The 115,343-nt window shown below is 57.5% G+C and carries 103 protein-coding genes and 2 tRNA genes (1 of these 105 running past the window's edge); 70 read left to right on the top strand and 35 right to left on the bottom strand.

The window, feature by feature from the left end; translation table 11 throughout:
- From ABIE13_RS17640 to ABIE13_RS17600, 9 genes are all read left to right on the top strand, one after another.
- Positions 1 to 354: the end of a mannose-1-phosphate guanylyltransferase/mannose-6-phosphate isomerase gene (locus ABIE13_RS17640; RefSeq protein WP_354445818.1), read on the top strand. Its footprint begins 1,140 nt before the window's first position; the window shows 354 of its 1,494 coding nt (coding positions 1,141-1,494); the start codon falls outside the window, past its left edge; its stop codon occupies positions 352 to 354.
- A gap of 19 nt (positions 355 to 373) precedes the next feature.
- Entirely contained in the window at positions 374 to 1,162 is a 789-nt protein-coding gene (locus ABIE13_RS17635) for an ABC transporter permease (RefSeq protein ID WP_354445816.1), read from the top strand.
- Complete coding sequence (locus ABIE13_RS17630) at positions 1,162 to 2,376, top strand: ABC transporter ATP-binding protein (protein ID WP_354445814.1); 1,215 nt, start codon at positions 1,162 to 1,164, stop codon at positions 2,374 to 2,376. The genes ABIE13_RS17635 and ABIE13_RS17630 overlap by 1 nt, the downstream gene beginning before the upstream one ends.
- Positions 2,373 to 3,671, top strand: a complete 1,299-nt coding sequence (locus ABIE13_RS17625; protein WP_354445812.1) for a class I SAM-dependent methyltransferase — start codon at positions 2,373 to 2,375, stop codon at positions 3,669 to 3,671. Before ABIE13_RS17630 ends, ABIE13_RS17625 begins: the two co-directional genes overlap by 4 nt.
- Complete coding sequence (locus ABIE13_RS17620; RefSeq protein WP_354445810.1) at positions 3,671 to 6,643, top strand: glycosyltransferase; 2,973 nt, start codon at positions 3,671 to 3,673, stop codon at positions 6,641 to 6,643. Before ABIE13_RS17625 ends, ABIE13_RS17620 begins: the two co-directional genes overlap by 1 nt.
- Before the next feature lie 111 nt (positions 6,644 to 6,754).
- Positions 6,755 to 8,875, top strand: coding sequence for a hypothetical protein (locus ABIE13_RS17615; protein ID WP_354445808.1), 2,121 nt, complete (start codon positions 6,755 to 6,757; stop codon positions 8,873 to 8,875).
- Between the two features lie 8 nt (positions 8,876 to 8,883).
- Positions 8,884 to 9,867, top strand: a complete 984-nt coding sequence (locus tag ABIE13_RS17610; protein WP_354445806.1) for a glycosyltransferase family 2 protein — start codon at positions 8,884 to 8,886, stop codon at positions 9,865 to 9,867.
- A 92-nt stretch (positions 9,868 to 9,959) separates the two neighbouring features.
- Positions 9,960 to 10,595 carry a class I SAM-dependent methyltransferase gene (locus ABIE13_RS17605; RefSeq protein WP_354445804.1) on the top strand — a complete coding sequence of 212 codons (636 nt, stop codon included), beginning with the start codon at positions 9,960 to 9,962 and terminating at the stop codon, positions 10,593 to 10,595.
- A gap of 1 nt (position 10,596) precedes the next feature.
- Complete coding sequence (locus ABIE13_RS17600; protein ID WP_354445803.1) at positions 10,597 to 11,463, top strand: hypothetical protein; 867 nt, start codon at positions 10,597 to 10,599, stop codon at positions 11,461 to 11,463.
- Here the strand turns inward: ABIE13_RS17600 and ABIE13_RS17595 are convergent.
- The 3 genes from ABIE13_RS17595 to earP all read right to left on the bottom strand — a co-directional run bounded on the left by ABIE13_RS17595 (position 11,418) and on the right by earP (position 14,383).
- Positions 11,418 to 12,323: a TIGR00730 family Rossman fold protein gene (locus tag ABIE13_RS17595; RefSeq protein ID WP_354445801.1), complete on the bottom strand. Its 906-nt coding sequence runs from the start codon at positions 12,321 to 12,323 to the stop codon at positions 11,418 to 11,420. The two genes, ABIE13_RS17600 and ABIE13_RS17595, sit on opposite strands and share 46 nt — an antisense overlap.
- Before the next feature lie 131 nt (positions 12,324 to 12,454).
- On the bottom strand, positions 12,455 to 13,009 hold the full coding sequence (gene efp, locus ABIE13_RS17590; RefSeq protein ID WP_354445799.1) for an elongation factor P: 555 nt from the start codon (positions 13,007 to 13,009) through the stop codon (positions 12,455 to 12,457).
- A gap of 219 nt (positions 13,010 to 13,228) precedes the next feature.
- Positions 13,229 to 14,383: an elongation factor P maturation arginine rhamnosyltransferase EarP gene (earP, locus tag ABIE13_RS17585; RefSeq protein ID WP_354445798.1), complete on the bottom strand. Its 1,155-nt coding sequence runs from the start codon at positions 14,381 to 14,383 to the stop codon at positions 13,229 to 13,231.
- Between the two features lie 22 nt (positions 14,384 to 14,405).
- On the opposite strand from earP, the gene uvrC reads away from it, so the two are divergent.
- The 6 genes from uvrC to ABIE13_RS17555 all read left to right on the top strand — a co-directional run bounded on the left by uvrC (position 14,406) and on the right by ABIE13_RS17555 (position 20,748).
- Positions 14,406 to 16,388, top strand: coding sequence for an excinuclease ABC subunit UvrC (uvrC, locus tag ABIE13_RS17580; RefSeq protein ID WP_354445797.1), 1,983 nt, complete (start codon positions 14,406 to 14,408; stop codon positions 16,386 to 16,388).
- A 169-nt stretch (positions 16,389 to 16,557) separates the two neighbouring features.
- On the top strand, positions 16,558 to 17,124 hold the full coding sequence (gene pgsA, locus ABIE13_RS17575) for a CDP-diacylglycerol--glycerol-3-phosphate 3-phosphatidyltransferase (RefSeq protein WP_354445796.1): 567 nt from the start codon (positions 16,558 to 16,560) through the stop codon (positions 17,122 to 17,124).
- The gene (locus ABIE13_RS17570) at positions 17,121 to 18,023 is read left to right on the top strand and encodes a DMT family transporter (RefSeq protein ID WP_354445794.1); all 903 of its coding nucleotides are present in this window, start codon (positions 17,121 to 17,123) and stop codon (positions 18,021 to 18,023) included. Before pgsA ends, ABIE13_RS17570 begins: the two co-directional genes overlap by 4 nt.
- Before the next feature lie 258 nt (positions 18,024 to 18,281).
- Entirely contained in the window at positions 18,282 to 18,554 is a 273-nt protein-coding gene (locus ABIE13_RS17565; protein ID WP_354445792.1) for an HU family DNA-binding protein, read from the top strand.
- A gap of 18 nt (positions 18,555 to 18,572) precedes the next feature.
- Positions 18,573 to 18,648: transfer RNA gene (locus tag ABIE13_RS17560), tRNA-Val, on the top strand.
- Positions 18,649 to 18,798: 150 nt separating this feature from the next.
- Entirely contained in the window at positions 18,799 to 20,748 is a 1,950-nt protein-coding gene (locus ABIE13_RS17555) for a SurA N-terminal domain-containing protein (protein WP_354445790.1), read from the top strand.
- Between the two features lie 231 nt (positions 20,749 to 20,979).
- On the opposite strand, the gene ABIE13_RS17550 is transcribed toward ABIE13_RS17555, so the two are convergent.
- Complete coding sequence (locus tag ABIE13_RS17550) at positions 20,980 to 21,246, bottom strand: PsiF family protein (RefSeq protein WP_354445788.1); 267 nt, start codon at positions 21,244 to 21,246, stop codon at positions 20,980 to 20,982.
- 121 nt (positions 21,247 to 21,367) lie between these two features.
- On the opposite strand from ABIE13_RS17550, the gene ABIE13_RS17545 reads away from it, so the two are divergent.
- Complete coding sequence (locus ABIE13_RS17545) at positions 21,368 to 21,760, top strand: hypothetical protein (protein WP_354445786.1); 393 nt, start codon at positions 21,368 to 21,370, stop codon at positions 21,758 to 21,760.
- 106 nt (positions 21,761 to 21,866) lie between these two features.
- The gene (locus ABIE13_RS17540) at positions 21,867 to 22,835 is read left to right on the top strand and encodes an arsenic resistance protein (RefSeq protein ID WP_354445784.1); all 969 of its coding nucleotides are present in this window, start codon (positions 21,867 to 21,869) and stop codon (positions 22,833 to 22,835) included.
- 63 nt (positions 22,836 to 22,898) lie between these two features.
- Here ABIE13_RS17540 and arfB read toward each other — a convergent pair whose 3' ends face one another.
- Together arfB and dbpA are read right to left on the bottom strand one after the other, a co-directional pair.
- Complete coding sequence (gene arfB / locus ABIE13_RS17535) at positions 22,899 to 23,297, bottom strand: alternative ribosome rescue aminoacyl-tRNA hydrolase ArfB (RefSeq protein ID WP_354445782.1); 399 nt, start codon at positions 23,295 to 23,297, stop codon at positions 22,899 to 22,901.
- Positions 23,298 to 23,299: 2 nt separating this feature from the next.
- A complete protein-coding gene (dbpA, locus tag ABIE13_RS17530; protein ID WP_354445780.1) occupies positions 23,300 to 24,700 on the bottom strand; it encodes an ATP-dependent RNA helicase DbpA in 1,401 nt (466 codons plus the stop codon).
- Between the two features lie 101 nt (positions 24,701 to 24,801).
- Between dbpA and ABIE13_RS17525 the strand changes: the two genes are divergently transcribed.
- Both ABIE13_RS17525 and ABIE13_RS17520 read left to right on the top strand, forming a co-directional pair.
- A complete protein-coding gene (locus ABIE13_RS17525; RefSeq protein WP_354445778.1) occupies positions 24,802 to 26,721 on the top strand; it encodes a serine hydrolase domain-containing protein in 1,920 nt (639 codons plus the stop codon).
- Between the two features lie 607 nt (positions 26,722 to 27,328).
- On the top strand, positions 27,329 to 28,069 hold the full coding sequence (locus tag ABIE13_RS17520; RefSeq protein WP_354445776.1) for an IclR family transcriptional regulator: 741 nt from the start codon (positions 27,329 to 27,331) through the stop codon (positions 28,067 to 28,069).
- On the opposite strand, the gene ABIE13_RS17515 is transcribed toward ABIE13_RS17520, so the two are convergent.
- A complete protein-coding gene (locus ABIE13_RS17515) occupies positions 28,054 to 28,188 on the bottom strand; it encodes a hypothetical protein (protein ID WP_354445774.1) in 135 nt (44 codons plus the stop codon). The two genes, ABIE13_RS17520 and ABIE13_RS17515, sit on opposite strands and share 16 nt — an antisense overlap.
- Between ABIE13_RS17515 and ABIE13_RS17510 the strand changes: the two genes are divergently transcribed.
- The 3 genes from ABIE13_RS17510 (at position 28,187) to rimO (ending at position 31,238) form a co-directional block, all read left to right on the top strand.
- Positions 28,187 to 28,987: an enoyl-CoA hydratase-related protein gene (locus ABIE13_RS17510; RefSeq protein WP_354445772.1), complete on the top strand. Its 801-nt coding sequence runs from the start codon at positions 28,187 to 28,189 to the stop codon at positions 28,985 to 28,987. The genes ABIE13_RS17515 and ABIE13_RS17510 overlap by 2 nt on opposite strands.
- A 182-nt stretch (positions 28,988 to 29,169) precedes the next feature.
- The gene (phaR, locus tag ABIE13_RS17505; RefSeq protein WP_354445770.1) at positions 29,170 to 29,685 is read left to right on the top strand and encodes a polyhydroxyalkanoate synthesis repressor PhaR; all 516 of its coding nucleotides are present in this window, start codon (positions 29,170 to 29,172) and stop codon (positions 29,683 to 29,685) included.
- A 143-nt stretch (positions 29,686 to 29,828) separates the two neighbouring features.
- Complete coding sequence (rimO, locus tag ABIE13_RS17500; protein WP_354445768.1) at positions 29,829 to 31,238, top strand: 30S ribosomal protein S12 methylthiotransferase RimO; 1,410 nt, start codon at positions 29,829 to 29,831, stop codon at positions 31,236 to 31,238.
- A gap of 293 nt (positions 31,239 to 31,531) precedes the next feature.
- Here the strand turns inward: rimO and ABIE13_RS17495 are convergent.
- Positions 31,532 to 31,616 (bottom strand) — tRNA-Leu (locus ABIE13_RS17495).
- An 18-nt stretch (positions 31,617 to 31,634) separates the two neighbouring features.
- On the opposite strand from ABIE13_RS17495, the gene rnr reads away from it, so the two are divergent.
- Positions 31,635 to 33,947, top strand: coding sequence for a ribonuclease R (gene rnr / locus ABIE13_RS17490; protein WP_354445766.1), 2,313 nt, complete (start codon positions 31,635 to 31,637; stop codon positions 33,945 to 33,947).
- Between the two features lie 217 nt (positions 33,948 to 34,164).
- The gene (locus ABIE13_RS17485; protein WP_354445765.1) at positions 34,165 to 34,926 is read left to right on the top strand and encodes an SDR family oxidoreductase; all 762 of its coding nucleotides are present in this window, start codon (positions 34,165 to 34,167) and stop codon (positions 34,924 to 34,926) included.
- Between the two features lie 111 nt (positions 34,927 to 35,037).
- Here the strand turns inward: ABIE13_RS17485 and ABIE13_RS17480 are convergent, their stop codons facing one another.
- Positions 35,038 to 36,513, bottom strand: a complete 1,476-nt coding sequence (locus ABIE13_RS17480; RefSeq protein WP_354445763.1) for an NAD(P)H-hydrate dehydratase — start codon at positions 36,511 to 36,513, stop codon at positions 35,038 to 35,040.
- Positions 36,514 to 36,636: 123 nt separating this feature from the next.
- Positions 36,637 to 37,902, bottom strand: coding sequence for an FAD-dependent oxidoreductase (locus tag ABIE13_RS17475; RefSeq protein ID WP_354445761.1), 1,266 nt, complete (start codon positions 37,900 to 37,902; stop codon positions 36,637 to 36,639).
- Positions 37,903 to 38,192: 290 nt separating this feature from the next.
- On the opposite strand from ABIE13_RS17475, the gene rpsB reads away from it, so the two are divergent.
- The 22 genes from rpsB (at position 38,193) to ABIE13_RS17365 (ending at position 61,916) form a co-directional block, all read left to right on the top strand.
- Positions 38,193 to 38,954: a 30S ribosomal protein S2 gene (gene rpsB, locus ABIE13_RS17470; RefSeq protein ID WP_354445759.1), complete on the top strand. Its 762-nt coding sequence runs from the start codon at positions 38,193 to 38,195 to the stop codon at positions 38,952 to 38,954.
- 112 nt (positions 38,955 to 39,066) lie between these two features.
- Positions 39,067 to 39,957, top strand: a complete 891-nt coding sequence (gene tsf / locus ABIE13_RS17465) for a translation elongation factor Ts (protein WP_354445758.1) — start codon at positions 39,067 to 39,069, stop codon at positions 39,955 to 39,957.
- A gap of 338 nt (positions 39,958 to 40,295) precedes the next feature.
- Positions 40,296 to 41,018 carry a UMP kinase gene (gene pyrH, locus ABIE13_RS17460; RefSeq protein WP_354445756.1) on the top strand — a complete coding sequence of 241 codons (723 nt, stop codon included), beginning with the start codon at positions 40,296 to 40,298 and terminating at the stop codon, positions 41,016 to 41,018.
- Between the two features lie 106 nt (positions 41,019 to 41,124).
- Positions 41,125 to 41,685 carry a ribosome recycling factor gene (frr, locus tag ABIE13_RS17455; protein ID WP_354445754.1) on the top strand — a complete coding sequence of 187 codons (561 nt, stop codon included), beginning with the start codon at positions 41,125 to 41,127 and terminating at the stop codon, positions 41,683 to 41,685.
- Between the two features lie 35 nt (positions 41,686 to 41,720).
- Positions 41,721 to 42,461 (top strand): polyprenyl diphosphate synthase, encoded by a 741-nt coding sequence (gene uppS / locus ABIE13_RS17450; protein WP_354445753.1) that lies wholly within the window; start codon positions 41,721 to 41,723, stop codon positions 42,459 to 42,461.
- Between the two features lie 9 nt (positions 42,462 to 42,470).
- Complete coding sequence (locus tag ABIE13_RS17445) at positions 42,471 to 43,331, top strand: phosphatidate cytidylyltransferase (RefSeq protein WP_354445751.1); 861 nt, start codon at positions 42,471 to 42,473, stop codon at positions 43,329 to 43,331.
- Positions 43,328 to 44,518, top strand: coding sequence for a 1-deoxy-D-xylulose-5-phosphate reductoisomerase (gene ispC / locus ABIE13_RS17440; RefSeq protein ID WP_354445750.1), 1,191 nt, complete (start codon positions 43,328 to 43,330; stop codon positions 44,516 to 44,518). Before ABIE13_RS17445 ends, ispC begins: the two co-directional genes overlap by 4 nt.
- A gap of 21 nt (positions 44,519 to 44,539) precedes the next feature.
- Positions 44,540 to 45,916 (top strand): RIP metalloprotease RseP, encoded by a 1,377-nt coding sequence (rseP, locus tag ABIE13_RS17435; protein WP_354445748.1) that lies wholly within the window; start codon positions 44,540 to 44,542, stop codon positions 45,914 to 45,916.
- A 45-nt stretch (positions 45,917 to 45,961) separates the two neighbouring features.
- On the top strand, positions 45,962 to 48,259 hold the full coding sequence (gene bamA, locus ABIE13_RS17430) for an outer membrane protein assembly factor BamA (RefSeq protein WP_354445746.1): 2,298 nt from the start codon (positions 45,962 to 45,964) through the stop codon (positions 48,257 to 48,259).
- Positions 48,259 to 48,774 carry an OmpH family outer membrane protein gene (locus tag ABIE13_RS17425; protein WP_354445745.1) on the top strand — a complete coding sequence of 172 codons (516 nt, stop codon included), beginning with the start codon at positions 48,259 to 48,261 and terminating at the stop codon, positions 48,772 to 48,774. Before bamA ends, ABIE13_RS17425 begins: the two co-directional genes overlap by 1 nt.
- A 5-nt stretch (positions 48,775 to 48,779) precedes the next feature.
- Complete coding sequence (gene lpxD, locus ABIE13_RS17420) at positions 48,780 to 49,760, top strand: UDP-3-O-(3-hydroxymyristoyl)glucosamine N-acyltransferase (protein ID WP_354445743.1); 981 nt, start codon at positions 48,780 to 48,782, stop codon at positions 49,758 to 49,760.
- Positions 49,761 to 49,877: 117 nt separating this feature from the next.
- Entirely contained in the window at positions 49,878 to 50,321 is a 444-nt protein-coding gene (fabZ, locus tag ABIE13_RS17415; RefSeq protein WP_354446411.1) for a 3-hydroxyacyl-ACP dehydratase FabZ, read from the top strand.
- Positions 50,318 to 50,443: a hypothetical protein gene (locus tag ABIE13_RS17410; RefSeq protein ID WP_354445742.1), complete on the top strand. Its 126-nt coding sequence runs from the start codon at positions 50,318 to 50,320 to the stop codon at positions 50,441 to 50,443. The genes fabZ and ABIE13_RS17410 overlap by 4 nt, the downstream gene beginning before the upstream one ends.
- Complete coding sequence (gene lpxA, locus ABIE13_RS17405; protein ID WP_354445740.1) at positions 50,440 to 51,228, top strand: acyl-ACP--UDP-N-acetylglucosamine O-acyltransferase; 789 nt, start codon at positions 50,440 to 50,442, stop codon at positions 51,226 to 51,228. The genes ABIE13_RS17410 and lpxA overlap by 4 nt, the downstream gene beginning before the upstream one ends.
- A 36-nt stretch (positions 51,229 to 51,264) precedes the next feature.
- On the top strand, positions 51,265 to 52,473 hold the full coding sequence (gene lpxB / locus ABIE13_RS17400) for a lipid-A-disaccharide synthase (protein WP_354445739.1): 1,209 nt from the start codon (positions 51,265 to 51,267) through the stop codon (positions 52,471 to 52,473).
- Positions 52,445 to 53,086, top strand: coding sequence for a ribonuclease HII (rnhB, locus tag ABIE13_RS17395; RefSeq protein WP_354445737.1), 642 nt, complete (start codon positions 52,445 to 52,447; stop codon positions 53,084 to 53,086). The genes lpxB and rnhB overlap by 29 nt, the downstream gene beginning before the upstream one ends.
- The gene (locus tag ABIE13_RS17390; protein WP_354445735.1) at positions 53,086 to 53,871 is read left to right on the top strand and encodes a TrmH family RNA methyltransferase; all 786 of its coding nucleotides are present in this window, start codon (positions 53,086 to 53,088) and stop codon (positions 53,869 to 53,871) included. The genes rnhB and ABIE13_RS17390 overlap by 1 nt, the downstream gene beginning before the upstream one ends.
- Positions 53,872 to 53,984: 113 nt before the next feature.
- Positions 53,985 to 54,980, top strand: a complete 996-nt coding sequence (locus ABIE13_RS17385; protein WP_354445733.1) for a Bug family tripartite tricarboxylate transporter substrate binding protein — start codon at positions 53,985 to 53,987, stop codon at positions 54,978 to 54,980.
- Positions 54,981 to 55,134: 154 nt separating this feature from the next.
- Positions 55,135 to 56,304 carry a glutamine-hydrolyzing carbamoyl-phosphate synthase small subunit gene (carA, locus tag ABIE13_RS17380; protein WP_354445731.1) on the top strand — a complete coding sequence of 390 codons (1,170 nt, stop codon included), beginning with the start codon at positions 55,135 to 55,137 and terminating at the stop codon, positions 56,302 to 56,304.
- Between the two features lie 27 nt (positions 56,305 to 56,331).
- The gene (gene carB, locus ABIE13_RS17375; RefSeq protein WP_354445729.1) at positions 56,332 to 59,628 is read left to right on the top strand and encodes a carbamoyl-phosphate synthase large subunit; all 3,297 of its coding nucleotides are present in this window, start codon (positions 56,332 to 56,334) and stop codon (positions 59,626 to 59,628) included.
- A 420-nt stretch (positions 59,629 to 60,048) separates the two neighbouring features.
- Entirely contained in the window at positions 60,049 to 60,744 is a 696-nt protein-coding gene (locus ABIE13_RS17370; protein ID WP_354445727.1) for a DUF1566 domain-containing protein, read from the top strand.
- Positions 60,745 to 60,794: 50 nt separating this feature from the next.
- Positions 60,795 to 61,916 carry an IPTL-CTERM sorting domain-containing protein gene (locus ABIE13_RS17365; RefSeq protein WP_354445725.1) on the top strand — a complete coding sequence of 374 codons (1,122 nt, stop codon included), beginning with the start codon at positions 60,795 to 60,797 and terminating at the stop codon, positions 61,914 to 61,916.
- A gap of 43 nt (positions 61,917 to 61,959) precedes the next feature.
- Here ABIE13_RS17365 and ABIE13_RS17360 read toward each other — a convergent pair whose 3' ends face one another.
- A complete protein-coding gene (locus ABIE13_RS17360) occupies positions 61,960 to 62,667 on the bottom strand; it encodes a carbonic anhydrase (protein WP_354445723.1) in 708 nt (235 codons plus the stop codon).
- A 273-nt stretch (positions 62,668 to 62,940) separates the two neighbouring features.
- Between ABIE13_RS17360 and greA the strand changes: the two genes are divergently transcribed.
- The 3 genes from greA to ABIE13_RS17345 are packed head-to-tail and all read left to right on the top strand — an operon-like array spanning position 62,941 to position 64,773.
- The gene (gene greA, locus ABIE13_RS17355; protein WP_354445721.1) at positions 62,941 to 63,417 is read left to right on the top strand and encodes a transcription elongation factor GreA; all 477 of its coding nucleotides are present in this window, start codon (positions 62,941 to 62,943) and stop codon (positions 63,415 to 63,417) included.
- A gap of 10 nt (positions 63,418 to 63,427) precedes the next feature.
- Positions 63,428 to 63,883 (top strand): DUF4149 domain-containing protein, encoded by a 456-nt coding sequence (locus ABIE13_RS17350; protein ID WP_354445720.1) that lies wholly within the window; start codon positions 63,428 to 63,430, stop codon positions 63,881 to 63,883.
- Positions 63,880 to 64,773, top strand: coding sequence for a Kdo hydroxylase family protein (locus tag ABIE13_RS17345; protein WP_354445718.1), 894 nt, complete (start codon positions 63,880 to 63,882; stop codon positions 64,771 to 64,773). Before ABIE13_RS17350 ends, ABIE13_RS17345 begins: the two co-directional genes overlap by 4 nt.
- 54 nt (positions 64,774 to 64,827) lie before the next feature.
- Here the strand turns inward: ABIE13_RS17345 and ABIE13_RS17340 are convergent, their stop codons facing one another.
- The 3 genes from ABIE13_RS17340 to ABIE13_RS17330 all read right to left on the bottom strand — a co-directional run bounded on the left by ABIE13_RS17340 (position 64,828) and on the right by ABIE13_RS17330 (position 68,706).
- Positions 64,828 to 67,191: a penicillin acylase family protein gene (locus ABIE13_RS17340; RefSeq protein ID WP_354445717.1), complete on the bottom strand. Its 2,364-nt coding sequence runs from the start codon at positions 67,189 to 67,191 to the stop codon at positions 64,828 to 64,830.
- Between the two features lie 208 nt (positions 67,192 to 67,399).
- Positions 67,400 to 68,122, bottom strand: a complete 723-nt coding sequence (locus ABIE13_RS17335; RefSeq protein ID WP_354446409.1) for a glycosyltransferase — start codon at positions 68,120 to 68,122, stop codon at positions 67,400 to 67,402.
- 110 nt (positions 68,123 to 68,232) lie between these two features.
- Positions 68,233 to 68,706, bottom strand: coding sequence for a YhbY family RNA-binding protein (locus ABIE13_RS17330; RefSeq protein ID WP_354445715.1), 474 nt, complete (start codon positions 68,704 to 68,706; stop codon positions 68,233 to 68,235).
- 20 nt (positions 68,707 to 68,726) lie between these two features.
- On the opposite strand from ABIE13_RS17330, the gene ABIE13_RS17325 reads away from it, so the two are divergent.
- From ABIE13_RS17325 to ABIE13_RS17305, 5 genes are all read left to right on the top strand, one after another.
- Entirely contained in the window at positions 68,727 to 69,398 is a 672-nt protein-coding gene (locus ABIE13_RS17325; protein WP_354445713.1) for an RlmE family RNA methyltransferase, read from the top strand.
- A gap of 293 nt (positions 69,399 to 69,691) precedes the next feature.
- Positions 69,692 to 71,608: an ATP-dependent zinc metalloprotease FtsH gene (ftsH, locus tag ABIE13_RS17320; RefSeq protein ID WP_354445711.1), complete on the top strand. Its 1,917-nt coding sequence runs from the start codon at positions 69,692 to 69,694 to the stop codon at positions 71,606 to 71,608.
- A gap of 65 nt (positions 71,609 to 71,673) precedes the next feature.
- Positions 71,674 to 72,531, top strand: coding sequence for a dihydropteroate synthase (gene folP, locus ABIE13_RS17315; RefSeq protein WP_354445709.1), 858 nt, complete (start codon positions 71,674 to 71,676; stop codon positions 72,529 to 72,531).
- Positions 72,532 to 72,623: 92 nt separating this feature from the next.
- Entirely contained in the window at positions 72,624 to 74,009 is a 1,386-nt protein-coding gene (gene glmM / locus ABIE13_RS17310) for a phosphoglucosamine mutase (RefSeq protein WP_354445707.1), read from the top strand.
- 134 nt (positions 74,010 to 74,143) lie between these two features.
- Positions 74,144 to 74,617: a GNAT family N-acetyltransferase gene (locus ABIE13_RS17305; RefSeq protein ID WP_354445705.1), complete on the top strand. Its 474-nt coding sequence runs from the start codon at positions 74,144 to 74,146 to the stop codon at positions 74,615 to 74,617.
- A gap of 60 nt (positions 74,618 to 74,677) precedes the next feature.
- Here the strand turns inward: ABIE13_RS17305 and ABIE13_RS17300 are convergent, their stop codons facing one another.
- Genes ABIE13_RS17300 through ABIE13_RS17290 form a run of 3 tightly spaced genes read right to left on the bottom strand, consistent with a single transcriptional unit; the run spans position 74,678 to position 77,507 of the window.
- Positions 74,678 to 75,646, bottom strand: a complete 969-nt coding sequence (locus tag ABIE13_RS17300; protein WP_354445704.1) for a tripartite tricarboxylate transporter substrate-binding protein — start codon at positions 75,644 to 75,646, stop codon at positions 74,678 to 74,680.
- A gap of 41 nt (positions 75,647 to 75,687) precedes the next feature.
- Complete coding sequence (locus ABIE13_RS17295; RefSeq protein ID WP_354445702.1) at positions 75,688 to 77,115, bottom strand: amidase; 1,428 nt, start codon at positions 77,113 to 77,115, stop codon at positions 75,688 to 75,690.
- Positions 77,112 to 77,507, bottom strand: a complete 396-nt coding sequence (locus tag ABIE13_RS17290) for a RidA family protein (protein WP_354445700.1) — start codon at positions 77,505 to 77,507, stop codon at positions 77,112 to 77,114. The genes ABIE13_RS17295 and ABIE13_RS17290 overlap by 4 nt, the downstream gene beginning before the upstream one ends.
- Positions 77,508 to 77,593: 86 nt before the next feature.
- On the opposite strand from ABIE13_RS17290, the gene ABIE13_RS17285 reads away from it, so the two are divergent.
- From ABIE13_RS17285 to ABIE13_RS17255, 7 genes are all read left to right on the top strand, one after another.
- Positions 77,594 to 78,499, top strand: coding sequence for a LysR family transcriptional regulator (locus ABIE13_RS17285; protein ID WP_354445698.1), 906 nt, complete (start codon positions 77,594 to 77,596; stop codon positions 78,497 to 78,499).
- A gap of 51 nt (positions 78,500 to 78,550) precedes the next feature.
- The gene (locus ABIE13_RS17280) at positions 78,551 to 79,309 is read left to right on the top strand and encodes a spermidine synthase (protein WP_354445696.1); all 759 of its coding nucleotides are present in this window, start codon (positions 78,551 to 78,553) and stop codon (positions 79,307 to 79,309) included.
- 39 nt (positions 79,310 to 79,348) lie between these two features.
- Positions 79,349 to 81,115, top strand: coding sequence for a GspE/PulE family protein (locus ABIE13_RS17275; protein ID WP_354445694.1), 1,767 nt, complete (start codon positions 79,349 to 79,351; stop codon positions 81,113 to 81,115).
- A gap of 193 nt (positions 81,116 to 81,308) precedes the next feature.
- Positions 81,309 to 81,797, top strand: coding sequence for a tripartite tricarboxylate transporter TctB family protein (locus ABIE13_RS17270; protein ID WP_354445692.1), 489 nt, complete (start codon positions 81,309 to 81,311; stop codon positions 81,795 to 81,797).
- A gap of 14 nt (positions 81,798 to 81,811) precedes the next feature.
- Entirely contained in the window at positions 81,812 to 83,323 is a 1,512-nt protein-coding gene (locus ABIE13_RS17265) for a tripartite tricarboxylate transporter permease (protein ID WP_354445690.1), read from the top strand.
- Positions 83,324 to 83,564: 241 nt separating this feature from the next.
- Positions 83,565 to 84,479, top strand: coding sequence for a DMT family transporter (locus ABIE13_RS17260; RefSeq protein ID WP_354445688.1), 915 nt, complete (start codon positions 83,565 to 83,567; stop codon positions 84,477 to 84,479).
- Positions 84,480 to 84,515: 36 nt separating this feature from the next.
- Positions 84,516 to 85,313 (top strand): SDR family oxidoreductase, encoded by a 798-nt coding sequence (locus ABIE13_RS17255; RefSeq protein WP_354445686.1) that lies wholly within the window; start codon positions 84,516 to 84,518, stop codon positions 85,311 to 85,313.
- Between the two features lie 96 nt (positions 85,314 to 85,409).
- Here ABIE13_RS17255 and ABIE13_RS17250 read toward each other — a convergent pair whose 3' ends face one another.
- The 8 genes from ABIE13_RS17250 to ABIE13_RS17215 all read right to left on the bottom strand — a co-directional run bounded on the left by ABIE13_RS17250 (position 85,410) and on the right by ABIE13_RS17215 (position 93,072).
- Entirely contained in the window at positions 85,410 to 86,489 is a 1,080-nt protein-coding gene (locus tag ABIE13_RS17250) for a hypothetical protein (protein WP_354445684.1), read from the bottom strand.
- 108 nt (positions 86,490 to 86,597) lie between these two features.
- A complete protein-coding gene (locus ABIE13_RS17245) occupies positions 86,598 to 87,686 on the bottom strand; it encodes a Bug family tripartite tricarboxylate transporter substrate binding protein (protein WP_354445682.1) in 1,089 nt (362 codons plus the stop codon).
- A gap of 24 nt (positions 87,687 to 87,710) precedes the next feature.
- Positions 87,711 to 88,586 carry an IclR family transcriptional regulator gene (locus ABIE13_RS17240; protein WP_354445680.1) on the bottom strand — a complete coding sequence of 292 codons (876 nt, stop codon included), beginning with the start codon at positions 88,584 to 88,586 and terminating at the stop codon, positions 87,711 to 87,713.
- 14 nt (positions 88,587 to 88,600) lie between these two features.
- On the bottom strand, positions 88,601 to 89,554 hold the full coding sequence (locus ABIE13_RS17235) for a DUF6282 family protein (protein ID WP_354445678.1): 954 nt from the start codon (positions 89,552 to 89,554) through the stop codon (positions 88,601 to 88,603).
- Positions 89,555 to 89,571: 17 nt separating this feature from the next.
- Entirely contained in the window at positions 89,572 to 89,937 is a 366-nt protein-coding gene (locus ABIE13_RS17230; protein ID WP_354445676.1) for a cupin domain-containing protein, read from the bottom strand.
- A 20-nt stretch (positions 89,938 to 89,957) separates the two neighbouring features.
- Entirely contained in the window at positions 89,958 to 90,719 is a 762-nt protein-coding gene (locus ABIE13_RS17225) for an HpcH/HpaI aldolase family protein (protein WP_354445674.1), read from the bottom strand.
- Entirely contained in the window at positions 90,712 to 91,698 is a 987-nt protein-coding gene (locus ABIE13_RS17220; RefSeq protein ID WP_354445672.1) for a Bug family tripartite tricarboxylate transporter substrate binding protein, read from the bottom strand. Before ABIE13_RS17220 ends, ABIE13_RS17225 begins: the two co-directional genes overlap by 8 nt.
- Before the next feature lie 468 nt (positions 91,699 to 92,166).
- Positions 92,167 to 93,072: a DMT family transporter gene (locus tag ABIE13_RS17215; RefSeq protein WP_354445670.1), complete on the bottom strand. Its 906-nt coding sequence runs from the start codon at positions 93,070 to 93,072 to the stop codon at positions 92,167 to 92,169.
- A gap of 120 nt (positions 93,073 to 93,192) precedes the next feature.
- On the opposite strand from ABIE13_RS17215, the gene ABIE13_RS17210 reads away from it, so the two are divergent.
- Together ABIE13_RS17210 and ABIE13_RS17205 are read left to right on the top strand one after the other, a co-directional pair.
- On the top strand, positions 93,193 to 94,173 hold the full coding sequence (locus ABIE13_RS17210; RefSeq protein ID WP_354445668.1) for a quinone oxidoreductase family protein: 981 nt from the start codon (positions 93,193 to 93,195) through the stop codon (positions 94,171 to 94,173).
- 25 nt (positions 94,174 to 94,198) lie between these two features.
- A complete protein-coding gene (locus ABIE13_RS17205) occupies positions 94,199 to 95,191 on the top strand; it encodes a D-2-hydroxyacid dehydrogenase (RefSeq protein WP_354445666.1) in 993 nt (330 codons plus the stop codon).
- 80 nt (positions 95,192 to 95,271) lie between these two features.
- Here the strand turns inward: ABIE13_RS17205 and lspA are convergent, their stop codons facing one another.
- From lspA to ABIE13_RS17190, 3 genes are all read right to left on the bottom strand, one after another.
- Positions 95,272 to 95,787 (bottom strand): signal peptidase II, encoded by a 516-nt coding sequence (lspA, locus tag ABIE13_RS17200; protein ID WP_354445664.1) that lies wholly within the window; start codon positions 95,785 to 95,787, stop codon positions 95,272 to 95,274.
- 75 nt (positions 95,788 to 95,862) lie between these two features.
- A complete protein-coding gene (ileS, locus tag ABIE13_RS17195) occupies positions 95,863 to 98,697 on the bottom strand; it encodes an isoleucine--tRNA ligase (protein ID WP_354445663.1) in 2,835 nt (944 codons plus the stop codon).
- Positions 98,698 to 98,868: 171 nt separating this feature from the next.
- A complete protein-coding gene (locus ABIE13_RS17190; RefSeq protein WP_354445661.1) occupies positions 98,869 to 99,891 on the bottom strand; it encodes a bifunctional riboflavin kinase/FAD synthetase in 1,023 nt (340 codons plus the stop codon).
- Between the two features lie 195 nt (positions 99,892 to 100,086).
- On the opposite strand from ABIE13_RS17190, the gene ABIE13_RS17185 reads away from it, so the two are divergent.
- Entirely contained in the window at positions 100,087 to 100,644 is a 558-nt protein-coding gene (locus tag ABIE13_RS17185; RefSeq protein ID WP_354445659.1) for an HNH endonuclease, read from the top strand.
- Positions 100,645 to 100,703: 59 nt separating this feature from the next.
- Here the strand turns inward: ABIE13_RS17185 and ABIE13_RS17180 are convergent, their stop codons facing one another.
- From ABIE13_RS17180 to ABIE13_RS17170, 3 genes are all read right to left on the bottom strand, one after another.
- Entirely contained in the window at positions 100,704 to 101,678 is a 975-nt protein-coding gene (locus ABIE13_RS17180; protein WP_354445657.1) for a Bug family tripartite tricarboxylate transporter substrate binding protein, read from the bottom strand.
- Positions 101,679 to 101,732: 54 nt separating this feature from the next.
- Positions 101,733 to 102,890, bottom strand: coding sequence for an acetylornithine deacetylase (argE, locus tag ABIE13_RS17175; protein ID WP_354445655.1), 1,158 nt, complete (start codon positions 102,888 to 102,890; stop codon positions 101,733 to 101,735).
- A 348-nt stretch (positions 102,891 to 103,238) separates the two neighbouring features.
- Positions 103,239 to 104,105, bottom strand: coding sequence for a LysR substrate-binding domain-containing protein (locus ABIE13_RS17170; protein ID WP_354445653.1), 867 nt, complete (start codon positions 104,103 to 104,105; stop codon positions 103,239 to 103,241).
- A gap of 101 nt (positions 104,106 to 104,206) precedes the next feature.
- On the opposite strand from ABIE13_RS17170, the gene ABIE13_RS17165 reads away from it, so the two are divergent.
- The 3 genes from ABIE13_RS17165 to metC all read left to right on the top strand — a co-directional run bounded on the left by ABIE13_RS17165 (position 104,207) and on the right by metC (position 107,745).
- Entirely contained in the window at positions 104,207 to 104,797 is a 591-nt protein-coding gene (locus ABIE13_RS17165; protein WP_354445651.1) for a cysteine dioxygenase family protein, read from the top strand.
- An 87-nt stretch (positions 104,798 to 104,884) separates the two neighbouring features.
- Complete coding sequence (locus tag ABIE13_RS17160) at positions 104,885 to 106,513, top strand: rhodanese-like domain-containing protein (RefSeq protein ID WP_354445649.1); 1,629 nt, start codon at positions 104,885 to 104,887, stop codon at positions 106,511 to 106,513.
- Positions 106,514 to 106,563: 50 nt separating this feature from the next.
- Positions 106,564 to 107,745: a cystathionine beta-lyase gene (gene metC / locus ABIE13_RS17155; protein WP_354445647.1), complete on the top strand. Its 1,182-nt coding sequence runs from the start codon at positions 106,564 to 106,566 to the stop codon at positions 107,743 to 107,745.
- 45 nt (positions 107,746 to 107,790) lie between these two features.
- Here the strand turns inward: metC and mdtD are convergent, their stop codons facing one another.
- Positions 107,791 to 109,215 carry a multidrug transporter subunit MdtD gene (gene mdtD, locus ABIE13_RS17150; protein ID WP_354445645.1) on the bottom strand — a complete coding sequence of 475 codons (1,425 nt, stop codon included), beginning with the start codon at positions 109,213 to 109,215 and terminating at the stop codon, positions 107,791 to 107,793.
- A gap of 352 nt (positions 109,216 to 109,567) precedes the next feature.
- Between mdtD and ABIE13_RS17145 the strand changes: the two genes are divergently transcribed.
- On the top strand, positions 109,568 to 109,873 hold the full coding sequence (locus ABIE13_RS17145; RefSeq protein WP_354445644.1) for a hypothetical protein: 306 nt from the start codon (positions 109,568 to 109,570) through the stop codon (positions 109,871 to 109,873).
- 144 nt (positions 109,874 to 110,017) lie between these two features.
- Here the strand turns inward: ABIE13_RS17145 and ABIE13_RS17140 are convergent, their stop codons facing one another.
- From ABIE13_RS17140 to ABIE13_RS17130, 3 genes are all read right to left on the bottom strand, one after another.
- Positions 110,018 to 111,133, bottom strand: a complete 1,116-nt coding sequence (locus tag ABIE13_RS17140) for an acyl-CoA dehydrogenase family protein (protein WP_354445642.1) — start codon at positions 111,131 to 111,133, stop codon at positions 110,018 to 110,020.
- A gap of 117 nt (positions 111,134 to 111,250) precedes the next feature.
- Entirely contained in the window at positions 111,251 to 112,459 is a 1,209-nt protein-coding gene (locus tag ABIE13_RS17135) for an acyl-CoA dehydrogenase family protein (protein WP_354445640.1), read from the bottom strand.
- Positions 112,459 to 113,163: a YceH family protein gene (locus ABIE13_RS17130; protein ID WP_354445638.1), complete on the bottom strand. Its 705-nt coding sequence runs from the start codon at positions 113,161 to 113,163 to the stop codon at positions 112,459 to 112,461. The genes ABIE13_RS17135 and ABIE13_RS17130 overlap by 1 nt, the downstream gene beginning before the upstream one ends.
- A 30-nt stretch (positions 113,164 to 113,193) precedes the next feature.
- Here ABIE13_RS17130 and purN point away from each other — a divergent pair, with 30 nt between their 5' ends.
- Positions 113,194 to 113,775 (top strand): phosphoribosylglycinamide formyltransferase, encoded by a 582-nt coding sequence (purN, locus tag ABIE13_RS17125; protein WP_354445636.1) that lies wholly within the window; start codon positions 113,194 to 113,196, stop codon positions 113,773 to 113,775.
- 59 nt (positions 113,776 to 113,834) lie between these two features.
- On the top strand, positions 113,835 to 115,115 hold the full coding sequence (locus ABIE13_RS17120; protein ID WP_354445634.1) for an RsmB/NOP family class I SAM-dependent RNA methyltransferase: 1,281 nt from the start codon (positions 113,835 to 113,837) through the stop codon (positions 115,113 to 115,115).
- The last annotated feature ends 228 nt before the right edge of the window (positions 115,116 to 115,343 follow it).

The following is a 115,343-nucleotide window of genomic DNA, read 5'->3' as shown; positions in this document are numbered from 1 at the left end:
CACAGGCCTTGGGGGTGGTATGACTCCATCGACAGCGGTGAGCGGTTCCAAGTCAAGCGCATTGTGGTCAATCCTGGGGCGAGCTTGAGCCTTCAAATGCACCACCACCGCGCGGAGCACTGGATTGTCGTCAAGGGAACCGCTGAAGTGACCAACGGTGATGACGTGAAACTGCTCTCTGAAAACGAATCTACTTTTATCCCTATCGGCCACGTTCACCGCCTGGCCAATCCAGGGAAGGTGCCGCTCGAGATCATTGAAGTTCAGTCGGGATCGTACTTAGGTGAAGACGACATCGTACGGTTTGAAGACACCTATGGCCGAAGCTCAATAGCTGACGCTGCGAAGGGCTGATACTTTGCCTGGACTTCAAATGCTTAAAGCCCTGTGGGCTTATAGACGCTTTGTGTGGAGCAGCGTCCTGCGCGACTTCAATGCTCGCTATCGTGAGTCATTGCTCGGTGCTTTCTGGGCTGTGGCCAATCCGTTGGCCATGATCATCATTTACACCGTGGTGTTCGGCCAGTTGATGCGACCTACGTTGGCTAGTCATCAGAACGTGCCATTTGCCTTCAGCATATTCCTATGCGCGGGCGTTCTTACATGGGGTTTGTTTGCTGAAATGCTGAGCGGGTTGAACGGAGTGTTCCTGGCGCATGGCAACTTGATCAAGAAGGCCAATTTCCCCCGCATTTGCCTCCCAGCCATCGTCGTGGTGACGGCACTAATCAATTTCTCCATCGTCATGATTCTGTACTTGGCGTTTCTGGCGCTGATCGGGCACTGGCCCGGGTGGCCATTGTTGGCCGCGCTTCCATTGATAGCTTTGCAGCTCCTCTTTGCCCTAGGACTGGGGGTTTTCCTGGGTACCTTGAATGTGTTCTTCAGGGACGTGGGGCAACTGACGGGCATCGTGTTGCAGTTCTGGTTCTGGCTTACGCCCATCATTTATACGTCAGCCTCCCTCCCACCCATGGCACGGCGAATGCTTGAAGCCAACCCTTTGACATCATTGATGGGCGGCTATCAAACCATTTTCCTGGAGCGCGAATGGCCGGCATGGTCACCGCTGCTTCCGCTTGTGATACTGACCTTGGTCTTTTTGACTCTTGGTGCCAAATTCTTCCTGCAGCGCGTAGGCGAACTGGTGGATGAACTCTGATGAGCGCTCTCGTCGTTTCCAATATCAGCAAGGCGTACAGGCGCTATCCCAGCAAATGGGCGCGCGCACGCGAATGGCTCACCGGCAAAGTGCATCATGAGAAAACCTTTGTACTGCGCAGGGTAGATTTCACGGTATTGCCCGGGCAAGCTGTTGGCATCATAGGAGTGAACGGCGCTGGCAAGAGCACTCTATTGAAGATCATTACGGGTACGACCCAACCCACGGAGGGAAGTGTGTCTATCAAAGGCAGGGTCGCTGCATTGCTTGAGCTGGGGATGGGCTTCCATCCGGACTTCACTGGCAGGCAGAACGCGTTCATGGCTGGCCAACTGCTGGGCTTGCGTATAGAAGAGATTGAACAATGCATGCCGGCGATTGAGTCTTTTGCGGAAATCGGAGACTATATTGATCGCCCTGTTCGTACGTACTCCAGTGGCATGCAAATGCGTCTGGCATTCAGCGTGGCCACTGCGGTCCGCCCGGACGTGCTAATCGTTGACGAAGCGCTCTCAGTAGGCGACGCTTACTTTCAGCATAAGAGTTTCAACAAGATTCGCGACTTTCGCGAACAAGGCACATCCCTTCTCATCGTCTCTCACGACCGCAACGCCATTCAAACCTTATGTGACCGCGCTATCTTGCTGGACAGTGGTCTCGTCAGAAAAGACGGGAGCCCAGAAGAGGTGATGGACTTCTACAACGCCTTGATTGCTGAGAAGGAAAATGCAACTGTCGAGGTCAGGCGTTTGGAAAATGGCCGAACTCAAACTATCTCCGGTACGGGCGACGCGAGGGTTGAATCCATCGAACTACTCAATGAAAAACACGAATTGACTGAGTATGTGAACGTGGGGGAACCGGTACAACTGAAGGTAAGGCTGCGTCTGTACGCTGATCTGCCGGAACTCGTATTTGGCTACATGATCAGGGATCGCCTGGGTCAATCTGTGTTCGGCACAAACACCCACCACTTGGGGGTAGCGCTTAAAGGATTAGTGAAAGGCGAGCAGATCACGCTTTCATTCTCGTTTCCTGCGAGCATCGGTCCAGGCTCATATTCGGTTTCCACGGCGCTGCACGTTTCCGACACTCATCTCGCAGAGAACTATGAGTGGCGAGATTTGGCACTTATGTTCAACGTGACCAACATCGACAGGAAGCCCTTCGTGGGGAGCAGTTGGATTCCACCGAATGTGGACTGCCTAAGATGAGTATTCCCGGTTTCTATCGTGCGTTTGAGGAGCGTTTCTACGCCCCGCGTGATGTTATCAAGCGGTTGCGTCGACAGTACCTTCCATTTGTTGAGCCACTAGTAGCGCTGTACCCGCAAAGCGAGACATTTGATATCGGCTGCGGCCGGGGCGAATGGCTGGAGCTCATGGGCGAACTCGGATTCAATTCTTTCGGAGTGGATCTGGACGAAGGAATGCTGCAAGACTGCCGAGATTTCAACCTGCGTGCGCTGCAGGGTGATGCGGTGGCCTATCTCAAGACTCTTGCCGACGAAAGCCAGGCTGTCATTACCGCATTTCATGTTGTTGAGCACATTTCGTTTGAGCAGCTGCAAGCGGTCGTCATTGAATCGCATAGGGCGCTCAAACCTGGCGGCTTATTGATCATGGAGACGCCGAATCCCGAAAACATCGCCGTTGCGACACGTAACTTTTACCTCGATCCCACACATCAACGGGTCATCCCGCCATTGCTCCTGGGTTTTTTACCCGAGTTTCACGGTTTTGCGCGGGTTGGCACGCTTCGTTTGCAAGAGAGCCATGAACTCCGTGACAGTACAGATGTCGGTCTCATGGATGTCATTGCTGGCGTCAGTCCCGATTACGCCGTAGTGGCGCAGAAGGCCGCAGCCCCGGATGTGCTGGCTGCGTTTGACCCTCCTTTCAATGCGCGCTATGGCTTGGAGTTACCACAACTCGCCGGGCGCTACGACAGAAAAGTGGAAGGGGGCTTGGCAGTATTGAGTCAAAGACTTACCGAGGCCGAAGCGGCAGTTGGAAGAACTATTGAGGTGCTCAATCAACTCGCATCACAGCATGCGCAGTTAGAGCAACTGCGGGCTCAAGCGGAATCTGCGCAGGCCCAACGGGATGCCCTATTGCAGAGCAGGTCTTGGCGCATCACCTCCCCACTAAGGTGGGGCGCTTCAATGCTGTATTCCTTCAGCCTTCCGGTACGAAAGACAGCCAACTTCGTTCTTCGACATGCCCTCAATCGCAGTCAGGGGCCGCTCTCAAAGCTGATGGGAGTTGTTCTACGTAGTCCATTCAGCCACCGAATTAACGCTTGGTTGTTGCGATTCCCACATTTGCACAAGCACTTATCCGGTATCGCACAACGCAATGGTATCGCGCCGCATCCAAGCTATTTAAGGACCGCCAGCCGATTGCTATCAAAGCCGATCGATCCTTCTTTGGCCGCGCTCACCCCTCGAGCTCGTCGCATTCACGCAATGCTCAACAACGCTACTAAAAATACCGAAAGACGCCAGTAATGCGCATTGTTATTGATATGCAGGGTGCGCAATCCGCAGGGTCCCGCAACCGAGGGATAGGCCGCTATTCGTTGTCCCTGGCGAAGGCGATGGCGCGCTATAGAGGCGAGCATGAAATCATCTTGGCATTGAATGGCGCGTTTGGCGACAGCATCGCAGCAATTCGCAGCGAATTTCAAAGCCTGCTACCTTCCGATTGCTTCACAGTTTGGCATCCCGCGGGCCCATCTGGTCACGCCGATTCGGCGAACGACTGGAGCCGTATTACCTCGGAAATCCTTCGCGAAACTTTTATTGCCCGCCTGAAGCCAGACATGGTGCTTATAACCAGTCTTTTTGAAGGGTACGGAGATGATACGGTCACGAGCGTCCGAACCGCACAGGAGGTACCTACTGCCGTTATCTTGTATGACCTGATTCCATTCATTCACCATGAGCGCTATCTTGAAAATCCGCTTGCCAAGCGCTGGTATGAAAATAAATTGGAGCATTTACGGCGGGCCGACCTGCAATTGGCTATATCAGAATCATCACGGAAAGAAAGCATTGAATACTTGGGCACGCAAGCAGCTGTGGTGATCAATGTCTCCACAGCCGCTGATTCCCATTTCTATCCAATGGTAATTCAGCCGGAATTGGAAATGAACCTGCGGGCACGATATGGTTTAAATCAGCCATTTGTGTTGTATACCGGAGGAATAGATTATCGAAAGAATACTGAAGGTTTGATCCGGGCTTATGCCGCTCTGCCAGCTTCGTTAAGGCGGAACCACCAACTGGTCATCGCATGCTCGATTCAGTTAGCTGACCAGGAGCGCTTGCAAGCATTGGCGAAAGCGCACGGACTGATGCCGGCAGAACTCATCTTGACGGACTTTGTGCCCGAAGAGGATCTCGTATCCCTTTACAACCTATGCAAGGCATTTGTCTTCCCTTCATGGCATGAGGGCTTCGGCTTGCCCGCTCTCGAAGCCATGGCGTGTGGCCGAGCAGTAATTGGCTCCAACTGCACCAGCATTCCGGAGGTCATTGGATGCTCTGATGCGCTCTTTGATCCTCATGATGACCAATCGATCACGACCAAACTCGAGAGAGTATTGCTTGATGAGCCATTTCGGATTAAGTTGCAAGCGCATAGCTTGCGGCAAGCTGCCGAATTTAGTTGGGAAAAAAGCGCTAAGTTAACTCTCTCAGCTATAGAAACCTATCACTTAGAGAAAAATTACTCGGAAAAAGCTCGCGAAGTACCGGGCACTCGTCCGCTTTTGGCATATGTGTCACCTTTGCCACCAGAGCGTAGCGGAATTGCGGAATATAGCGCGGAATTGTTACCGGAGCTAGCTAAATATTACGAGATAGAAATTATTCTTTCTCAAAAAGAACTGGGGCCTTCTTGGATAAGAGAAAAATTCCAGCGACGCACTGTAAAGTGGTTTCGTGAAAATTATTCCTGCTATGACCGGGTGATATATCATTTCGGAAATTCCAGCTTTCACACGCACATGTTTGAACTGCTACAGCAGGTGCCTGGAACTGTGGTGTTGCATGATTTCTTTCTGTCAGGCGTTCTGGCACACGAAGAATGGACTGGAGTTAAACCAGGTTCTTGGATTGAAGCACTGTACGCAAGCCATGGGTATGCAGCCGTGCAGGAACGTTTATCTGCATCAACACCTGAAGAGGTTATTTGGAAATATCCCTGTAATCACGCTGTTTTACAGGATGCGCAAGGAATAATCATTCATTCTGAAACATCCCGTGCGCTGGCGCGATCTTGGTACGGCGCTGAGGCTGGCAGCGATTGGGAATGCATTCCCCTTCTGCGTCAACCAGTGTCGAGTGATAAGGCTAGATCTGATCGCGCGCGGGCAGACCTAGGTTTACGCCAGGATCAGTTTGTCGTCTGCAGCTTCGGTTTACTTAACGCAGCCAAACTTAATCACAGGCTTCTTACAGCGTGGCTTAATTCAGAATTGGCCGCTGATAAAAACTGTATATTGGTATTCGTAGGAGAGAACGCGAAAGGAAAGTATGCTGATAGTATTGTCCGGGCTATCGAAGATAGTCAATGCGCAGGGAGGATAAGAATAACTGGATGGACGGACATAGAATGCTTTAAGAGTTACTTGCTTGCCGCTGATGTTGGTGTGCAATTGCGCACCCTTTCTCGTGGGGAAACGTCCGCAGCAGTACTTGATTGCATGAATTATGGGGTCGCTACTATTGTCAATGCTCACGGGAGTATGGCGGACCTTCCACCCGATGGCGTATGGATGATGCCTGACGAATTTTCAGATCAACAGCTTACGGAAGCACTCACGACTCTTTATCAAGATAAAAATCGCCGCTTAAATCTGGGAGTCCGAGCGCATAATATTATCCGGACAAAGCATGACCCCGAAGCATGTGCAGCCCGTTATGCAGAGGCGATTGAGAAATTTCAAGATACCTCGCGGACTTCTGTGCCCGCATTGGTCTCCTATATTGCCCAGATGCAGATGTCAGCTCCTGGAGAAGAGCGGTTGTACCAGGCGGCGCAAGCTATTGATCGAACCCTCTCCCCACCCCTAAAAAGGCCACAAATTCTGTTGGATATTTCCGCACTGGCTGGCTTTGAGCGGGAAGGTGATTTAAATAATTTTACTATTGAAGCGGTTATAAATTGCTTATCGATGCAGTCGATGAATTACAGAATTGAGCCAATTTATTTTTGCAGAAATGCTGACTTTAACTATCGTTATGCAAGAAAATTTATAATGAAGAAAATTGCGTTTACGGAGAATATTCTTCAAGACGACTCGATAAGTTTTGGATGCAACGATATATATATTGGCTTTGAAGAGTTGAAGACAATAAACAAAGTAGACGGCAGTTTAGAAGAGATGAGAGCCTCTGGAGTCAAGATTATTTGTTTGAATGAAGAGCTAAATTTAAGAGTGATTGAAAATATTATTGAATCTGAAAAGAATTAAAATGTTTGTATTGGCACGCGTAGAAGATTAAAGCTGTAATGACTTTTTTCTATCTTATCTGGATATGTACGGGGTGCCTTGCTAGTATTTATGAAGATATTTCTTGATCGTATGACCGAAGGAGAGTCGGGGGGCAAAAGGCTCCATGTGTACTTGGGGGTATTCTTATTTGCGCTTTATGTTTTGTGCGCCGTGCCATTTTCTGGACCCGCATATCTAAGTGACGAGATAGGATATCTCACAAAAGCTGCGGCATTGGGTGGGAGTGATGTTGATTATGCAACGAGTTGGTTTGGAGGTTATTCCATATTGATTGCTCCGTTGTTCTTGATTTTTGATAATTATGAGATGGTTTGGAGGGGTGTTCAGTTTTTCAATGCATTGATGTTTTTTGGGTCATTCTTACTTACGAGAAAAATATTGAAAAGTTTTTTCCCTGGTGAGCATGAAGGGGAAATTTTGCTTGCATTGTCTGTTGCAGCGTTGTATCCGTCCTGGTTGGTGTTGACAGCCTACTCTTTTACCACGCCTGCAATTGTTTTCTGTTTCTGCCTTTCGCTGTACATGTTTACGCGTATCGAGAAAGGTTTGCTTTTTGTTTGCGTAAGCTCCTTGGTAGTTGGTTTTATATATTGGATACATCCGACAGGGTTAGCCGCAATATTTGGTGCTTGGGCTTCTTATTTTCTCTACGCAAGAAGAAATGGACAGTGGGGCTACTTTTTAGTTTGCACTGTCATAACTATCCTGATGGTTCTTGCTTATCAATTTGTGTTTCATCCTGGTTTGAATTTGGCGATGACACCTGTCGGCTACGCGCAGGATTCTCATTACACCGAGGGAAAAAGTCTTTCGGAGAGACTGATCGAGTTGGATTTTTATAAGAATTTCGGTTTCAAGTTGATTTCTCAGACCTTGGCATTACTGATCTCGAGCTTTGGGCTGGTAGGTGCTGCTTTTTTCTACTTGTTTCTCAAGTTTAGGAAGTCAGTTAGGTTGTCGGAAGGTGATGAGGGCGTATTAGATATCCTAGGTGTCTGGTTGATGGTCACGTGCTTGGCAGCCCTGGGGATGGGGGCCGCGTCTCTGTCGCTTCAACCTGACGTCGAACGGACGGATATATGGATTTACGGACGATATAGTGAGCCATTTATATATCCGATGCTGGCAATCGGTTTGGTTTCTGCGTACAGAGGCTTTAATAAAAAATTGCTCTGCGTTTTGGCAGTAATAATGGCTGTATTTTTTATTTATGGGTCTAATGTTGAGATTAAAGGGTTTAATAATTTAGTCAATATATCGTCTTTTTGGCCGTATGCGCTGTTTCCAGAAAAGGACGTGAATTTTTGGCTTGGTGTTGGAGTTGGCGGCGTATGTTGTATATTATATTTGCCTAGAAATTTTGCGGTGGTTTTGGCGCTGTTTCTTTCTATTGCTTGCTTCCAGTTTGGGATAAGTTGGCATTTCAATATCCTATCTAAGCATAGCAAGCCAGACGCTTTGGTAAATTTTATTTATGAGAATTTTGAAGAAAATACCTGTGTTGCTTTTGATGATCGCAAGTCAAGTCAAGGGCAGAGTGAAAGACGAAATCTGCTGGCTTTTTATCTCTTTAATTACAATTTTCGGCGTTACAGCTTCAATGATTGGTTTTTAAATTGCAATGGGATTTTCTTAAGTCAAGAAGAGTTATTTGCATTGCCGTCTGACGTAAAAAAAATTGCCGGTAGCAATAGAAGTGGGATCTCTGTATATGCAAAAAATGAAGATATTAAGAAATTGGATTTCGCAGCATTTTTTGATTCTGATTATTTTTATGATTCCAAAGGCGAGCTAAGCTGCTTACACGTTAGTTGCCTGTATTTGCCTGCAAATAGGCTGGCTGATTTCTCAGGAGTTGGTGAGCTATCCGGGGGGAGGTTGTTGTCTGTTGGAACGGCCGGAGTTCTATTCCATGGGCCATATGTTTCTTGGGATAAAGGTAGTTATCGAATAGAGATTAGTTTGAATGGTTCGGACGCCACGGGAGCTCGCCTGGATGCAACGAGTGAAGCAGGAAAAAACCTGCATTTTGTAAAAAAAATTACAAATGAAGAGTTGAACCAAGGCCACGCGTATGTCTCATTTACCTTAGATGAAGATGTAAATGCATTCGAAGTTCGGCTGTTCGTTGACGAGCATTCGAAGATTGCCGTGCAGAGTGTGCGTCTTGTCCCTGAGGCCTTACCGTAAAGTGCTCGATGAAACTAGTTATTCAGATTCCGTGCTACAACGAAGCGGAAACGTTAGCGATCACTTTGGCTGCGCTTCCTCGCCAAGCTCAGGGCTTCGATGTGGTGGAGTGGCTGATAATCGACGACGGGAGCGACGATGATACAGTTACCGTTGCGAAGGCGTGCGGCGTTGATCATGTTGTTCGTCACACACGTAACCAGGGACTTGCGCGGGCGTTCATGACTGGGCTGGATGCTTGTTTGCATCTGGGCGCGGACGTGATAGTCAATACTGATGCAGACAACCAATACTGCGCTGACGATGTCCCAGCCTTGGTTCAGCCGATTCTTGAGCGGCGCGCAGAAATCGTTGTTGGTGCCAGGCCGATTGAAACGATCGCTCACTTTTCCCCGCTCAAGAAGGCTTTACAGAAACTGGGTAGTTGGGTTGTTCGAGTCGCCAGCAAGACGGACATACCGGATGCGCCCAGTGGCTTTCGCGCTATGAGTCGCAGCGCTGCTCAGCGCTTAATGGTGTTCAACGACTACACCTACACTTTAGAGACTATTATCCAAGCGGGACAAAAAAACATGGCCATTGTGTCGGTGCCTGTCCGCGTGAATGGTGATTTGCGCCCCTCTCGTTTGGTAAAGAGCATTCCTTCATACATCAAGCGAAGTGTTGTCACTATTGTCCGGATTTTCATAATATACCGCCCATTCCGATTTTTTGGAACGATTGGTGTTGCATTGTTTGGTGTCGGGTTTTTGTTGGGGTTGCGCTTTCTATGGTTTTACCTAGAGGGACACGGAGGCGGTCATGTGCAATCTCTGATTTTGGCCGCATTGTTGATGGGCATGGGATTTCAAACAATATTAATTGCATTTGTTGCAGATCTACTTGCTGCAAATAGAAAGCTGACCGAAGACATTAGGTATCGTCAGATGGAGAACGGAAATCGGTCCGATGCTCAGAGTTTTCATGTGAAGAGCGTGCGAGAATTCGAGTGAGTTTTTTGTGAAATTGAAGCGGCGTAAGAAGGAATAAGATTCGTGCTGAGTTGTTTTTAGGATTATTCGACAGTCTGTCGCAGATAATTAATATGAAAATTTCCCAAGGTCAATTCGAAAAAGGAATTGTTGTCGGTAACAATTTCGATAAGTATGGTTCTTCGAATCCAATTGTTCGAGTGATTATGCGAGGCTTCTACGGTGCGTTGGATGGGCTTGTTCATAAGATAAAGCCATCATCAATCCACGAGGTTGGCTGTGGGGAGGGGTATTGGACCGTGCGTTGGGCCGGTGAAGGCATTGACGTTAGAGGCAGTGACTTTTCAAGTAAAGTTATTGACATCGCTAAGCAGAATGCTAATGCGAGGGGGGTTGATCCTCATATTTTTTCATCTAGAAGCATTTATGATCTTCGTCCGGAGAGAGATGCTGCTGATCTGGTGGTGTGCTGTGAAGTTCTTGAGCATTTGGAAGACCCTAGAGCTGCGCTAAATGTCCTGCGCAACATTTCAGAGTCGTATGTCATCCTCAGCGTGCCAAGAGAGCCAATATGGTGTGCGCTTAATATGGCGAGAGGGAAGTATGTCCGAAGCCTGGGTAATACTCCCGGCCACATCCAACACTGGACGAGCCGCGCATTCGTTGGCCTTGTGTCTGAGTACTTTGAAGTCCTGGAGGTAAGAAGACCATTGCCTTGGACGATGCTACTCGCGCGGGCGCGAAAATAATATGTCAGGGAGGTTAAAGACGGCACTTCATCTGCTCGGGGCTGTGCTGGGTCTTGCGGGAGTAGTTTTTGTGGCGTTTCGACTTCACACCTATGCTCAGTCCGTCGAACTAGATCGGTTTAGCAAGCTCCAATGGTTTTTCTGGTTCTCCTTGGCAATTATTTACGGGGCAGCTAATTGGTTCCTAGCCCGTGCGTGGTGGCTTCAACTGAAATATGTGGGGGTGGCTTCAGAATGGTGTTGGGCAAGGCGCACATACGGCATTTCCCAATTGGGTAAGTACCTTCCAGGCAATGTGTTTCACCTCGCTGGTCGACAAGCCCTTGGATTGGCGGCAGGGATACCTGCTAGGCCCCTTGCGCAGTCCATGGCATGGGAGCTTGGCTTGATTGCTATTGCGGGAGCTTCCTTCGCAATTTTGGCTGCTCCGCTACTGTTTCCTGCCCTCGACGTGCATACTGGTGCTCTTGTCTTCCTGGTGGGGGTTGGAGTACTTTGGTGGTTGGCGCGCTATGCTCTGACACCCTCTATCGCTACTGCTTTGCTTTGGCAGTTTGCGTTCCTTGTTGTCTCAGGTATGACTTTCGCCGGCACGCTTTCTCTGCTTATCAGCATTGAAAGCCTTGTGCCCATTCTTCCTGCAATAGTAGGGGCGTTTGTGGTAGCCTGGCTCGCGGGCTTGCTCACGCCGGGAGCTCCGGCAGGTATTGGTGTAAGAGAAGCGGTGCTGCTTTACCTGCTTTCGCATGCGGTAGCGCCCTCAGATGTTGTGGTTGCGGTTGTACTGGGGAGAGGCGCTACTGTTTTAGGTGATTTAGGGTTTTATTTGGTGTGCGCGGCACCCAGACCCGCAACAGGCAAATCATAGAAGTCCCTCACAACAGCCCATGCTTCGGTCGCTGTATCAACCTGTGTGAAGAGGTTAAGATCCTCTGGCGAGATCGCGCCTTCATCGACCAGCGTTTCAAGGTGAAGCAACTTATTCCAGTATGCGCTTCCGCACAAAACGATAGGGACTGGCTGGGCTTTCTTGGTTTGAACCAGTGTAAGCACTTCAAATAGCTCATCAAGCGTGCCAAATCCCCCTGGGAACACAACCAATGCCTTGGCACGCATCACGAAGTGCATTTTGCGCAAAGCGAAGTAGTGGAACTTGAAGCTCAGGTGCGGTGTGACGTAAGGGTTGGCAGACTGCTCATGGGGCAGCGCTATGTTCAGTCCGACTGACGGGACGCCCACGTCGTGAGATCCCCTATTGGCGGCCTCCATAACCCCTGGACCTCCGCCGGTGCAGATGAACAACTTGTCTTCCTGCGGCAGAGACAGGCTATGGGTTGCTACCAGGCGTCCAAACTCTCGGGCTTGCTCGTAATAGGCCGATGTGCGCACGGCTCGCTCGGCCAGCGCTATGGCTTGAGGTTCGTTCGACGCTCGTGCCGCCTGCAGCTGGGCCTGCGCGACGTCCGGGGCTACGAATCTTGCGCCGCCATACACCACTACCGTGTTGTGAATGCCCGCAGCCTGTAGACCCAGGTCCGTTTTGAGCAACTCCAACTGAAAACGAATGCCTCTGGTCTCCCTGCGCAGCAGGAACTCTGGGTCTGCAAAGGCCAGGCGGTAGGCATCTGGTTCCAGGGGCTCTCCATGATCGGCATGGGCCTGCAGCTCTGCCCATGCGTTCGCGAGGGGTGAACTTGACTCGTCCTTGATGTCTTCTGTGGTGTCCATGTTAGCTATGATAAAAGAAGCGGATGGCCTATGCTGAATGGCCTTGGGATGGCGTTTCAGCGGGTGCTGAAAAAATAAAAAAGGCCCCTTGCGGAGCCTGTTTTTTTGAGTGCCGCGCCAGGCGGCTGAACTCAGACGCGCTTGCGGTATTCGCCAGTGCGTGTATCAATTTCGATCTTGTCGCCTTGTGCCACGAAGAGGGGCACTGGAACTTCAAAGCCGGTGGCAATCTTGGCTGGCTTCATGACCTTGCCAGACGTGTCGCCCTTAACTGCAGGCTCCGTCCAGGTGATCTCGCGCTCGACGGAGGTAGGCAGCTCAACGGAGATGGCTTTGCCGTCGTAGAACACCACTTCAACGGACATGCCGTCTTCGAGGTAGTTCAATGCGTCTGTCATGTTTTCGGCTTCGACTTCGTACTGGTTGTAGTCAGCGTCCATGAAAACGTACATGGGATCTGCGAAGTAGGAGTAGGTGCACTCCTTGTGCTCCAGGATGACCTGGTCCATCTTGTCGTCTGCTTTGAAGACGACTTCCGTGCCCATGTTGCTCAACAGGGCTTTGAGCTTCATGCGGACTGTGGAAGAGCCGCGGCCCCCGCGAGCATATTCGGTACGGAGGACGATCATCGGATCTTTGCCATGCATGATGACGTTGCCGGCGCGGATTTCCTGAGCGATTTTCATAACGGTATTCCAGTGAGTAAATGGTGAGCGGCGCTGCTCGTGCACTGGAGGCTGTATATTGGGCCGGGCGCGCTGGCAGCGGGGCAAAAGAGCGTGAGCATGGCCGCTATGGTCACCCTCAAGACTTCATCAAAACCTTAAAAGACTTGAATTACGCCCAAAAAAGGCGTGTCCAAAGCGTGTCCCCAAGGCATTGCGTTTTCCGCAAAGCCTTTAATTCTATCGCTTTTCTGCCACAAAGTTAAGCAATTGGGCTGTCAAATCGTCTTCGCTTAGCAGCCGTTGGCGGCTTTCGTGCACGCAATTTTGCCACTCATCCAGGGGTAATTGGGGAAGGGTGGCATGTTCTACAGCATTCCAGATGTTGTGAAATCTACGCAATGAGTCAGGTGCGCGCAACCAGTCCAAAAAGGCCTCTAACTTGGCGTGGTGGGCGTTATCGTCCTGGGGGTAGATTTGCCATACAAAGGGTTTTGCAGCCCATATCGCTCTCACAAGCGAGTCTTCTCCCCGAACGAAATTCACATCGCATGCCCATAGCAGCTCGTCATACTCACTTTGCGGCAGATGGGTAAGGCAGGTAATGGACAGCGATCCCCATCGGCCAGACTGCGCGATCGAACTTGTCTGACGCGCAAGCACGGATGCCACGGCGGCGGTGGCACGCCCCGGCGTGACGAGTAGCCGGGTTGCGTCAGAGCGTTGTGCCAGTTGGTTCAAAAACTGCTCTAGCGCGACCGGTTCGTAGCAAAAAAGTGACACCAAGCGCTCGCCTTGCCACTCAATAGCCTTGTCGGCCAGCCAGGCAGCCCGGTCGAATGCGCTCTGGCGTTGAAGCAAGTCTGGTTCACGCAGCAATCCGCCCGTAGCACCTGTAAAGCCGGGATAGAAGAACCACTTGGTCAGCCCTGCCGCAGGTCCGTGCAGAACGGGCGAAGGCATGCGGTGCATTCGTTCTACATAGCTTTCCGCACTGAGGTATTCCAGATTGATCCAGGTGGGGGCAGGACCTCCGGCAGTGGAATGCGTGACGGACGCGGTAACGGATGTTCCAAAGGAGTCGGCAAAGTGAGCAACAAACTCCGCGGGAATCTCACAGCCAAAAGCTTCTACCCATACATCTGCCAGGGGCAAGTCGGCCATATCGCGGTGGCTCCACTTATGCACTTGCACGCCCGGCCAGAGACCCTCCAGTGCGCCGGGCGCCATCCAGGGCAGAGCATGGGCATCGTCAACCCACAATCTCACTCGGTGCCCCAGTGCTGCCAACTGGGCAGAAAGGCGCCAGCAGACTCCCAGGTCGCCGTGGTTATCAATGACGCGGCAGAAAATATCCCATGTAAGGGGAAATATGGTGATTGGCACGCGGAGCATTGTGCCGCCATAAACTCGACCCATGAGCGTTCTTCCGCCACCCACTGATTTGCCGGCCCCCGCCGATGACTTGCCTACCCACAGCCAGGAGCTATTGGCTCAGGTGGCGGCGTTGCCGGGTCTGCCGGGCGTCTACCGTTATTACGACACGGCCGATCAAGTCTTGTACGTTGGTAAGGCTCGCAATCTGAAGAAGCGCGTCACCAGCTATTTTCAGAAGAATCACGGCGGCACGCGCATTGGTCACATGGTGGGCCGGATTGTCCGGCTGGAGACCACGGTGGTGCGCTCGGAAGCAGAGGCCTTGATTCTTGAGAACAATCTCATCAAGACCCTGGCGCCGCGTTACAACATCATTTTTCGCGACGACAAAAGCTACCCGTACCTCAAGATCACCGGTACCGGTTTGAAAATGCTCGAGGATGACGGGTCAGGCTCACCATCTCCCGAAACCTATGCGCGCGTGGCTTATTACCGGGGAGCAACCGACAAACGGCACAGGTATTTCGGTCCCTATCCGGGCGCGTGGGCCGTCAAAGAAACCATTTTGCTGTTGCAGAAAGTTTTTCGCCTGCGCACCTGTGAAGACACGGTGTTTGCCAACCGCACGCGCCCATGTCTGCTCTATCAGATCAAACGCTGTACGGGGCCTTGCGTGCGCTACATCGGTGTTCAGGAATACGCGGACAACGTCCGGCACGCCGAGCAGTTCCTGCGCGGTGAGACCCAGACCGTGCTGAAAACGCTGGAAGAACGCATGATGACGCATTCGGTTGCGCTTGAATTCGAGCAGGCGGCGGAGATACGCAATCAGATGCAAGCCTTGTCTCGCGTGCTGCATCAGCAGGCGGTTGAAGTGGGCTCGGATGCGGACGCGGATATCCTGGCGGTGAAGGTCCAGGGCGGGCGAGCGTGCGTGAACCTGGCCATGGTTCGTGGGGGGCGGCACCTGGGTGACAGGGCCTACTTTCCCGCGCACGTGGAAGATGCTCAAGCGCTGGTGACTGAGCGTGGCGGTGAGGAAGCTCCCACCGTGGAAGCGCATGTGCTGGAGGCTTTCATTGCGCAGCACTATCTCGGCGTGCCCGTGCCGGAGTCACTGATCACCAGTGAACCGGTCAGCGCTTCGCTGATCAAGGCGCTGGGCGAGCAATCCGCCATGAAGATCAGCGCTCAGCACGCGCCCCGCGGTCAGCGCAGGGTATGGCTGGAGATGGCTCAGCAGAACGCTGCACTGCAACTGGCAAGGCTGTTGGCCGAAGAGGGCTCGCAGCAGGCGCGTACCCGTGCCTTGGTGGAGGCGCTCGATCTTGCGCCTGACAACATGGAGCAATTGCGCATTGAGTGTTTCGACATCAGTCACACGGCGGGCGAGGCTACCCAGGCCAGCTGCGTGGCGTTTCAGGGCCACCGCATGCAGTCCGGTGAATACCGGCGTTACAAGATTGAAGGCATCACCCCTGGCGACGACTACGCCGCCATGCGACAGGTGCTGCAGCGCCGTTATGGCAAGCTGGCCGAGGCCATGCAAGCCGAGGACGCGGCAACGAATGTGCGCATGCCTGATCTCGTGCTGGTGGATGGGGGCAAGGGGCAGGTGTCCATGGCACGTGAGGTGTTCGCAGCGCTGGGCCTGGATTTGTCACTCATCGTCGGAGTGAAGAAAGGCGAGGGCCGCAAGGTCGGACTGGAAGAGCTGGTGTTTGCCGATGGACGGGAGACGGTCTACCTGGGGCATGATTCGGCCGCACTGATGCTGGTGGCGCAGATTCGTGACGAGGCGCACCGGTTTGCCATCACAGGCATGCGTGCACAGCGCGCCCGTGTGCGGGTGGGTGGCAGCCGTATTGAGGAGATTGCCGGTATTGGCCCCAAACGCCGTGCGAGGCTGTTGCAACGCTTTGGCGGTGTGCGGGGTGTAGAGGCCGCAAGCATTGAAGACCTGGCTACGGTAGAAGGTATCTCCTATCAATTGGCTGAGGAGATCTACCGCGCGCTGCATTGACGTTGATGCGCGAAGGGGGTGGAGGTATCAAGACAACGTTGCGGCAAGGTGTTTGCAAGTTGTTTGCAGGGCGTTGGGCAACGTCTTTTGATGCTGTTTTCAACAGTAAGAGCGAACGCTTGCACACATAGCTGCACATAGCTTCGGCAGCCATGCCACAATCGTCGCCATGTTTTTCACTATTCCGACGATCATGACCTGGACGCGCATTGTCGCGATCCCACTCATCGTTGGGGTGTTCTACCTGCCATTGGCGGCTGAGACCCGCAATGTCGTGGCCACCGTGATGTTCATAGTCTTCGCATGGACGGATTGGCTCGACGGTTATCTGGCCCGCAAACTCAATCAGACTTCATCGTTCGGGGCCTTTCTTGACCCCGTGGCAGATAAATTCCTGGTGTGCGCCTCGCTTCTTGTACTGGTTCACTTGCAACGAGCCGACGTGTTTGTGGCGCTCATCATCATTGGCCGCGAAATCGCCATTTCAGCGCTGCGCGAATGGATGGCCAAGATCGGAGCCAGCAAAAGCGTGGCTGTGCACATGCTGGGCAAGGCCAAGACCACCGTGCAGATGGTGGCCATCCCGTTCCTGCTCTACGACGGTGTCTTGTTTGAGATGATAGACACGCGGATCTGGGGAACGGTATTGATCTGGGTGGCTGCGGTCCTTACGGTGTGGTCAATGGTCTACTACCTGCAGAAGGCATTGCCTGAAATTCGTGCGCGTGTGAAATGAAGCCCGCTGATGGCCAGACGCTGATCCGCAGCATGCCCGCGGTCTTCGTGCTGATATGGGCGACTGGCTTCATTGTGGCCCGCTACGCCATGCCGTACGCGCCACCTTTTACCTTCCTGTTGCTGCGTTATCTCCTTTCCATTGCTTGCTTCGTGGTCTGGATTGCCATCGCTGGCGTGCGCTGGCCGCAAAGCGGGCTCCAATGGATTCACCTGGGAGTGGTCGGCGTGCTCATGCATGCGCTCTACCTGGGCGGCGTGTGGGCGGCGGTCAAGGGAGGGATGGGTTCAGGCTTGTCATCCCTGATAGTCGGCATACAGCCCGTGTTGACGGCCATCTGGCTGTCTGTTTCTGTCGGGAGCGGCCATCGTGTCAGCCGCAGGCAATGGGCTGGCCTGATACTGGGGTTTGCAGGCTTGGTGCTGGTGGTGTGGCGCAAGCTGACACACGGAAGCCCCAATGACCACGTCACCGTCATCAACATGGCCTGGGCATGTTTGGCGCTGGTGGCCATTACCGCGGGCACGCTCTACCAAAAACGTTTTGTTGCGCCCTGCGACGTACGCAGCGCCAACGCTGTGCAATTGATCGCAGCGGCAGTGATAACAGCCCCTTTGGCCTGGCTTGAGCCTGATTCTGTGCAATGGAACGCCCAGGTGGTGGGCGCCATGGCTTGGTCTGTGCTTGGGCTTACCTTGGGTGGCAGCTCGCTCCTCTATCTCTTGATCCAGCGTGGTGCCGCAGCTTCTGTGGCCAGCCTGATGTACCTGGTGCCTCCCACCACAGCCATCATTGCCTGGACCCTGTTCGACGAGCCGATTACGCTGGCAACCATATTGGGCACGGCGTTGACGGCCATAGGTGTCAGTCTGGTGGTAAGACCAGCCAAACCCCGCTGAACTTGTGCGTTATCTTGCAAGATATGGTGTTGCTAAGTCGCCTAAGCTGTTCGTTGGGCTCTTCGGCGTCGATATTTCAGTCTAGAATGCAACGCTCGCTGGCGTTTCAGCGTTCGCTGGCAAACTTTTGCTGACGGGCGTGAGCGTATCGCAGTCAGCGGTTAAATGGCAGGCCAAGCGACCAGGGCCAAGACATGATTGTCTTGAACGTACCGTCGCATGACCAGATTCACAATTCTTGAGTAGAGGGGCACCTTTGTGAACAAAACCGAGCTGATCGAACACATCGCCAACAACGCAGATATTTCAAAGGCTGCTGCTACACGCGCGCTAGAGGCTACAATCGGCGCTGTCAAAACTACCCTGCGTAAAGGCGGTACCGTTTCGTTGGTTGGTTTCGGCACTTTTGCAGTCGGCAAGCGCGCTGCGCGCGCAGGCCGTAACCCACGTACTGGCGCTACGATTAAAATCAAGGCAGCCAAGGTACCTAAGTTCCGTCCGGGCAAAGCCCTGAAGGATGCATTGAACTAATTCCGGCATCATCCGGTGGGGTGCTTAGCTCAGTTGGTAGAGCGGCGCCCTTACAAGGCGTAGGTCGGGGGTTCGAGCCCCTCAGCACCCACCACCCACCAGTTGAAGCAAGGCGAACATTGGTTCGCCTTTTTTGTCGTTAGGATGACTCAAGAAATTGCACCTTCCGGGGGTGCATACCTCGAAAAGCGAGGGCCTGCTTGAGAGCCTTTTCCATTTGGGCCAGCCAGACAGAGTTTCGTGCATGTTCAATTTCGTTCGTAACAACACCAAGATCATGATGGGGGTCTTGTTCCTGCTGGTCATCCCATCGTTTGCGCTGGTAGGTCTTGAGGGCTATACCCGCATGAACGAAAGCGCCAACAAAGTGGCGCGAGTGGATGGCAAGAACATCACGCAGACCGAATGGGACAACTTCCATCGGCAGGAGATTGACCGCGTTCGAGCGGCCAATCCGAATGTCGAACTGGCGCAGCTTGATACCCCGGCAATGAAATACGCCACGCTGGAGCGCATGGTCCGCGACCGCGTTTTGGCCGCTGCGGCGAATAGCGAACATCTGATTGCTACCGATTCGCGTGTGGCCACTGAGCTGCAAAATGATCCGGCCATCGCTTCACTGCGCAAACCAGATGGAACGCTGGACATGGAAATGTACCGTCAGCTTCTGGCTCGCCAGGGACTGACTCCTGAAGGCTTCGAAGCTGGCGTTCGCGCTGAATTGTCTGCGCGCCAGGTATTGGGTGCAGTGGTCGGTAGTGGCCTTGCAAGCCAGGCGCAGTCAGACGTAGCTTTGGGTGCATTCCTGGAGCAGCGTGAGGTTCAGGTCGCTCGTTTCTCGCCGGCCGAATTTGCCAGCAAGATCAACCCCACCGACGCCGATCTGGAAGCTTTCTACAAGGCGCACGCGGCTCGTTATCAGGCGCCAGAGGCAGCCAATGTTGAATACGTTGTGTTGGATCTGAATAACGTCAAGAAGTCCGTGGCGGTAAGCGAGCAAGATCTCAAAACCTACTACGATCAAAACTCCGCAGGCTTTGGTACCAAAGAAGAGCGCCGGGCCAGTCATATTCTCATTCTGGCAGCCAAAGATGCTCCAGCCGCTGAGCGCGAAAAGGCCAAGGCCAAAGCCCAGGAGTTGCTGCAGGAAGTGCGCAAGACTCCTGGTAGCTTTGCCGCCGTTGCCAAGAGCTCATCACAAGACGACATGAGCGCCCCGAGTGGTGGTGACCTTGGTTTTTTCCAGAGCGACAAAGGCCTGGATCCGGCCATCAACAAGGCGACATTCAATCTGGCCAAGAAGGGCGACATCAGCGACGTGGTTGAAAGCGAATTCGGCTATCACATTGTTGAGTTGACGGATATCAAACCAGCGGTTGTGCCTTCGTTCCAGGAACTGCGTGCCCGCTTGGAAGATCAGTTGCGCACTGAGCAGGCGCAGCGACAGTTCAGCGAGTTGGCGGAAGCATTCACCAACGGCGTGTTTGAGCAGTCTGACAGCCTCAAGCCCATAGCAGACAAGCTCAAGCTACCGATCCAAACAGCTACTAATGTTGCGCGTACACCGGCTGCCGGTGCGACGGGGCCTTTGGCGTCGCCTAGATTCCTTTCAGCGCTTTTCTCCTCTGATTCACTGAACGGAAAGCGGAACACTGAAGCTCTTGAAATTGGTGCCAATCAGCTTGCAGCTGGGCGTGTAACGCAATACACCGCCGCCCATGCGCGTCCATTCGCAGAAGTGAAAGCGGAAGTTCGGACAAGATTTATCGACGTTCGCGCTGCGGAAATGGCTCGCAAGGAAGGCGAAGCTCGCCTTGCCGCATGGCGCGCACAACCGGCGACAGCAACCACTCTGCCGGCTCCTATCGTGATTTCACGCGAGAACCCACAAGAACAGCCAGCAGTGTTGCTGGAAGCTGTTTTGCGGGCGGACGTCGCCAAACCACCTGCTTTTGTGGGCGTTGATCTGGGGCAAGGGGGCTATGCAGTCGCTCGGGTGAACAAGGTTGTTCCCAGAGAGGCTTCTGCGGCTGACGCGGCGGCGCAAGAGCGCTCGCGCTATGAGCAGATCTGGGGCTCAGCTGAAGGCAAGGCGTATTACGACGTGCTCAAAGCGCGCTTCAAGGGCGAAATTTTGGTGCCTGCACCGACAGCCGGGCAGGCAGTCGCAGCGGGAGCCTCAGAGCAGCGATAAGGGCTTGACCCAGCTTACCGGCTGAGTTCCTCCGTCAAAGAGCCACCTTAGCGGTGGCTTTTTGCATCTGCGCCCCTTGCTGTAAGCGCGGTGTGGAAGTCAGCCTAGCGAAGGACTGCCCGGCACACTGTCCACCCAGAAGACGCCAATACGGCTATGTCATCACACTCGGATCAAGGGACCGCATGCGGCGCATAGAATCGCGCCTTCATGCGTTATTGCAAAGGGGCTTTAGCCCTTGCTCAAGCACTGTGACATGAATGCCTTGCGCTCGTCGCCCTTTTTACCTGTTGCGTCTGCGTTACAGGTTTTCATTTTTTCCTGCTGAGCTTTTCTGCCATCAGAAAGGCAGGCCTTCATGAAGTCCTTTCGCTCGTCACCTTTTTTGCCTGTGGCCGCTGTGTTGCAGGACTTCATGACCTCTTGCTGCTTATTGTTGGCGAATGCCGGGCCAGTGAACGCCGTTGCAAGGGCAGCCAGGATCAGGAACTTGCGCATGGAAATCTCCAGATTAGGCCCGAAGGTGGGCGCCACAGTTTATCGGTTGGGTTGCTGTTTTCCAAGCGGCTCATCGGCGGTGGGCGGGGCTTTTATCACGTGTACTGCCTTATTTTTGCCCGTGGCGATGGCGCTCCTATTCCTCGCTTCCGAGCCCGCTGTGGCGCAAGTCTACCGTTGTGGGAGCAGCTATCAGGCGCTCCCATGCGCCGGGGGGCATGAGCGCGTGCAGGTGATCAAGGTGACCCAGGTGGACAGCCCTGCTCAAGTTGCATCGACAGGGAGTTCAGCCATGTATCTATGTAAGCGCTACAGCGGGCGGCGATTTTGGACCAGTCGCCCTTGCAGCCAGCACAAGGCGGCCATGCTGGAGCGCCAGGTACGAGTTCCTGTGGGGCTTAAGTGGAAGGAAAAGCTGGCGTATGCCATCCGCGAGCACCGCAATGCCGAAGCCTTGCAGACCACGCCCACCCTCACCGCCAAGTCGACCCGTCCAAGCCAGGTGCAAAAGTAAATTCAGCGCATGTCCATCGCTTGCCATGCTGGGCAGCGCGATTTTCCCAGGTTCCACATGCGTCAGAATCAGCGTGATGCCCCTTTTGAACCCCCTGTCATTGCCAATGACTGACGCGAGAGACTGCCTGGAGGCTCATCAGGTTCTGATTTATTTCATCGCCATCGGTGCGGCCGCCCTGTGTGCCTTTGCTTGGCCAAGTGCCACGCGGTTGGAGCAACTGGTCAACCCAGCGCTTGCCTTCATGCTGTTTGTGACCTTCCTGCAGGTGCCCATGGCGGCACTGAGGCAAGCGTTTACGCGCATGCAATTTGTCGGTGCTTTGCTGTGTGCCAACTTCATCGCTGTCCCGCTCGTCGTGGCGGGGCTGATCCAATTCCTGCCCGAGGATCCTCTGATACGACTTGGTGTGGCGATGGTGCTGCTGGCTCCTTGCATTGATTATGTGGTGACGTTTTCGCATCTCGGGCGCGCCGATGCCAAGTTGCTATTGGCCTCAACGCCTCTCCTGCTGATTGTTCAGATGGTGCTCTTGCCTGTCTACCTTGAGCTTCTCCAGATAGACGCATCCGGAGAACTGATGCGCTTGGGGCCTTTCGTCGATGCGCTCATCTGGCTGATAGCTGCGCCGCTTGCGTTGGCCGCGCTGTTGCAGAAGTGGGCCAGTCGCAGTCCAGCCATCAATCGCATGGTAGTTCGTTTGGGTTTGGCGCCTGTGCCTGCAACCGCAGTGGTTCTTTTCATTGTGGTGGCCGCGGTGATGCCCCAGATGGGTCAGGCGATGGATGCCGCCATGCAGGTCATTCCTGTCTACGTGGCGTTTGCGGTCGTGGCACCCATGCTGGGGTGGTGGATTGCCCGTGGCTTTGGCTTGGAGGTGGCCGCCAGTCGATCCGTCGCTTTCAGTGCCGCTACGCGAAACTCTCTGGTGGTATTGCCACTGGCACTTGCGGTGCCTGGCGCTGCGCCCCTGCTGCCTGCTGTGATCGTGACTCAGACGATGGTCGAGCTGGTCAGTGAACTTATCTATATCCGCTTGTTTCCCAAGATCGGCCGAACAAATGACGCGCGCTAGGAATTGGTCAGCGAGCGCCACACCGGCATCGACAAGCGGCCGCTGTTCGCTCCCTTTTGCGCTCTATTCGCCCACCTTGCGGCGCGCGACCTTGACCTCCGAACGCTGAGCTTTTCCTGCCAGTCTGCGCTGCCTGGAGGCGTAAGTAGGTTTGGTCGGGCGGCGGATTTCTGGCACTTGCGCAGCTGCCGTCACCAGATCGTCAAGGCGCGCCAACGCGATGGCTCTATTTTGCTCCTGAGTCCGCGCGGACTGAGCCTTGAGCACCAAAATGCCTTCCTTGGTGACGCGCCGGCCTGGCAGCGCCAGCAGGCGCTCCTTGATACCGGCCGCTAACGATGACGCGCGAATATCAAATCGCAGGTGAATGGCTGTCGAGACTTTGTTGACGTTCTGACCACCCGGGCCTTGCGCCCGGACAGCCGTGATCTCAACCTCATTTTCATCCACCTGTGATGCCACGTTCAGTCTTTCAGCACGCGCGCTTTCACGGTGCGACCCTTGATACGTCCCGCACTCAGGCGCGCAGCGACTTCCGGTGCGATGCTGCGCTCAACCGCAATGTAGGTGGCGAACTCGTTGATGTCGATCTTGCCCACTTGCTCGCGCGAGTAGCCCAGATCTGCCGTTAGCGCGCCCAGAACATCTCCCGGGCGAATTTTTTCCTTGCGTCCTGCCTGGATGTGAACCGTAGCCATGGCGGGCAGCAGGCGGCTTCCTGGTGTGGGTGTGAGGTCCGTCAGGGGATGCCAGACGGAAGGCTGGCCTTGCAATTGTTCGATGCGTCCCACGGCTCCCATCTCATCCATCGTCGCCAGACTGAGCGCGAGCCCAGTCTGTCCAGCGCGGCCCGTGCGTCCGATGCGGTGGACGTGGGCTTCCGGGTCCGGAGAGATGTCCACATTGATCACGGCAGCAAGACCTGCTACGTCGAGTCCCCGTGCGGCAACGTCCGTTGCCACGAGAATGGAACAGCTGCCGTTGGCGAAGCGAATCAGGACCTGGTCACGATCGCGCTGCTCCAGCTCGCCGTGTAGCGCCAGCGCGCTGTAGCCCTGCGCTTGCAGCATTTCAGCCAGTGCACGGCAACGCGCCTTGGTATTGCAAAAGGCCAGTGTGCTCGCAGGCCGAAAATGCTCCAGCAAACGTGCGACGCTTGCAAGCCGCTGATCGTCTCGCACCTCGTACCAGCGTTGCTCTATCTGATCGTTGTCATGCCGTGACTCCACCTTGACCGACACGGGGTTGCGGAGGAACTGCGCCGCCAGCTTGGCGATGCCGTCTGGGTAGGTGGCCGAAAAAAGCAGTGTCTGCCGCTCTGCCGGGCATTGACGGGCCACCTTCTTGATGTCATCTACGAAGCCCATGTCCAACATGCGGTCGGCTTCGTCCAGCACCAGGGTCGACAAGGTATCGAGCTTGAGGTGGCCCCGGTCCATGTGGTCCATCACGCGCCCGGGGGTACCCACGACCACGTGCGCACCACGCTCCAGGCTGCTGGTCTGTCCGCGCAACGGAACACCGCCAGAGAGGGTGACAACCTTGATATTGTCTTCGGCCCGGGCCAGTCGGCGGATCTCTGTGGTGACCTGATCAGCCAACTCACGCGTGGGGCACAGCACCATGGCCTGCACAGAAAAATTGCGTGCGTCGAGCTTGGCCAGCAAGGCGAGTGCAAAAGCCGCGGTTTTCCCGCTGCCTGTCTTGGCTTGCGCAATCAGGTCCTTGCCTTGCAATGCGGCGGGGAGGCTGGCGGCCTGGATGGCCGTCATTTCAAGGTAGCCCAAGCGCCGCAGGTTTTCCTGCGCTGCGGGGGAAAGAGGGAGGTTGTCGAAACTATTGGAAGTTGCCGGGAGAGAAGTCATGCCCGCATCTTACGCACTGCCGCTGACGTATCAAACGTATTATGTGAGTTCACGGCGGTGATTTCGCATGCCGGTCCAGGCCTCTTTCATAAAAGCACTCCATGACGCCTCCTTTGATGAAGCCTGACACCCGTCAGGGCATGTCGCGCCGCAGCTACCTGGGCCTTTCCATGGCTGGCTTGGCCGCTCCCTGGTTGCAGGCCTGCGGTGGCAGCTCCGATGGCATTGATCCGACGCCTCCTGACTGGGCAGGCTCCAAAGCGGTGCAATGGTGCCGAGACAGCATTCGCGAATCCTTGGCTAGGCCAGATTCCGCCACCACGGCCGTCTCCGTGGCCTTGCTTGCGGATGACCGCGTGGTCTGGCAAGAGGCATTCGGATTCGCTGACCGCGAGAAAGGGGTGCCCGCCGCGGTAGGGACCGTTTTCAATATTGGTTCCGTTTCCAAGGTGGTCACTACGCTCGCGGTGCTGATATTGCGAGAGCGCTCCAAGCTGAAACTGGATCAGCCGCTGGTGGAGCTGCTCCCCGGATTTCGCATGCTATCGCCGGAATTCAAACAGGTCACGGTGCGGCATCTGCTCTCTCACAGCTCAGGCTTTCCCGGCAACAATATGCGGGACAACGGCAGCTTCGCACCCTATCTGGGTTATGCAGAAGATACCCAGCGGGTTCTGGAGAACTCTCACCTCAAGCACGCGCCTGGTGAGCTGGCCGTTTACTGCAATGATGGCTTTACCCTGGTTGAACGTCTTGTCCAAGCGGTGGATGGTCGGTCCTTTCCTGAGTTTGTCCGGCAGGAGATATTCATCCCGCTAGGCATGCACTCTGCAGGGTATCCATTGGCGCCCTTGCCAGACGGCACTTATGTGCACCCGTACTTCAAAGGCCAGAGCCTTCCGCAGGAAATGTCGACACCGTTTGGAACGGGAGGCATTTTCACCACCGCAACTGACATGCTCAGGTTCGGGCGGATGCTGCTTGATCAAGGCGTCTATGAAGGTAAGCGCCTTGTCTCTGCGGAGGCCATTCGCGAAATGGCGGTCGACCAAGGTGCACGGACCCTTATCAACCCTAGCGCACATTCATGGAAATGGGGGTTGGGCTGGGATTCAGTGCAGCAGGCCGGCATGAATGCCGGGGGCGTGAGAGCTTGGAGCAAAAACGGCGGCACCACCTTTTTCTCCAGCGAATTTTTTGTGTTGCCAGAACTTCGCATGGCTTTGCTCATTGTGGGTAGTGGTCACGACTACCAGCCAGGAAAACTTGCCGAAGGATTGCTGCTCCGGGTCGCCGCAGAACGCGGCGCCGTTCGGAGCTTGCCGGGTTCGCTGATGCCAACGGTCCCCCCGGTCGCGCAGCAGACGCCGCCATCCGCTTCCGAGGTGCAGGCGCGCGCAGGCGTGTATGCCAGTTCCAAACCGCCTTTGCAGGTCAGCAATGAACGAGACGGTTCGCTGACGTTGAGCAGTTGGAACGGCTCGTCCTGGGACGTTGTTCAGGGGCAACTGCGTCTGCGCAACGACGGGTATTGGTGGTCGGATGCTCACCCGGAGACCAATTATCGGTTCCAGAGCGTGGGCGAGCATCACTATCTGATTCGCCGGGAGTTGTCAGGCAATGCGCTGAGCTGGGGGGAAATACCGATAGGGGAATGGTTGCCTCCATCAGACATTGCACTTCCAGCAGCCTGGAAAGCCAGGTTAGGCAGTGATTGGCGATATGCCAACGACTCTCCCCAGGCCGTGACTCGTCTGTACGCACCCATTGTGTGGCACATGAACGAACTCGAAGTGCTGCCGGGCTATCTGCTATTCGAGAATCAGTTGCTGCGTGTGACAAACGACGATCAGGCCGGGATGATCGTCAAGGTCCCGGGTAATGATGGTCGCGACCTTTTCGAAATCAGCATGGTGAAAGTCCAGCGAAATGGGGTGGAGTCCGAGCAGCTCCATCTCGGGAGCGTGGTGTTTGAACGCTTCTCGCCCGAAGAGCCGACTGCAACCAAGAGCCATCTCTGAAAACGACGGCCGGGTCCGGGCTGAGCGCCATGCTTTGATGGCCCATTCCGAAGGCAAGGGGCCTCTACGACGAGCCCCGGAGACATTGTCCCCCGAGGACCCAACGCATAGGACCGACAAGAGCGCACAAGATAATTGAAGCCGTTCTTCGCGGATCGGCACGGCTTCGGGTTTTGGTGACCAGGCTCATTGACGAAAAACCAATAATGGAACAGAATGGAAATCATGGTTCTATTATTAGAACAATAGCTTGGGAATTCCATTGCGCACCGGATGGTCCGCTCGTCATGCGCTTTGCAATTGGCGCCCGGCGTTGATTTCCGGCGGCCAGCAGGGGCCATTTCAGGGGCATGAGGAGTCTGAGTGCAAGGGCGTAGTTCAAGTGTGGTTGAAGACAATGGGTTTCTCGCAACTGGCCGCGAACGGGCAACCGGTGCAATTGGCGCCCGGCGTTGATTTCCGGCGGCCAGCAGGGGCCATTTCAGGGGCATGAGGAGTCTGAGTGCAAGGGCGTAGTTCAAGTGTGGTTGAAGACAATGGGTTTCTCGCAACTGGCCGCGAACGGGCAACCGGTGCAATTGGCGGACCCCGTTCTCCCATCCGGACTTTGCGAATACTTGAAATCATTGCCAAGTCCACGGAGGGTGTTGGACTTGCCCAACTCAGCCAGAGCTTGGTGATTCCCAAAACCAGTTTGTTCAACATGCTGCGTCCATTGGTTGCCGAGGGATACCTCCTGCAACTCGAATCGGGCTATGTACTCGGACCCTCTTCATTGCGCCTCTCGTTTCGCGCCAGCCGCCATTCGGCTTTCCTGCGAAGCATGAGACCTGCGTTGGAGCTCTATGCTTCCCGCCTGGGGGAGACGACGGCGTTCGTTATGCTCGACGAAACGCAGGCGCACACCGAATATATGGAAGTGGCCGAGGGAAGCCGGGCCATCAGATATGTGGTCCGAGCAGGGGAGACGAGGCCTCTTTATTGCACCTCCGCCGGACTTGCCGTCATGGCATGGCAGCCAGCTCACCAGGTGACCCAATATCTTGAGACCACCGACTTGCAGAAGGTAACGCCTCAGACCGTCATTGATCGAGCCGCAATCATGGAGAAACTTGAAATCATTCGTCGTGAAGGCGTTTGTGTCACCAAGGGCGAGTACAGCGAAGATGTCTGCGGAATCGCCGCACCTGTTTTTTGCCGTCCACGTCCGGACCTGGCGGTGGGTGCCGTGACCACGGGCATTCCCATGCACAGGGCTACCGTTTCCCAGGATTTCTATACCAATCTTGTCAAGAAGGCTGCGGCAGACATTTCCGCGGAGTTGGTGAGGTCCTATGCGCCATCTTGAGCACGCACGCTGGCTTGCATGTCTGGAGCCAGATGCAGTTTCCGATTCAAGGCTTGCGCAGCTTCACCCAAGCTTGGCAGCCAGAGTTTCCTAAAACCGACCACTGAGGAGATTTTCATGAGTTCAGAACAGTCCGCGGACACAACGAATGATTTGCTCGTAGAGCGAGAAGGCGCGGTGATGCGCCTGACCTTGAACCGTCCCCAGCGCCGCAACGCGCTCACGGACGATGTTCTCCTGCGCCTGGGGGCTGCTGTACGGCAAGCCAATGCGGATCGCAGCGTACGAGTCATTGTGCTGACCGGAGCGGGCGACAAGGCCTTTTGTGCCGGCGCTGACCTCACGCCAGGGGACACACCATTCAAACCTGACTTTGCCCGTATGCAGTTACCGCTGGCCGATTTGGCGCGCGCGGTGCATGACTGCCAGGTGCCCATCATCGGTCGCATCAATGGTGTTTGCATGGCAGGAGGGCTGGGTCTGTTCGGCCTGTGCGACATGGCCGTTTCCGTCGAAGAGGCGCGCTTTGGCATGCCAGAAGTGAAGATAGGGATTTTTCCCATGCAGATCCTCACCATCCTGCGCGATCTGATTCCGCCGCGTTTCTTGAATCAGATGTGCCTTACCGGCCAACCCATTGACTCCAAAACCGCCTTTTCACTGGGCATGCTGAACAAGGTTGTGCCGGCTGCCGAGCTCGATGCCGCTGTGGATGCGCTGGTTGCCGACGTCATGGCCGTTTCGCCGCTGGCTGTGCGCCGTGGCAAATACGCCATGCATGCGGTAGAAGCGATGTCGTTCCACGAAATGATGGCATTCACCGAAAGCAACATCTCCGCCATGATTCAGACCGAAGATGCGCGAGAAGGCCTTGCCGCGTTCAATGCCAAGCGGCCGCCTGTATGGACGGGTCGCTGAAAAATTCTTGGTGAATAAGGAAGGGGAGGCAAGGCGCAAGGCCGACAATTGCTTGCCGGTCCGCCTTGGGTGCGTGGAATGTTTGCAAAAATCAGGGAAAGTCTTCTCCCTGTCGTGGGTCAGCGCGGCCTAGAATGAGCTTGAGGCGGTATCGCTTAAGCCTTCGAGGGATTTTTGACTTCATGACATCAAGTACCAAGCCATCTGATACGCCGGGTGAATCCGCTGGCGCCACGGATGCTACCGAGTTGCGGGTAGTCAAAAAATACCCCAATCGTCGTTTGTACGACACGCGCACCTCTTCCTACATCACCCTGGCCGAGGTGCGAAAGCTGGTGATGGCGGCAGAGACGTTTGTCGTGCGCGACGCCAAGACAGGGCAGGACCTTACAAGAAGCATTCTGCTCCAGATCATTCTGGAAGAAGAAGCGGGCGGGGCGCCCATGTTCAGTGAGGCCGTGCTCGCTAATATCATTCGCTTCTATGGTCATTCCATGCAGGGTTACATGGGCACTTACCTGGAGAAAAACATCCAGTCGCTCATGGAGGTCCAGGCCAAATTGGCAGAGCAGTCTCCCATGATGAACGGCATGATGGGCACTTATCTGGAGCAATCCAAGAGTGCCTTTGCGCAGATGCAAGAGCAGATGCAGAAGCAAACCGAGCAGATATTGAGCGCTTTCGGCATGAAGCGTTGAGGTGCCTTGCCTTTCGCCGTCACCTGAAAACAGGGTGAAAAGCGAGCCTGTGAGCTCTTGTGGCAGTCAGCTTTCGCATCATGCGGGTGCTAATTGGAGCGACATCTCTATCGCTGGCTCAACTAGGCTGCGACAATCCAGGGATGAGTGAAATTTCCACGCCGGCACCGCGTATAGGCTTTGTGAGCCTCGGTTGCCCTAAAGCATTGACGGATTCAGAGCTGATCCTGACCCAGCTTTCAGCCGAAGGCTATCAAACCAGCAAGACCTTTGAAGGCGCTGATCTGGTTATCGTCAACACTTGCGGCTTCATTGACGACGCCGTCAAGGAAAGCCTTGACACCATTGGTGAAGCCCTTGCCGTCAACGGCAAAGTGGTGGTCACGGGATGTCTTGGCGCTAAAACGGTACCTGGTTCTGCCGCGAGCGACGGCGGCGATGCACAAAATCTGGTCAAGTCGCTGCACCCTTCGGTATTGGCGGTCACCGGACCTCACGCCACGCAGGAGGTCATGGATGCGGTTCACCAACACTGCCCCAAGCCACATGATCCATTCCTGGACCTGATTCCTGGTGCGTTCGGTGAAGCCGGCCTGAAGCTGACGCCGCGCCACTACGCCTATCTGAAAATCAGCGAAGGCTGCAATCACAGGTGCACCTTCTGCATCATCCCGTCCATGCGGGGCGACCTGGTCAGCCGGCCTATCGGTGACGTGCTCAAGGAGGCACGGGCTCTGTTCGAAGGCGGTGTCAAGGAACTGCTGGTGATCAGTCAGGACACCTCAGCCTATGGAGTGGATGTGAAGTACCGCACCGGCTTCTGGGATGGTCGTCCTGTGCGGACGCGCATGTTCGAACTGGTTCAGGCACTTTCGGAGCTGGCGGAGCCGCACGGCGCCTGGGTTCGTCTGCATTATGTCTACCCTTACCCCAGCGTCGATGAAATCGTGCCGCTGATGGCGCAGGGCAAGGTGTTGCCTTACCTGGACGTGCCGCTGCAGCACAGCCACCCAGACGTGCTGCGCCGCATGAAGCGGCCTGCCAGCGGCGAAAAAAATCTCGAACGGATTGCCCGCTGGCGTGAGATTTGTCCAGAGTTGGTGATCCGCTCAACCTTCATTGCAGGGTTTCCCGGCGAGACGGAGCAGGAGTTCGAACACCTGCTGGATTTCGTTCGTGAGGCGCGCATCGATCGTGCGGGTTGCTTTGCATACTCACCGGTTGAGGGAGCGACGGCCAATGAACTGCCAGGCATGCTTCCTGCAGAGTTGCGCGAAGAGCGGCGGGCTCGATTCATGAAGGTGGCTGAAGAAGTCTCCACTGAAAAACTTCGGCAACGTGTGGGCGCTACGATGCAAGTGCTGGTGGATTCAGCGCCTGCGCTGGGCAGGCGAGGTGGCGTAGGCCGAAGCTATGCCGATGCCCCGGAAATCGATGGTATCGTGCAGTTGTTGCCTCCTGAGAAGATCAGCAAGCAACTTAAAGTGGGAGAGTTCACGCGGGCACGCATCGTTGGCACGCAGGGACATGACTTGATCGCATTGCCAATATGAATTTTTGCTTGAGGTGCCTTGTCACCTTTTCTGCAGGCGTGGGAGACAGGGTATACGGGCAGCGCCCGTGCGAAACTCGCCTTGCAGAGACTAGCAAACTACAAGTTCTGCTCAAGCTATCAGGGGCCAAGGCCATCTTGGACGCGCGTAAGACGGCAAGCCCTGATAGTATGAAATCCAACAGACAACAAAAAAGCCACCCGAAGGTGGCTTTCTATAAAAAGAAATCTGCTTATAACTCTAGTTATTTCAGATTTCTAGTGTCTTCTAATGTCATTACCCAACATAATCGTTGGTGCCCAGGAGAGGACTCGAACCTCCACGGAGTTACCCGCTAGTACCTGAAACTAGTGCGTCTACCAATTCCGCCACCTGGGCATTTCAGGAAAGATCGAATTGTATATCAAAAAAACAGAGGTTTCCAGTTTGCTGGATGAAATTGAAGGAACGGTGCAAGGTCACCGCGATGGACATGGTTTTGTGGTCCGTGACGACAACGAGCCAGACGTCTACTTAGCCCCCAATGAGATGCGAGCGGTGCTTCACCGTGACCGCGTCAAAGTCAAAGTCGTGAGGCAGGACAGGCGGGGGCGTCCTGAGGGGCGTGTGGTGGAGATTGTGGAGCGGCCTCCGCATCCCATCATCGGCCGTCTGCTCAATGAGGGCGGTCTATGGCTTGTCGCGCCCGAGGACAAGCGCTATGGCCAGGATGTAATGATTCCCAAAGCGGCCATTGGGCAAGCCAAGCCGGGTCAGGTGGTAGTGGTTGAACTGACCGAACCTCCTGCACTCTATGGTCAACCTGTGGGGCGCGTGAAGGAAGTGCTGGGCGAGGTCGATGACCCAGGCATGGAAATCGAAATAGCCGTGCGCAAATACAGCGTGCCGCATGAATTTTCAGACGCAGCCATTGGCGAGGCCAGAACGCTGCCCGAACAAGTGCGGCCGGAGGACAAGCGTGGCCGAGTGGATCTGACCGATGTGGCACTGGTCACCATCGACGGCGAAGACGCCCGTGATTTTGACGACGCAGTGTATTGCGAGCCGGCCAAGGTCGGCCGCAGCAAAGGTTGGCGACTGTTGGTGGCCATTGCCGATGTGAGCCACTATGTGCAGACCGGAAAGCCGCTCGATGTCGATGCGTACGACCGAGCCACCAGCGTCTACTTTCCGCGACGGGTCATCCCCATGCTGCCCGAGAAGTTGAGCAATGGACTGTGTTCGCTCAATCCCGAAGTGGAGCGCCTTTGCATGGTGTGTGACATGCTCGTCACCGCCAAGGGTGAAGTACATGCCTATCAGTTCTACCCTGCGGTCATGTGGAGCCACGCACGCTTTACGTACACTGAAGTGGCTGCCATCCTGGCCAATACGCGAGGGCCTGAAGCCAGCAAACGCAAAGCGCGCGTTCAGGATCTGATCAATTTGCACGACGTCTACAGCGCATTGCTGAAAAGCCGTCATGCGCGTGGCGCCGTGGACTTCGAGACCACGGAAACCCAGATCGTGTGCGACGAGAATGGCCGCATCGAAAAGATCGTTCCTCGCACTCGCAACGATGCACACAAGCTGATCGAAGAATGCATGCTGGCTGCAAACGTTTGCAGCGCAGATTTCATTCAGCAAGGCAAGCAAGCCGGCCTGTTTCGCGTGCACGAGGGGCCAACGCCTGAGAAACAGGAAATCCTTCGCAGCTACCTGAAAGCCCTGGGTCTCGGGCTCTCTATCGGGGACGTGCCCAAGCCAGGTGAGTTCCAGCAAATCGCGGAGGCTACAAAAGACCGTCCCGATGCGCAGCAAATCCACATGATGTTGCTGCGCTCCATGAGCCAGGCCATTTATTCGCCGCACAACAGTGGCCATTTCGGATTGGCTTACGAAGCCTACACGCACTTCACAAGCCCGATCCGACGCTACCCCGATCTGCTGGTTCATCGGGTCATCAAGGCTATTCTGAGCAAGCGCCGCTATCAGTTGCCAGAATTGCCGACGCCCGGCGAGGCGCACGAGAAGCTCAACCGACGACTGCAGAAAACCAACGCCTCCCGCCAGCGTAACGGCAACGAGCCGCCTCGCAAGCAATCTGCCGAGATGCTGGGCTGGGAAGCCGCTGGCCTGCATTGCAGTGCCAACGAACGCCGAGCTGATGAGGCCAGCCGTGACGTAGAGGCCTGGCTGAAGTGCAAGTACATGCGCGAACACCTCGGCGAAGAGTTCAGTGGAGCCGTCACCACGGCCACGAGCTTCGGCTTGTTCGTCACGCTGGATGAGCTCTACGTGGAAGGCCTGGTGCACATTACCGAGCTGGGCGGCGAGTATTTCCGGTTCGACGAGGTGCGGCAGGAATTGCGCGGCGAGCGCACTGGTATGCGCTACGGCGTGGGTACGCGGGTGCGGGTGCAGGTCAGCAGGGTGGATCTGGACGGTCGCAAGATCGATTTCCGCCTGGTTCACGATGGCGAGGATTTGACCTCTCGCGCGTTGCGTGACAAGGGCGTCACGGCGACTGGCGAGCGCGGCTCACCTACCAAATCTTCTGCCAAGCGGGCTGCTCGCAAGTCACGTGATCATGACCGCAATGAAGGGGGCGAACCCTCGTCCAACTCTCATTCACGCCATCGTCCATCACCTATCGAAGTGCTTAAAGCTTCTGTCAAGAAAGCGGCAGCCAAAGGCAGGGGTGGTAAACAGAAAAATTCAAGGCGGTGAGCTACGGCGACGCTGCGCTGACGCGGCTAGCTTCCGCGTAGGCGGATTTTCCCCAAGGCCTGCGATTCATTCAGGCCCATTGGTCAGGTGCGGTCGAGCGAAGGGCAAGTACGCAGCCCCAGTGTGATGGCGGCACCTGCTTTATTTCCTACAAGGCGCTGGTCATCATCGGCGAGTCCTCACCGCGGACGCGCCTCACATTGAATCTTGAGACACCATGAGCATCCATCCATCATCTAAAACAGCCATCGTCACCGGGGCTGGTACGGGCATAGGGAAAGCTGCTGCGCTGGCTTTGCTGGCCGACGGCTGGCAAGTTGTGCTGGCCGGCCGGCGCATGGAGTTGCTTCAAAAGACCGTAGACGAGTCGAGTGCTGGAACGCGAGCATTGCCGGTGCCCACAGACGTGTCTGACCCTGCGGCCGTCGCGCGTCTTTTCGATGCTGCCGTGCAAGCATTTGGCAGGGTCGACCTGCTGTTCAACAACGCCGGAACCGGCGCCCCAGCAGTCCCTTTGGAAGAATTGACGGTAGAGCAATGGCGCGGGGTGGTAGACGTCAATCTGAGCGGTATGTTCTATTGCTTGCAGGCAGCGTTTCGGGTCATGAAGCGGCAGACGCCGCGCGGTGGACGCATCATCAACAATGGCTCCATTGCGGCGCATGCACCGCGCCCGCATTCCATTGCCTATGCAGCGACCAAGCATGCCGTGACGGGATTGACAAAAACGGCTTCACTCGACGGCCGAGCGTATGACATCGCTGTGGGCCAGATCGACATCGGAAATGCAGCCACCGAGATGACTGGACCCATGGCAGCGGGCATCTTGCAAGCCAACGGCCAGACGATGGAAGAGCCCCGCATGGACGTCGCCATCGTTGGCCAATCGGTGGTCTACATGGCCAATTTACCTTTGCAAGCGAACGTGCTATTTCATACGGTCATGGCTACCAAGATGCCATTCGTGGGGCGCGGATAGAACGTAAACGCTTCCATGGAACACCGAGCGGCGTACAGCGCCGCTTTTTTTTGCGCGCTTGGGATCAAGAAACCTATCGGAAGCGTTTTACCGATACGCGGCGACGATGACTCAGGGCGGAGTGGCCAGCCGCTCTGCCGTGAGAGGCAGGTCATCTGGCCAGAGATCTGCGAAATGGCCGTGCTGCCAAACGGCGGTGCGAGCAGCGCTGAATGCATCCAATCCAGCGGCCATGCGCGCGCCGATCATCCCGGCCAAGACATCGCCTGTACCGGCCGTGGCCAAGCGTGCATTTCCGGTAGGGTTGATGTTGGGCAGTTGATCGGGAGCCGCGATCACAGTGCCGGAGCCCTTGAGGACGACGGTAGATCTAAAACGTTGGGTTAGTTCTCGAGCGCATGCCAAACGGTCAGCCTGGACTTCGGCAGCAGAGCAGGCCAGGAGACGAGCAGCTTCCAGCGGGTGAGGGGTCAATACCGTTGCGTGCCCTTGTGTGTCGCGATTTGCGAGGCTGAGCTTTAGCTTGGGGTCGCGGGCAATGACATTCAGGGCATCAGCATCCAACACCAACCTGGGGGCTGCGGCCAGAAGTGCGGGGAGTACTTCGGCCACTGTCTCCCCGCCGCCACAACCACATACCGAGGTGAGCGCAGAAAAATCCAGCGCATCGAAGCGGCGGAACATCAGGGCCGGAGCGATTGTGTCCAGCCACAGGTCGGAGTTGCCGAGAAGGCTGACGTAGACGCGCCCGGCGCCAGAAGACAAGGCGGCGCGGGCAGCGAGGAGGGCGGCACCGCGCATGGAGATGCCGCGCGAGGCATCACTTTCGCCACCGATCACGGCCACATCGCCCCATGTGCCTTTGTGGCTGGCATGCGGGCGGGTCGCCTGGATCCCAGGAGCATTCAGCCATGCCACTGGTTCTTCTGCGGTGACTATGCCGAGATCGTCGAACCACATCGTGCCGCAGGCGTCACGCCCCTGCATGGTGAACAGGCCCGGCTTCAAGGTGAGCAGGCTGAGAGTGTGATGACGTGGAGGATGGGCATCGGCGTGCCAGGGGGTACTGGTTGACCCTGTGTCGACGCTGAGGCCGGTTGGCAGATCCACAGCCAAACGTTGTGACGGGCAAGTTGCCATACGGTCGAGCCATTCGGCCATGAGACCTTGGGGAGGGCGTGCCGCGCCAAGGCCCAGGAGCGCGTCGATGCAAAGGTCGTCCGCATCGAGCTCGGGTGGCTCTTCGGCAAAGTTTACACCGGCATCGCGCGCTCGAAGATAGGAGGCATGTGCATCCGCAGGGGTGTTTTCGGGATTGCCGAGCCAGGTCACCACGGGGTTCAGGCCCCAGTGGCGCAGATGCAGGGCAGCCTCCAATCCATCGCCCCCATTGTTGCCGGGACCACAAGCGATCCAGATGGTGCGAGCATGCGGCGTGAGAGCCAGAGCGAGCCGGGCGACCGCCAGGCCAGCCCTTTGCATCAAGGTGTGGGCTGGCAGTTGGGCCGCGGCTGAGTGCTCGGTGCGTCGGGTCGCTGCCGCATCGTGCAGCGGGTGCATTTCATGGGCTTGTATCAGACGCGGCATGTGGGGCATTGTGCACGCCGCTGCGCCAATCCGGCTCGAACGACCGGTTCTTCGCAAAGCTGCCCGTGTTGGGGCTGTGCGTCCTGCGGTCGGCGTGAGAGGTGAAGCCGGCGAAAGCGCAGACTATTGGCCGGATCCCATAAGGCGCTCCAAACCCAAGCCTTCGATATCGATGTGCGGCATTCGCCCGCCGATTTGATCGGCCAGGATCCGCGCCGAACCACAGGCGAGGGTCCAGCCGCTGGCGCCGTGCCCCAGGTTGAGCCAAAGGCCTGGAATACCGCTGGGGCCTAGAACTGGTGAGCCATCGGGCAGTGCAGGGCTCGCGCCCTTCCAGACCTGAACGCCCTTGGAGAGACGTCCGGCGGCGGGAAACCAATCGGCCAACACCTTGTAGAGCTTTCGGATGGCGCCATCGTCCATGTGCCCCGGCCTTCCACCAATTTCCGCGGCGCCTGCCACGCGCACACGCTGGCCCAGGCGGGTAATGGTGACTTTGTAGTGCTCGTCCATGACGCCGCTGCGCGGGGCGTTGAGGGACTCAGGGATATGCGCGCTGATGGAATATCCATAGACAGGGCGAAGCGGCAGGCGGATGCCCAGGGGGGCCAGCAGAGAAGCTGATTGCACACCCGCACACACCACAATGGCATCAAAGCGCCTCGGCGAGTCCTCATTCGCAATGCGCAGGGTCGCCGGCTGCGTGAGGTCAATACTTGCGACGGATTTACTGAATTCGAAGCGCGCACCCAGTTGTTCGGCTGCATCGCGCAAGATAATGGCAAATTGACGGCAGTTCGCAACTTCGTCCTGCGGGAAGTAGATGGCGCCCGCCAGATCCGTCAACGGATGGAGCGCATATTCCACCTGGCGTGCCTCCGTGGCGCTGATTTCATGGAATGGCACACCAAGCTCACGCAGAGCGGCCAAGCCAGGTTGGATTTGCCTGCGATTTTTTTCGCTGCGCAGTAGCACCATATAGCCATCGCTTCGGTCGAAGGTGTAGGCCATGCTGGCGGAGATTTCCCGCATCCGATGTTGGCTGTAGAGCGCCAGTCGCATCAAACGGGTCTGGTTGACCGAAGCGTTCGCGGAGCGGCTGGCTGTGAGCCACCGACGCATCCACCCAAGGTCAGCTGCGCGCAAGGGGCGCGCCATGCGCAGGGGGGCGTTGCTGGTCAGAATCTGCCTGCCAAGCTTGCCTGCTATGCCGGGCGCCGACCAGTCCGACACGCAACCGGCCGCTGCGATGATTCCGGCATTGGCGAAACTGGCTTCTTCGCCAATGCTGGTGTGCCTCTCGAACACCGTGACCGTGTGCCCGTCCGCAGCCAACTCGTATGCGGTGGTCACGCCAATGATGCCGGCGCCGAGGATCGCGATATTCATGAGTTGGAGGCCAGGGAGTGTTGAGATGCAGCGCTTGCAAGCAGCGGCTGGGAGGGGGGGTGTTTTCAAGGTGCGCGAACGCAGGCTATAATCGATGGGTTTCGCTGATGTGCACTGAATAATTTCAGCGCCTGGCGAGACAAATCGCAAACCAGTCCCCACAAGGTGTCGCCGCCGGGTAGTCAAGTGGATTTTCAAGCGGATTTCAATTGAACTTCCGTAAGACTTTCCCTCGAAAGCGGTGATGAGCGGGCTGGATTTTAGACCCAACCTTTGTTAAAGGAATTCTCATGTCCGTCACTATGCGTGAAATGCTGGAAGCCGGTGTCCACTTTGGTCACCAAACCCGCTTCTGGAACCCCAAGATGGCCCCGTTCATCTTCGGTCACCGCAACAAGATTCACATCATCAACCTGGAAAAATCGCTGCCGATGTTCCAGGAGGCGCAGAAGTTCGTGCGCCAGTTGGCTGCCAACCGTGGCACCATCTTGATGGTTGGCACCAAGCGTCAAGCCCGTGACATCGTGGCCGAGGAAGCTCGCCGCGCTGGCGTGCCTTTCGTTGAGCAGCGCTGGCTCGGCGGTATGTTGACCAACTTCAAAACGGTCAAGACCTCCATCAAGCGCCTCAAAGACATGAAGGCTCAGCAGGAAGCTGGCCTTGAGAGCATGAGCAAGAAAGAGCAACTCACGTTCACGCGTGAAATGGCCAAGCTCGAGCGTGACATTGGTGGCATTCAAGACATGAATGCATTGCCAGACGCCATTTTCGTGATCGACGTGGGCTTTCACAAGATCGCCGTGTCCGAAGCCAAGAAGCTGGGTATTCCACTGGTTGGTGTGGTGGACTCCAACCACAACCCTGAAGGCATCGATTACGTGATCCCTGGCAACGACGACTCAGCCAAGGCTGTGACGCTCTACGCCCGTGGCATTGCTGACGCCATCCTCGAAGGTCGTGCCAACGCAGTCAACGATGTGGTCAAGGCTGTGGCCGCCACCGCTGAAGGCGATGACGAGTTCGTGGAAGTCGAGGACGGCAGCGCCGCCTGATCTGGTGTGTCCGGAAACAGGGGCGTATAGCGCCCCTTTTTTCTTGTTAAATTTATTTTTCGCGTCGGCAACCTGTGGAGCCGGCGCCTAACCGAAAGACTGGAGCAAACCGATGGCAGCAATTACCGCAAGCATGGTCGCCGAACTTCGCGCCAAGACCGACGCACCCATGATGGAGTGCAAAAAAGCCCTGACCGAAGCTGATGGCGACATGGTCAAGGCAGAAGAGCTGTTGCGTGTCAAGCTGGGCACCAAGGCTGGTAAAGCCGCTTCCCGCGTGACCGCCGAGGGTGTGGTGACCGCTTCGATCAAGGGCAACACTGGCTCTATCGTTGAAGTCAATTGCGAGACCGACTTCGTTACCAAAAACGACAGCTTCCTGGCGCTGGCGCAAGGCGCTGCCGACCTGGTGGCTGAGCACAACCCGGCTGACGTGGCAGCGCTGGGCGCCTTGCCTTTCTCCATGGGTGAATTCGGCCCCACACTGGAAGATGTGCGCGTTGGCCTGATCGGAAAAATCGGCGAGAACATGAGCTTCCGCCGTTTTGTTCGCAAGTCCGGCGGCGGTCAGCTTGCTTCCTACCTGCACGGCACACGTATCGGCGTTCTGGTCGAGTTCGAGGGTGACGAAGCTGCCGCTCGTGACGTAGCCATGCACGTGGCCGCCATGAAGCCCGTGTCATTGGCCAGCAGCGACGTGCCGGCTGAGCTGATCGAAAAAGAGCGCAGCGTTGCCACTGCCAAGGCTCAGGAATCAGGCAAGCCGGCAGACATTGCTACCAAGATGATCGAAGGCTCCGTGCAGAAATACCTCAAGGAGGTCTCTCTGCTCAACCAGCCTTTCGTTAAGAACGACAAGCAAACCGTCGAACAGATGCTCAAAGAGCGTGGCACTACCGTGAAGGGCTTTACGCTCTTCGTGGTCGGCGAAGGCATTGAGAAGAAGCAGGACGATTTCGCAGCTGAAGTTGCTGCGCAAGTGGCCGCTGCCAAAAAGGGCTGAGAAAGCCCCTGAGGCCTTGAAACGCCTTTTGCCCCTTGGATGAAGGGGTTTTCAGCCTGCAGACCTCCAAGATCATGAACACGTTCTAAAGGTCTGCCCTGCGGCAGCAAGTCTCTGGCTTGCTGCCGCTGTCTTGTGGCTTTTGACATCTTTCCCATCCAGCCATGGCCCGCACCCGGGGCACAAGCTGGAACGCTCCATTCAGGCCAGCGAACTCCAATTTCGGGGAGCAGACCCTTTGTTTTACATTGAGTGACTGTGCTTTCCGGCCTGCTTTTGAGCTTTTTAATTCCATCCCTAGTAGACTGTTGCACCGTCGCATTTCCCGGAGCCTGCCGATGACCAAAGCCAAACCCGCCCATAAGCGCATTTTGCTCAAACTTTCAGGTGAGGCGCTGATGGGAGACGATGCATTCGGCATCAACCGCGCCACCATCGAGCGTATTGTGGGCGAGATTGCCGAAGTCACCCACATGGGGGTGCAGGTGGCGGTCGTGATTGGCGGCGGAAACATATTTCGCGGGGTGGCAGGCGGCTCGGTCGGCATGGACCGCGCTACAGCGGACTACATGGGCATGCTCGCTACGGTCATGAATGCCCTGGCGCTTGCTGACGCCATGAACAAGAACGGTTTGACGGCACGCGTCATGTCCGCCATTGCAATTGAGCAGGTGGTCGAGCCGTATGTGCGGCCCAAGGCGTTGCAATACCTCGAGGAGGGCAAGGTTGTCGTGTTTGCAGCCGGCACCGGCAATCCTTTCTTCACGACGGATACGGCCGCTGCTTTGCGCGGAGCTGAAATTGGTGCCGAACTGGTGCTGAAGGCCACGAAAGTGGATGGTGTTTACACTGCTGATCCTCACAAGGACCCGAGCGCTACGCGCTACGCGCACATCACCTTCGATGAAGCCATGAGTCGAAACCTGGGAATCATGGACGCAACAGCTTTCGCTTTGTGTCGCGATCAGAAATTGCCTATCAAGGTCTTTTCGATTTTCAAGCCCGGGGCGCTCAAAAATGTGGTCATGGGCGGGGACGAAGGCACCTTGGTGCACGTGTAGAACTTTTCGAACAGGGTTTATGCCGTGCCGCTGTCGCGGTACGTCCGTCGCCAGGCTCAAGCACTGGCGGTAGCGCATGGCGATAATCCCGCATGGAGAAACTCATATGACGATTGCCGAAATCAAGCAAACAACGCAAGGCAAGATGGACCAGTCCATTGTGGCCTTCAAGAATAATCTGACCAAGATTCGCACTGGCCGTGCGAACCCCGCGCTCCTGGATACGATCCACGTCGAGTATTACGGCAACCACGTGCCCTTGTCTCAAGTGGCCAATGTCTCCTTGATCGATGCCCGCACCATCAGCGTGCAGCCATGGGAAAAAGGCATGGGAGCCAAGATCGAGAAGGCCATCCGCGAAAGCGAGTTGGGTTTGAACCCTGCGAGCATGGGTGATCTCATCCGCGTGCCTATGCCCATGATGAGCGAGGAGCGCCGTAAGGAGATGACCAAGATCGTGCGCCAGGAAGGTGAATCGGCCAAAGTGGCTATTCGTAACCTTCGCCGTGATGCCAATGAAGCGGTCAAGAAGCTGGTCAAAGACAAGGAAGCCTCGGAAGACGACCAGAAACGCGCTGAGGCAGAAGTGCAAAAGGTTACCGACCGGCACATTTCCGAGATTGACGCCTTGGTTGCTGCCAAGGAACAAGACATTCTGGCCGTTTAAACGGCTGTGACGGGACACCTGTCCGCTTCGCTCGCATGAAAAAATCCCGCCCCAACCTTCCTGTCGTGCCGCACCATGTCGCCATCGTGATGGATGGAAATGGGCGTTGGGCGCATCGTCGGCTTTTGCCGAGGGTGGCGGGGCATCGGCAGGGGGTTGAGGCGTTGCGCCGGTGCATTCGTGCCTGCGCAGAACGGGGGGTGCAGGTGCTCACCGTGTTTGCCTTTTCCTCTGAAAACTGGAATCGACCCACTGATGAGGTGAGTGGCCTCATGGATTTGCTAGCCACAGCGCTGACGCGCGAGGTGCCGGAGCTCAAGGCCTCAGGAATCAGATTGCATTTTGTGGGCAGCAGGACCGGGCTTTCGGAGCGCGTGCGTGCAGGACTTGCTGCCGCCGAGGTCGAGACCTCGACCAACTCGCGCATGGTGCTGAATGTATGCTTCAACTACGGTGGTCGCTGGGATATCGCCCAGGCAGCCGCTCGTGTAGCGAGTGCTGGTGAGCCCATCACCGAAGAGTCTTTGGGTAAAGCCATGTCGCTGGCTCATGTGCCTGACCCCGATTTGCTGATTCGCACGGGCGGAGAACAGCGCATAAGCAATTTTCTGCTGTGGCAATGCGCCTACAGTGAGATGTTCTTCAGTGAGCACTTATGGCCGGAATTTGACGAGGCTGCACTGGACGAAGCTCTTTTGGCTTTTGCCCAGCGCGAACGGCGTTTTGGCAAGACTTCGGCCCAGGTAGCCACTTCCGGCTCACAGGCTTTGGCCTGAGACCACGGCATGCTCAAGCAACGCATCATCACCGCCCTGATTCTGCTGGCAATACTTCTGCCAGCACTTTTCGCCCCATCGCCAGCTCCGTTCATAGGCCTGACGCTTGTCATGATTGCTGCCGCCGCCTGGGAGTGGGCACGCCTGGTCGGCTGGAATGGCATGACGGCATTGGCCACAGGCGCCTTGTGCGCCTTGATCTGCGCGGGCCTTTGGGGGTTTGGGGCTTTGGCGCAACCTCTGCCGCTTTTGTGGCTGGGCGCCGCCGCCATCGGTGTTCCGGGCGGAGCCTGGCTGATTCAACGAGGCGTCGCGGGGTGGCCGCGCCTGTCGCGTGGCTTGCGATGGACAGGGGGGCTGGCCGTGCTGTGCACCGCCTGGCTGGCGCTGGCGCAGGCACGCATCATTGGCGTCAATTTCCTGTTGTCCGTCATGACATTGGTTTGGGCCGCAGACGTGTTCGCGTATTTTTTCGGTCGTGGCCTCGGCGGAAAATTCACTCGCCACAAGCTGGCACCTTCCATCAGTCCTGGCAAAAGCTGGGAAGGTGTTTGGGGGGGGATGTTGGGTGTGCTGTTGGTGGCCCTGGTATGGATTTGGATCGATCGGGCGTATGCGATTGAAGTTCCCAGCCTGTACACGCTTTTGTTGGAGCGCGGTGTGTGGTTTCTGCTGGCCGGTTGCGTGTTTTTGTCAGCCATGAGTGTGGTTGGAGACCTGGTGGAGTCGCTCGTCAAGCGCAGTGCGGGCGTCAAGGACTCCAGCGGTCTGCTGCCGGGCCATGGGGGTGTTCTTGACCGCATAGACGCGCTTTTGCCAGTTCTTCCACTGGCCATGATGTTGGTCTCAGTAGGTAGGGGAATCGCGTGAAAACAGGCCAGAAGCAACGTGTGGCCATTTTGGGGTCTACGGGATCCATAGGTACCAATACACTGGATGTCATTGCGCGTCATCCAGATCGTTTCGAGGTGGTTGCATTGACGGCGGCCACCCAGGTCGAGGCCATGCTGGCCCAGGTCGCGCGCTTCAAGCCCCGGCTTGCGGTCATGGCAAGCGAAGAGCACGGCCGCGTCCTGGCAGAAAAAATCAAGCAGAACGGCTTGTCCACTGTGGTGGCCACGGGTCCTGCGGCCATAGAAGCCATTGCGGGTGACGACGGCATTGACACGGTCATGGCAGCCATTGTTGGCGCGGCCGGTCTGGCGCCTTGCCTTGCAGCGGCGCGCGCTGGCAAGCGATTGTTGCTGGCCAATAAAGAAGCCTTGGTGGTGGGTGGCCGGCTCTTCATGGACGCAGTGCGCACGGGCGGTGCCACCTTGCTGCCCATTGACAGTGAACATTCCGCCATTTTTCAATGTCTGCCGGAAGATCCTGCTTCATGGGCGGCACGCATTGACCGCATTCATCTCACCTCTTCGGGTGGCCCGTTTCGCCAGCTGCCCCTGTCCGAACTCTCGGGCGTGACACCTGACCAAGCTTGTGCGCATCCCAATTTTTCCATGGGCCGCAAGATTTCGGTGGATTCAGCCACGATGATGAACAAGGCGCTGGAGGTGATAGAGGCGCGGTGGCTGTTCGATCTGGCGCCCGAGCAAATTGAAGTCGTGGTTCATCCACAGCAGATCATTCACTCCATGGTCGAATTCACGGATGCATCGGTTCTGGCTCAATTGGGCACCCCGGACATGCGCGTACCGATTGCCTACGGTCTTTCCTGGCCGGAACGCATTGAAAGTGGAGCCGCGCGCCTCGATTTCTCGCGACTGGCGGGTCTGCATTTCGAACCTCCCAGCCGTGAGCGCTTTCCCGGGCTATTCCTGTCGTGGGAGGCGCTGCGAGCACCTGAAGGCACCACGGCTGTGCTGAATGCGGCCAACGAGATTTCGGTCGCTGCATTCCTGGATCAACGCATAGGATTCGCTGACATCCACGCCGTGAACGACTCCACTCTCGCCGCCGTCTCGCCGACAGCATTGACATCGCTGGCCGACCTGCTTGAGCTGGATGCGGCTACCCGGCGTGCTGCCGAAGCCGACGTTCGTCGCCGCTCAGCCTGATTGCACGTTGGAGAAACTTCCATGTTGCTGACCTTGATCGCTTTTGTCGTTGCCCTTGGAGTGCTGATTGCCGTGCACGAATGGGGACATTACCGGATGGCGGTCGCGTGCGGCGTCAAGGTGCTGCGTTTCTCCGTAGGGTTCGGTCGTCCTCTGGCGCGGTGGCGCCCCAAGAACCAGCGTCCTGGCCAGGATACCGAATTCGTACTGGGTGCGCTTCCCCTGGGCGGCTACGTCAAGATGCTGGACGAGCGCGAAGCGCCGGTGCCACCCGAGGAACGTCACCTGGCTTTCAACACGCAGCGACTTCGCTCTCGCGCACTCATCGTCGCCGCTGGACCGGTGGCCAACCTCGTCCTGGCTGCATTGCTTTATGCGCTCGTCAACTGGATTGGTGTAGATGAGCCCCGCGCCGTGCTGGCCCCTCCGGTGGCTGAATCCATTGCCGAGCGCGCTGGTCTGCGGGGGGGCGAATTGGTGCGCCGTGCCGGCCTTGCGGGGGATGAACTTGCGCCTGTGGCTTCGTTCGAGACCTTGAGGTGGGTATTGACCCGTGGTGCGCTCGATGGGCGCGATGTCATGCTGGAAGTCTCCACCAGCGAGCAAGGTCGGGGGCGCGAGCTGTTGCTGCCACTGTCCGAGCTGGATGTGAACGAAGTCGATGCTCGCTTGTTCCGCAGTATTGGCATCATGTCCCCCCTGTCGCGGCCTGAGATAGGCGAGTTGTCTGAGACAGGCGCTGCTCGCCGTGCAGGTCTGCAGGCGGGAGATCTGGTGCGCAAGATCGGCGACACCCTCATCGTGGACGGTCAACAGTTGCGTGAAGTCATTCGCGCTTCAGCCAAAGCGGGGCCGCCACCGCCCACTGCATGGCAGATCGAGCGGGCTGGCCGTTCGCTTTCGCTGGAAGTTCAGCCCGAACTCAAGGAGGAGGGCGGTCAACGCATTGGGCGCATAGGCGCCTATGTCGGCAGCGCTCCTGAGATGACTCTGGTTCGACTGGGTCCTCTGGAGGGCCTGTGGGCGGGCGTTTCACGCGTTTGGGAGGTGTCTACGCTTTCCCTGCGCCTGCTGGGCCGAATGGTCATGGGCGACATTTCCCTCAAGAATCTGAGTGGGCCCATTGCCATCGCCGACTACGCAGGAAAGTCGGCGAGTCTGGGTTTGACTTACTATCTGGCCTTTCTGGCGTTCATCAGTGTGAGCCTGGGTGTACTCAATCTCTTGCCTATCCCTGTCCTCGACGGCGGGCACCTGATGTATTATCTTTGGGAGATGGTGACGGGCAAGCCCGTTTCCGGTGTCTGGCTCGACCGCCTTCAATACATGGGCATGTTTCTGCTGCTCTCCATGATGGCGATCGCGATGTACAACGATGTCGCCAACCGCCTAGGCTGATCCTTTTTCCGGTCTGTTCTGATTCCGGCTCCAATACACTTGCTCATGAAGTTACTAGCTCACCATTTACGCCTGCGCACCGTGGCCTCGTTCGTATCGCTTGCCCTTGCCGCACAGATGGCGTGGGCGGTCGATCCGTTCACAGTGGGAGATATCCGTGTCGAAGGACTCCAGCGAGTCGAGGCTGGCACGGTGTTCGCTTCCATCCCCGTTCGGGTAGGTGAAACCTACAACGATGAAAAGGGCACGGCTGCCATCCGCTCGCTGTTCGCCCTTGGCCTTTTCACAGACGTCCGGCTGGAAGTCAACGGCAACGTGCTGGTGGTGATCGTCCAGGAACGTCCCACCGTAGCTTCTGTGGAATTTGCGGGAAACAAGGAATTCAGCAAGGAAATCCTGCAAGGCGCTCTGCGCGATGCAGGCCTGGCTGCCGGACGCCCCTACGACAAAGCCATTGCCGACCGCGCCGAGCAGGAGCTCAAGCGCCAATATATCAACCGCAGCCTTTATGGCGCGGAAGTCGTGACGACGGTCACGCCGACCGAGCGTAACCAGGTCAATCTGACTTTCAACATCACGGAAGGTCGGACGGCGCGGATCAAGGATATCGACATCGTCGGTAACAAGGCCTTTTCCACGGGCACGCTCAAGGATCTGTTCGACCTGGATACCGGCGGCTGGATGAGCTGGTACAGCAAGAGTGACCAATATTCCCGCGCCAAGCTCAATGCAGACCTTGAAACGCTGCGTTCGTACTATCTGGCACGGGGTTATCTCGATTTCAGCATTGATTCCACCCAGGTGGCCATGTCGCCTGACAAGGAGTCCATCTCCATCACGGTCAACGTGACCGAGGGCGAGCGTTTTGTGGTCTCGGGGGTTTCTCTGGGCGGCAATTACCTGGAAAAAGAAGACGAATTCAAATCGCTCATCACGATCAAGCCGGGTGAAGCCTATAACGCCGACCAAATCGCTCAGACCGTCAAGTCCTTTACCGATCACTTCGGCAACTATGGTTTTGCGTTCGCCGCGGTGGAACCCCGTACGGAGGTGGATCGCGCGAACAACCGCGTGGCCATTGTGTTGCAAGCCGACCCTTCCCGCAGGGCGTACGTGCGGCGTATCAACATCCAGGGTAATGCCAAGACTCGTGACGAAGTGGTGCGGCGAGAATTCCGCCAGTTCGAATCGTCCTGGTATGACGCAGAGAAAATCAAGCTCTCGCGCGATCGCGTAGATCGTCTCGGCTACTTCACTGAGCTGTCCATCACTTCTGCTGAAGTGCCTGGTGCCCCGGATCAGGTGGACTTGAACGTCGATGTGAAGGAAAAGCCTACGGGCAGTATTTCCATCGGGGCGGGTTATTCCTCTGCAGAGAAAGTTTCTCTGACCTTTGGCCTCACACAGGACAACCTGTTCGGTTCTGGTAACCGTCTTGATCTGCAGCTCAATACCGGCAAATTCAACCGTACAGCCGTCGTGAGTGCGACGGACCCCTATTTCACTGCCAACGGTGTTTCGCGCACCGTGGACCTGTTCTACAAGAGCCAGAAGCCTTATCAGGACCAAGGCGGAAACTACACGCTGGTCACCATGGGTGGTGGACTGAAGTTTGGCGTGCCGGTGACTGAACTCGATACGATCTACGTGGGGATCAACGCAGAGCGCACCCAGATCAAACCCGGTACCAACATTCCAGCTGCTTACCTGGCCTATGCTGAGCGCTTTGGCTATGCGAGCACTTCATTCCCATTTACCCTGGGCTGGTCACGCGATTCGCGCGATAGCGCTCTAGCCCCTAATGCCGGCCGCTATCAGCGTTTGCTTGGTGAACTGGGTGTGCTGGGAGACGCGCGCTACATCAAGGCCAACTACCAGTATCAGCAGTACATTCCGCTGTCCAAGCGTTATACCTTGGCCTTCAACGGTGAAGTGGGTTGGGGTAAGGGCCTGGGTGGCCGTCCATTCCCGGTATTCAAGAACTTCTATTCCGGCGGCCTGGGCTCGGTCCGGGGTTACGAGCAATCCACTCTGGGTCCGCGTGACGTGACGGGCGCCTTCATCGGTGGAACACGCAAGGTGACGCTCAATACGGAATTCATCACGCCGTTCCCGGGCGTTGGCAATGATCGTACGTTGCGATTGTTCGGTTTCGTCGACATCGGTGGCCTCTATGGCGAGGGCGAAAAGCTCAGCGCCTCCGGATTGCGCGCATCCACAGGTATCGGCTTCAGCTGGATATCGCCACTCGGGCCCTTGCGTTTTGCGTTTGCAGTGCCGCTTCGCAAACAGCCGGGCGATAGAATCCAGAAATTGCAATTCCAGATCGGGACCTCGTTTTGATGAAGTTGACACTCCGTTGCGTGGCTGTTGCAGCGTTGGCGAGCGCTGCCTTGGCTGCGCCTCCAGCCATGGCGCAGGATAACGTGCGCATCGGGTTCGTGAACACGGACCGCATGCTGCGCGAAGCCGCACCAGCCAAAGCGGCGCAAACCAAGCTGGAACAAGAATTTTCCCGCCGCGAAAAAGAGCTCGATACAGCCGGTGAGGCCTTGAAAACGGCTTCGGACCGCTTTGAGCGCGAAGCGCCTACGCTGAGCGACAGTCAGCGCCAGACCCGGCAGCGCCAATTGGTGGAGCAGGACCGCGAATTTCAGCGCCGTCGCCGTGAGTTCCAGGAAGACCTCAATTCGCGCAAAAGCGAGGAGCTTCAGCAGGTCCTCGATCGTGCCAATCGAGTGGTCAGGCAGGTTGCAGAAGCCGAAAAGTACGACGTGATTCTCCAGGAAGCGGTGTATATCAACCCCCGGCTCGACATCACCGACAAGGTGATCAAGGCGCTGAACAGCGCCAAGTGAGTTCGGTGAGTGTGAAAGCTGGCGCTATCGTCGATGCCCTGGGCGGAGAGCTGTTCGGGGATGCAGATCGCGTCATTACCCGTCTTGCGCCCCTGGAAAGTGCAGAACCCAGCGAACTGAGCTACCTGGTCAATCCGCGGCTAGCCCATCTTCTGGCCCATACGCGTGCCGGCTGTGTGGTGGTTGCACCGGCGCAAGCCGAAGAAGCCAAGCTGCGCGGCGACTGTATCGTCGCTCCAGACCCTCACCTCTATTTCGCACGCCTGACGCAGTTGTGGAAGAAAGTGCATGGCCGTACGCCCGTCTCGGGTGTCCATCCCAGTGCCGTGGTCGAAGAGGGCGCCTGGATCCACCCCAGCGCCAGCGTGGGTGCGCTCTGCTTCGTGGGGCGTGGTGCCCGAATTGGTGCGGATACGGTTCTGAAAGAACGCGTGACCTTCGCAGAAGATTGTGTCATCGGTGAGCGTTGCCTGGTACAGAGCGGAGCGGTCATCGGTGGGGACGGTTTCGGCTTTGCGCACCATGAGGGAGCCTGGATCAAGATTGAGCAGTTGGGTGCCGTCCGCATCGGCGACGACGTGGAGATTGGCGCCAACACCTGCATAGACCGCGGAGCGTTGGACGACACAGTGATTGAAGACGGGGTCAAGCTCGACAATCTCATTCAAATCGGCCATAACACCCATATTGGTAAGCACACGGCCATGGCTGGCTGCGTGGGAGTGGCCGGAAGCGCGCGTATTGGCGCGCACTGCACCGTGGGAGGTGCGGGCATGATTCTGGGTCACCTTACCATTGCAGACAACGTGCATATTTCATCGGCGTCCATCGTCACGAGATCGGTTCTCAAACCCGGGCACTACACGGGGTTCTTCCCGTTGGATGAGAACTCGGCGTGGGAAAAGAACGCGGCCACGCTCAAGAATATTCACAGCTTGCGCGAGCGGCTGAAGCGTCTCGAAGCACTGTTCCCCAAAGACAGATAGGCCCCGTGAGGTAGCCCGAACGGGAACGCAGATCCATGCGCGTGCCTGGCTCGCCGTTTTCGGGTGGGGGCGTCTGTACAATCTTGAAAAATGGCTATTAACGTAGAAGCAACGGGCATGTTGGACATTCACCAGATCCTCAAGAAACTGCCGCACCGCTACCCTTTCCTTCTGGTCGATCGAGTGCTCGATGTAGATCCGCAGGCCAAGACGCTGCGTGCACTCAAGAATGTCACGGTCAACGAACCTTTCTTTGTCGGGCATTTCCCGCAAAGACCTGTCATGCCGGGTGTATTGATGCTGGAGGCTTTGGCACAAGCTTCGGCCCTGCTTTCCATCGAGACAGAAGGCATCTCCCTCGACGACGACACCGTTTTCTATTTTGTGGGAATTGATGGCGCCCGGTTCAAGCGGCCCGTGGAGCCCGGTGATCAACTTGTCCTGCACGCGGCGCTTGATCGAGTGCGCGCCGGCATCTACAAGTTCAACTGCAAAGCCACGGTCGGGACGGATATAGCCTGTGAAGCCTCGCTCATGTGCACCATGAGAAAGGTCAAATGACCATTGATGTGTTGTTAAGGTCTCCTGCTGTGGGCGGGAAGCCTATGCCCACGAGCTTCGGCATTGGTATTGGCGTTGGCATTCTCACGTCCCGCCAGATTGCACGCTGGATTCTGATATGACTCAGATTCACTCCACTGCCCTGGTCGATCCGCAGGCCGACCTGCACGAAAGTGTTGCCGTGGGTCCCTACAGCATTGTGGGCCCGCATGTGCGCATTGGCGCAGGCACCACGATTGGTCCGCACTGCGTCATTGAAGGCCATACGACGCTCGGACGAGACAACCGGATTTTCCAGTTTGCCAGCATTGGCGCTGCACCGCAGGACAAGAAATACCGCGGCGAAGCCACGCGGCTGGAAATTGGAGACGGCAATACCATCCGCGAATTTGTCACCATCAACACAGGCACCGTGCAGGATACTGGACTGACACGCCTGGGTGACGACAACTGGATCATGGCGTACGTGCACATTGCGCATGACTGCGTTTTGGGCAGTCACATCATCATGGCTAATTCAGCAACGCTGGGCGGGCATGTTCATCTTGACGACTGGGTCTTCGTCGGCGGACTGACGGGCATTCACCAGTTCGTGCGGGTGGGTGCTCATGCCATGACCGGATTTCAGACGCGTCTGTCGCAGGATCTGCCTCCTTTCGTTACAGCGGCAGGTAACCCAGCGGAAGCGCAGAGCATCAATGCCGAAGGACTCAAGCGCCGTGGCTTTTCTGCAGAGCGCATCACCTTGATCAAGCAGATGCACCGCTTGCTCTATCGCAAGGGGTTGACACTGGAAGCCGCTCGCCAGCAAATTGACGCGTTGCGCGGCGAATTGGCCGAGGCGGACGCGGACATTGCCATGATGCAAGATTTTTTGATTGCTGCCTCTCGTGGAATCGTACGTTGACCATGCGGGTGGCCGACCCAGAGCTTTCCTAGAGTGATGAGTGCTTCGCCTACTATCTCCATGGTGGCGGGCGAACCTTCCGGCGATCTTCTGGCTGGTTTGCTGCTCAATAGCCTGCGCGAGCGCTGGCCGGGCCTGCGCGCGAGCGGCATAGGCGGGGCTCACATGGCCGCGCAGGGGTTCGAGGCATGGTGGCCGGTCGAAAAGCTTTCGGTTCGCGGCTATTTGGAAGTGTTGCCGCGCTTGCCGGAACTGCTTCGAATCCGCCGCCAACTCGCCGAACGCTTGCTCGCCTTGCGGCCGGATCTGTTTATAGGCGTTGACGCGCCGGATTTCAATTTCGCGCTGGAGGCACGCCTCAAGAGCGCAGGCTTGAAGACACTGCATTTCGTCAGCCCTTCTTTCTGGGCCTGGCGTCCGGAAAAGCTGCTCAAGCTGAAAGCTGCCGTGGACCACGTTCTATGCCTTTTTCCATTTGAACCGGAATTGCTGGCGGCCCACGGCATCGACGCCACCTATGTCGGCCATCCCTTGGCAAGTGTCATTCCCCTGGTTCCTGATCGAGGTGCAGCGCGCCAGAACCTGGGGCTGGCGGACCATGACACCGTAGTTGCCCTGCTGCCGGGCAGTCGCGCTGCCGAAATCAAGCACTTGCTACCTCGGTTCCTGGCGGCGGCTGCCCTGATCAAAAAGGCTCATGTGAATGCGAAATTCCTGGTGCCTGCGGTTGCTCATGTTCGAAATGAGATTGAGCGGGTAGCCCAGGCTAGCGGGCTCGGCACTGCTGTGCAGGTCGTGCCCGGCCAGTCTCATGCTGTATTGGCTGCCTGCGATGCCACTCTGATTGCCAGTGGCACTGCCACGCTCGAAGCCGCATTGTTCAAGCGACCCATGGTCATTGCCTATGCCATGCCGACCATCAGCTATCGGTTGATGCGTAAAAAGCGACAACTGCCGTGGATTGGCCTACCCAATGTGCTTTGCGCACCACGCGAGTGGTTACAGCGACCAGATCACGTGCCCGCGCATGTTTTTGCCGACCGTCCCGACGCCCCATTCGTCGTGCCTGAATTGGTGCAAGATGCTGCGACACCGCAGGCGCTTGCCCACGAAATGCTGAATTGGCTGTCTGCGCCTGGGCGAGTGCTCGCTCTTGAGCAAAGATTCGCAGCCTTGCACCTTGAACTGAAGCGGGATACCACCCGCCTGGCCACCGATGCCATCGAAACGCTTCTTGTACGCTGAGCAGCGCTCTCTCGCCTGGGATACGCCTGGCTTGGTCGCGGGTGTTGATGAGGCCGGGCGCGGGCCTCTCGCAGGGCCGGTCGTGGCAGCTGCTGTGATCCTTGATCCCCGTCGGCCGATTAAAGGACTGGCCGATTCGAAGCAGTTAAGCGCGAAGCGCCGCGAAAGTTTGTTCGAGGAAATTCAAGCCAAAGCGCTGTGTTGTGCCATTAGCCAAGCCACTGTGGAGGAAATTGACAGTCTCAATATTCTGCAGGCGACCCTGCTGGCCATGCGGCGTGCAGTAGAAGGCCTGCGCTTGCCTCCCGTGAAGGTTCTGGTAGATGGCAATCAGCTCCCTAGACTCACCATGCTGGCCGAGGCCGTGGTCGGCGGAGATGCTACGGTGGAGTCCATTTCAGCCGCGTCCATACTGGCCAAGGTGCATCGTGATCGCTGGTGTGAGCAGGTGGATGCCGATTGGCCGCACTACGGATTTGCCGCGCACAAAGGTTATGGCACACCCGCTCACCTGGCTGCTCTGCGCAACCACGGGGCCTGCGTTCATCATCGGCGCTCGTTCTCGCCTGTGGCACGGGTACTCCATCCGGTCCTGAGTGGGAGTGTTGACTGATGACTTTTGGAAACTCCTCAGAGCCCACTCGGATCAGCTCCCGCGACAACGCCTTGATCAAGGATTTCAAGCGTCTCGCCCAGGACAACGGGGCCTATCGCAAACAGGGTCGCGTATGGATCGAGGGTGATCATTTATGCCGTGCCGCACTGGCACGGGGCTCCGTGCCATCCATGGCGGTTTTTACCGAGTCTTCCTGGCCATTTGCAGGGCCTTACCTGGCGTCATCTCCTGGCCGGAACATCGTGATCGACGACGCCCTCATGGCCCACGTGAGCGGTCTGGAATCGCCTGCTCAGATGGCATATGTCCTGGACTTGCCGGCGGCTCCGGCTTTGCAGCCAGACGCTCCTACCATCGTGCTCGATCGGGTGCAGGACGCCGGCAATGTGGGTTCCATTCTGCGCAGTGCTGCGGCTTTCGGTTTTCAGCAGGTGGTGGCGCTGAAGGCAACGGCGCTGCTGTGGTCTCCCAAGGTATTAAGAGCAGGCATGGGAGCGCACTTTGGCCTGAAGCTGCTCGAAGGATTGGCGCCCGATGATCTGGCCGCATTGCGCGTTCCCTTGCTGGTGACCAGTTCGCATGAAGGCGACTATCTGCATCAGAACACGCTTCCCTGGCCCTGCGCGTGGGTGATGGGGCATGAAGGTCAGGGCGTGGGGCCCGAACTTACCGCGCGAGCAAGCCGTGCGGTGCGCATTATCCAGCCGGGTGGGGAAGAGTCTTTGAATGTGGCTGCGGCTGCCGCCATTTGCATGCACGCCAGCGCAATCTCCATCCGCTGAGAGTCCCCGCCCGCCTTGGAGCGGTAGCTTGACGGCAAATTGATGGTAAACCCCGTGGGCTTACGGGGGGCCTGGGCAGAGAATGCGTTTCTACGTCACGAGGAGAGATTCGTATGCCATCGATGCCCATTGCGCGCCGCCGTGTTCTTCAAGCCGGGGCTGCCGGCTTGGGCGCTATTCATGCCTGGTCGCTCGCGCAAGACAGCTGGCCGAATCGGCCGCTGCGATTGGTGGTGCCGTTTGCACCGGGTGGCAGTTCGGAAATTGTGGCCAGGGCCGTAGCTTCCGAGCTGGCCAAAACCATTGGACAGAACGTCGTGGTAGACAACAAACCGGGTGCCGCTGGGAATATTGCCATGCAGGAAGTTGCCAACAGCACCGACGAGCACACGATGATTCTCGGGCATATTGGCACGCTTGCCGTCAACCCCTTTATTTTCCCCAAGCTTCCCTACGACGCCAATCGCGATTTCGCACCAATTACCCTGTTTTCCAAGGTGCCTAGCCTGTACGTGGTGAATACGGAGCTTCCGGTCAAGAGCATCAAGGAGTTGGTGGCCTACGCGAAGTCCAGACCAGGTCAGCTTAACTATGGGTCCGCTGGCAACGGCAGTGCGGGCCATCTGGCTATGGAATACCTCAAAATGGTGAGTGGCACTTTTATGGTGCACGTGCCTTACCGCGGAACCGGCCCCATGCTCACCGACCTGATGGCAGGGCGCCTGCAGGCCGCTTCAGTGGGCGCACCAGCACTGCTCAGCTTCATCAAGGCGGGAAAATTGCGTTGCATCGGGACGGGTACGGCGCAGCGTCTGCCTCAATTGCCGGACGTCCCCACGGTGGCCGAACAAGGCTACCCAGGTTTCGAGATGACGCAGTGGTATGGGCTTTTGGCACCCAGAAAATGGCAGCCCGCTCATCTTGCCAAACTGGAGGCGGAGGCCATCAAGGCCACGCGCAGCACCTTGGTCAAGGACAAATTGGCCCAGGAAACTGCGCTCGCTATCGGCAACAGCAGTGCGGAATTCAACTCGTTCATTCAGGCGGAGCAAAAGCGTTGGAGCGCGGTGATCACCAGGGCTCAGATCAAGCCTGAAGGTCTCGGCTGACGCCTCGACCAGGCGGAGCGCGGCTATAATCAGGGGCTTTTCTCGAAACAGCGTCGCCGACCGCAGCCAAGGCATCAAAATCCTATCCGAGAGTTCCCGCGTTCAAGACGCGGGCGCGGCATGCGCAGGCGACCGTAACTACCCGGAGAACCCTGTGCTTTCGTCACTCGAGGGGAAATTCCCGCCCGCTATCCTCGCCCTCGCAGACGGCAGCGTATTCATTGGCCAGTCCATCGGAGCCGCAGGTTCCACCGTTGGTGAAGTGGTGTTCAACACTTCACTCACCGGCTATCAGGAAATCCTTACCGATCCGAGTTACTGCCAGCAGATTGTCACGCTGACCTATCCGCACATCGGCAACTACGGCGTCAACCCAGAAGACGTCGAATCTAACAAGGTGCAGGCCGCTGGCCTCATCGTGCGAGATTTACCGCTGCTCCATAGCAATTTTCGTGCTGACCGATCCTTGAGCGAATACCTCAAGGCTGAAGCCACCGTAGCCATTGCTGGCATTGATACGCGCCAACTTACCCGCTTGTTGCGCACCAAAGGCGCCCAGAACGGTTGCATTTCCGCCCTGAATGCGGGTGAAGCAGTCACGCAGGCCCATATCGACGCTGCCTTGACCGCAGCGCGCGCTGCGCCGTCCATGGCCGGGCTTGATCTGGCTCAGGTGGTGACAGCGCCTGCCTCGTATGAATGGGGTCAGACAGAATGGGTGCTGGGCAAAGGCTATGGCACTCAATCGGCTCCGCGCTTCAAGGTCGTGGCCTACGACTTCGGTGTCAAGTACAACATTTTGCGCATGCTGGCCGAACGCGGTTGCCAGATCACCGTCGTACCTGCCAAAACCTCAGCAGCGGACGTGCTGGCTATGAAGCCCGATGGCGTGTTCCTGTCCAACGGCCCTGGCGACCCAGAGCCTTGCGACTACGCCATAGAAGCCACTCGCACTATCGTGGCCTCCGGCATTCCTACGTTTGGCATTTGCCTGGGGCATCAGATCATGGCGCTGGCGGCAGGCGCCAAAACCTTCAAGATGGACAACAGCCACCACGGCGCCAACCATCCTGTGAAGGAACTGGCCAGTGGGCGTGTCAGCATCACCAGTCAGAACCATGGCTTTGCAGTGGATATGGCTTCGCTTCCAGACACCTTGGAAGCCACCCACATCAGCCTGTTTGATGGCACGCTGCAGGGCCTGGCGTTCAAGGATCGCCCCGCGTTCTGCTTCCAGGGCCACCCTGAGGCGTCTCCTGGCCCGCACGACATCGGCTACCTGTTTGACCGCTTCACCGACCTGATGGCCAAAGCGCACGGTTGAAGTGCACCCATTTTTCAGACTGTTTCCATGTCCAAAAGAACAGACCTAGACACTATTCTCATCATCGGCGCGGGCCCCATTGTCATTGGCCAGGCGTGCGAGTTCGACTACTCTGGCGTGCAAGCCTGCAAGGCATTGCGCGAAGAGGGTTACCAGGTGGTGCTGATCAACAGCAACCCGGCTACCATCATGACCGACCCAGCGACGGCCGATGTGACCTACATCGAGCCCATCACCTGGCAGACGGTGGAAAAGATCATCGCCAAGGAGCGCGCACGGCGTCCTGGTGGCTTTGCCATCCTGCCGACGATGGGTGGTCAGACCGCTTTGAACTGCGCTCTGGACCTGTGGCGAAACGGCGTGCTGGCCAAGTACAACGTCGAGCTGATTGGCGCCACGCCTGAGGCGATCGACAAAGCCGAGGATCGCCTGAAATTCAAGGAGGCCATGACCAAGATCGGTCTAGGTTCCGCCCGCTCCGGCATTGCCCATAGCATGGAAGAGGCCTGGACAGTGCAGAAGCTCGTGGGTTTTCCTACGGTCATTCGTCCCAGCTTCACCTTGGGTGGCACCGGTGGCGGCATCGCCTACAACCCGGAAGAGTTCGAGACCATCTGCAAGCGTGGCCTGGAAGCTTCGCCCACCAGCGAACTGCTGATCGAAGAGTCTCTGCTCGGCTGGAAAGAGTATGAGATGGAAGTGGTGCGCGACACCGCAGACAACTGCATCATCGTCTGCTCCATCGAGAACCTGGACCCCATGGGTGTGCACACTGGTGATTCCATCACCGTGGCTCCGGCTCAGACGCTGACTGATAAAGAGTATCAGTTGATGCGCGACGCCAGCCTGGCTGTGCTGCGTGAGATCGGTGTGGATACGGGTGGCTCCAACGTGCAGTTCTCGGTCAACCCGAAAGACGGGCGCATGATCGTGATCGAGATGAACCCACGTGTGTCACGTTCCTCGGCACTGGCCTCCAAGGCCACGGGTTTCCCGATTGCCAAGATTGCTGCCAAACTGGCGGTGGGCTACACACTCGATGAGCTGCGCAACGAAATCACCGGCGGAGCAACGCCGGCCAGTTTCGAGCCCAGCATTGACTACGTCGTCACCAAGATCCCACGTTTCGCGTTCGAGAAATTCCCCACGGCCGACAACCGTCTGACCACGCAGATGAAGAGTGTGGGTGAGGTCATGGCAATTGGCCGCACCTTCCAGGAATCGTTCCAGAAAGCACTGCGCGGCCTGGAAGTCGGTGTCGATGGCATGAATGAGAAAACCCAGGACCGAGAGATCCTGGAAAAAGAACTTGGTGAACCCGGTCCTGAGCGGATCTGGTACGTGGGCGATGCCTTTGCAGCTGGTTGGTCGCTGGACGAAGTTCACGCCATCACCAAGATCGACAAATGGTTCCTGGTGCAGATCGAAGAGATCGTGAAGATCGAGCTCGAGCTCGATTCCTATACCGACCAACACGGCGATCAGGCACTGGCCAGGCTTTCCAAGGACGAGTTGCTGACGCTGAAGAAAAAAGGTTTTTCAGACAGGCGTTTGGCCAAGCTGCTCAAGACCAGCGACAAGGCCATACGTGAGGCACGCCGGGCCTTGAACGTTCGCCCCGTCTATAAGCGCGTGGATACCTGTGCCGCTGAGTTTGCGACCAACACTGCTTATATGTACTCGACTTATGAAAGCGAGTGCGAAGCCGAGCCCACCAACAATAAGAAGATCATGGTGCTGGGTGGCGGGCCTAACCGCATTGGCCAAGGCATTGAGTTTGACTATTGCTGCGTGCATGCTGCGCTGGCCATGCGCGAAGACGGCTATGAAACCATCATGGTCAACTGCAATCCCGAGACCGTGTCCACGGATTACGACACTTCCGATCGCTTGTATTTCGAGCCGCTCACGCTGGAAGATGTTCTGGAAATCGTCGACAAGGAAAAGCCTGTTGGCGTGATCGTGCAGTATGGCGGTCAGACACCGTTGAAGCTGGCGCTGGGCCTGGAAGCCGAAGGCGTGCCTATCATCGGCACCAGCCCTGACATGATCGATGCAGCGGAAGACCGCGAGCGTTTCCAGAAGCTCCTGCATGAGCTGGATCTGCGTCAGCCGCCCAATGCCACCGCGCGCGCTGAAGGCGAGGCGCTGGAAAAAGCCGCAGAACTGGGCTACCCCCTGGTGGTTCGGCCTTCCTATGTGCTGGGTGGCCGCGCGATGGAAATCGTCCATGAGCAACGCGACCTTGAGCGCTATATGCGCGAGGCGGTGAAGGTCAGCAACGACTCCCCGGTTTTGCTGGACCGTTTTCTCTCAGACGCCATCGAATGCGATGTGGACGCCATCCGTGACACCGCGGGCCGCGTGTTCATTGGTGGGGTCATGGAGCATATCGAGCAGGCTGGTGTGCACTCTGGCGACTCCGGTTGCTCTTTGCCTCCGTACTACTTGAAGCAACCCACCATTGATGAGCTCAAGCGCCAGACCGCTGCCATGGCTCAGGCCTTGAACGTGGTCGGTCTGATGAACGTGCAGTTCGCGATTCAGGAAAAGCCTCAGGCAGATGGATCCAAGCTCGACGTCATCTACGTGCTCGAGGTCAATCCTCGCGCCAGCCGAACCGTGCCATTCGTGAGCAAGGCCACGGGCGTCCAGTTGGCCAAGGTCGCCGCACGCTGCATGGCAGGCCAGACGCTGGATGAGCAGGGCATTGGCGCGGAAGTGACGCCTCCTTACTTCAGCGTCAAGGAAGCCGTGTTCCCGTTTGTCAAGTTCCCGGGCGTAGACACCATCCTGGGTCCAGAGATGAAGTCCACCGGTGAAGTGATGGGCGTGGGCAAGACCTTTGGCGAAGCCTATATCAAGGCTCAGATGGGTGCTGGAGAGCGTCTGCCACGAGCATTGAAGGCTGACGGTACACCCGCAGGCAAAGTGTTTCTCACCGTGAAGAATGCAGACAAGTCGACCGCGGTGAAAATTGCGCGCGACCTCGTGTCCATGGGGTTCAAACTCATTGCGACACGCGGTACCGCAGCTGCCATTGAGTCCGCAGGCGTTGCGTGCGAGACCGTCAACAAGGTGACCGAGGGCCGCCCTCACATTGTGGACATGCTCAAAAACAGTGAGATAGCCTTGGTCATCAACACGGTGGAAGAACGCCGGAACGCTATTGCCGACAGCAGAGCCATCCGCACCAGTGCATTGCTGGCACGCGTGCCGACCATCACAACCATCGCGGGCGCCGAGGCGGCTGTCGAAGGCATGAAGTTCATGGACAAGCTGGCAGTCGTGTCAGTGCAGGAAATGCACGAACAACTGGTTTAGTCGCTCAGTCTCGGAAAAGGGCGTGCGCTGCACGCACTCTGATCCGCACATGGCCCAGGAACGCATAGCGTTTCTGGGCCATTTTCTTTGTGCGTTGGTCCGTCATCGCCCTATAAACAAAAGCAGACCTTGGTGCGATTCGTAAAGAAATGAGAACTTTATGTATAATCTCAGCCCTTTGTTGCTTCTGTGCGTTTTAGGTTCGCCGAGCACTTTTTCTTGAGGCGCTCCCGGCTCCTGCCAACCCCTGTTGAGCGGAGGGATTGGGGATTGCGGCCTCGAATTTCCCCGAATAGTTCGATTGATTGGCTCGCTTGTGAGGCCGGGTTTTCTTTGGCCTGGATTTTCCCAAGCCGCATTTTTATGACTCTTTTGCATTCATTTTTTTGGTATTTTTCTTCGTATCTGCTTGTGCTCTTAATGGTCACTGGAGCTGAGGCAGCGCCCCTGAACGACACGGGGATAGTGGGTCCCACCACTGTGGGCGCCAGGCATGACGGCGACGATGCACGTTACGGGCGCGATGCGGCGGCAGCGCGAGGAGCGCTTCCCAAGGTAGGCGCCAGTGCCGGATCCGTTTCGGGTCAGGCCAACGGTTTTGACTTCACCAAAGTAAGCTCTAAAGGCCGAACGCTCCCTGACACTGCGGTTCTTGGCAGCAGTCGTGAAGATTGGGCTTGCACCCTGGACAACCACACCGGGCGTCTCTGGGAAGTCAAGCTCAATGACGCTTCGCATTTTCGGCACATGGGGCATACCTATTCATTGCAGCCAGGTGGGACACGAGGGACCGGTCCTACCGGCACCTGCCATGAGCACGGGCGTTGTGATGCAGCAACCTATGTGCAGGCAGTCAACGCCGTCGGTTTGTGTGGCTTTCACGATTGGCGCCTTCCTACGCAGGTTGAACTGAGGAGCTTGGTCGACAGAGGCCGGTTTCAACCCGCGGTTGATCCCCTGTACTTTCCCAACACCATGTCAGATGCGTACTGGTCAAACACGCAGCGGGTTGGCCGAGTTCAAGGCTACTGGGCCACGGACTTCGAGAGCGGCGCCGGGGAACCTTATGGACATGCAGAACGGCTTCATATCCGTCTCGTCAGGCAGGCGCAGTAGTTTCTTGCACGTCCTGTTGTCCCATTTAGTTTGATTGAATTTTGCACCCCATGATACGAGCTCGTTTTATTGTTTGGCTGCTGCTTACGGCGGCTTCTGCTTCATTTTCCACATGGGTACACGCACGCCAGAGTTGCTCGGCTGCACTGCCACAGGCCACTCCAGGCAGTGACTTCGAAGATGCCGGACCGGGCATGGTCCTTCACAAGCCCACCGGATTGATCTGGAAGCGCTGCGCAGAGGGGATGACTTGGGACGGTCACCAATGCCGTGGCAATTTCGAAACCTACACCTGGTCTGGCAGCTTCAAGAGAGTCGAAGCGGTCAACAGATCTGAATCCTATGCGAGAGTCATCAGGCCAGACCAGCCAGAGTGGGTGCGTTGGCTCGGCGGGGCACCCGCAGGAGCTCTGAAGCCAGGCGCCAAGGAAATTGAAAGCCTGGGTGCCTCAGACTGGCGCCTGCCTAACGTCAACGAATTGCTATCCATAGTGGAGACGCAGTGCCGTGAGCCGGCCAGCAACGTGCAGCAGTTGCCAGATTCGCATTCATCTGACCCGCTGGTGAATTTTCTGACCGATACCCAGGTGTTCGAGAGGCCGTTCTGGTCCGCCTCGCCCGCCGCGGAGTCGCAGCGACATGCTTGGCAAGTGAACCTGCTGCTGGGCACAGACCATATTCTCCCGCGCAACAGCGCTGGCTTGATTCGTTTGGTCCGTGCAGGAAATGGCTTTCACGGGTTTGATGCCAAGACGGCGGTGATCCAGCAAACGCCGGCAGAGTCTGTGCCAGTGCCGGCACCCGCTGTGACACCAGACGATTCAGGGCAACCCTTGCTGGAAGACTCTTCGGTCGAAGGTATTGAAACCTCCGAAGTCGAGCTTGCCGGGCAGCCGGCCATGGAGCCAGTGGTTGAGTCTGAATCCGAGCCTGCCGTGGATCATTTAGCCTCTGGTGGACACGGCCTGCGAGCTCATGTTGATCACGAGGGGCAGGACGGTACTTCTAGCGTGGACGCCGCTGACCTGTCCGAGTCGACGGTGTCTCTTGCTACTCAAGACCCAGAGCAACACCCAGAAATCGCATCAGTCCCCAGCCTGAGCGAATGGGCGCTGATGATTTTGAGTTTGTTGACCGCCGTTGCTGGTCTGCGGCGCCTGCGAAGCCGTTAAAAGCCGCGAGGATAGGACGTTCGATCCCCGGGGTCTCAGGCGCTCAGGCGCTTAGCCATTGGATGCGTCCTGTGGACACGTCATGGAGCCCCCCAGAGATGACCAACTGGCGTTCCGCAACGCGCCTTTTCAACACTTCGCTGCGCGCGGTCAGTCTGGCGACGGCATCACGCACGTTCTGCTCAGTCAAACGTCCGACCAACTCCGTGTTGCTGGAATTGGGAACGCCCTTGTAGTTAAGCTTTTCCAGGGAAGGGCGGATTTGGGCAATGACGCCGGTCAGAAGGCCGGCTTTGACATTGTCCACAGCGCCCTTGATGGCGCCGCAGTCACTATGGCCCAGCACCACGATCGCCCGGGCGCCGGCAATTTCAGTTGCAAACTCCAGGCTTCCGATGATGTCGTCGTTGACGAAGTTGCCCGCAATTCGCGCGGCAAAGATATCGCCGATGCGCTGATCGAAAAGCAGTTCGGGTGAAGAGCGGCTGTCGATGCAGCCTACGATGGCCGCAAAGGGGGCCTGGCCGCCGGAAGTGGCGTGCACCTGCTGGCGCAGATCGCAATGTATGGACTGCCCCGAAACAAATCGCTCGTTGCCTTGTTTGAGCAAGGCCAACGCTTCGTCAGGCTTGATTTGAGCCTGCGTCTGCCTGGTTTGCACCGCGCACGTCTGCTGAGCCTGTACCTTGCTGGCGAGCAGCCAGGAGGACGCGGCTAGAACGCCCTTGAAGGAATTTCTCCGATTGAGCATGCAACGACCTCCCATAGGTTACTGAAGGCATGCTACGAACACGAAGTCATTCGAGCGTGCGTTAAAAAATGTTCAAATTGAATCATAAAGTGTCTCGATCAATTTGTCACATTTTTTATTGAGAGCTTTTTGAGTTGTTCTTAACGACACAAGCGCGCCCAGCGGAACGCACGCTGTTTAAGGAGCCCAGGCATCCGGTGCATAATCAATATATACATACCGCCGAGGCGAAACGCTCGGCGGTTTTCGCATTTTTGCAAGGAAAACCGAGACATGGCCACCATCCCGATTACCAAGCGCGGTGCCGAGAAGCTCAAGGCCGAGCTTCACCGCCTGAAAACCAAAGATCGCCCCGAAGTCATCAACGCTATCGCTGAAGCGCGTGCGCAAGGCGATTTGAGCGAGAACGCTGAATACGACGCTGCCAAGGATCGCCAGGGCTTCATCGAGGGTCGCATCAAGGAAGTGGAAGGCAAGCTGGCTGCAGCGCAGGTGATTGATCCAACGTCGCTGGATGCAGGCGGTAAAGTGGTGTTCGGCGCGACGGTTGAACTGGAAGAAGAAGAGTCTGGAGAGAAGGTCACCTATCAGATCGTGGGTGAGGACGAAGCCGACTTGAAACTAGGCTTGATCAACATTTCCAGCCCGATTGCCCGTGCGCTGATTGGCAAGGAAGAGGGCGACACGGCCGAGGTGCAGGCACCAGGTGGGGTGAAGCACTACGAAGTCATCGCAGTGAAGTACGCCTGACCTCCAGACCATGATGACGCGCATGTTTCTTTTCGGTGCCGCGTTATGGTGGGGCAGTTTGACTGCGGTGGGCTTCATGGTGGTGCCCATGTTGTTTGCGCATATGCCGACACCGGCCATGGCTGGTCAGATGGCGGCCAAATTGTTTGCGGCGCAGACATGGCTGTCCGTGGCCTGCTGCATCGTGTTGATGCTGATCAACCGGCGGCAGGCAGGAACGCCTAATATGGAAGACTTGGACGCAACGCGTTCAGACACACACACCAGCCAAGCGTCGCTGATGTTCATCATTTTTGGCCTTTTGATGGCCTTGTTGGTGGAGTACGGAGTCGCACCGCGCATTGTTGCTCGCGAGAATCTTCGCTTGTGGCATAGCGCCGGTACCGTGATGTATGCCCTGCAATGGGTGTGCGCTGCGGTGGTGCTGTGGCGTTCTGTAGAAGATCGGCATAAAAGACCAGCATGAATTCACCTATCGTCGAAATCGGGCTGACCGATTGGAGCCAGGCACACTCAGAGCCCGAGTGGACTCGCGCGGTAGAGGGTGGCAAGGTGCTTTTCTTTCCCCAACTGGGTTTTGAACTTCAGGCGCAAGAGAGACCGTTGCTGCGTGAGGACATGCTCAAGGCAGGCACGCGCAATGTCAGCCTGGGGGCAGACGGCGTGCTCAAAGGGGCGGCAGGCAGCGAAGAAGAGCAAAAGGCATTGGCGGTGATGGTGGGACGCTTTCGCCAACAGGCCATGCAACTGATTGATGGCTTGCTGCCAGAGTACAAGGGGCTGCTGCGCCTGGCACCCACCAGTTTTCGCCCCAAACAGGTGGAAACGCGCGCGCAGTCCGTGCGTGCAGACGATCAGCGCATGCATGTCGATGCCTTTCCATCTCGCCCCAATTACGGTGAACGCATATTGCGCGTTTTCACTAACCTGAATCCGCAGGGCGTGCCGCGCGTTTGGCGCATAGGTGACGATTTCGAGACCGTCGCACGGCAATTCTTGCCCCAGGCCAAGCCCTACAGTCTTTGGCAAGCCAAAGTGCTTAGAGCCTTGCGCGTCACCAAGTCACTTCGCAGTGAGTACGACCATCTGATGCTGCAGATGCACGACCTGATGAAGTTCGACGAAACCTATCAAAAAAGCGGCGCGCAAACGAGGATGCTTTTTCCTCCAGGCAGTGTCTGGGTTTGTTTTTCTGATCAAGCCACGCACGCGGTGATGGGTGGGCAGTTCATGATGGAGCAGACGCTTTACCTGCCGCCGGGGCGAGAGGTTGATCCGCATTCGAGTCCTTTGGCAATCCTCACCCGCCTGACAGGTCGACCCCTGGTGGGGGTCGGCACGGGCAAGGCGATCTAGCCAGACGGAAAGGGGCCGCCTCTAAGGCAGCCCCTATGGGCCAGCCTGCTTTCGTTACTTGGCGCTCCCTCGAACAAGCTTGCTGGACAGATTCGGATCAGCAGAGATCTGCGCCTCAGTGAAGCGAATATCCAGATACTTGCCTTCGCTGTACATCCGCGTCTGTGATGTGAAGTAGGGCGACTTGTCGTTGGATGACTGGCCCTGCACCTGAATCTGCTTGCCTCTCGGGCCATCCGGCGTCAGCTCCACCCAATAGACGAAACTGCTGCCGTTTGTCGCGACCCAGCCGTCTGCGCCGGCAAAGGGATTGCCGCTAAGGCGCTGAAAGATGTTGCCACCGGGTAGAGAGATCCGCTCCGAGCCGACAAGCCGGTACTGATAACCGCGCAGCGATGCGTCCAGAGGGATCCGGTTTTTCACCAGATCGTCCACAGCCCCGTAGAGCGCTTCGCGCACCGCATCCGATTTATTCAAACCCCGCGGGGTGTTGTAGGGGTCAGCGGGATCGAAAGGCACGGTGTAGCGGGCGGCGCTGGTGCCGCTGCGTTCGACGAACCGGCGAAACAGTACCGCGCCGGGATCGTCGAGCTGGTACGTTCCTCCCCAGGCAGCGATGACGGCGCAGGCTTGTGGCAAGCTGGCCGGAGCGTCTGGCCGCGTCTGGAGTTCGGAGCAGAACTCCAGCAAGTCTGGTCGCCACATGCGGGCAAACTCTCGACCGTCGAACAGCACGTTAACGAACTGATCAAAGGTAAAGCCTTTGCTGGGCAGACCATCTGTCCCGGAAATTCGCTCTTCCAGCATCTGGAGCGCGGTCCGAGTGCGTTGACTCAAGGCCACTCGCTCGGGACCAAACATGGACGCATAACCTTCGAGCGGCTGCTTCAGATTGGTGATCCAGTGGGAGTCGTTGGTATTGAACGTGTAGTCGTTCCGGAACTGGAACGGCATCATGGAGGGAGGGAATACGCCTGGGAATGGCGCTGCAGGATCAGTCTTGGGTGCGCAGGTGCTGTTGCTGCCGTCCAGGACGCCGTTTTCGACGGCACACTGCTCCCTCATCACGTCTGTGACGTAGGGCAGCGGGGTGGGCATCGCACGATAGGCGCGGCCACCCATGTCTGCCGCTACCATGTTGATCCATGCGACCCCCATGGCTGCGCTGTTGGCGGCATGGATGTCGTCCACTGTCTTGGCCTGGCTGTACATGTGCCACATGTTCAGGCCCGAGACCTTCAACGGGCTGTGCTTCCACGTATAGGCGTGTTCTTCAGTCCAGGGACGGCTGCTTGAAGCGGAGACGGTGCCAAAGATGGTCTCGTAGTAGGTGTGTGTGTAGGGCTCCAATTTGCCTGCAGCGTTGCGGACTTGGACGGTGACTCGAGTAGGCGTCATTTCGTGCCGGACACCGTCAACGATATAGCTCGTAGGCGCACCGGGCACAAGATTCAGGCGGTAGCGAACCCCATTGGTGACTACAGCGCCTGCGGAGGTCGCTCCCCAGCCGACCTTGTCGTTATGGCCGATGCCGATCACCGGGCTGGCGCCGAACGTCATGCCGTTGACGTTAAGTTTTCCGGGAATTGTGAGGTGGGCACCCACCATCGCATCGGCGGTGCCCCATTCCCAATGGGGGTTGGAGAACACCATGCCATGGCCGCTCTGCGTAGCCTCTCGACCTAGCGCAACCATATTGCTGGCTGTGATCTTCGGCGCAGGATTGTCCGCGATGATGGCTGCGGACTTGCTCTGGGGAGTGCCTGGGGCTCCTGGAGGCACTGCTGCCATGAAGCCGGCCAGTTCGTTGCGCACGGCAGTGAGCATGTCGGCCCAGAATGTCGCGTTGAGGTAGACGTCCCGCTCGGTGATGGGGCGAACCCAGTCTGCTCCATCGCAGCGCGAATCGGTCAGGACGTTATTGACTTCTTTCAAGTACTGGTTGTAGCCGGCCACATAGCCGCGCACCAGCTCGCGAACCTCGGGCAGCACGCCGGTGGGGCCGGTGTCTTTCATCAGTTTTTCCAGCCATCCCTCATCGATCATCTTCCTGATGTAGAGATCGCTGGCCAAGTTGCCATTGCGAGCGTCGAAGGCGAATTTCGGGCCCTCTGGTCCGAACCTTTTGGCCACCTCAGCGCCTACCGTCAACCACCGGCCAGACATGGCGCAGCCATGGTCTTCTGCCCAGACGTAGCCCATACCGAACCCTACGCTTGCGTAGTCGTCCGCCTTCACGTGGGGAACACCGCCGGTCGTTCTTCTGATTTCTGCCTGGAATGTGTTGGGTTTCACGGGATCGTCGGAACCTCCGCCGCATCCCGCCAGCAAGGCGCTCATGACTCCAATGAAAACTATTGGTTTTGTGCGGCGGAATGACTTTCCCATGCCGACGGCTGCCATAGGTATATCTGACATACCCTCTCTCCTGCTTGAAATGTGGATCGTGGCGACTCACAGAAATGCGAGTCAAAATATAAACCGACCGGTCGGCTTATTAATTTAGACCATGCATTAGTACGAATTGCATAGGGATAACCCGCGCAACCGTATCAATTGGTGAATAGCCTGTTCCGCATTTGGCAACGGGGAATCGCCGCGAGCGTGCTGCGGTGCAGTGACGGCGTTATTCAGACCAGGCTTGGGCGACCCAACTTGCGGGTTTGATGTACGCAAAACGCTTGTTGCGCTTTCCCGCTAGCGCATCGGGTGGGTTGACTTCGCCATGGAAGATGACGATGCGGGCATCCTTCGGGACGAACGGCGCCTTCCAGTAATTGGTTGGCCAGGCTGGAATGCCGTGGTATTTGAAGCTTGGGCACCACGCTGCAGGCCAGTACGACAGCTTGCCTTGTTTGTGCAGGAAGTGCGAGAGGTATTCCTGCTCGTTGCGGTATTCACGCTGCACCTGCGCCATGTTTTCCCGGAAGTGTTTCAGTACGTCCGAGTGCGCACCCAGCGTGAATCGATAGACCGAAGAATTTCCCACGATGCGCTCACCAAAGCGCCAGAACCTTGGGTAATCGTGGATGATGAGGAACTCGCCTGGCTGAGTAAAAAACTCGTCCAGACTGCCCACAATGACCACGTCCAGATCCAGAAACAGCGCAGTGCCGCGCAGGCCATGAAGATCGGCCTCGAAGGTGGTGAGCTTTTTCCAGGCGCCATCACGCTGCCCTGGCTTCAGGTGCAAATCAAGTTGAGGAATGGGACGGCAAAGTACTTCCGGGCGGATGCCGTTGCTGTCGTCGGTCAGGCAGACCAGTTGGAAGTCGCCAGTCAAATGCCGGCGCACCATGCCATAGAGGCGATTGACGTATTCCGGGCCGTATTTCGTGCCCCATTTCATGCACAGGATGTGTCGCATTCCCGGCTGGGCCAGGCGCTTTTCACCATCGACTGAGGAAACCGTCTGGGCTGCTCCGGCATAGTCTTTCGACCCGATTGGAGCGGTTGACATCAGTCCAGACGGCCTTTCTTGACCGATTTCTGTTTAGGGGTGGTGCGCTTGACCTTGCCGCCGGAGGTGAGTCGCTGGTTACCCAGCACTCGCAAGACCTTGACCTCAGGGCGCTGTCCGCCACGCTTGCTGTACTTGAGGACTTTCACATCCTTGGGTCCAGGCATGCGGTCTTCGTCGACGCTTCGTGCTTTTTCAGGTTTTGGCCGCCACAACACCAGCAGTTTGCCGATATGTTGGATGGGGGCAGCGTTGAGGTCGCCGGCCAGTTGCTGATAGATCAGCTCGCGTGCGGCACGGTCGTCTCCGAGTACGCGGATCTTGATGAGTCCATGGGCGTTCAAGGCCGCATCGACCTCTTTATGGACTGCTGGAGTGAGGCCATCGCTGCCGACCATCACCACGGGGTCGAGGTGATGCGCTTCGGCGCGGTGTGCTTTGCGTTGCACTGGCGTGAGTTCGATTTGGGGCATAGTCGTATTATCGGCGCTCCATGAAAGTAAAAACCAAAAGCAAGAAAGTCAATAAAGCGTGGTTGAACGACCACGTGAATGATCCTTACGTCAAGTTGGCGCTACGGGAGGGTTATCGTGCCCGCGCCGCCTACAAACTCAAGGAAATTGACGAAGCGCTGCATCTCATCAAGCCCGGCCACCTGGTGGTGGACCTGGGCAGTGCGCCAGGAGCCTGGAGCCAGTATCTACGCCGAAAGCTCTCACCATCAGGGGCCGCAGTAGGCGAATTGAATGGAACCATCATCGCGCTCGACCTTCTCCCCATGGAGCCCATTGAGGGGGTGACATTTTTGCAAGGCGATTTTGACACGCCAGAGGTTCTTGCTCAATTGCAGCAAGCCGTGGCTGGCCGTCCTGTAGACGTGGTGGTGTCCGACATGGCGCCCAATCTCTCAGGCATTGAGTCCAGCGATGCTGCGCGCATCGCCAATCTTGTGGAACTTGCTCTGGATTTTGCTCAGGCGCATTTGAAACCGGATGGTGCGCTGGTGGTCAAATTGTTCCATGGCAGCGGATACAGCCAGCTGGTGAAGCTGTTCAAGGAAAGTTTCCGGGTGGTCAAGCCCCTGAAGCCCAAAGCTTCGCGCGACAAGTCGTCGGAAACGTTCTTGATAGGCATTGGCCTGAAAAAGTCGGCAGACGCATCGTAGATCGTAAAAACGTTGTTAGATTGCTAACACGCTCCTGGAGACCTTCCAGTGGGCGCCAGGCCCCCATCGCCCCAAAAAATCAGCAGAAAGTTACAAATACGGCCTTCATTCACAGGGTTGATGAATCAAGGAGGGCCTGCCTTTGCCTTGAAAGGCCTAAAATGGGCACCATATGCTCGGCATTGCCGGTTTTTTTGCCGCCGGGCTGCCCCCAGGCAAGAACGTCCCACCAGGGACAGCGATACTCGTTAATCGAGTCAATGTGGGGCTTATTTTGACTGGAGCGTAAGGCCTTGAAGAATCAGTGGTTCTCGAAGATCGCCGTCTGGATGGTCATTGCCATGGTGTTGTTCACCGTGTTCAAGCAATTCGATGGCGGCCGTATGGCCAATGCCAATCCCATCGCTTATTCCGATTTCCTGGATGAAGTGCGGAACAACCGCGTCAAAAGCGCGACCATTCAGGAAGGGCAAGGCGGTACAGATATCGTCGCCGTCATGAATGACGACAGGCGGGTTCGCACGCAAGCGACCTACCTGGACAGAGGTCTGGTGGGTGACTTGATCAACCACAACGTCAAATTTGACGTCAAGCCGCGTGAAGAAGGCTCCTTGCTCATGACCTTGCTGGTCAGCTGGGGCCCTATGCTGCTGTTGATTGGCGTCTGGGTTTACTTCATGCGCCAGATGCAAGGCGGTGGCAAGGGTGGTGCGTTCAGTTTTGGCAAATCCAAAGCCCGCATGCTGGATGAAACCACCAACCAGGTCACTTTTGCTGATGTCGCAGGTTGCGATGAAGCCAAGGAAGAAGTCAAGGAAGTGGTTGACTTCCTGAAAGATCCGCAAAAATTCCAGAAGCTGGGTGGTCGTATTCCGCGTGGCTTGCTGTTGGTCGGCCCTCCCGGCACTGGTAAGACGCTGCTGGCCAAGTCGATTGCGGGTGAAGCCAAAGTCCCATTTTTCAGTATCTCTGGCTCGGATTTCGTTGAAATGTTCGTGGGTGTGGGCGCAGCCCGTGTGCGCGACATGTTCGAGAACGCCAAGAAGAACGCGCCCTGCATCATCTTTATTGATGAAATTGACGCAGTGGGCCGCCAACGTGGCGCTGGCTTGGGCGGCGGCAACGATGAGCGTGAGCAGACACTCAACCAGATGCTGGTCGAGATGGACGGCTTCGAGACCAACCTCGGTGTGATCGTTGTGGCGGCCACCAACCGTCCGGACATTCTGGATGCGGCTCTGCTCCGCCCCGGCCGCTTTGACAGACAGGTCTATGTCACGCTTCCGGATATCCGTGGGCGTGAACAGATCTTGAATGTGCACATGCGCAAGATTCCGATCGGCCAGGACGTCAGCCCCAGCATCATTGCGCGCGGCACGCCAGGTATGAGCGGTGCTGATCTGGCCAACCTCTGCAATGAAGCTGCCTTGATGGCTGCACGCCGCAGTGCCCGTGTCGTCGAGATGCAGGACTTCGAGCGCGCTAAAGACAAGATCCTCATGGGGCCAGAGCGCAAGAGCATGGTCATGCCCGAGGAAGAGCGTCGCAACACGGCCTACCATGAGAGCGGGCATGCCCTCATCGGCAAGCTGCTGCCCAAGTGCGATCCGGTACACAAGGTCACCATCATTCCTCGTGGTAGAGCCCTTGGGGTGACCATGAGTCTGCCTGAGCAAGATCGCTACAGCTACGACAAGGAATACATGCTGAACCAGATCAGCATGCTCTTTGGTGGTCGTATCGCTGAAGAAGTGTTCATGAATCAGATGACCACCGGCGCCAGCAACGACTTCGAGCGAGCTACCAATCTGGCCCGTGACATGGTCATGAAGTACGGCATGAGTGTCGCGCTAGGTCCTATGGTTTATGCCGAGAACGAGGGTGAGGTGTTCCTTGGCCGCAGCGTGACCAAGACCACCAGTATCTCGGAAGAAACCTTGCAAAAGGTGGACGCCGAGGTGCGGCGCATCATTGATGAGCAGTACACGCTGGCGCGCACATTGATCGAGGACAACCAGGACAAGATGCACGCCATGGCTAAAGCCTTGCTGGATTGGGAAACCATTGACCGCGAGCAGTTGGACGACATCATGGCTGGCCGCGAGCCTCGTCCGCCCAAGGACTTCACGCCGCGCACGCCATCAGCGCCAGGCAGTGGTGGTACGCCTCCAGCGGCCAAGCCCGTTGATCCGGCGCCTACAGTGGCTTGATCAAGAACTTGTCGGTTGAAGATGCAGCGGGGCTTTGGCCCCGCTTTTTATTTTGAGACATTCCTATGCAGTGGAAAACCACGCGTTTTGAAATCGATTTGAGCAAACCACGGGTGATGGGCATCGTCAACGTGACGCCGGATTCGTTTTCCGATGGTGGCCAGCACGCAGACACCCGCGCCGCTCTACAACACTGCGAGCAGATGCTGCGCGAGGGCGCTCATCTGCTGGATATTGGCGGGGAGTCCACGCGGCCAGGGAGCCCCGCAGTACCTTTGGCTGAAGAGCTTAGCCGTGTGGTGCCCTTGGTCAAAGAGGCGGTGAAGCTTGGCGTGCCGATTTCTGTGGATACCTACAAGCCTGAAGTCATGGCTGCAGTGCTGGATCTGGGCGCGGATGTCATCAATGACATCTGGGCTTTGCGAAGGCTGGGAGCCGCAGGCCATGCGAGTGCAATGGAGGTGGTGTCGGGTCACCCGGATTGCGGAATTTGCCTGATGCACATGCACCGGGATCCGCAATCCATGCAGGTGGCGCCTATGGATGGAGACGCCGTGCCCCAAGTGCGCCAGTTTCTGGAGCAAGCGGCAGAAGCGATTCAGATGCGTGGCGTAGACAGGCGCAGAATTGTGCTGGATCCGGGAATAGGTTTCGGCAAGACAGTGGCGCAGAATTTCTCGCTCCTGGCTCGGCAACAGGAGCTACTGGCCACGGGATTCCCCTTGCTGGTGGGGTGGTCCCGCAAGTCTTCCATTGCAGCTGCGTTGCAAGGCAAGGCGCAGGAGTTGCCCGCGCCGTCAGAGCGTGTGATCGGCAGCGTGGCGGCCGCGCTTTTGGCAGCGGAGAGAGGAGCCCACATATTGCGTGTGCACGACGTCCATGAGACGGTGCAGGCACTCAGAATTCTGGATTCCGTGACTTGACCCACACTTTTCTCCGAGTGCCTTGCGGGATAATCGGGGAGGGTCTGAAGACTATCGAATTTATAACTGTTTTTACAGGCAGCACAAGAAGAATGAGCCGAAAATACTTTGGAACCGATGGCATTCGAGGCACAGTGGGACGCTCTCCCATCACACCGGATTTTGTGCTTCGGCTCGGACATGCCGTAGGCCGGGTGCTCAAACGGCATCATCCAGATCCCGTCGTGCTTATTGGCAAAGACACGCGGATATCTGGCTACATGCTGGAAAGTGCCCTGGAGTCTGGGCTTAATTCGGCAGGGGTAGATGTAGTGCTGTTGGGCCCGGTGCCGACCCCCGCCGTGGCCTATCTCACGCGTGCTCAAAGGGCTAGCCTGGGCGCCGTCATCAGTGCCAGCCACAATGCCTACCCCGACAATGGCATCAAGTTTTTCAGCGCCAGCGGCACCAAGCTTCCCGACGACTGGGAACGCGAAGTCGAAGCCGTGTTGGAAGAGCCGGCGGAATGGGTCGATTCAGCCCATCTGGGGCGCGCCCGGCGATTGGCCGATGCAGCGGGCCGTTACATAGAATTTTGCAAAAGCACCTTCAGCAGCGATCTCACCTTGCGCGGTATGAAGATCGTGGTGGACGGTGCCAACGGTGCTGCCTACCAGATTGCACCCAAGGTGTTCCATGAACTTGGCGCCGATGTCGTTGCCATTGGCTGCTCGCCAGATGGTCTCAATATCAACGATGGTGTGGGTGCAACGCATACAGAAGCTCTGGTGAAAGCCGTTGCCGCTCATCAGGCCGACTATGGCATTGCGCTCGATGGCGATGCAGATCGTCTGCAATTGGTTGATGCCTCCGGCCGCCTCTACAACGGCGACGAACTGGTCTATCTTTTGGCAGCCGACCGCCTTGCACGCGATGCAGTCTCACGCGGCGCCACACGCAGCCCGCAGCTGGCGGGGGTGGTGGGAACACTCATGACCAACAAAGCGGTCGAAGTGGGGCTCAGGAAGCTGGGTCTTGAGTTTGTGCGCGCCAAGGTGGGCGACCGCTATGTGCTGGAAGAGCTGTCGCGCCGCAATTGGATACTGGGCGGCGAAGGCTCAGGTCATCTGCTGGTACTTGATAAGCACACCACGGGCGACGGCATTGTGTCTGCCCTTCAGGTGCTGCAAGCGTGCGCGGTGAGCGGCAAGACGGCAGCCGAGCTTCTGGCAGGCGTTGAGCTCTTTCCCCAAGTACTCATCAACGTGCGCTTGCGAGAAGGTCAGGATTGGAAAAACAACCAGCAGCTGGCGGAAGAAACACGAGCCGTGGAAGCTGAGCTTGGCGATGCCGGGCGCGTGTTGATTCGCCCGAGTGGCACAGAGCCGCTGCTGCGCATCATGGTCGAAGCTCAGGAGGCCGCACTGGCGCAGTCATGTGCGGAGAGATTGGTCGCCACAGTCCAGGCGGAGAGGCTCCCCACTGCTGTGGGGCATTAAGAGGCGAGAGGGCCAAACCACAGGGGCAGTCTCGCAGCCCAGGACCTTAAGCTCTGCGCCCGGCCCTTCGAGGATAAAACAGAAAGTACAGATCGGTGAGGGCGGATATGCCAAGCAGAGTAGAAGTTTCTCTAGTGAACTATCAGGACTCAGTCGATGCGCAAGCCGTCGTTGCGTTGCTGAACGAATACGCCAGCGAGCCTGCGGGTGGTGCCGAACCCCTGACGTCTGAGGTGAAAGAGCGGCTGGTGAGGGAGATGGCCGAGCGCCCTCATCTTTTTTCGGTCTTGGCGTGGGCGGACGAAGGTGATACACGGAAAGCCGTTGGCCTTATCAATTGCGTAGAGGGTTTTTCCACTTTTCTGGCGCGCCCTCTTGTCAATATTCATGATGTGGTCGTCAGTGCCAGCCATCGGCAACGAGGCATTGCACAGGCGATGTTCGACTTCGTGGAGCGCGAGGCCGTGCGGCGCGGTGCCTGCAAGCTGACATTGGAAGTATTGACGGGCAACACATCTGCCCGGCATCTGTACGAAAAGCAAGGCTTTGCTCCCTACGCGCTTGATCCCGCCTGGGGCGAAGCCATGATGTGGCAGAAGAAGATCTAGGGCGTATTCGGCAGACTTGAAGTCCGTCGCGCCAAGCCTTGAATGCCTTGCCGTGCTGTGTCAGTCGGCACTGAATCCGGACGCCTTCACCACCGGGCCCCAGCGGCCCAGATCGTCGCGAATGGCCTGCGTCAGGCTGGAGCCGGGCGACGGGTCAGGATTGCTTCCGAGTTTTTGCAATGCCTCTTGCACTTCAGGGGCGCCCGAGACTTTGATGGCCGCTGCTTCCAACTGTCGCACAGTGGCATCCGGCGTTGCGTTGGGCACAAACAGACCCGTCCATTCCAGGTGGTTGAACTCGTTGTAGCCAAGCTCTTGCAAGGTGGGCACATTGGGCAGGCGATCAGTGCGCCGGGTACCGTTGATGGCCAGTACCTTCACCCGCTTGCCATGGTATTGCGCCATATCAGCCACGGGGAGAATGCCCGCCGCTATCTGGCCACCCAACAAGTCCTGCGTAAGCGGGGCGGTTCCACGGTAGGGCACGGATACCAACTTGGTGCGCGTGAGCTCGCCCAGGCGGTAACCGATGAATTGGGGCAGGCTACCAGGCGCGGGCACGCCATAGTTGGCATGCTTTTCATCGGCTTTGGCCAATTCCAGCCATTCTTTCAGTGTGTTGGCCGGGCTGGAAATAGGGACGGTGATGGCTTCGTTGAAGCTGGACAAACGCGCGACCGGTTTGAAGTCTTTCGCACCGTCGTAACGCACGCTTTTCATGGTGAGAGGAGCCATCACCATCATGTGGGTGGTGCCGAGCAAGATGGTCAAGCCATCACCCGCTTGAGTCTTCACATAGTCAGCCGCAATGGCGCCGCCCGCACCACTGCGGTTGTCCACCACCACAGCCACATCAAGCTCGTTCTTGAGCTTGTCCGTCAAGGTGCGGGCCAGGACGTCCGCGGATCCACCAGCGGGAAACCCCACCACCAGACGCAAAGGACCTCGACCTGTCGGAATTTGCGCCCAGACAGGGCCGGCTGACGCCAGCGGTAGCAGGGCAGAAGCGAGCAAGTGACGACGTTGCATGGGGAGGTCTTTCAAAGGGGGAATAGGAGTGATTCAGGGGTCTACAGTGGTGCCGTGCGATGAAACCAGGGCCACGCACGTTCCATCTCCGCTGACAGCTGCAGCAAAGTCGAGTCTTCGCCGAAGCGGCCCACCAATTGCACGCCGACAGGCATGCCGTCAGATGTCCAATGCAGAGGTAAGCTGATGGCGGGCTGACCCGTCGCGTTGAAGGCACCTGTAAAGGGGACCAAGCTGCCGGCTGCTTGCTTGAACTCAGAAAGTGACAGCGTCTGCGTGGAAAGCGTGCCGAGCTCTACTGGCGGAGATGCCATTGTCGGGGTGAGCAAGACGTCCACAGTTTCGAAAAATTGCGCGATCTTGCGCACTTCCTGGTTGATCCGGGGGAACTGGCTCGCATAGTCCACCCCCGTGACGCTGTGACTCTGGCGGATGGCTTCCCAGGTTACGGGCTCCAGCTCGTCCTCACGTGCAGGGCGCCCGAGTACGGCCTCACGGGCCCGTAGCTGGGCCGCCAGTCCGGTGATCAGCAGAATGCCGGTGGCAGCACCCAAAGCGGCTGGCGAAAAGTCTGGCCTGCCGGCTTCAACCACATGGCCCATCTCCTCCAGGCGCCTGGCGGTGTCCAGCACCGCAGCTTCGCATTCTGGATGGACTGCCTCGTCCCGGAAAGTGCGGGTTGTAAAGGCAATCCGAAGTTTTCTCGGAGGCTCGGCGATCAGTTCCAGGAAGGTCCGTGCGGGGCGCGGGGTGTAGTAGGGTGCGCCCACGTCGGGCCCCGCAGTGGCGTCGAGCAGGGCTGCGCAGTCGCGGACAGACCGAGTCACCGCATGCTCATGGCTCAGGCCGTGGGTGGCATCGCCACGGTGGGGGCCAGTGGGTAGAAGGCCCCGGGTCGGCTTAAGGCCAACCAGACCGTTGCACGACGCAGGAATGCGGATGGAGCCGCCGCTGTCTGTGGCATGTGATGCCGGCACAATGCCTGCTGCGACGGCCGCCGCTGCGCCGCCACTAGAGCCTCCGGCGATCCGGCTCAAGTTCCATGGGTTTCGAGTGGCGCCGGCCAGCGCCGTTTCAGTCGAGGGGCTCATCCCAAGTTCCGAAGAAGCGGTGCGGCCCAGAATACGGAGACCGGCGCGGCGCAGGCGTGCCACCGTTTCACTGTCAAAGTCGAATGATTGACCTGCGAACAGACGGCTCCCGTGTGCAAGCGGCATGCCTTTGACTGGCGCATGCAGATCCTTGATGAAATAGGGCACGCCTCCCAGCGGCCCTGAGGCTGGCGCACTGCGCGCCTCTGCCACGGCTGCCTCATCCAGGTAGGTTACTGCGTTGACTTGCGGGTTGACCGCGCTTAGCCTCCCGAGTGCCGCCTCCAAAACCTCGCTCTGCTTGAGCTTGCCGTTGCGGATGGCCTCTGCCAAGCCTAACGCGTCAAAGGCTCGGTACTCATTGAAACTCAGACTCATGAACGATCTCCCACCACGGCCATGACTTCAATTTCCAGGCGACCGCCCAGTGCCAGGCCACTGGCGCCGAATGCGCTGCGGGCTGGATAAGGCTGCTGGAAGAACTGCTTGTAAATGGCGTTGAAGGCTGGCCAGTCGTCCATGTTGGCCAGCATGACGGTGCACTTGACCACGTCACGCATGGAAAAACCGTGGTGCTCCAGCGCTTGCTGAACGTTGCGCAGCGCCTGTTCGGATTCAGCCTCCACGCCGCCGGGCGCAAGTTGAAGACTGCCCGGTAACGTGCCCATCTGGCCCGATAGATAAAGGGTGTCGTCTACACGGACGATTTCAGAAAACGGCAGCCCTAATTGCGTGAATGCGGGGGAGTTGAGGTACTGAATGCGCGGCATAGGGTCTCACTTCTTTTTCGCAACTCTAAGCGCTTCAAAGTGTTTGAACAAATATCAAATTTTGAACCAAGTCATACAATTAACTGATGGATATGGATACCCGACGTTTGCATTACTTCGTTCGTGTGGCGGAGGCAGGAAGCCTCGGGCGCGCGACGCAGAGCTTGCATGTGGCGCAACCCGCCCTGTCTCGCCAGATGCAACTGCTAGAAGATGAGATTGGCGCAGCGCTTTTCGAGCGCACGGCGCGTGGCATGGAGCTCACCGCGGCTGGACGGAGCCTCTACACCGATGCCAAACGCCTGTTGGCGGATGGCCAGCAGGCGCTCAGGCGCGCCCGTTTGGCTGCCAGCGGCCGTCTGGGGCATCTCAAGGTCGGGTTTTCGGAAATTTATCTCTGGCATCCCCAGGCCCTTGCAGCACTGCGTCAATGCCGAGCGCAGGAGCAGGGCATCACCTTTACCCTGGAGACCATGCTTTCGGGCGCCATCACTGAGCGTTTGAGAGCGGGGCACCTGGATCTCGCGGTGGCTTACAGCGGACAGATAGACGATGAATCAGAACTCCGTCATGTACCGTGGTTTACAGATGAATATAGGCTGGCAGTGCCCGCGGACTCCCGGTTCTGCAGGCACCCGCCGTCGCGGCTGGCTGAACTGGACGGAGAAGATTTCATCTTGTTTGGCCGTGAGCAGTCGCCCCGCATGCACGACATGATCATGGCTCATTTCCACGATCGCGGGTTTACGCCTCGCATCGTGCAAGTCGGCACGTCCCACTACACCGTCATGGCATTGGTTGCCGCCGGCCTGGGGTGCAGCGTGATGCCACAGAGCGCTGCTTCACGTGTGCCCAAAGGGGTGCGTCTGGTCACAGTGCCTGACATGGCGCTCCATACACCCATCCATGCCATCTGGAGGGCCGATTCCGAGACGCCTCTTCTCAAGCGTTTCGTCGAATTGCTGACCTGTGCACCGCCACAGGCGTCCTGAGTGATGCCTGCCCCCGGATTTGCAGATGGCCCGGGCCATAATGTTTGAATTGTGAAATCCAATCAGTCAGCAGCCTCCAGCGAGGTCAATATTTCCGAGAGCGATGGCATTCGTTATCTTCACCTGGGCACCGAGTGGATCCAGGGGTCGATGCGCATCGCTACCCCCTACGACATCGATCTTGAGTACGTGCAGCGCATGATGGCGTGGCTTTTATTCGTGCCGCCAGATTCTGTGGCTGGTCGCCATGCCATGCAACTGGGTTTGGGCGCGGGCGCCATTTCCAAGTTTTGCTATAAGAAATTGAGCATGACCTGCACCGCGGTGGAAATCAATCCACGTGTAGCGGACGTCTGCCTTTCCTGGTTCCGATTGCCGCCGGAGGGGCCACGCTTTCGCGTCGTCATTGCCGATGCCGGCCATGAAATTCGAAGTGATGAATGGATAGGTACGGTGGACGCGTTGGCGGTCGACCTCTACGACGACGATGCGGCAGCGCCTATGCTCGATAGTGTGGAGTTCTATTCAGACTGCCGTCGTGCGTTGACTGACGATGGTTGCATGACGGTCAATCTTTTTGGCCGCTCCGCCAGCTTCGAGCGCAGTCTGGCCCGCATCTCGGAGGCCTTCGGTGCACAGGCTGTCTGGGCCTTCAAGCCGACCCGGGAAGGCAATACGGTCGTGCTTGCACAGCGCACACCGTCCAGGCCCAAACGAGATGTGCTGGCAGCTCGTGCAGAGCTGATAGAAGCTCGTTGGCATTTGCCGGCACGCAAATGGTTGAAGGTCTTCAAGGCTTTGGAGAGATGATTTCTTCCGTGCGTTCTGGCATTCTTTCTGGAGGCTCTCATGGCTGAACAGCCTTATCGCGGTTTCGTGCATTGGCGTCAGTTGGTCGAGTGGATGCAGGAAGACGGGGTCATCACTGCTGAAGTTGCTGAACAAACCATCGCGCGCTGCTCACAGGCCGAGAGTGCCCAGCCTGCTCTTGTGCGGCTGGCGGCCGTGGGCATCGAGTCCGCTGCAGAGGGCAGGCCGCTGGAGCTTGAGCAACTCACCCAATTTTTGGCCCGGCGCGCGGGATTGGACTATTTGCGCATAGATCCACTCAAGGTCGATGCAGGCAAAGTCTCTGAAGCCATGAGTTCGGTGTACGCGGAGCGCCACAAGATTTTGCCCGTGCAACTGGCGGCCACCGAGGTGGTGGTGGCCACCAGCGAACCTTTCGTCGATGACTGGGTCACGGAGGTTGAGCGGCAAGCCAAGCGCCCTGTTCGCCGAGTGGTGGCCAACCCAACCGATATCAAGCGTTACACGGCAGAGTTCTTTGCGCTTGCGAAGTCGGTACGGGCTGCACAAAAGAGCGGCGGTTCAGCAGTCAGTGCCAGTTTCGAGCAATTGGTGGAGCTCGGAAAATCCGGCCGCCAACTGGATGCGAACGACCAGGGCGTGATTCAGGTGGTCGATTGGCTTTGGCAGTACGCATTCGATCAGCGAGCCAGTGACATTCACGTTGAGCCGCGGCGAGATCAAGGCGTGATCCGTTTTCGCATCGATGGGGTATTGCACCCGGTCTACCAAGTGCCTTCGGGCGTGATGGGGGCCATTACTGCACGCATCAAGTTGTTGGGCCGCATGGATGTGGTTGAGAAGCGACGCCCCCAGGACGGACGCATCAAGACGCGCAATCCGCGCGGCGAAGAAATTGAGATGCGACTGTCGACTCTTCCGACTGCATTCGGCGAAAAGCTGGTGATGCGCATCTTTGATCCAGACACTGCGGTCAAGGATTTGTCTGCGCTGGGCTTTACTGAACACGATGCTGCGCGGTGGCAATCGCTGGTGGAGCGTCCCTACGGCATCATCTTGGTGACAGGGCCTACGGGATCGGGCAAGACCACCACCTTGTATTCCACGCTCCGGCGTGTAGCGACCGAAGAGGTGAATGTCAGCACGATCGAAGATCCGATCGAAAACATAGACCCGCGTTTGAACCAGACCCAGGTCCAGCCTCAGCTGAATTTCGGGTTCGCCGAAGGCGTGCGGGCTTTGATGCGCCAGGACCCTGACATCATCATGATTGGAGAAATCCGCGATCTGGAAACCGCGGAAATGGCCGTACAAGCTGCTCTCACCGGACACCTGGTGTTCACGACGCTGCACACGAACGACGCGACGTCCGCGCTGACGCGATTGATGGAACTTGGCATTCCCTCCTACCTCCTGAGTGCCACGGTATTGGGTGTGCTCGCGCAACGTCTGGTGCGAGTTCTTTGCAAGGAATGCCGGGTGCTGGATGAAGACGCTTCTGCGCAGACCCTGGCCGAAGCGATCAAGCCCTGGAAACCCAATCAAGGCAGCTACAAACCCTACAAGCCTGCCGGCTGTGTGGAATGCCGCATGACGGGCTTTCGCGGACGCATGGGCATCTATGAGCTGCTGACCGTGAGTGAGACTTTCAAGGAGCAGCTTCAAAACTCTTGCACGCTCGCGCAGTTGCGCAAGCAGGCCATAGCCGATGGTATGCGTCCTTTGCGCTTGGCCGGCGCGCGTCGTGCAGCGGAAGGTTTCACGACTTTGCAGGAGGTGATCTCTGCCACGCCGCCTTTGTCGTGAGCTTTGGCAGGGTTTGCAAGGCTCGTGCTAGCCAACGCGCGGGCCTTTTTTCCTTCACTTCGTGTTCAATTTGCATGGATTGGTTCCATGTCCTAGGGTATCCCCGGGGGCCTTGTAGGTGGAATCCACATGGTTACGGGCGTATCCAGTCGTCACAATGCGGCTTCGTGCAACCTCATAGGGGAGACGACTCGTGAGAATTAAGAGTCAGAAAGATTTTTTCGCCGGGCTTCTTTACATGGCGATCGGCATAGCCTTCGCTTGGGGGGCTACCAACTACACCATCGGTAATGGCGCCCGCATGGGTCCAGGCTATTTCCCGCTTTTGCTGGGAATAGTGCTGACCATCATCGGTGCCGCCGTGGCTTTCAAGGCCATGGTTGTTGAATCAGCTACTGGCGATCCTGTGGGCAAGTTTGCCTGGAAGCCGCTGATCTTCATCATTGCGTCCAACTTCCTGTTCGGCATTTTGCTGGGTGGAATGCCAAGCCTGGGTATCCCGGCCATGGGCATGATCGTGGCCATTTACGTTCTCACTATCGTCGCCAGCATGGCTGGTAAGGAATTCAGATGGGTCCCGACCCTGGTTCTTGGCACGATTCTGGCAATCGGTAGCTGGTTCGCATTCGTTTGGGGCTTGAAGCTTCAGTTCCAAGTTTGGCCGAGCTTCATCGGCGGTTAAGAGGGCCAGAAATAATGGAACTTTTTGAACATCTATCGTTGGGTTTCAGTGTTGCGTTCACACTGCAAAACCTGATTTACGCGTTCATTGGCTGCGTGCTGGGTACGCTGATCGGCGTGCTGCCAGGCGTGGGACCTGTGGCCACCATCGCCATGTTGCTGCCAGCCACATACGCGCTGCCTCCGGTGGCGGCGCTGATCATGTTGGCCGGTATTTACTACGGTGCTCAGTACGGTGGGTCGACCACCGCCATTCTGGTGAACTTGCCGGGTGAATCATCTTCGGTGGTGACGGTCATTGACGGCTACCAGATGGCTCGTAAGGGCCGAGCCGGCCCAGCGCTGGCAGCCGCAGGTATCGGCTCGTTCTTCGCAGGTTGCGTGGGTACGCTGATTCTGGCTGGTTTCGCCATTCCTCTGACAGAAGTGGCCTTCAAGTTCGGTCCTGCCGAATACTTCTCGCTCATGGTCTTGGGCTTGATCGGCGCTGTGGTGTTGGCCTCTGGCTCACTGATCAAAGCAATCGGCATGATCGTGCTGGGCTTGCTGCTGGGTCTGGTTGGTACCGACGTGAACTCAGGTGTGGCGCGCTTCTCGTTCGACATCCCTGAATTGACCGACGGCATTGGCTTCATCGTGATCGCCATGGGTGTGTTCGGCTACGGAGAAATCATCTCCAACCTTTCACTGCCAGACGAACAGCGTGAAGTCTTCACCGGTAAGGTGAGCCATCTGTACCCAAGCAAGGAAGACTGGAAGCGCATGACTCCTGCCATCTTGCGTGGCACGGTCATCGGCTCCACGCTTGGTATCTTGCCTGGCGGTGGTGCTCTGCTGTCAGCCTTCGCGGCCTACACGCTGGAGAAGAAGACCAAGCTCAAACCAGGTGAAGTACCGTTTGGCAAGGGCAACATTCGCGGCGTTGCAGCTCCTGAATCAGCCAACAACGCAGGTTCGCAAACCTCGTTCATTCCATTGCTGACACTGGGTATCCCTCCTAACGCCGTGATGGCGCTGATGGTGGGTGCCATGACCATCCACAACATCCAGCCTGGTCCACAGGTGATGACCAGCAACCCGGAACTGTTCTGGGGTCTGATCGCTTCCATGTGGATCGGTAACGCCATGCTGATCATCTTGAACCTGCCACTCATCGGCATGTGGATCAAGTTGCTGACCGTGCCTTACCGCTGGTTGTTCCCTGCCATCGTGCTGTTCTGCGCGATCGGTGTGTACTCCACCAACAACAACACATGGGACGTGTGGATGGTGGGCTGGTTCGGCATCATCGGCTACATCTTCATCAAACTTGGTATGGAACCTGCGCCACTGCTGCTGGGCTTCATCCTGGGCCCGATGATGGAAGAGAACTTGCGGCGAGCCCTGCTGCTCTCGCGCGGCGATTGGAGCGTCTTGGTCACGCGGCCTTTGTCGGCAAGCTTGCTGGCGGTCGCAGCCCTGCTCTTGGTCATCGTGTTGCTCCCGTCGGTGAAATCCAAACGAGAGGAAGCCTTCGTCGAGGAGTGACGAGGCAGACGGCAGAAAAATGGCACCTTCGGGTGCCATTTTTTTTTGGGGCTTCTTTTATCACGCTGCCCCTCTACGCGAAAAGTCCGGATTGAACCGCTGAACGGCAGCACACTGCTTGCTATGCTCAAAGCCCACAGCAACACTGAGTGCCTTGGCTTTGCAGGCCCTGATCGATAGGCTTGGAAAGCCCGGATCAAGTCAGCGCTGCGTACCACTGCCGTTCCCAGGTTTATATGAAATGACTGCTTTGAAAAATGACGCGCCGGCGAACGCTGCCCTGATGACCGGATTTATCCTGGCAGGCATAGGCGCGATTGGCTTCGCCGGCAAGGCCATCATTGTGAAGCTCGCCTACCGGTATGGTGTGGACGCGGTCACGCTCATCATGTACCGCATGCTGTTTGCACTGCCGTTTTTCATCATCATGGTCTGGTGGTCGGGGCGTGACAAGGAGCCCTTAAACCGGCGCGACTGGCTGGGCGTTATCGGACTGGGTTTTTCTGGCTACTACCTGTCCAGCATGCTTGACTTCATGGGCTTGCAATACATCACGGCCAGCCTGGAACGGCTTATTCTGTACCTGACGCCCACCATGGTGATGGCGCTCAATTGGATACTCAAGGGCCGGCGCATCACCATGCCGGAAATCCTGGCTGCGCTGGTGAGCTATGCGGGGGCGTTGCTGGTTTTCGGTGTGGAATTGCGCCTGGTGCCTGGCACGGGCACGGCGCTCGGCGCGTTTTTGGTGTTTCTTTCCACCTGCACTTATGCCGTCTATCTTTTCTACAGTGGCGAGTTCGTCAAACGCCTGGGCTCTTTGCGTCTTGTAGGCCTGGCGACCGCAGTGGCGTGCTTTTGCTGCATAGTGCAATTTCTGATTCTGAGGCCCCTGTCGGCCGCAGTGGTGGCACCGGAAGTCCTGTGGCTTTCGGCCCTCAATGGCACACTTTGTACGGCTTTGCCTGTGCTGTTGATGATGATGGGCGTTGAGCGGCTGGGGCCGGATTTGACCTCGCAAGTGGGCATGATTGGCCCTTTGGCTACCATTGGCATGGGAATCGTTTTTCTAGGCGAACCTTTCACGCCGTCTTTGGCCGCTGGTACGGTTTTGGTGATGGTGGGCATTTACATGTTCACCCGCACCAGGCGTTGAAGGTTTGCCGTCAATCTATTGGGAAGGAGAGCTCAGATGGATTTAGGTATTGCGGGTAAATGGGCGCTGGTTTGCGGCGCCAGTAAAGGCCTTGGTTGGGGTTGCGCGGCAGCCCTGGTCGGTGAAGGGGTGAACGTCGTGATGGTGGCACGTGGCCGGGAAGCGCTTGATGCAGCCGCTGAGGGGCTCCGCAACGAGGTGGCGGGCGGCCGGGGCATCGAAGTCATCGCGGTCGCAGCGGACATCACTACGGCTGAGGGCCGTGCGGCCGTGTTTGCCATTCGCAAGGATTTCGACATTGTGGTGACCAACGCAGGTGGGCCACCGTCAGGTGATTTTCGTGATTGGGACCGTGACGCATGGATCAAGGCGATCGACGCCAACATGCTCACCCCCATCGAATTGATCAAGGCCGTTGTGGACGGTATGGCCGAGCGAGGCTTTGGCCGCATCATCAATATCACGTCCAGCGCGGTGAAGGCGCCCATTGACATTCTGGGGTTGTCCAATGGCGCGCGCTCTGGCCTGACGGGCTTTGTGGCCGGCCTGGCTCGCAACCCTCAATTCGCGTCCAGGGGCGTGACCATCAACAATCTTCTGCCCGGCAAATTTGACACCGATCGCCTTGCAAGCATCTACCAGGTGACTGCCGACAAAACCAGCCAATCCATCGATGTGATTCGTGCCAATGCTGCCAAGCAGGTGCCCGCAGGCCGCTTTGGCACGCCGCAAGAGTTTGGCGCTATTTGCGCCTTCCTGTGCAGCCAGCAAGCAGCGTATCTGACCGGCCAGAACATTCTGCCGGATGGGGGCCTGTACCCCGGCGCCTATTGAGTTGCCAGCCCCCTCTGCTGGCCCTGGGGGCGCTCACGAGTCTGCAACTGCCCAGGCCAGTTTCCCTGCGGTGAACTGACCTGGGATTGCTGGGGATTAATAAGGCACTTCGGCTGATGGCGTGCCTGGTTGGGCCGGGGGGCAAAACTTCCGCCAGATCTCGGGGCGATCAACCTGCTCCGCATAGCTCTGAAGCTGGTCGGCTGCCAGTCCGATTAACTGGCTGGCGCTTTTTCCTTGGGAATCCAGGTAGGCGTTCAGCTCTTGCACACACTCCGCCAATGCGCCATAGCCACGCATGAGCACCAGCGAAGTCATCTCAACGGCGTAAGCACCGGACAGCAGGAACCGCGCCACATCCAGCCCGCTGCGCGCACCATTGGTGGCGAGAAGAGGAAACTGCGGCCCCAGTCGCTTTCTGCTCATGGCCACGCAGCGCGCAGTCAGGGGAAGAGCCCAGGCGCCTCCCAGGGCGGCAGAGGTGTTCAGCAGCGGTTTGTGTGTGTCCAGGTCGGGAAGAAAACCCATGAAGCGGCCCATGAGAATGACTGCATCGGCGCCGCTGTTTCTGGCAGCTTCTGCCAATAGGGCTGGGTTTTCGCTTTGCCCTGTGAGTTTGATCCACAGGGGAAGGGTGACGGCCGCGCGCAGGCGCTTGACGATGGTCTCGATCCGGCTTGCATCGCGCTCCAACACAATGGCGCCCTTGGCTGCTTCGTCGCCGTGAGGCGCGCCAATGTTGACCTCCAGCACGCGGAAACCCATCTTTTCGACTGCCTGGGCGTAGGCGGCGCATTGTTCGAGATCGCTCAATATCAGGCTAGGGATGACGTAGCAGCCTTCGCTGGCGGCTTGCTGATCGAGAACAATCAGCTCTTGCATCCAGTCATCAAAAGACTTCTGAATAAGTCCGGACCGGCAGAAGATGGAGGCATCAGGCGGCGCATTGAAATCCCAGGCAACCGGCTTCCAGTCGGTGCCGACCATGCGGTAATCCGTTTTGTCCAGCTGCGACTTTGCCGCCATCGACTCGTTGACCGACTTGGCGACCACTGCGCCGACGCCACTGGCGATGGCAGCACGAATGCCTTCAGCGGTCATGGTGTGTTCGCCAGAGCCGCAGATGACGGGGTTTTTCAATTCCAGGCTGGAAATACGGATACGGAGATCTGCCACGGTAGAGTTTCCTTGCTATATGCTTTGCTGAGGGCCCCTCGGAGCCCTCTGCGCTGTGCGCAGCGGTGCTGCTACAAAAGAGCAGCGCCCACTTGCCGCTACGCGTTTTTAGTCCAGCTTCACGCCAGCATCCTTGATGCGCTGCTGAGAGACCACGCGGTCACGCTCAAGGAACTTGGCAAATTCCTCTGGCGTTTCTCCGATGACGTCGTACCCATTGGGCTGCACGAACTTCGACACATAGCCTTTGTCGTGGCTGATCTGCTTGATCGCCCGGCTGAGCGTGTCAATGATGGGCCTTGGCGTGCCTTTGGGTACGGACACGCCCATGTAGAAGCCCGCGTTCAGATCGGGAAAGCCCAGTTCCTTGAACGTGGGGACGTCTGGCAAGGCATCGATCCTGTTCTGCCCCGAGATGGCGAGAACTTTGAGTTTTCCACTGCTGACATAGGGTGTGGCTGCCGTGACGCCGGCAAACATGGCGTCAATGTTGCCTCCCAGCAAGTCCTGCAGAGCGGGCGCGATCCCCTTGTAGGGGATGTTCCTGACGTCAAAGCCTCCGGCTTTCTTCAACGCCTCGAAAGAAAGGTGTGTCGTGCTGCCGGGGCTTGAAGAACCATAGTTGTGCTTGCTGCTGTCCTTTTTCATCAGCGCAATGAACTCTTTCAGATTCGACGCAGGAAGGCTTCCCTTTGCAATGAGCGCCATATTGACGTTGACGATGCGCGAGACTGGAATGAGGTCACGCTGCGGGTCATAGGGCAGCTTGGAATACAGAAAGGGGTTGAGCGACAAGGCGGCATCTGTAGCTAGCAGCATGGTGTAGCCATCTGGCTGCGACTTGGAAACTGCATCTGCCCCGATGATCTCGTTGGCGCCGCCCTTGTTGTCAATGATGACTGGCTGGCCGAGCGTTGCGCTAAGGCGCTCGCCAAACGCGCGAGCCAGTGCATCGATGGGTCCGCCCGCAGGATAAGGTACGACGATCTTGATGGGACGAGATGGATAGGACTGTGCAAGCACTGACGTGCTCACGCCGCTGGCTGCCAAAGCGAGCGCAAGACCGAGCGTGCGAACCACTGTCCGCCGACGGCGGCCTGCAGCTTGGATGCTGGTAGTGCATGGGCCCTCCGCAAAGGCTGAAACTCGAGTTGTCTCAGCGGAGTCCAAAGGCAGGGCAGGGCGGGATAATTTCATTTCTCTTTCTTTCGAGGGGATGGGTTATAGGTTCTGGCGGCTCTGGCTTTCCTGGGAAGGTCTGGAAGACTTTCCACTAGCCAGTTGTCTCACCGCTTTGGGCATTTCGAAACCGTGGTCTGCATAAATGGAGCATCCGAACTGTTCGGACAGCGCAGCGGCACAGCCTCTCAGAAGGCTGGAAATCTCGCCTGTCGTAGATTGCGCCGGAAGGTGCTGTACCGAGCCGACGATGGACACAATGCCAATCAGTTCGTCAGGCGAGCGCAAGATGGGCGCTGCCACTGCATTGATGCCTGTCAGTACTTCATCCGGCGCTTCTTCTATCAGCTGGCTTCGTATGAGCGCCATTCGTTCCTGGATCGCGCCTACGTCGCTCATCGAAGCCGGGGTGGGCTTGGCTAGAACTCCATTGAGCAGCCGAGCCCGTTGGGCCGCGCTGGCGTAGGACAGCGCAATTCGGCCCTGAGCCGAGCAGTGCGCAAGCGGGCGGTTACCAGGCTTGACCGTGATGCTGACGCTGCTCTCGTTGTCCACAGCGTCAATGACGAGCGCTTCACCGTTCAATGGAATAGAAAGCAGCGCGCTCTGGCCAGTGCAAGAGCGCAGCAGGTGCAGATACGGAGCTGCAATCGCCCGAATGTTGAATTGCACTCCGGCGCGCTCACCCAGGTGAAACAGCTTCCAGCCCAGGCGGTACTTCTCCGACTTCTGCTCTTGATCCACAAATCCGAACTGCCGCAGAGATGTCAGATTGCGGTGTACACGCGCCTTGGTCTGGCCAAGAAGTCTTGACAGCTCCGTGACTCCGAGGGGGCCGGATGCGGCCCCCAGTTCGTCCAGCAAGTTGGCAATAAGTGCAACTGAATCAAGGGGAGCTGGGCCTTCGGAGTCTGTCATTTTTTAAAAGGAATTTAGGTTGATAGGTTGAGACCCACGAGCGTAGCGGCGTTGGTGGACACCATCTTGCGCACGTCGGCTTCCCCATAGCCTAAATCCAGACAGGTTTCGATGACATTGCGGAAACCATCCACAAGCCGTGGGTTTCCCAGTTGACCCAGGTCGGAGCCCAAAATGGTCCGGTCAACGGTACCTGCAACGATCATCGCCTGCAGCTCCACGGGGTCGTAGAACTTGAACTTGGATCCCGGCACAAACATGCACATGGAGTGCTCAACATAGACGCCCATGCCCACCAGGCGCTTGATGTCGTCCAGGGTGGCATCAATCACATACGTGGGGTGATTGCAAAGCAGGCGATTCACGCCGCGGCGCTTGGCTTCTTCGAACAGTGGCCAGATCTCGGAGATATGCAGATGGCCTGATGAGAGGACGATATCGTTCTCTGCAATCATGTCCAGAATGGGCAACACTTCAGGCAGAAGCTTGCCCTGGCTGTCCACCACGGTCAAAGGCGTGGGGTCCAGCATCGTTTTCTTGGTCTGGGGGAACTTGTCCTTGAACTTCTCGTCCTGCTTGTGATGGTCCAGGTGGTTCTTCGAAGAGAAAGTGGGCATCCACACCAGCTTGGCGCCCAGTTTGATCCCGTGCTCGACTGCATAGATATTCAAACCGCCGGAGGTGTTGTTGAGCGGTACACCAGAAAGCAGCGTGACCTTGAGATGGGCGAACCGCTTGTTGAGCAGTTCGGTCACGGGGGTGGCGGAGTAGTAGTGGTCCTTGATGAGCAAGGCGCGCATGCCTACCGAGCTCGCCTCTTCCATCGCGTCGCAATGGTCGAAGTAGCGCGGCATCACGGATGGGCCGCTGTGGCAGTGAAGGTCAACAGCGCCTTCAAGCAAACGGTCTGGCAGCCCGGGGTCCGTCTGGCGCCATTGTTTGTTGGCTTCGGTGGTGAGGTTTGACATGTTGAAGTTTCCGAAAATCAGTCTTTGAACTCGGCCGCCTGGTATTCGACGAGATGGCGGTAGTCGTCCCGGATAGGGGAGAAGATGTCGAGATTGAGTGCCACTTCATCGCCAATCGGCTCGACGTAGTGCATCGTGTGTGCGGGAACCCGAACAATGCAGCCGGGGGTCATCTCGAACACCTCATCTCCGACGTGGTAGTTCATGCGCCCCTGGACGCAGACGGCAATCTGCTCGAAGTCATGCTGGTGTGGGCGGACCTGGATCCTGGGCTGCACCCAGTTCATTACCATGATCACGTTTTCGCCGCGGAATCCGCAGCGCTCTATGCCTTCGCGAACAAACTCGCGCGGCAAGGTGTTCCAATCAATCATCTGGGTCATAGTTGCATTCCTGGTGAAAATCAGTTGGGTAGCAATTGAGAAGACATGGATGCCGCTTGCGCTCGGAGATACGACTGATCCGAACCGATCAGAAAAACGCTGACGCCGCAATCTCTCCAGCGCGCTATCTCCCGTGCATCCGGCAGGAAGATGCCGACCGGTTTTCCGGCTGCCTCGCAGGCGCGGCAAATGCGTTCGGTCGCTGCACTCACAGAGGGGTGGTTGATGTCACCGACTCCCAACGAGACCGCGAGGTCTGCGCGCCCGATCAGAAAACCATCGGCACCTTCCACGCTGATCAGGCTTTCCAGGCAGTCCAGCGCCGAGGCGTCTTCTATCTGAAAGATCAAGGCGGTTTCGCGGTCGGCTTCGGCAATCAGATCGCCCATGCCAGTCAGTCCGTAAGCGCCGGCACGTGGTGAATTGGAGAAGCCTCTTGTGCCGTCGCGGTATCGTGAGCTGCGGACAATCTCTCGCATTCCCTCGGGGTTTACAGCGTGAGGAATGATCACGCCCGTCGCGCCCATATCAAGAACACTCAGCACAGTGGCCGGTTGACTGTCTGACACGCGAACCAGGGCCGGCTTGTGATGGGCTCTCGCGGCGAGCATGCAGACATCCAGTGCATGCGCATCGAACGGAGCGTGCTCCGCATCAAGCACCAGATAGTCCAGCGGAGTAGATGCCAGCACTTCCACCACCTGGTGACTCGGCGTCTTGACGAAAGTGCCGATCAAGGGCTGCCTGGCCTGTAGCGCCGCTCGAAACGAAGGTTTAGTCAAGTTTGATCCCCAGCTCTTTGATGCGCCGTCCGGAGATTTCCTTGTCCTGCTTCATGTAGGCTTGGAACTGCGCAGGCGTATCGCCAATGGTCTCGTAGCCATAAGGCTCTACGTTCTTCTCAAGGAACGCCTTGTCGGCGAGCGCCTTGCGGACATCGGCTGCAATTTTTTCTATCACCGGCTTGGGTGTGCCGGCAGGCGCAGCCAGACCCAGGTACAGGTTGGCGACCACCTTGGGATAGCCTGCTTCTGCAAACGTAGGGACATCAGGCAGCGACTTCGCGCGTTTGGAGCCGGCAATCGCAAGTACCTTGACTTTGCCAGTGGGCATCTGCGAGATGGCCGCCGTTGCTCCAGCGATCATGGCGTCAATGGAGTTGCCCAGCATGTCCTGCATGGCGGGCGCAATGCCTTTGTAGGGGACGTGGAGCATCTCAAACCCGGCTTCTTTCTTGACGCTCTCCATGGCCAGGTGGGTTGTACCGCCCGCACCAGCTGATCCATAGCTGTGCTTGGTGCCTTCCTTTTTCATCAGTGCCACGAAATCCTTCAGCGTCGGAGTCTCGAGCGCGCTTCGTGTGATCAGCACCATGTTGAAGTAGACGGCGCGCGTGACTGGTGCCAGGTCCTTATCCGCGTCATAGGGCATCTTGGAGTAGAGGAAGGCGTTCTGAGTGAAAGCAGCTTCCGAGCCCAATAACAAGGTGTAGCCGTCGGCCGGGGACTTGGTCACTGCCTGGGCCGCAATGATTTCATTGGCTCCGGGGCGGTTGTCTATGACCACCGGTTGCTTCCAAAGAGCGCCCAGGGTCTCCCCCAGCCCGCGTGCAAAGTTGTCGACAGGCGCGCCTGCCGGATACGGAACGACCAGCCGGACAGGCTTGTTCGGAAAACTCTGCGCGATTGAATTTGTGATCCCGAGGGTGCCGAAGCCCGCAATAAGCGCGCACTTCAACAGGCCGTTGACTTGTCTCCACATGATCGATTCCTTATTTTTGTCTCGTTGACAGTGATAGTGTATCGTTCATTGGAACAATGATGCAAGGTTTTTTACAGGAAGAAGATCTTCTGAAGAACTCGTGTCGAGCGTTCAGGGAGCGAAAGCTGAAGTTAAAAAGAAGCCTTAAGTTGTCTATCTAGTCCGGGATTTGGTTGAGATGGGATCCTTTTGAGCGCGTGTATTTTTTGCCACGGCCATGAACGCAGGGGCGTGGGGTGTATGCAGGCGGCTTGTGATGCGACTGGCCAGGCGCACTCTCCAAAAACGTCCGGCGCCGGCTAGGGCCGCATGTCCTTGCGTCCGTACGTCGCTATGTGCGGATGGCCTCGCGCAAGGCGCCACCCGCGCGGCCAGCGAGGCGCGGTGTGACATGAAATGGAGCAGGGTGACGCTGCTAACTTGCTGAACTGTTAATAAGACTGCAAGAGAATCGATCGATGGCCTGGGCTATCTGCGCGAAGACACCACAATGCCCGCCACTATCAGGACAAAGGCGACGGCGTGGTATGCCCGAGGTGCCTCACCCAGGAACAGGGTGGAAAGCACGGCCGCAAATACCGGGGTGAGATTCGAGAAGAAGCCCGCTACCACAGGGCCGGCACGTTGTACGGCCATACCCCACCAGCGGTAAGCTAGTACCGCTGGACCAATGGACACGAACAGCAGCACTGCCAATAAAGGCAAGCCCCAATCAACCTTCGTATCTGTCAGGCCCCACTCCCCCGCCGCCAGCAGGCCAGACCAACCGACACCGAACACCACTTGAGCCAGCAGGAACGCAGAGCTGTCCGCCCGTATGGCTTTGGGTTCTGAGCCTCGGGCCAGGAGCCAGGAATACCAGGCCCAGGATATCGTGGCCATCAGCATGTACAGATCGCCTGGCACCAGTTGAAGCGAGGTCAATTGTTCCAGTTTGCCGCGCGCCAGTATGGTGGCGACTCCGGCTATCGACAGACCGGCGCCCGCCATTTGCCAGCGGTTGACTTTCATGCCGAAAAAAAAGTGGCCCAGTGCCAATGACCACAAGGGCCCGCTGGAGCCGACGAGCGTCACGTTCAGGGGCGTTGAGGTGTGCAAGGCCAGGTACTGAAGCGCGTTGTATAGGCCCGTGCCCACAAGACCCAGTAAGGCAAAGCGCCTCCAGTTCTTCCAAAGCCCGCTTTCAGAGCGCAGCACCCAGGTGGCCATGGGAAGCAAGATGAGAAAGGCCAGCGACCAGCGGAAGAAATTGAGCAGCAGCGGAGGAATCAGGGGCACAGCCAAACGACCTACCACCGCATTGCCCGCCCATAGCAAAGGGGCCAGGACCAGGAGGGAGATTGTCAGAGGCGTGAGGCGGTCGAACTTGTGCACCCCTCTATCGTGCCATGTTTGCAGCCGGGAACTTCCACGTGCTAAGGCCTGCTGGCCTGCGCAGTTGCGAAAAGCGTGGCACCATCCGATTTTCAGTGTCCTTGAGGGAGTAGCGTTGCCATGCCATTAGCCGTTCAGATCAGCCAGCCAGGCGGCCCGGAAGAAATGCGTTTGGTCGATTTGCCTGTGGGTGATCCCGGACCCGGCCAGGTCCGTATTCGCCACAAGGCCATTGGTCTCAACTTCATCGACGTCTATCAGCGCACGGGCTTGTACACCCTGCCCATGCCCTTGACGCTAGGCATGGAAGGTGCCGGCCTCATTGAGGCTGTCGGCGAAGGCGTGACCCACCTGAAGGTGGGCGATCGCGCGGCGTACGCCGGGCATCCCCCCGGCAGCTACAGCGAGGTTCGCGTGATGCCCGCATTGCCTGTGTGCAAGCTGCCCGAAAGTATCAGCTTTGAAACAGGTGCGGCCATGATGCTCAAGGGCCTCACCGCGCAATATCTGCTGCGTAAGACGCTTCCAAGTGAAGGGCTGGTCGCAGGAGATCACATCTTGTGGCACGCCGCTGCCGGTGGCGTGGGGCTGATTGCGTGCCAGTGGGCCAAGTCCCTGGGCTACCAACTGATTGCCACAGCGGGCTCGGAAGAAAAATGCAAGCTGGCATTGGCCAATGGTGCGACGCACGCGATCAACTACCGAACAGAAGATTTCGCAGCGCGCGTGAAGGACATCACTGGCGGGAAGGGCGTGAAGGTGGTCTACGACTCCGTAGGCAAAGACACCTGGGACAAGTCCATCGAATGCCTGCGTCCCTTCGGGCTGATGGCCAGTTTCGGCAATGCAAGCGGCCCCGTGCCGCCGTTTTCGCCCGCTATCCTGGTGGCCAAGTCCTTGTATGTGACACGCGCAGGCTTGTTTACTCACATTGCTACCCGCGAAGGCTGCCAGAAAATGGCGGACGATTTGTTTGATGTGGTGGGTTCCGGCAAAGTGAAGATCCACATTGAACAGCGTTTCCCGCTGGCTGAGGTGCAGGCGGCGCACCGAGCGCTTGAGGCGCGGAAAACCACAGGCTCGACCATCCTGACGGTCTAGGCGTTCGCATGGAGGAATCCGACTGATGTATGTGCTGGTGACCGCAGAGTTTGCAAAGCACCATGCTGAGGACGTGCGCAAGATCGTCAAGGCGCCATGCCATCTGGTCATTTTTGATGCGGTAGCAGACATCACCCCAGCTGACCTGGATCTTGTAGAAGTTGCCTTCCTGTCACTTGACCTGATGGGCGGGCAAGATGAGGGCGGCGGCCATCCCCGGCTGCGGGCATTTTCTCGCGTAGCGAGCATGACACCCGCTCTGCGCTGGATTCATACGCAAGCCGCGGGTGCAGACCGGGAAGTGCTTCAAAATGCCATGAAGCGAGGGGCTATTGTTTCCACTTCATCGGGCGCCAGTTCTCAGGCGGTGGCGCATACGGCGATAGCCGGCATGTTGGCACTCGCGCGAGACGTGCCGCATTGGGTTCGCGCTCAACAGCAGAAAGTCTGGAGCGCTCCGCACAGGGGCCACTGGCCTCGCGATGTCGACGGCACCCAGGCCCTGATTGTGGGAACAGGTCCGATCGGGCAAGCCATTGGCCGCATCACCAAGGCCATGGGGATGAAGGTTGCTGGCGTTCGTAGAACCGCCGAGGCGCTCCCCGAGTTTGATGAGATGCTTGATTTCAGCCAGATCGGGAAAGTCTTGCCTCGCACGGACTGGCTGTTCCTGGCCTGTCCGCTGACTGCTCAGACCCATTCTCTGGTGGACGCCGCTTTTTTGGAGCACCTTCCCACGGGCGCTCACATTGTGAATGTGGCCAGAGGCGAGGTGATCGTCGAGGACGCTGTACGCACCGCCTTGAAAAGTGAAAAGTTGGCAGGGTATTACAGCGACGTTTTCATTGGAGAGCCCCTGCCTGCCAATTCAGACTGGTGGGAAACGCCGAGGGTCTTGATGTCGCCTCATCTCGGTGCGTCCTCCATAGGCTATGGGCCGCGGACGGTCGAGACATTTCTCGACAACCTCAGCCGGTATGTAGCCGGCACGGCGCTTCGCAACGTGGTCGTCTCTTAGGGGAAGAGAAATCCGGATCGACAGATCAAGCGATTCGGCAACGCTTGATTTTCGTTCATCGTCGAACCAGTCGATATCGATTAGCCGCTCTTTTTCACCCGGCGTAGTTCGTCCACGATCAAGCAGACAGCACCTACCGTAATCGCCGCATCGGCAACGTTGAACGCCGGGAAGTGCCCACGATAGAAGAGCGGGCTCAGGAAGGACCAGTGGAAGTCCAGAAAGTCCACCACATAGCCATGCAGCAGCCGGTCTATGACGTTGCCCACCGCGCCACCCAGAATCATGCTCAGGCTGAAGGAGAACAGCTTTTGCCCTGAGTGAGAACGCAGCAACCACAGAATGAACAGCACGGCTATGGTGGCCAGAGCCACAAAGAACCAGCGTTGCCAGCCGCTTGCGCCGGCCAGGAATGAAAACGCCGCGCCGGTGTTGTGGGCGCGCACAACGTTGAAGAAGGTGGTCACGTAGGTGCTGTCACCGAGCTGGTAGTTGCCCAGGATCAGTTGCTTGGTGAACTGATCCAGGATCACCACCACGGCGGCCAGCGCCAGCCAAAGCACCAGCGAACTGCCATTTCCCTTGGAGCGCGCCATGTCAGTGACGCCCTGCCAAGGCCCAAGCTCCGCCAGGAGCGGAGCAGGCCCTACCTGAACTACAAACGAGTTGCCTCATGCCACCAACCTGCTTTCGCCTGAGCCAAACAGGTTGCTGATGCAGCGCCCGCATAAAGCGGGGTGCTCGGCATGCTGGCCGACGTCAGGCACGTAATGCCAGCAGCGGTCGCACTTGGCGTCACTGGACACGCTGGCCGCAACCGACAGCGCGTCTCCGACAACCAGCGCGACAGCAGAGGTGATGAACACGAACTTCAGGTCATCTCCCAGGCTACTGAGCAATGCATGGTCTGCGGCCGGCGCCGTGATCACCACATTGGCCTGCAAGGACGAGCCAACCGCACCTTGCGAGCGAAGCGCTTCAATGTCCTTGTTGACCAGCTCGCGGATCTGCCGGATGCGTGCCCACTTGTCCAGAAGTGCCTTGTCTGCGTCATTGAACGTCCAGAACTCTTCAAGAAAGATGGAGTCGCTATTGCCTACCAACTTCCAGGTTTCTTCTGCCGTGAAGCTGAGAAACGGTGCCATCCAGCGCACCATGGCCTGGGTGAGTTGCCATAGTGCCGTTTGTGCACTGCGGCGAGCCAGAGATCCGGGTGCCGTGGTGTAGAGGCGGTCTTTCAGGACGTCAAGGTAGAAGCCGCCCAGGTCTTCTGAGCAGAAGAGCTGAAGCTTGGCAACCACAGGGTGGAACTCATACGCCTCGTAATGCTCCAGCACTTCCTTCTGGAACTCGGCCGCGCGGCCCAGCATCCAGCGGTCGATCTCAAGGAGTTGGTCGAACGGCACACGGTCTTTGGCAGCGTCGAAATCGTTGGTATTGGCCAACAGAAAGCGCAGGGTGTTGCGGATGCGGCGATAGGCGTCGATCACGCGCGCCATGATCTTGTCGTCGCCGGCTATATCGCCAGAGTAATCACTCGCGGCGACCCACAGACGCAGGATTTCGGCGCCCCATTTTTTGTTGGCTTCTTGAAGGTTGATGCCGTTGCCGAGCGATTTGCTCATCTTGCGGCCTTGCGCATCCACCGTGAAGCCGTGCGTCAGCAGGCTTCGGTAAGGCGCGCGGCCCCGAATGGCTGATGCCAGCAGCAGCGAAGAATGGAACCAGCCGCGATGCTGGTCATGCCCTTCGAGGTACATGTCAGCCTCTGGCCCACTCGTGTGGTGCTCGTTCGGGTGCGTGCCGCACAGCACGTGAGCAAAGGTGGAGCCAGAGTCGAACCATACTTCGAGGATGTCATTGCCTTTGGTATAGAGCTTGGCATCTTCGTCCCCCAGGATTTCCTCGGCTGTGACGCGGCTCCAGGCCTCGATGCCGCCTTGATCAATGATGTCTGCCGCTTGATCCAGGATTTCCATGGTGCGCGGGTGCAGCTCGTCGGTTTCCTTGTGCAGGAAGAACGCGATAGGTACGCCCCAGGCACGCTGGCGGCTGATCACCCAGTCTGGGCGGCCAGAGATCATGTCGCGCAGGCGGGTTTTTCCCGAAGGTGGGAAGAACGCGGTGTCTTCAATGGCGCGCAGCGCTGTCGTGCGCAGGGTTTCTGGCGCCTTGTCCTTGGTGAACACGCCTTCGCCCTCGTCCATGCGCACGAACCACTGCGAGGCAGCGCGGTAGATCACCGGTGATTTGTGGCGCCAGCAGTGCGGATAGCTGTGGGTGATGGTGCTGGTGGCCAGCAAGCGGCCTGCTTCATCCAGCGTCTTGATGATGACCGGTACAGCCTTCCAGATGTCCAGTCCGCCGAAGAGCGGAAAGTCTGCGGCGTAGCTGCCGCCACCCTGCACTGGGTTAAGGATGTCTGCATGGGCCAGCCCATGGGAAACGCAGGAGTTGAAATCCTCTATACCGTAGGCGGGTGCGGAGTGAACGATACCGGTACCGTCCGTATCAGTGGCATAGTCGGCCAGGTACACGGGCGCAAGGCGCTTGTAGCCTTCGTTCACGTCGTAGAGCGGGTGCTTGAATTCCAGGCCGCCGAGTTTGTCGCCCATCGCCGTGGCAACGACGTGGCCTTCCAGCCCAAATCGCTTCAGACTGTCTTCCACGCGGGCCTTGGCCAGCACCAGCAGCCCCTTGGGCGTATCTACCAGCGCGTACTCTAGGTGAGGGCCCAGGTTGAGCGCCTGGTTGGCAGGGATGGTCCAGGCGGTCGTGGTCCAAATGACGACGAAAGCCGGCTTGTCCAGCTGCTTCAGGCCAAAGGCGGCAGCAAGCTTGGCTGGGTCTGCAGCCTCAAAGGCCACGTCAACCGTGTTGCTCTTCTTGTCCTGGTATTCGATTTCAGCTTCTGCCAGGGCTGAAGCACAGTCGAAGCACCAGTACACAGGCTTGAGGCCCCGGTAAACAAAACCGCGTTCGATGAGGCGCTTGAATACGCGCAACTCCCCCGCTTCATTGGCCTTGTTCATCGTCTTGTAGGGGTTGTCCCACTCGCCCAGGACCCCCACGCGTTTGAAGTCCTCCATTTGCAGAGCAATCTGCTCGGTGGCGTAGGCGCGGCCTTTGGCCTGCATCTCGTCGCGAGAGAGTTTGCGGCCATAGAGTTTTTCGATCTGGTTCTCGATCGGCAGGCCATGGCAATCCCAGCCCGGCACGTAATGCGCATCCATGCCCTTGAGCTGGCGCGTCTTGACGATCATGTCCTTGAGGATCTTGTTGACCGCGTGACCTGCATGTAACTGGCCATTGGCATAGGGCGGGCCGTCGTGAAGGATGAACTTTTCTCTTCCAGCGCGGGCCTGGCGCAGCCGCTTGTAAAGGCCCATGTCTTCCCATTCCTTGAGCCACCCGGGCTCGCGCTTGGGCAAATCCCCGCGCATGGGAAAGGGGGTGTCAGGCAAGTTGAGCGTCTTGCGGTAATCAGGCTTGGTCTCGGTGTTCATGAATGCGAAAACCTCGGGAAAATTGGGCAGCAGATCAGGCACTTGATGCCATGGATCCGAAAACTTGAAAACTGCTGACTGCGTGCGAGTGCGTACGCAGTTGGCGGTGGAATGGGGAGCGGGGCGCTTTGGCGGACTGAGTGACGTGGAAATGGGGCGTCCGCCGCCCCTTCAAATTCGTGCTGGAGGTGCCGCCAGCCAAGCGCGCGCGTCAGCGCAATCGCGTGCTATTCCCTCTGTCAGGGCCGCGAGGCTGTGATAGCGCAATTCGTCATGCAGTTTGTGCAGCAAGTCCACACGGATGATTTTACCGTAGGCACCCTCAGCCCCCAGATGTGCGGGCCAATCCAGTACATGCGTCTCCAGTAACACCCTGCCGCCGTTCACATCATTGGGATCCAGGGAAGGGCGGACGCCCAGGTTGGCCACCCCGGCCAATGGCTTGGCATCCAGGCCATGCACCCTGACCACAAAAATCCCGCTGGCCGCTGGATTCCAGGCATGGGCGCGGCGGGAAAATCGTAAATTCAGGGTGCGAAAGCCATCTGCACGGCCCGGGGCGGTCTCTGCCAGGGCGCGGCCGAGTTTGCGCCCGTGGACCACATGTCCGCTGATTGAATAGGGCCGTCCCAACAACGCCGCCGCATCGTCCAGCCGGCCCTCAGCCAGCGCATCCCGCACGGCCGATGAGGAAACGCGCAGGCCATGCACCTCATAGCTCATCATGCGTGCCACGTCGAAACCGTGTTGGCGCCCCGACGCATCCAGCATCGCATAGTCACCCGCTCGCTTGGCGCCAAAGCGGAAATCGTCTCCCACCAGTACATAGCGAACGCCCAAGCCAGCCAGGAGCACCTCTTCAATAAACTTCTCGGGCGTCTGACGTGCCAACGCGGCATTGAACGGAAGCACCAGTGTCTGATCGACGCCGCAGCGCGCCAGCTCGGTCAGTTTGTCGCGCAAGGTGGCTATGCGTGGCGGTGCAAGATGTGGCTGATTCAAGGCCGTGGCGAAATAGTCCCTGGGGTGCGGCTCGAAAGTCATCACGCAACTGGGCACGCCGCGATGCGCAGCTTCGCTTTTCAGCAGCGCGAGCATGGCCTGATGGCCTCGGTGCACACCATCGAAGTTGCCAATTGTGAGGGCGCATCCCGGTGCAATACCAGGGTGGCGCAGGCCGCGGTAGATTTTCATCAGGGGAACATCGACTGAAATATGCTTTTGATAGCGTGCTGAACAATGCCCATGCAGACAAGACGCGAAAACGTCATGAGAACTAGCGTATATTGTGACCTGAAGCTGTCAATAATATTTGAATCTAATTTTCAAGGCTTATTGCTGGCTCACGCTGTCGGTTCATTGGCTCATTGCTGCTTGAAGGAGGCGTTAGTGAAGGTCCTGAAGCTTTCTGCCCAAGGCTTGCCCCAGTCCTGGATTTCGCTTGAACAGGCGGTGATTCACTATGCGGCGGAAGAAGTGCGCTGGGAGGCGGGGGCGAGAGTGGCTGTTTTCCACGGAGGCCACAATGCCATCACAGGCGAGCAGTCGATCATCACGGTCAACAGCATCATCGGCACGCGTGGCGTCCCGAATATCAATCCTTTCGATCTACGGCCCGGACTGAGTAACAGCAAGCTGTTTGCCAGAGACCGCAACATCTGCGCGTATTGCGGCGACCATTTCACTGAGGTTGATCTCACGCGGGAGCACATCATCCCGCTGGGCCAGAAGGGGCGGGACACCTGGATGAATGTGGTGACTGCCTGCCGTCCCTGCAATCATCGCAAGAGCAACCGCACGCCAGAGCAGGCACGTATGCCACTCCTTTATACCCCTTACGTGCCCAGCCTCTGGGAAGACTTCATCTTGCGAAACCGGCGCATCCTGGCTGACCAGATGGAATTCCTGATGGCTCATTTGCCTAAGACCTCCCGATTGCACGGCTGAAGGGCGTTCGCAGAGGCGCCCTTGAGGCTTGAGCCTCGAATGAGGTCGAGTGGGCAGATTTACGGACTGATTTCTTTCAAGAGCTCTGGGGTCACTACCGATTTGTAGCGTTCAATGTCTTGAAGTATGTAATTTTTAAATTCGCTCATCGGCACATCTCGCTCGAGCGCTCCGTCTTTTCGAATGACTGAGCGGACATTCGGCGCTGCCAATGCCATGCTGAGATGGCGTGAAAGGGTTTTGACAATCTCAGGCGGTGTACAAGCGGGAGCTACCAGACCGTACCACTGTTCAACTTCCACGTTGACACCTGACTCCATGAACGTGGGTACATCTGGGAGTGCTGGATTCCGCCTGGGGCTTCCAATGGCGAGGAGTCGCAGTTGTTTTTGGCGGACTTGGCCAATCAGGGGCGACGCTGTGGTCAGGAAAGAATCCACGGAGCCTCCCATCATGTCGGTAATGGCGGGCCCAGACCCACGATAAGGCACGTGAAGCATGTTCACCTTGGCCGCTTGTTTAACCATTTCCATATCCAGGTGGCCCGCGCCTCCTGTTCCGGTAGACGCGTAAGTCATGGATTTGCCCTTCGCCGCAGCGATCAGATCCTGAAGGGTTTTATACGGGGAATTGTGAGCGACAAACACACCTATAGGCGACTCAAGAATCAGCCCGATGGGCTCAAAGTCTTGTGGCACTTTGTAAGCTAATGAAGTGCCGCGCACCGCTTGGGCGACTGCGAAATTTCCACTCATTGCCAAGAGCAGCGTATATCCATCCGGCTTGGCTTTGGCCACCACGTCAGCGGCAATATTGCCTCCTGCACCCGCCCGGTTTTCCACAATGACCGTCTGACCAAGACTTTTGCCCATTTCCTGCGCAACCAATCGCCCATAAAGATCCCCGCCGCCACCAGGCGGAAATCCCACGATCAGTTTGATAGGTTGTTCAGGGTATGCCGCTGAGGCTACTCCTGGGGCCATGATGCAAGCTGCAAGTAAAAATCCGAGATGAGCTTTCTTAAGAATTTTCATGTATCTAACTTTGGTGATGATGTGTGCTGCTGAGCTTTGAAGGTTTTGGGCTTGTCAGCTGCAAGCGTGATGAAGAAAGAGGTCGCTGAGAAAATCCGAGCAAAGCGATAATTGAGAAAGCTCAACAAACTCATCGGGCCGGTGAGCGTGTTCAATGCTTCCGGGTCCACAAATGACGGTGGTTATGCCCGCTTGTTGATAGAGACCGCCTTCTGTCATGAATCCGACGTGTGGGCCAATGCCTTGAACACCGCGCCGTTGAGAAAGCTGGGTGGCGAATTCGGAATTTATTTCTGCGTGAAGTGCGGGGTTGTCACTTAATTTCTCAAAGACTAAGCTGGTCTCTGCGCATTTAAACCGCATTCGGGGCAGAACCGAGTTAAGTCCGAAATCTTCAATGTGCTGAAAGATTTTGTCGGGGTCGCTTTGTGGGAGATAGCGATACCCGAAAGTGAAATCGCATTCGCTGGGAACAATGTTTCTTGCCAAACCCCCGGCGATCAGGCTTGTCTGAAGCATGTCGCACGGTGTCTCGTAACCTGATTCAGGGTAGCGCTCTTTTTGGAGAGAGTCCGCCAATTCTTCAATCTTGCCGATGACTGACGCAGCGTAATGAATTGCATTGACCCCTTCATTTGCCATAGAAGCGTGAGCGGCTTTTCCTTTGACGCTGCAGCGGTAATTGCGACTGCCTTTGTGAGATTGCACAATACGCATGCTCGTGGGTTCCCCGACAACGCACATGGTCGGAGCCAGCCCCCGCTCCTGCATCTCGGTTAAGAGTGGTCTAACGCCTTTGCAGCCTACCTCTTCGTCGTAAGTGAAGGCCAGGTGTATAGGGCTCTTCAGGGCATTGACATTCAAGTTCTCAACGCAGAATATGGTTGCAGCGATAAAGCCTTTCATATCGCACGAACCACGTCCGTAGAGTTTTCCATCTCGAATAGCGGCATTGAATGGGTCGCTTGCCCATGCTTGCCCTTCCACTGGAACCACATCTGTGTGGCCAGAGATAAGCAAGCCACCTGGGATTTGAGGGCCAATCGTGGCAAATAGGTTCGCCTTGGTCTTGGTGGCGTCGAAATTCAACCAAGACTCAATTCCTTTCTTTGCCAGCAGTTCCTGCAGCCAATAAATCAAAGGGAGGTTTGTAGCTGAAGAGATCGTGGGGAAGGAAATCAGGCGCGTGAGGATGTCTATAGTTCTATTCATTAACCTACCCAGCAGCATTTGCCACGATTAGTATTTCAATACTTTTATGCTAGCTCGTCCGAGCTGGTGCAACAATTTAAAAATTGCACCATTTGCATTAGCGGGGCTAATGTTTTTGGCGGGGGAGCGAGTGTGGGGTGGTGACCTTCACGTCTTGTGAGCCCAACGGAAAGGGCGCGCGCAGGGCGAACGCGTGCTTCGGCGTCCGGCAGCACTGTGAAGTTGATTCGAAGGCTGCCATATCTTCGCCATGCTCTGGCGCTGCCGCCCTGGCTTTGGCAGGATGCATGTCGAGCCTGGCTGGCTTAGGCTTAACGGTTGCTTCTGTAGCCTGTGGCTGGCTGCGGGCTAGATGCGGGCTGCCGCGGGTCTTAGCCAATTTCGGAGGTGTTCGAACGCGTGTCGGGTGAGCGGATTCACCACGTTGCTGCGTACATATAACCGATACACCAGATCAGGCAAGGCTGGCATGCCGTCGGCTGGGCCCAGAACGCGGAGGGTCGAGTCCAGCTGTTCGACGCCCCGGCATGTGACGCCGAGACCTGCTCGCAAGGCGGCTCGAATTCCGATCAGGCTGGTAGAGCTGGATCTTTGAGTCCATGCCATTCCCGCTGCGTCGAGTGCTTCCTGCCCGATCTTGCGAAATATGCTGGGGCCGTCCGCTTCAATCAAGGGAATGGGCTTGGTCGCATCATGTACATAAGAGGATCCGCACAACCAGGCATTCGGGGAATTGCGCAGCAGGATGCCCTCGAACTCGGCGTCTGTACGGTTGCTGACGATCATGTCGAGCTCACTGCGTTTGAGGGCTTCCATCAGAAATGGACTGCGACCCACCTCAATTTCGAGTTGAACGTTTGGCAGATTGCGCGCCACTTCCGCCAACAAGGGGGGCAATATGGTGTCGGCTACGTCGTGGGGAGCGCCAATCCGCAAGATCCCTTCCACCTGACCGCGTCGGAGGCTTTGCATGGCCTCGTCATTGACGGCAAGTAGGTGGCGCGCATAGGTCAACAAGCGCTCACCTTGTTGTGTCAGGCGCTTCTGGCGGCCGTGCTTCAAGAATATGGAGTGGCCAATTTGCTCCTCGAGTCTTTGCATCTGCTGCGTGATAGCAGATTGCGTTCGACCAAGCTGGACGGCGGCTGAGGCAAAGCTGCCATGGGCCGTGATGGCGACGAGTGAACGCAGCAACTCAAGATCGAAGGTGGTCATTCATTAATTGTATTGAAGTATTTTCCTGAATATCTAAATTGCTTGGCGTCCTTGGCAGACATATATTCAGTATGGACTTATTCAATATGGATCAATGAATCATGCCCACTTTGACTGAACAGCGCCATCAAGAGGTGGCTACGGCAATTTCCGAGATGAGACGCTTCGTAGAGGGCCAAGAACCTACTCGTGAACGCCTGGCGCCAGTACTTGCAGCACTGGAGGAATTGGCATCGAACACAGCGCTTTGGGATGACGCCACCTTTCCTGCCCCGGAGCAAGGCGAGCATCAGGCTCGCTACTTGATTGCTGAAGATGATGACAACAGCTTTGCCCTGTATCTCAACGTGATGCGGCCAGGCAAGAAGATCGTTCCGCATAACCACACGACCTGGGCATGCATTGCCGCAGTGAAAGGGACTGAGACCAATCGAGTCTACGAACGCACGGATGATGGGAGCGTTCCGGGCGTAGGGCATTTGCGAGTGACTGACACGGTTGTGGTTGAACCCGGTCGAGGAATTGCGCTATTGCCGGAAGACATCCACTCGGTGGAGATCGAGGGGAATCAGGTCATTCGTCATTTGCATATGTATGGGCGGGCCTTGGAGGTGCTCAATTCCCGTACGGCGTATGACTTGGTCGCAGGTACCTATCAAACCATGGGGCTTGGAGTTCCAACCCGTCGATAGAGCCTATTGCACGCTCGCCCGCTGGTGTTCGGCTAGCCAGTCATCCCTGAAACACGCCCCCTCGATATCGACCTCAATTTCTTTCCCATGACGTCTTTTCTGAGTCCTCAAACCTTGAAATCGTGGCTGCACGATGGTGGCGAAATAGCTTTGCTCGATGTGCGGGAGCACGGGCAGTATGGCGAATCCCACCTTTTCTACGGGGTGCCTCTGCCCTATAGCCGACTTGAGGTCGATGTGGGTCGCCTGGTGCCACGTCAATCTGCCCGAGTGGTGGTCTATGACAGTGGAGACGTGGATACGGATAACGTGGCCATCAGGTCCGCTGCACAGCTGAAACGCATCGGATATTCGGACGTTCATGTTCTCGAAGGCGGAACCCGCGCGTGGAAAGAGGCGGGTTTTATTCTCTTCGCCGGCGTCAATCTGCCCTCCAAGACATTTGGGGAGCTTGCGGAGCACGCTTACGGCACCCCCCGGGTGACAGCCAGACAGTTGGCAGCGATGTTGAAGAGTGACCACCCGCCTGTGGTGCTGGACGGACGCCCGCTGAATGAGTTCAAAAAGATGAGTATTCCCAGTGCCACCTGCTGTCCGAATGGGGAGTTGGCCTATCGCGTGAAAAACCTGGTACCTGACGATTCCACGCCGATCGTGATCAACTGTGCCGGCCGCACGCGCAGCATCATCGGCGCGCAAACACTCATCAATTTGGGTGTGGAAAATCCCGTGTTTGCACTGGAGAATGGCACGCAGGGGTGGTTTCTTGAGGACCTGGGCCTTGAGCATGGAAGTTCTCGTCGCTACAAGCCTGACGCTGGCAACTTGGTCCTGCTTGGTGCGGCCAACCAGTTGGCAGAGCGTTTTGGCGTACCTCGAGTCGAGGCCACGACCGTTCAAGCTTGGGCTTCTGACGATAGTCGAACCACGTTCCTATGCGATGTGCGCTCACCGGAGGAATTTGCAGCAGGCAGCTTGAGCGGCGCTCAATCTGCTCCTGGAGGTCAGCTCCTCCAAGCTGGCGATCAGTATTTTGGCGTCAGGGGGGCTCGCCTGGTGCTGTTTGATGATGATGGTGTAAGAGCGCCGACCGCAGCCAGCTGGTTGCGACAGATGGGTCATGACGCGAGCGTGCTGATCGACGGCATGAGCAGTGGTCTGGCATTTCCGGCAGCGCAGCAGCCTGCAGTTTCGGCGCTGGGCAGCATCAAACCTCATGAGTTATTGGCTTTGCTGCCAACGGGCAAGGTGTCAGTGATGGACCTCCGCTCTTCCGTGGAGTTTCGAAAAAGGCATATTACGGGGGCTAGCTGGTCAATCCGTCCACGCATTGCTGAGTTGCTCAAGCCTGAGAGCGCGCAGGTCGTCCTGGTGGCGGACGATCCACTACTGGCTGCTTGGGCGGCATCTTCTGAATGGCCATCGGGGGCACTTGCGCCGCTTCTGCTTTCCGGCAGCATCGCGGACTGGGAGGAGGTTGGACTCCCTATGGAATCCACCCCCTCAGAGCCAGCAGATATCGAATGCATTGACTATCTTTTCTTCGTCCATGATAGGCACGATGGCAACAAGGAGGCCGCTCGGCGCTACCTCGCTTGGGAAACTGGCCTGGTGGCCCAACTGGATGGTCCCGAACGTCAAGCGTTTCGCCTGCCAATGACCCCGGCAGAATCACGCAACGAAGATGAACTTCCTGACAGGAGCCACTCGCTGTAACTTGGGGTTTATCAAGGTTTTCACGGTTCCAGGGCTTGGAGTTGTTTCTCATGTCAAAGTCTTCATCGTTGCAGACACGTTTGCTCCACGCGGGAAAGTCGCCCGCATATTCTGGTGGCATAGCGGTCAATCAGCCCGTAGTGCGGGCGAGTACCGTCCTGTTCGCCAATACAGCGGAGCAGCGCGAAATGCGCAGTCGTCGTGGCAGTGAGCGAATATTCAGCTATGGTGCTCGCGGCACCCCAACGACGTTTGCGCTCGAAGATGTCCTGAGCGAGTTGGAAGGTGCATGGCGGACACGGCTGTTTCCGACCGGGTTGGCTGCCATCGGGATGACGCTGCTTGCATATCTCAAGCCAGGTGATCACTTTCTGATGGCAGACAGCGTCTACGAGCCGGCTCGCGCCTTGGCTCAGGGATTTTTGAAGCAGCATGGGATTGCCTGCACTTTCTTTGCCGCCGATGGCCTGGACCTGCAAGCCAAGTGGCAAGACAACACCAAGCTGGTCTACGTCGAGTGCCCCGGCTCCCTTGTCTACGAGATGTGTGATTTGCTTGCCATTTCGGCCTATGCTCACACACGCGGCGCGTTGGTCGTTGCAGACAATACATGGGGCTCTGGTGTTCAATACCAGCCCCTTCAGCTCGGAGCGGATGTCTCATTGCTCGCCGCAACAAAGTACCTATCTGGCCACTCGGACGTCATGATGGGGGCCGTCTCTACCAAGCAAGCGTGCTGGTCGGCATTGAACGAGTGTTGCGACGCGTTCGGCATGACAGTCAGCCCTGACGATGCGTGGTTGGTGATGAGAGGCGTGAGAAGCATGGCGGCACGGCTTCAGATGCACGAGCGGCATGCGATGGAGATCGCAAACTGGCTGCAGGCAAGGCCGGAGGTGCCCACCGTGTTCTGTCCTGCACTGCCGGAGCACCCGGGACACGAGCTATGGAAGCGAGATTGCTCCGGAACGAATGGACTGATTTCCTTCGAACTGACCCCGGGAACAGATGATGCGACAGTTGATCGCTTGATCGATGGATTGACGCTCTTCGGGATTGGTGCCTCTTGGGGCGGTTACGAGAGCTTGGTGACCGTCGCGCACATGAACAAAGCGCGAACGGTTTCTGATTGGAGCAAGCGAGGTCCTGTCGTGCGCCTGCACATCGGTCTGGAAGACCCAGCAGATCTGATCGCTGACCTTGAAACCGGTTTCGCCAGATTGCAGGCCTGAAGGATTGTCCGCTCCCTTACTGTTGAGAAGCTGGCGGAGCTTGCACTAGCCCGGCTCTGCCGCATCGTGCTCGGGTCTGGCTGGTTTTCCTGATTCGCTTCCTAGTTGCCAGAAAATCCAGGCAGTCCATGCGGTGATGATGCCGATGCACAGGAATGTGGCGCGAAACGCACTCAGTGCCTCGCGGGGGTCCGGTGTGGCAAACCAGCCCTGAAACAGCGCCAATAAGGCTGCAGCCACTGTAACGCCCAGACTCATGGACAGCATCTGTACCATGGACAGCATGCCATTTCCGCTGCTGGCGCGTGAGGTATCCAGGTCTTTCAAGGTCACGGTATTCATGGCGGTGAACTGCATGGAATTGACGGCACCAAAGCACGCCATCTGCAAGATGCGCAGCCACAGCGGTTGTCCGGGAGACATCAGCGCGAAACTGGCAATCATGATGCCCAGTAAAAGCGTGTTGCCCGCCAATACTTTGCGATACCCGAACTTTTTGATGATGCGTGTGGTGGAGCGTTTCATCGCCATGCTCGCCAGCGCGACGGGCAGCATCAGCATGCCGGCTTGCGACGGGCTGTAGCCCATGCTGAGTTGCATGGTGAGCGGGATCAAGTAGGGCATGGCGCCCGAGCCTATGCGCGCGAACAGATTGCCCAGCAAACCTACCCGAAAGCTCTGAACTTGAAAAAGGCGGGGGGAGAACAAGGGGGCAGGGTGCTTGAGCGCGTGCAGCCAGTATGCCGCCAGCGCGGCAAGGCCGCCCAGCAGCAGCACCAGTACAGTGGCCTGGCGCAAGCCCAGGCTGGAGAGGCCGTCCATGGCCACCGAGATCGCCAGCATGGAGCCAGTCAACAGCAGGTAGCCTGACAGGTCAAAGCGCTGCAGGTCGCTGCCGCGCAGATTGGGCATCCATCGAAACGTCGCCAGCGCGCCAAGAATGCCGACGGGCAGGTTGATGAGAAAGATCCAGTGCCAAGACAGGGTTTCGACAATCCAGCCGCCCAGTGTGGGGCCTATCAAGGGGCCAATCAGACCTGGGATGGCAACGAAGCTCATTGCATCCAGGAATTTGTCGCGTGGAATTCCGCGCAAGACGGTCAAACGCCCCACTGGCAGTAACATGGCGCCGCCTGCGCCTTGCAGCACCCGGGCTGCTACCAACTGATCCAGCTGGGTGGAAGCAGCGCATGCTGCGGAGCCCAGGGTAAACAGCACAATCGCTCCAAAGAAAACCCGCTGTGTGCCAAACCGATCGGCCAGCCAGCCAGAAGCGGGTATCAGTGCCGCCATGGTCAGTGCGTAGGCAACCACCACCGACTGCATGCGCAAAGGGCTTTCGCCGAGGTTTCTGGCCATGGTGGGCAGCGCCGTGTTGACGATGGTGCCGTCCAGGGTTTGCATGAAAAACCCGACGGCGACGAGCCATAGCAAGGCGCGGGGTGAATGGGTGGGGGCAGAGAGGTGCATGAGGCAGGCCGCAAAAGGGCAGCTGCCGATGATAGCGATTGATCCGGCATAGCCGAGCCAAGGGCGCGTGACGCCTTAAATCAGAAATGAACCTCTCCGCCTTCATTCAGGACAGCAGAGAGCTCTATAAGTTCCCGGATTTTTGTTTCCTGTTTGGAAAAAGTCTTGTTCCTGCCAGGTGGTTTTAAACACGACGCTTCAGGCGCAAACTACGTCTTACGGAGTCGGCCACAAGCCTTCCAGGGTGAAACCCTCTCCGCGGTGAGAACGGAAACTGAACCGGACTCAACGAAGAGCAGGTTGCCAGATCGGCAGTCTCGTTGAATAAAGATCGAACTAAAAGGAAAAAATCATGCAAGTCAAAAATATCGCCCTCGCCACTTTGCTGACCGCTGTTTTCGCAGGCAATGCGTTCGCAGCCCAGCCAGTTTCCGGCGAAGGTCCGCTGTTTTTGAATGAAGGTGTCGCTACCAGCACGCTGAGCCGCGATGCTGTTCGCCAAGAGGCTATTGCCAATCCACCAGCTGCAGGCGCCTACACAGCCGTGGCAGCACGTGCGGCAACACCATCCAGCCAGTTCTCCCGCGCTCAAGTGCGTGAGAACACCCGCGAAGCGATTGCCGGTGGCTTCCGTGTGAAAAGCGGCGAAATGAGCTGAAACTGGTAGCTTCCGAGGAAGCTACCCGTAGCTTGATGGCCTCATAGCCTGAGACGGGCTACATAAAAAACGAGATGCGCAGGCATCTCGTTTTGCTTTATAGGGCTGCGTTTTTTGGGCAGCTTAATTGGGGTAGCGCGTTATTCAGGCAAATACGCCAGCAGTCTCGCCCATGCGCGCCGACACTTCGCCCAGGTGGTGCATGGTGTCGCCATAAGTCATTTCAAGCTGCGTGAGCTTCTTGAAGTAGTGGCTGCCGACATACTCGTCCGTCACCCCGATACCACCGTGCAGCTGCACCGATTGCTGGCTGACATAGCGCAGCGATTGCCCCAGTTGCACCTTGGCGCGTGAGAGGGCCTGGCGACGTTCCGCCGCAGGTTCACCCAGTTTGAGACTGGCGTAATAACTCATGCTGCGGGCCAGCTCCAACTGCATTTTCATGTCCGCCACGCGATGGCGGAGGGCTTGAAAGCTGGCAATCGTGACGCCGAACTGCTTGCGCTGGTTCATATAGTCAACCGTCAGTGCAAGCGTTTTTTCCATCGCACCCACGCCTTCAGCACAAACGCTGGCAATGCCGATATCCACTGTGCGGGTCAACGCGTCGAGACCGCTGGCGGTGATGAGCTGGGCGGGCGCCTTGTCCAGCTTGAGATCTGCAGCACGCGCTTCGTCCTGGGTGGCGTAGCCGCGGGTGCTGACGCCTTGGGCGCTGCGTTCGACCAGAAAAATCGCCAGAGTCCCATCCAGCAGGGCGGGTACCAGGAAGGCATCAGCCTGATCACCTGCTGGGACAATGTTCTTCAGGCCGGTGACTTCATAAGCAGAGCCGTTCTTGGTGGCCTGGGTTTCGCAGACATCGAGCCGGTAGCGCGCCTTGCGTTCCTGATGAGCCAGCACGACCAGCGCTTCACCGCTGGCAATGCGCGGCAGCCAGTGCTCCTTCAGCGCAGAGGGAGCCTGGTCCTGGATGAGTGCGCCGGCCATGAAGGCCTGAGCCAGCGGCTCACAGACGATGCCACGGCCTAGCTCTTCCATGGCCACCATGGCTTCGACAGGGCCCATGCCCAGGCCACCATGCTCTTCACTGATGTAGATGCCAGCCAGGCCCAGTTCGGCCAGTTCGTTGTACACCTTGCGGTCAAATCCGCCGGCTTCAACAATTTTGCGGCGTTGCTCGAAGTCGTAGCTCTTTTCTACCCATTTAGCGACGGCGTCTCTGAGGGCTTGTTGGTCGTCGGAGAAATCGAAGTCCATGTTTCTCTGCCTTTGATCTAATTCGTTATGTCAAGCTGCCGCCGCGGGAGATCCCTCGGGGGCCAGGGTTCACTCAGGAACTGGCTGCCCGCGCTTTGGCGTAGGCAGCTCACAGCTTCAGCCGAGCACCGTTTGTGCAACGATGTTGCGTTGCACTTCGTTGGATCCGCCATAGATGGTGGTCTTGCGGAAGTTGAAGTAGTTGGGTGCCAGAGATGCATTGCCGACGACACCGCCGGGGAATCCTTGTAGTACGCCTGTAGCCGACTGATCGCCTTGCCAGCCCGCTTCCATGGCTTCGAAAATGAAGGGCAGGCTGTAAGGCCCGGCTGCCAGCATCATCAGTTCGGTGTAGCGCTGCTGGATTTCACTGCCTTTGATCTTGAGAAGTCCGGCGATATCGAGCGAATTCTTGCCTGATTTTTCGGCAGACAACACTCGCAGCACCAGCATTTCCAGGGCCACCACGTCAATTTCGAGCAGCGCGATCTGGTCGCGAAAACGCTGGTCTTCGTACACGCCTTCGGCCTGGGCGATACGCTTTAAGCGTTCGAGCTCACGCTTGGCGCGATTGACGTCAGCGATATTGGTGCGTTCGTGGCTGAGCAGGTGCTTGGCGTACGTCCAGCCCTTGTTCTCTTCCCCGATCAGGTTCTCGACGGGGACCTCGACGTTGTCAAAAAACACGTCGTTCACTTCGCATTCGCCGTCGAGCAGCTTGATAGGCCGCACGCTGACACCTGGCGACTTCATGTCGATCAGGAGAAAAGAAATGCCTGTTTGCGGCTTGCCTTCGCTGCTGGTGCGCACCAGGTTGAACATCCATTCGCCATACTGGCCCAGGGTGGTCCAGGTTTTTTGGCCGTTCACGATGTATTTGTCACCTTGGCGCTCAGCCTTGGTGCGTACTGAAGCCAGGTCGGAACCTGAACCTGGTTCGCTGTAGCCCTGACTCCACCAGACTTCGCCGCTGGCGATGCCGGGCAGAAAGCGTTCCTGCTGGGCTTTGTTGCCAAAGGCCATGATCACCGGGGCCACCATCACCGGGCCAAACGGCACGATGCGAGGCGCGCCGGCCATGGCGAGTTCTTCCTCAAAGAGGTGTTTCTGGACGGCGTTCCAGCCGGGGCCGCCGAATTGCGACGGCCAACCGTAGCCCAGCCAGCCTTTCTTGCCCAGAATCTTGGCCCATGCCTGCATATCCTCGCGTGTCAGGCGCTGAGCGTTGTGCACCTTGTCTGAAATTTCTTTCGGCAGTGCTTGCGCAACCCAGGCGCGAATGTCTTCGCGAAATTGCTGTTCTTCAGGGGTAAATGCGAGATCCATCAATTTGTCTCCGTGTGGTCTTCGTTTGTAGCATGAGTTTCGGGTGCCGGCGACACCCCAAGCTCTGAATAAAGGCGTGCCACCATCTGCTTGAGCTGTGACACTTCAGATTCCAACACCGAAATCCGCGCACTCAAGCCGCTAGCCGATGCCGCAGCACCAGGCCCCGCACCCGTTGGGACGGTCGTGGATTCATCCACCGGTCCGCACAGCAGATGGGCCCAGCGGTCTTCGCGTGTTCCGGGTGCGCGAGGCAGGCGCACCACGAGCGGTCCGCCTTTTTCCTCTGAACGCTCACGCAATTCATCCAGGAAGCCCTCTACGGACGAGATGTCCGCGAAGCGATACCAGCGATCTGAGTTGATGCGCAACTCGCCTGCCGTTTGCGGTCCTCGCAGCATCAACAGGCCCAGCAGCACCGCAGACTGCTCGGGAACGCCCACGCCACGTTGAAAATTGTGTTCGAAGCGGGCTACCCGACCACCAGCGGCTTCTCTCACGAGTTCGATGCTGCGAAGATCATCGAGCGCCTCCTGAGCCTCGCCTTCGGTCACGTTCATGACGGGCTCGCGGCTGGTTTTCTGATTGCAACCCGTCACTACGCCGTTGAGCGACAGTGGATAAGTGTCGGGGACGGTGCGCGCTTTTTCCATCAAAGTGGCCAATACGCGCGCTTCTATGGGTGTCAGATGGCGAAGGCTCATAGGGCAAGCATAATCGCCCCGCAAGACCCCATGAAAAACATCGTCATTCTGATATCTGGCACCGGCTCCAACATGGCCGCCATTATGCGTGCCGCCGAACGCGAGCGCTGGCCGGAACGCCTGGGTGCCCGCGTGGCGGCGGTGATCAGCAACCGGCCCGACGCCCAGGGCTTGCAAGTGGCCAATGAAGCAGGCATTGCAACTTCAGTGGTGGATCACAAAGCCTACGAAGGGCGCGAGGCGTTTGATGCAGCCTTGCGGACCGCCATCGATGCGCATGCACCTGCATTGGTGGTGCTGGCCGGCTTTATGCGTATTCTCACCCCGGCGTTTGTGGAGCACTATGCCGGACGCATGATCAATATCCATCCGTCCTTGCTGCCTGCATTTCCCGGTTTGCACACGCATCAGCGTGCCATAGACGCCGGTTGCCGAGTGGCGGGGGTCACGGTGCACATGGTCACGGCAGAGCTTGACCATGGGCCCATACTGGCGCAGGCCGCAGTGCCCGTGTTGGACGGAGACACATCCGATACGCTGGCCGCACGGGTATTGGCGCATGAGCACGTTATTTACCCGCGTGCGGTCGCCAGTTTGCTTAAAAAGCTTTAATAAAATTTGATATTTTTATGAGTATAAATATCAAATAATGAAAAATAATTAAATACCGCATGTCTCCCAAGGCTCTTCTTTCTACGACCTCCGAACTGTTGCGATTGGCGCTGACGTTCGAGCATCCATTTGACGCCGTGGTGCAGCGCTTCTTCCGTGAGCAGCGGGCACTGGGCCCGCGAGAGCGTGCGGTCGTGGCGGATGCCGCTTATGCAGTGCTGCGGCGCAAACGCTGGTTTGAGCATCTGGCCAAAAGTGGCAAAGGCCCGCGCGAGCGCCGTCTCGCATTGCTGGCGCTCGCCCTGCACGAGCCAGATGACAGCCGATGGGCTTCTGCCCTGGAAGCTGATGAAGCGGACTGGTTGTCCCGTTCCCGCCTTGCCGCGCAGGCGCCCCTGGCTGATTGGCCTGCAGAGTGCCGTCACAACTTGCCCGACTGGTTGGCTGAGCGCCTTCAAGCTCAGGTCGGAGAAGAATTTTCACCATTGGCTGATGCCCTGCTGACTTCTGCGCCACTGGATCTGCGCGTCAACCTGCTCAAGGACAAGCGGCCCAAGGTGATGGCGGAACTGGTTAAAGACGCCGTCGAATGCGAATTGACCCCGTATTCGCCTTGGGGACTGCGCTTGCAAGGCAAACCCTCGCTCACGCGTTTGAATGCCTTCCAAAGCGGTGCCATAGAAGTGCAGGATGAAGGCTCTCAACTTCTGGCTCTGCTGCTCGACGCACGGCGCGGGGAATTGGTGGGCGATTTTTGTGCGGGTGCCGGGGGCAAGACATTGGCCATCGGCGTCGCCATGCGCAACACCGGACGACTGTACGCATTTGATACTTCTGCCCATCGCTTGCAGGCCCTGCAGCCCCGCTTGGCCAAGAGTGGCCTGGACATCGTCTACCCAAGTGCCATCGCGCACGAGACTGACGAACGTGTCACACGCCTGGCTGGCAAGCTCGACCGTGTGCTGGTCGATGCCCCTTGCTCAGGGCTAGGTACCTTGCGTCGAAGCCCGGACCTGAAATGGCGCACCTCCCTGGCTGAAGTACAGGCCCTGCAGCAGCGCCAGCAGGCCATACTTACCGCCGCCGCGCGCCTTCTCAAGCCTGGTGGCCGACTGGTTTATGCCACCTGCAGCCTTCTTGAAGAAGAAAACGAAGCCGTGGCCAAAGCGTTTGGCGCAGCCCACCGCGGGTTCTCGCCCGTGCCCGTCTCGCAGGTACTCGGCGACTTGCGCGTACCTCAGGCTGATGGTCTTTGCACTCCGGATGGCCAATATCTTCGTTTATGGCCTCATCGGCACGCCACCGACGGTTTTTTTGCGGCCATTTGGACGCGGAACTAGGGCGTGTCATCAATTAAACCGCCCACGCGTTGCCAAGCCAGGGGGGGCCAGGCTAGGCGTGGCGAGCGCCGTGTACTACTGTACACAAGCGAGCCACAACAACGCATGGCGCCCCCTGACCTGGCAACCCTTCGGGCTGGCTCGCCCTGCGGCGTCTACTTTGTCGCCAGCCTTGACCGTAGATCACTACGGCCTGCGCCTGCCTTCGCGTATCCATCCTCAGGGCGA

Source organism: Ottowia thiooxydans (assembly GCF_040548795.1).
Taxonomy (GTDB): Bacteria; Pseudomonadota; Gammaproteobacteria; order Burkholderiales; family Burkholderiaceae_C; genus Ottowia; species Ottowia thiooxydans_A.
This window is presented reverse-complemented; position numbering and strand designations above follow the sequence as displayed.

Coding starts and splice junctions, on each gene's coding strand:
- glmM (WP_354445707.1), top strand. CDS start 72,624: ATGAGCCGAAAATACTTTGGAACCGATGGCATTCGAGGCACAGTGGGA.
- ileS (WP_354445663.1), bottom strand. CDS start 98,697: ATGAACACCGAGACCAAGCCTGATTACCGCAAGACGCTCAACTTGCCT.
- dbpA (WP_354445780.1), bottom strand. CDS start 24,700: ATGACTTCTCTCCCGGCAACTTCCAATAGTTTCGACAACCTCCCTCTT.
- ABIE13_RS17445 (WP_354445751.1), top strand. CDS start 42,471: ATGCTCAAGCAACGCATCATCACCGCCCTGATTCTGCTGGCAATACTT.
- efp (WP_354445799.1), bottom strand. CDS start 13,009: ATGAAAATCGCTCAGGAAATCCGCGCCGGCAACGTCATCATGCATGGC.
- ABIE13_RS17135 (WP_354445640.1), bottom strand. CDS start 112,459: ATGGATCTCGCATTTACCCCTGAAGAACAGCAATTTCGCGAAGACATT.
- ABIE13_RS17475 (WP_354445761.1), bottom strand. CDS start 37,902: ATGAATATCGCGATCCTCGGCGCCGGCATCATTGGCGTGACCACCGCA.
- ABIE13_RS17300 (WP_354445704.1), bottom strand. CDS start 75,646: ATGCAACGTCGTCACTTGCTCGCTTCTGCCCTGCTACCGCTGGCGTCA.
- ABIE13_RS17350 (WP_354445720.1), top strand. CDS start 63,428: ATGATGACGCGCATGTTTCTTTTCGGTGCCGCGTTATGGTGGGGCAGT.
- ABIE13_RS17570 (WP_354445794.1), top strand. CDS start 17,121: ATGAAGCCCGCTGATGGCCAGACGCTGATCCGCAGCATGCCCGCGGTC.
- uvrC (WP_354445797.1), top strand. CDS start 14,406: ATGAGCGTTCTTCCGCCACCCACTGATTTGCCGGCCCCCGCCGATGAC.
- ABIE13_RS17255 (WP_354445686.1), top strand. CDS start 84,516: ATGGATTTAGGTATTGCGGGTAAATGGGCGCTGGTTTGCGGCGCCAGT.
- ABIE13_RS17635 (WP_354445816.1), top strand. CDS start 374: ATGCTTAAAGCCCTGTGGGCTTATAGACGCTTTGTGTGGAGCAGCGTC.
- pgsA (WP_354445796.1), top strand. CDS start 16,558: ATGTTTTTCACTATTCCGACGATCATGACCTGGACGCGCATTGTCGCG.
- ABIE13_RS17555 (WP_354445790.1), top strand. CDS start 18,799: ATGTTCAATTTCGTTCGTAACAACACCAAGATCATGATGGGGGTCTTG.
- ABIE13_RS17275 (WP_354445694.1), top strand. CDS start 79,349: ATGGCTGAACAGCCTTATCGCGGTTTCGTGCATTGGCGTCAGTTGGTC.
- ABIE13_RS17220 (WP_354445672.1), bottom strand. CDS start 91,698: ATGTGGAGACAAGTCAACGGCCTGTTGAAGTGCGCGCTTATTGCGGGC.
- ABIE13_RS17180 (WP_354445657.1), bottom strand. CDS start 101,678: ATGAAAATTCTTAAGAAAGCTCATCTCGGATTTTTACTTGCAGCTTGC.
- ABIE13_RS17385 (WP_354445733.1), top strand. CDS start 53,985: ATGCCATCGATGCCCATTGCGCGCCGCCGTGTTCTTCAAGCCGGGGCT.
- uppS (WP_354445753.1), top strand. CDS start 41,721: ATGAAAAAATCCCGCCCCAACCTTCCTGTCGTGCCGCACCATGTCGCC.
- ABIE13_RS17615 (WP_354445808.1), top strand. CDS start 6,755: ATGACCGAAGGAGAGTCGGGGGGCAAAAGGCTCCATGTGTACTTGGGG.
- ABIE13_RS17205 (WP_354445666.1), top strand. CDS start 94,199: ATGTATGTGCTGGTGACCGCAGAGTTTGCAAAGCACCATGCTGAGGAC.
- ABIE13_RS17295 (WP_354445702.1), bottom strand. CDS start 77,115: ATGAGTCTGAGTTTCAATGAGTACCGAGCCTTTGACGCGTTAGGCTTG.
- purN (WP_354445636.1), top strand. CDS start 113,194: ATGAAAAACATCGTCATTCTGATATCTGGCACCGGCTCCAACATGGCC.
- ABIE13_RS17595 (WP_354445801.1), bottom strand. CDS start 12,323: ATGGACACCACAGAAGACATCAAGGACGAGTCAAGTTCACCCCTCGCG.
- lpxA (WP_354445740.1), top strand. CDS start 50,440: ATGACTCAGATTCACTCCACTGCCCTGGTCGATCCGCAGGCCGACCTG.
- rnhB (WP_354445737.1), top strand. CDS start 52,445: ATGCCATCGAAACGCTTCTTGTACGCTGAGCAGCGCTCTCTCGCCTGG.
- greA (WP_354445721.1), top strand. CDS start 62,941: ATGGCCACCATCCCGATTACCAAGCGCGGTGCCGAGAAGCTCAAGGCC.
- rimO (WP_354445768.1), top strand. CDS start 29,829: ATGAGTGAAATTTCCACGCCGGCACCGCGTATAGGCTTTGTGAGCCTC.
- rpsB (WP_354445759.1), top strand. CDS start 38,193: ATGTCCGTCACTATGCGTGAAATGCTGGAAGCCGGTGTCCACTTTGGT.
- ABIE13_RS17190 (WP_354445661.1), bottom strand. CDS start 99,891: ATGAAAATCTACCGCGGCCTGCGCCACCCTGGTATTGCACCGGGATGC.
- fabZ (WP_354446411.1), top strand. CDS start 49,878: ATGTTGGACATTCACCAGATCCTCAAGAAACTGCCGCACCGCTACCCT.
- ABIE13_RS17145 (WP_354445644.1), top strand. CDS start 109,568: ATGCAAGTCAAAAATATCGCCCTCGCCACTTTGCTGACCGCTGTTTTC.
- ABIE13_RS17390 (WP_354445735.1), top strand. CDS start 53,086: ATGACTTTTGGAAACTCCTCAGAGCCCACTCGGATCAGCTCCCGCGAC.
- ABIE13_RS17340 (WP_354445717.1), bottom strand. CDS start 67,191: ATGTCAGATATACCTATGGCAGCCGTCGGCATGGGAAAGTCATTCCGC.
- ABIE13_RS17625 (WP_354445812.1), top strand. CDS start 2,373: ATGAGTATTCCCGGTTTCTATCGTGCGTTTGAGGAGCGTTTCTACGCC.
- ABIE13_RS17485 (WP_354445765.1), top strand. CDS start 34,165: ATGAGCATCCATCCATCATCTAAAACAGCCATCGTCACCGGGGCTGGT.
- ABIE13_RS17160 (WP_354445649.1), top strand. CDS start 104,885: ATGACGTCTTTTCTGAGTCCTCAAACCTTGAAATCGTGGCTGCACGAT.
- ABIE13_RS17170 (WP_354445653.1), bottom strand. CDS start 104,105: ATGACCACCTTCGATCTTGAGTTGCTGCGTTCACTCGTCGCCATCACG.
- ABIE13_RS17330 (WP_354445715.1), bottom strand. CDS start 68,706: ATGCCCCAAATCGAACTCACGCCAGTGCAACGCAAAGCACACCGCGCC.
- ABIE13_RS17260 (WP_354445688.1), top strand. CDS start 83,565: ATGACTGCTTTGAAAAATGACGCGCCGGCGAACGCTGCCCTGATGACC.
- metC (WP_354445647.1), top strand. CDS start 106,564: ATGTCAAAGTCTTCATCGTTGCAGACACGTTTGCTCCACGCGGGAAAG.
- lspA (WP_354445664.1), bottom strand. CDS start 95,787: ATGGCGCGCTCCAAGGGAAATGGCAGTTCGCTGGTGCTTTGGCTGGCG.
- phaR (WP_354445770.1), top strand. CDS start 29,170: ATGACATCAAGTACCAAGCCATCTGATACGCCGGGTGAATCCGCTGGC.
- frr (WP_354445754.1), top strand. CDS start 41,125: ATGACGATTGCCGAAATCAAGCAAACAACGCAAGGCAAGATGGACCAG.
- bamA (WP_354445746.1), top strand. CDS start 45,962: ATGAAGTTACTAGCTCACCATTTACGCCTGCGCACCGTGGCCTCGTTC.
- ABIE13_RS17120 (WP_354445634.1), top strand. CDS start 113,835: ATGTCTCCCAAGGCTCTTCTTTCTACGACCTCCGAACTGTTGCGATTG.
- folP (WP_354445709.1), top strand. CDS start 71,674: ATGCAGTGGAAAACCACGCGTTTTGAAATCGATTTGAGCAAACCACGG.
- lpxB (WP_354445739.1), top strand. CDS start 51,265: ATGAGTGCTTCGCCTACTATCTCCATGGTGGCGGGCGAACCTTCCGGC.
- ABIE13_RS17425 (WP_354445745.1), top strand. CDS start 48,259: ATGAAGTTGACACTCCGTTGCGTGGCTGTTGCAGCGTTGGCGAGCGCT.
- ABIE13_RS17345 (WP_354445718.1), top strand. CDS start 63,880: ATGAATTCACCTATCGTCGAAATCGGGCTGACCGATTGGAGCCAGGCA.
- ABIE13_RS17360 (WP_354445723.1), bottom strand. CDS start 62,667: ATGCTCAATCGGAGAAATTCCTTCAAGGGCGTTCTAGCCGCGTCCTCC.
- rseP (WP_354445748.1), top strand. CDS start 44,540: ATGTTGCTGACCTTGATCGCTTTTGTCGTTGCCCTTGGAGTGCTGATT.
- earP (WP_354445798.1), bottom strand. CDS start 14,383: ATGCTCCGCGTGCCAATCACCATATTTCCCCTTACATGGGATATTTTC.
- ABIE13_RS17410 (WP_354445742.1), top strand. CDS start 50,318: ATGACCATTGATGTGTTGTTAAGGTCTCCTGCTGTGGGCGGGAAGCCT.
- ABIE13_RS17285 (WP_354445698.1), top strand. CDS start 77,594: ATGGATATGGATACCCGACGTTTGCATTACTTCGTTCGTGTGGCGGAG.
- ABIE13_RS17130 (WP_354445638.1), bottom strand. CDS start 113,163: ATGAGCCTTCGCCATCTGACACCCATAGAAGCGCGCGTATTGGCCACT.
- carB (WP_354445729.1), top strand. CDS start 56,332: ATGTCCAAAAGAACAGACCTAGACACTATTCTCATCATCGGCGCGGGC.
- ABIE13_RS17605 (WP_354445804.1), top strand. CDS start 9,960: ATGAAAATTTCCCAAGGTCAATTCGAAAAAGGAATTGTTGTCGGTAAC.
- ABIE13_RS17235 (WP_354445678.1), bottom strand. CDS start 89,554: ATGTCAAACCTCACCACCGAAGCCAACAAACAATGGCGCCAGACGGAC.
- mdtD (WP_354445645.1), bottom strand. CDS start 109,215: ATGCACCTCTCTGCCCCCACCCATTCACCCCGCGCCTTGCTATGGCTC.
- ABIE13_RS17630 (WP_354445814.1), top strand. CDS start 1,162: ATGAGCGCTCTCGTCGTTTCCAATATCAGCAAGGCGTACAGGCGCTAT.
- ABIE13_RS17620 (WP_354445810.1), top strand. CDS start 3,671: ATGCGCATTGTTATTGATATGCAGGGTGCGCAATCCGCAGGGTCCCGC.
- ABIE13_RS17245 (WP_354445682.1), bottom strand. CDS start 87,686: ATGAAATTATCCCGCCCTGCCCTGCCTTTGGACTCCGCTGAGACAACT.
- ABIE13_RS17540 (WP_354445784.1), top strand. CDS start 21,867: ATGACTGACGCGAGAGACTGCCTGGAGGCTCATCAGGTTCTGATTTAT.
- ABIE13_RS17550 (WP_354445788.1), bottom strand. CDS start 21,246: ATGCGCAAGTTCCTGATCCTGGCTGCCCTTGCAACGGCGTTCACTGGC.
- ABIE13_RS17265 (WP_354445690.1), top strand. CDS start 81,812: ATGGAACTTTTTGAACATCTATCGTTGGGTTTCAGTGTTGCGTTCACA.
- ABIE13_RS17480 (WP_354445763.1), bottom strand. CDS start 36,513: ATGCCGCGTCTGATACAAGCCCATGAAATGCACCCGCTGCACGATGCG.
- ABIE13_RS17290 (WP_354445700.1), bottom strand. CDS start 77,507: ATGCCGCGCATTCAGTACCTCAACTCCCCCGCATTCACGCAATTAGGG.
- ABIE13_RS17240 (WP_354445680.1), bottom strand. CDS start 88,586: ATGACAGACTCCGAAGGCCCAGCTCCCCTTGATTCAGTTGCACTTATT.
- ABIE13_RS17230 (WP_354445676.1), bottom strand. CDS start 89,937: ATGACCCAGATGATTGATTGGAACACCTTGCCGCGCGAGTTTGTTCGC.
- ABIE13_RS17515 (WP_354445774.1), bottom strand. CDS start 28,188: ATGAAAATCTCCTCAGTGGTCGGTTTTAGGAAACTCTGGCTGCCAAGC.
- ABIE13_RS17610 (WP_354445806.1), top strand. CDS start 8,884: ATGAAACTAGTTATTCAGATTCCGTGCTACAACGAAGCGGAAACGTTA.
- ABIE13_RS17335 (WP_354446409.1), bottom strand. CDS start 68,122: ATGAAATGGGGCACGAAATACGGCCCGGAATACGTCAATCGCCTCTAT.
- ABIE13_RS17140 (WP_354445642.1), bottom strand. CDS start 111,133: ATGGACTTCGATTTCTCCGACGACCAACAAGCCCTCAGAGACGCCGTC.
- ABIE13_RS17210 (WP_354445668.1), top strand. CDS start 93,193: ATGCCATTAGCCGTTCAGATCAGCCAGCCAGGCGGCCCGGAAGAAATG.
- argE (WP_354445655.1), bottom strand. CDS start 102,890: ATGAATAGAACTATAGACATCCTCACGCGCCTGATTTCCTTCCCCACG.
- ABIE13_RS17510 (WP_354445772.1), top strand. CDS start 28,187: ATGAGTTCAGAACAGTCCGCGGACACAACGAATGATTTGCTCGTAGAG.
- ABIE13_RS17525 (WP_354445778.1), top strand. CDS start 24,802: ATGACGCCTCCTTTGATGAAGCCTGACACCCGTCAGGGCATGTCGCGC.
- pyrH (WP_354445756.1), top strand. CDS start 40,296: ATGACCAAAGCCAAACCCGCCCATAAGCGCATTTTGCTCAAACTTTCA.
- ABIE13_RS17365 (WP_354445725.1), top strand. CDS start 60,795: ATGATACGAGCTCGTTTTATTGTTTGGCTGCTGCTTACGGCGGCTTCT.
- ABIE13_RS17325 (WP_354445713.1), top strand. CDS start 68,727: ATGAAAGTAAAAACCAAAAGCAAGAAAGTCAATAAAGCGTGGTTGAAC.
- ABIE13_RS17165 (WP_354445651.1), top strand. CDS start 104,207: ATGCCCACTTTGACTGAACAGCGCCATCAAGAGGTGGCTACGGCAATT.
- ABIE13_RS17600 (WP_354445803.1), top strand. CDS start 10,597: ATGTCAGGGAGGTTAAAGACGGCACTTCATCTGCTCGGGGCTGTGCTG.
- tsf (WP_354445758.1), top strand. CDS start 39,067: ATGGCAGCAATTACCGCAAGCATGGTCGCCGAACTTCGCGCCAAGACC.
- ABIE13_RS17370 (WP_354445727.1), top strand. CDS start 60,049: ATGGTCACTGGAGCTGAGGCAGCGCCCCTGAACGACACGGGGATAGTG.